The following is a 113,055-nucleotide window of genomic DNA, read 5'->3' on the forward strand; positions in this document are numbered from 1 at the left end:
AGGGTATGCACCACCTGCTCGATGGACACCTTCACGTAGGGCGCGGTGTCGTAGGGGATGGAATAGGTGATGTTGCCGGGGAAGTACTTGGACAGTTCCTCCATCTGCTGGCGCACGCCCTGCGCGGTGGCCAGCGCGTTCGCGTTCGGCGACAGCACGATGGCGAAGGCCGCCGTCGGCTTGCCGTTCAGGCGGGCGCCGAACTGGTAGTTGTCGGCGCCGACTTCGATGCGGGCGACGTCGCGCAGCAGCACCCTGGAGCCGTCGGTATTGGCGCGCAGGACGATCTTGCCGAAGCCCTCCACCGTGCTCAGTTGGCCGTTGGCCGTGACCGTGGCGGTGATGCGCTGCGAATCCGGGTTGGGCGGCGCGCCGATGCTGCCGCCGGAAATCACCACGTTCTGCTCGGCGATGGCCTGGTTGACCTGCGACATGCTCAGGTTGAAGCCCACCAGCTTGGCGGGATCGACCCAGACGCGCATGGCGCGCGGCGCCGCGAACAACTGGAACTGGCCCACGCCGGGCACGCGCGACACCGGGTTCTTGATGTTGCGGGTGATGTAGTCGGCCAGCGCGGTCTGGTCCAGCGACCCGTCGGTGGACGATACCGCCGCCACCATCAGGAAGCCGGTGCTGGTCTGCTCGTATTGCAGGCCCTGCTGCTGCACGGCGGTGGGCAACTGCGCAACCACGTTGGACACGCGGTTCTGCACGTCCACCTGCGCAAGGTCCGGGTTGGTGCCGGGCGCGAAGGTCGCGGTGATGGTCGAGGTGCCGTAGGAATCGCTGACCGACTCGTAGTAGATCAGGCCCTTGGCGCCGTTGAGCTGGTCCTCGATGATACTGGTGACCTGCTCGGCCACTTCGTTGGCCGAAGCGCCCGGGTAGGTGGCCGTGATCGTGATCGCGGGAGGCGCCACGTCCGGGTACTGCGAAATCGGCATGTTCGGGATCGCCAGCACCCCGGCCAGCAGGATGAACAGGGCGACTACCCAGGCGAAAATCGGTCTATCGATGAAAAATTGCGGCATGTGGGCTGACTCTGAAAGCGATGCTCACCAAAGAGGAACGCGGCGCTTGCGCCGCGTGCCGCTTAAGATTTCTGGCCTGCGGCCTTGTCCTGCTGCGCAGGCTCGGCCGGTTTGGCGCCGGGCTGAGGGGCGGATTCCGCCGGCTTGGCCCCCGGTTGCGCGGGAGCCTGGCCGCCCGGCGCGGGCGCGCCGTTCTTGTGCCACTCGCTGGCCTGCACCGGCGCGCCGGGACGGATCTTCTGGAACCCTTCCACCACGACCACGTCGCCGGCCTTCAAGCCGCTGGTGACCAGCCAATCGCTCTTGATGGCGCCGCCGGTGGTGACCGGGATCTGTTCGATCTTGTTGTCCTTGACCAGCATCAGGCTTTGCAGGCCGTCCGCGGTGCGCTGCAGCGCCTGCTGCGGCACCATCAGGGCCTTGTCGTCCACGCCCTGCTCCAGGCGCACGCGCACGTACATGCCGGGCAGCAGGATGCCGTCGGGGTTGGGGACTTCGGCGCGCAGGTTCACCTGGCCGGTGGACGGATCCACGGTGATGCCGGTGAACAGCAGCTTGCCGGGCTGGCCGTATTCGGAGCCGTCTTCCAGGACGATGGTGGCGCGCGCCGTGTCCTTGCCCACCTGCTGCAACTGGCCGCTGGCGAACGCGCGGCGCAGGGACGCCAGTTCCGCGGTGGACTGGGTGAAGTCCACGTAGATAGGGTCCAGTTGCTGCACGATGGCCATCTGCGTGGCGGACGCGGCTTCGACCAGCGCGCCCTCGGTGACCAGCGGCTTGCCGATGCGGCCCGTGATGGGCGAGGTGACGTCGGTGTAGCCCAGGTTGATCGCGGCGTTGTCCTGCGCGGCCTTGGCGGCGGCGACGGCGGCGTCCGCCTGGCGGTACGAGGCCACGGCGTTGTCGTATTCCTGCTTGCTGACGGCGTTGGCCTTGACCAGCGGCGCGTAGCGGTCGGCCAGCAGCTTGGCGCTGAACAGATTGGCCTGCGCCTGCTTGAGCTGCGCCGCCGCCTGATCGTAGGCGGCCTTGTAGGGCGCCGGGTCGATCTTGAAGAGCAGTTGGTTTTCCTTGACGTCGCCGCCCTGTTCGAAGGTGATCTTCTGCACGATGCCGGTGACCCGCGAGCGGATCTGGGCGTCGCGCACGGCGTCGACGCGGCCGGGTAGTTCGGAGACGATGGGGGCGCGCTGCGGCTGGATCGTGATGACGCTGACCTGGGGCATGCCTGGGTTCATTTGCGGTTTTTCACCGCAACCCGCCAATATCAGCGCGAGGACTCCACCGGAGAAAGCCAGCCCCGAAACACGTTTAGGCGAAAACCGCATTGAAACCCCCGCGTAAGCGTTGTAAACCGTGGTCGCGCAAGCAATCGCAGTATTTAACCGCGACTTTTCCCGCGATCAAAATAAATGCGTGCGTCATCAAGGCACGTGAATAGCCCGTTAATGTAACTCAGTTATTGGGGAAATCACTGACTTTTGCGGTTCCAAATCTCAGGCCGGGTCCGATTCTGGGCGCGGAATCGGCGGCCGGCGCGCCTCAGGTGCGCTTGCCGTTGCGGTGGATGTCGTGGGTCACGAAGCAGCTATCCTCCGTCGGGCGGGCCAGGATGTCCGGCTTGGCCAGGGTGTGGCGGATGTCGGCCAGCCCGGACTCCCAGTGTTCCCGCATGGCCTCGGTGCCGAATTCGTAGTCCTTGGAATAACGTTCCAGGTGCTTGGATTCGTAGATGAGGTTGACGATATTGGTGGCGGGCGTGTGGGACAGCCTGCGGATCTCCTCGAACTCGGCCGCGTTGCGGTCGGCTTCCGGCAGGCGTTCCAGGAGGCGCTGCAGGCCGTGCCGCAGCTTGAGCACGCGCCGCAACTGGTCGGTGACCAGGCGGGTGCGGCTGGAATACTGGATGTCCTTCTGCCGCTCGGCCACCTCTTCCAGGGAAGTCGGCAGGCCGCCGCGCGCCGGCCACAAATCCACCTGGAACGCTAGGGTGTCGCGCATACTGTCCGTGGTCAGCACCTGCGCCAGCGGGGTGTTGGACACGACGCCGCCGTCCCAGTAATGCTCGCCGTCGATTTCGATGGACGGGAAACCCGGCGGCAAGGCGCCCGAGGCCATGATGTGCTCGGGCCGCAGGGTGTGTTTCAGGCTGTCGAAATAGGCGAAGTTGCCGCTCCGCACGTTCACCACGCCGAAACTGGCCCGCACGGCCCCGCTGTTGAGGAGGTCGAAATCCACGTACTGCCGCAAGGTCTCGATCAGGGGCGTGGTGTCGTAGAAACTGGTGGAGGCCGCGCCCTTGCCATGCACCAGGTAGGGCGGAGGAAAGCGCGGCTTGAAAAAGCCCGGCTGCCCGGAGAACAGGGCCTGGAAGGCCGAGACCTGCCCGTTCAGGACCGGCGAGCCGAAACCGAACGGCAGGCCCGCGAACATATCCGCCATCGCGTCGCCCCAGGGCATGGAGGCAAACCCCGCCGGACGGCAGATGCTCTCCCAGAAGCCGCGCAGGCGGTCCACGCGCTCGTCCTCGGGCGAACCCGCGATGATGGCGGCGTTGATCGATCCGATGGAAATGCCCGAGATCCAGTTGGGCCGGATGCCCGCTTCGTGCAGGCCCTGGTAGACCCCGGCCTGGTAGGCTCCAAGCGCGCCGCCGCCCTGCAGCACCAGGGCGACGACTTCGTAGGACGGCGTATCGCCGGTGTCCGGGGACGGTGCCTTGCGGCGTGCACTCATGCGGCTTCCTTGCTAAGGCCTGTTGACACTACGGTTTGCTCTTGTCCGGCAACTGCGGGGCGGCGACGCCCGCGCGGAAAGGATACTTCGCGAAGATCTGCGCGACGGCCTTGTCCGTGCTGGCCGTGGAGCCGGCGGTTTCGGGGTTCTGGACTTCACCCACCGCCACGCCTTCCCACACCAACTGCTTGCGGCGCGCGTCGACGAGGTCGATGTTCAGGGTGCCCTCGGTGTATTGGTAGACGTCGTCGCCCCACCCGTAGCCGGGCCAGCCGCCGTAGAACCCGCTGCGGTAGCCGTAGTACGGCCCCATCGGCGGCGCGGGAGTGACCTGCGTCTTCTGTTGCAGCTTGGCGCCGAAGTTGACCAGCAGGTCGGGGTTGGTGGCGCTGTAGACGTAGCCGCGCATTTCCATCTGGCCGCGCGTGGCGGTCTTCAGGCGCTCGGTCAGCAAGGTGCTGTAGCCCGCCTTGTCCGTGCCCAGGGGCGACATGAATCCGAAACTGCGGTACTGGGCGAAGTCGGCCTGGTGATCGTAGTCGCCCTTCACTGTGGGGCCGGACGCGCAAGCCGCCAACAATCCCGTCATGGAACCCGCCGCCAGCCATTTCAACGCTTTCATGTCGTTATCTCCGTGAGCCAAGGCGTCAACATAGTGCCGCGAAGCCTGCAAAATATCAACAGAATCTCATTCTCAACATAGGGGCGCGGCGCCGCGCCGTCCTTCCGTCCATTACACTTTCCACTGTGCCATTCCCGGCCCAGACTACAGGCCCGATACCGATGTTGGAACTCGACGGCTCGATTTGGTTTCGTTCCGGCGCCCAGACCTGGGGCGGAAAAAACCGCATAGACCTCCTGTCGCAGATCGACGCCACCGGCTCGATCACGAACGCCGCGCGCGCCGTGGGCATGAGCTACAAGGGAGCCTGGGACGCCATCGACGCCATGAACAACCTGGCCGGCGAACCGCTGGTGGTCCGGGCGGCCGGCGGCAAGGGCGGCGGCGGCACGCAACTGACCGACCGCGCCCGCCGCCTGATCGCGACCTTCCGGGCGCTGGAGGCGGAACACCGCAAGTTCATGGAAAACCTGACCCGCGCCGGCCTGGATGCCAGCGGCGATATCGACCTCATGAGGCGTTTCATGCTCAAGACCAGCGCGCGCAACAAACTGCTGGGCACCGTCATCCAGATCCGCGAGGGAGCCGTCAATGACGAGATCGTGCTGCGCATCGCCGGCGGCCAGGCCATCACGGCCGTCATCACGCGCGAAAGCACCCAGGAACTGGGGCTGGCGATAGGCAAGGAGGCGATCGCGCTGGTCAAGGCGTCGTCGGTGATCGTCGGCGCGCCCGGGCCGGGCCTGCGCCTGTCCGCGCGCAATCAGCTACCCGGCAGGATCTCGGCCCTGCGCCCCGGCGCCGTGAACAGCGAGATCCGGATCGACCTGGAAGGCGGCGTCACGCTGGCGGCCATCGTCACGAACGAAAGCGCGAACGACCTCGGCCTGGACGTCGGCGCCGACGCCGTGGCGATCTTCAAGGCATCCAGCGTGATTCTCGGGGTGCTGGAGTAGGATGGGTGTAGCGCGCCAAGCCTTCGGCAAGAACGCCGACGCTGAACGCGCGCAACCCATCGGCCGGCGTAAGCCGGCATTTGCGCTTGCCAGGAAAACCGGCGGCTGGCGCCGCCTGATGGCCGTGATCCTCGACGTGTAGGATGGGTGCAGCGCGGCAAGCCTTCGGCAAGAACGCCGACGCTGAACGCGCGCAACCCATCGGCCGGCGCAAGCCGGCATTTGCGCTTGCCAGGAAAACCGGCGGCTGGCGCCGCCTGACGACCGTGATCCTCGACGTGTAGGATGGGTGCAGCGCGGCAAGCCTTCGGCAAGAACGCCGCCGCTGAACGCGCGTAACCCATCGGCCGGCGCAAGCCGGCATTTGCGCTTGCCAGGAAAACCGGCGGCTGGCGCCGCCTGATGGGTTACGCGCGTTCGATACTTGAGTTCTTGTTTGAGCACTCTCGCGCTGCACCCATCCTACACACCCACATCCGCGTCGTAGCGGCGCACCCTGCCCTCGCGCACCTCGAACACCTCGTCGGCCAGCGCGTCCACGTCGGCGGGATCGTGCGTGATCAGCACCATCGGCACGTCCAACTGCCGCTGCAGCGCGTTGAGCTCCGACCGCATCTTGCCCCGCAACTGCGCGTCCAGCGCCGAGAACGGCTCGTCCAGCAGCAGGATGTCCGGTTGCAGCATCAGCGCGCGCGCCAGGGCCACCCGCTGCTTCTGCCCGCCGGAGATCTCGCTTGGGTAGCTGCCCACGATGGAACGCAGTTCGAAGGCATCCACCCAGCGCTGCGCCTGCGGCCCGACCTCGCGCCGGGGCGGATTGAGCCAGCCGCGCCGCAAGCCGAACGCGATGTTCTGCGCCACCGTCAGGTGGGGAAACAGGGCATAGTCCTGGAACAGATAGGCGACGCGGCGCGACTGCGCGGGCAGGCAGATGCCGGCCTGGGAGTCGTACAGCACGCGACCATTGATTTCGATGCGGCCCGCATCCGGGCGCAGCAGGCCGGCCACCGCGCGCAGGGTCAGGCTCTTGCCCGCCCCGGACGGGCCGAACAGCGCGATGCGCTTGGCCGAGGAATCGAAGGCGACGTCCAGCGCGAAGCGGCGGTCGCCCGACACCATCTGCTTGCGCACCTGGATGCTCACGCTCATTGCAGGCCCCCGTCGCGCCGGCCGCCGCTGACGGGCACCAGCCGGCCGGCCAGCAGCAGGACCGCGATGCAGGTCACCGAGGTCACCAGCACCAGCATGTTGGCGGTGGCGTCCTCACCCGCCTGCACGGCTTCATAGATGGCCACCGACAGGGTCTGGGTGCGTCCCGGCAGGTTGCCGGCGATCATCAGCGTGGCGCCGAATTCGCCCAGCGCCCGCGCGAACGCGAGCAGCACGCCGGCGGCGATGCCGCGCGCGGCCAGCGGCAGGGTCACGCGGAAGAACACGCCCGCCTCGCAGACGCCCAGCACGCGCGCCGCGCTTTCCAGGTGGCCGTCGACGTTCTCGAAGGCGGCGCGGGCGGACTTGAACACCAGCGGAAACGCGACCACGGCCGCCGCGATCACCGCCCCCTGCCAGGTAAAGACCAGTTCGATGCCCCAGCTCGCCAGCGTTTCGCCGAGAATGCCGCGGCGGCCCAGCAGCACCAGTAGGTAATAGCCCAGCACGGTGGGCGGCAGCACCAGCGGCAAGGTGAGAATGGCGTCCAGCAGGTCGCGGCCCGGCCAGCGCCAGCGCGACAGGCCGTAGGCCGCGGCCGTGCCGCATACGGTGGCCAACAGCGTTGCCCAGCCTGCCACTTTCAGGGAAAGCAGCAGGGGCACCCAAACCGGATCAGTCATCGACGGCTACGATTCGGCAGGTGTCAGGGCTTCTGGAAACCGTAGCGCGACAGTATCGCCTGGCCGGCGGGGGACAGCACGTAGGCGACGAAGCTCTCGGCTTCCTTGGCGGCCGCCTCGCGCGTGGTCACGGCGATGGGATAGGTCACCGGCGTCTGCGACGGCACGCGCACGGCCACCTTGACCTTGTCGGCCATGATGGCCGCGTCGGTGGCGAACACGAACCCGGCGTCCACCTCGCCGCGCGCCACGTAGTCCAGGCTCTGGCGCACGTTCTGGGCCAGCACGCTCTTGGCCTGCACGGCGTCCCACAGGCCGGCGGCCTGCAAGGCGCCCTGCGTATAGCGTCCCACCGGCACCGACGCGGGATTGCCGTAGGCGATGCGCTTGACGTCCTCGCGCGTCAGGTCCTTCAGTTCGGTGATGTTCGCCTTGCTGTCCGCGGGAACGATCAGCACCACCTGGTTGGCGGCGAAGTCCACGCGGGACGCCGGCTTGACGGCCTTTTCCTCGACCGCCTTGTCCATGGCCTTCTGGTCGGCCGACGCGAAGACGTCGGCGGGCGCGCCCTTGACGATCTGCTGGAGCAGCACGTCCGAGGCGCCGAAGTTCAGGATCACCTTGGTGCCGGCGTGTTCTTTCTCGTAGCCCTGCGCCACTTCCTTGAACGCGTTGGTCAGGCTGGCGGCGGCCGACACCACCAGGTCGCCGGCGTGGGCGCCAGTCCCCCATGCGGCGGCCAGCGCCATGGACAGCGCCACGATCGTATGTTTGCGGAACATGATTTTCTCCCTGAGGAATCGCTATGTCGGTAACGAAATATATATAGGTATATAACGCCCGTCAATTTCACCGGGCGCGGGGCATTGAGCCAGATCAAGGAGTGGCGGCGGCCCTCAGCCGCGCGCCACCGTCGTGACGCTCACCGATTCGGGGGCCAGTTGCGCCCGCAGGTGCTCGAGCGCGAGTTCCGGCCTGGCCGCGCCGCACATGAAAATGTCCAGGGCCGCGTAGCGGTGTTCGGGCCAGGAATGGATACTGATGTGGGATTCGCTCAGCATGACCACGCCGGTGACGCCGGCGCCCGCGCCGAAATGGTGGAAATGGGCGCTCAGCACGCGCGCGCCCGCGGCCCGCGCCGCGTCGGTCAACTGGCGTTCCAGCGCCTGCGGATCCGTCAGCCGGTCCGCCCGCACGCCGCGGAAATCGGCCAGCACGTGGCGGCCGCGGGTGGCGTGCCCGGTCACTTGTGGGATCCGCCCGACGACCATCCCGAACTGCCCGAACTGCCGCCCCAGCTACCGCCGCCGCCGCTGGAGTAGCCGCCGCCGGAGGAACTGGCGCCGGTCGCGGCCAGCACGACCACCACGGCATAGATGGCATACAGGAGTTTGCCCATCGCGCTATTCGTCCTTGCCGGAAAGTTTGTCCGCCAGCGTGGCGGGGAACCAGAGGAACGCCATGCCGATCAGGATGGGGATGAAGCGTCCGCTGAAAATATTGCCCAGGTTCAGGAAGCCCAGCGCGATCATCGCCGTCCAGGCCCACTTGCGGTAGCCGCCGCCCGCGCCGCGCCGGGGCATGGCCTTCTGCCTGGCCAGCGCGGGGTCGCCGAACCATTCGGCCAGTTGCGCCGGCGCCACGGGACCGGAAGCCGACCAGCCCAGTTCGGTGTCGGTCAGCTCGCGGGTGAGCTTCAGGTCGCCGGCCTGGTAGTCCGTGATCCGGGTGGTGTCGCCGGCCGTCACCCGCCAATTGAAGGCGCCCAGCGCCAGCTCGACGCGCGAGGTGTAGTCGTACAGCTTGCTGTACAGCCGGGAGCGCCAGCGCACGCTGGTCGCGTTGTTGTGGCTGGGCCAGGTGTCGCAGACCTGCGCGCGCTCCCAGCCCTCGTCCGTCTCCACCAGCCAGATGAAGCCCTTGGCCGGATTGAACAGCAGGTACTCGATCCAGTCCGAAGGGTCCTCGGGATCCGGGTCGGCGCATTTCATCAGGCCGATGAGGGTATAGGCGTTGCCGTCGATCGTGGCCTGCGCCCCCAGCGCCAGCGTGGTCTTGATCGCCTGGACCTTGCGGGCCTTTTCGATGACCTCGGCGGCGGGCCCCGAGCAATCGACCGCCGCGGCGCAGGACGGGCAGACCACCTGCGTGGCCAGGGCGGCCACGAAGCTTATCGGGCCGCCGCAATTCGGGCAGGCCAGCGCCTTGATCTGGCCGCGGAAGCGGCCGGCGGTCTCCTCGACCTGCTCCCGGCTGCGCAGCGAAGCCGCCTGCATGGCGGACAGCTCGAACGCCTTGCCGATGTACAGCTCGGGTTCAGGCCCGTCGGAGTAATCCAGCGTCAGGAACGCGTCCAGGCTGCGGAAGTCCGCCACCTTCGCCTGCCAGCCCTCGCCCGGCACGAAGGGCAGCTCGCCTTGCGCCCCGCCCGCCTTGCAGGCCCGCAGGTCGGCGGCCGTGAAGCGCTGGCCGTCCAGCTTCAGTTCGTCGCCCGGCGCGATGTCCCTGAACGCCGGCATGCCCTGCGCGTCCTTCACCTTGCGCCGCCGGGTCACGGCGTACTGGCCCGACGCGTCCGACAGCCAGCCGTCGGAGCCGTCCTCGAACCACAGGTACCACTCGTTCCAGAAGCCTTCCGCGTAGCGCAACTGGATGCGGCCGATCACGTCGAAGCGCTTGCCCTCGTATTTGCCCGCCGCGCCCAGGCACAGGGGCGAATAGTCTTCCAGGACGTCGGCCATTTCGCCGATGCGCCGGACCGACTCCGCGTCCTTGAGCAAGGTGCTGCGGCAGGCGCCGCAGACCGCCATCACGGAAGCCGTGGACGTGAACTTGACCGGAGCGCCGCACTGCGGGCACAGAACCTGTTGCATTAGGCGCTAGCTGGTGAGTTTCTTCAGCACTTCGGCCTTGGCCGAATCGTAGTCGGCGGCCGTGATCAGCCCTTTGTCCAGCAAGTCCTTGAGCTGCTGCAGCCGCTGCACCGGGTCCGCGCCCGCGGCGGCGGGTTGGGCGGGTTGCTGGCCGGCCTGGCCCTGGGCCGCGCCCAGCCCCTGCGCCATGGTCTGGCCCAGCGCGGCGCCCGCCGCCAGGCCGGCGCCGATGCCGGCGATGCCGCCTTCGTTCTGCGCGGCCAGCGGGATCGAAGTCGCGGTCTGGTACTGGGTGAACTTGCCCAGGTCGCCGGCCATGCCCATCGAGATCCGCGTGTCCAGCGCCTTTTGCAGTTCCTCCGGCAGCGAGACGTTTTCCACCGTGAAGTTGTCCAGCCTGACGCCGTAGCGGTCGAACACCGGCGCGAGCTGCTCGCCGATGCTTTGCGACATCAGCCCCTGGTTGCCGGCGATGTCGAGGAACGGCACCTTGGAGCCGCCCAGCGCCGTGGTCATGGCCGCGACCACCATGTTGCGCAGTTGCGCCTCCAGGTCGTCGACGGTGTACTCGTCGCGAGTGCCGCTGATTTCGCGGTAGAACTTGCCCGGATCGGAGATCTGGTACGAATACACGCCGAAGGCGCGCAGGCGCACCATGCCGAATTCGCTGTCGCGCAGCGTGACCGGTTGCGCCGTGCCCCAGCGCCGGCCCAGTTGCAGGCGCGTGCTGAAGAAGATCACGTCCGACTTGAAGGGCGACTCGAAGAGCTTGTCCCAGTTCTTCAGGTAGGTCAGGATCGGCAGGGTCTGCGTCGTCAGCTTGTACATGCCGGGGCCGAACACGTCGGCCACCTTGCCTTCGTTGACGAACACCGCCATCTGCGATTCGCGCACGGTCAGGCTGGCGCCGTACTGGATTTCGAAGTCCTGCATCGGATGGCGCCAGGCGAGCACGCCGTCGCGGTCCTCGTTCCATTGCAGGATGTCGATGAACTGCTTGCGGATGAATGAACCGAGACTCATGGAAAGTCCTCCTGTCGGATCGGAGTCGGCGCGCCTGCGGCGGTCAGGTCAGGCAGGCGGCGTTGACGATGCCGGCGGCGATCGAAATCGAGCCGATCAGCCCGCCCATGGCGATGTTGTTTTCCTCGATGGCGTCGTCCATGCCGCGGATGGCCTGCGCCACCGCCACGTACACGACGATCTGGACCAGCATGGCCGCGGCGCCCCAGACCAGGAACATGACGAAGCTGGCATGCACGGCGATGCTGGAACACAGGGTGAAGCTGAAGCCCACCAGCGCGCCGCCATAGGACAGCACGGCGGCGATATTGCCTTCGCGGATGAGTTCGAATTCCTTGTAGCGCGTGACGGCGGTGTAGACGAGGGTGAAGACGCCCAGCATGGCGAGCGCCGACGCCATATAGATCAGATAGGTCACCGCCGGATGCATCGCTTCTCCCATTGCCAGCCTCCCAATTGCGCGCAGTATATACGCCGGCTTCGATATACTGCGAACGCATTTTCCGTGTCGGACACCCCATGCGCGACCGCGTTCTCATCCTCTCGGTATTGATCGTCGCCTCCTGCGGTTTGGGCTATGAGCTCATCAGCAGCGCGCTCGCCAGCTATTTGCTTGGGGATTCCATCCTCCAGTTCTCTTCCGTCATCGGCTGCTATCTGTTCGCCATGGGCATCGGCTCATGGTTGTCAAAATATGTAAAAGACGAAGACGTTTTGAATCGATTTATCGACGTCGAGCTGCTGGTCGCGCTGCTGGGCGGCGTGTCCGCCGCGGTGCTGTTCCTGGTCTTCGCGTGGCTGTCCGCCCCGTTCCGCGCCGCGCTGTACGTCGGCGTCTTCGTCATCGGCCTGATGGTCGGCATGGAGATCCCGCTGGTGATGCGCGTGTTCAACCAGCGCAAGACCGAGTTCCGCGAAATCGTCAGCCGCGTGCTGACCTTCGACTACCTGGGCGCGCTGGCCGTATCGCTGGTGTTCCCCTTGCTGCTCGCCCCCAAGCTGGGGCTGCTGCGCACCAGCTTCCTGTTCGGCATCCTGAACGCCAGCGTGGCGCTGTGGACCACCTGGCTGTTCCGCGCCGAAGTCCGCCGGCCCGGCGAACGGGCCGCGCGCGCCGGCATCGTGATCGGGCTGCTCGGGCTGGGCTTTCTGTATTCGGGCAGCATGACGGCGTGGGCCGAGAAAGGGCTGTACGGCGACGAGGTGATGCACGCGGAAACCACGCCGTACCAGCGCCTGGTCGTCACCCGCTGGCACGACGACCTGCGCCTGTACATCAACGGCAACCTGCAATTCTCGTCGCGCGACGAACACCGCTACCACGAGTCGCTGGTGCACCCGGGCCTGCAGGCCCTGCCCTGGGCGCGCAACGTGCTGGTGCTGGGCGGCGGCGACGGACTGGCCGTGCGCGAAATCCTCAAGTACAGGCATATCGAGCGCGTGACGCTGGTGGACCTGGACCCCGCCATGACGGGCCTGTTCTCGCGCTCCGAACCGCTGACCCGGCTGAACCAGGGTTCGCTGAAGGATCCGCGCGTCACGGTCATCAACGACGACGCGGGCCGCTGGCTGGAAACCCACGCCGAGGTCTACGACTTCATCGTGGTGGACTTCCCCGATCCGTCGAACTTCGGCCTGGGCCGCCTGTACTCGGTGCCCGTCTACCACCTGATGGCGCGCCACCTGGCGGAAAACGGCTACCTGGTCGTCCAGTCCACCTCGCCCTATTTCGCGCCGCGTTCGTTCTGGAGCGTGGACGCCACCCTGAAGGAGGCCGGCCTGAACACCTGGCCGTACCACGCCTACGTGCCCTCCTTCGGCGACTGGGGCTTCATCCTGGCCGGCAAGCGCAAGGACTACGCGCCGCCGGAAAAAATCACGGTGGCCACGCGCTACCTGGATCCCGCCACGACGCGCGAGCTGTTCCATTTCCCGGCCGACATGCCGGCCCTCGCGATGCCGCCCAACCGCTTGAATGAACAGTCGCTCGTGCGCTACTTCGACGAGGACTGGCGCCAGGTCATCCGCTGATGCGCCGCCGCAGCTTCCTGCTGGGCGCGGCCACGGCCGCGGCCGCCGGCGCCGCCGGCTACTGGCGGTCGCGCATCGTCGAGACGGCGCCCGACGTCGATTACCCCGGCATGCAGGCCGGCCACGCGCTGCGCGACGGCGCGTCCTGGCCGCAACCGACGGAGAGCCGCCGGCACGGCGTGGCGATCCTGGGGTCCGGCGTCGCGGGCCTGTCCTGCGCGTGGAAGCTGGCGCGCGAAGGCTACACGGACTTCATCGTGGTGCAGGGCCCCGAGTTCGCCGGCAACGCGGCCGCCGGGCGGCGCGGCGGCCTGGACTATCCGCGGGGCGCGCACTACCTGCCGCTGCCGTCGCTGGCGTCCTCGCACGTGCGCGAGATGCTGGCCGACTTCGGCATCATCGAGCGCGGCGCGGGCGAGGTCCGGCCCTACTACGACGAGGCCGCGCTGGCGCACTCGCCGCAGGAGCGGCTGCTGCGCGGCGGCCGCTGGGAAGACGGCCTGCTGCCCATGGCCGGCCTGCCCGAGACGGAACTGGCGCAGCACCGGCGCTTTCTCGCCCGGGTCGAACGCCTGCGCGCCGAAACCGGCCGCGACGGCCGCAAGGTCTTCAGCATTCCGCTCGCGCTGTCATCGCGCGACCCGGCCTGGCGCGCGCTGGACGCCATCACGTTCAAGCAATGGCTGGACCGCGAAGGCTATTCCTCCGCGGCGCTGCACTGGTATCTGGACTACTGCTGCCGCGACGACTACGGCGCGCGGTACGACGCGGTGTCGGCCTGGGCCGGCCTGCACTATTTCGCCAGCCGCGACGGGCACGCCGCCAATGCGGGCGAAGGCGCGGTGCTGACCTGGCCCGGCGGCCTGTCCGTGCTGGCGGACCGCATGCGCGATGCCATCACGCGCAAGCTCGGCCATGACGGCTGGCTGGCCGCCGGCACCGCCGTGCGCGTCCAGGACACGGCCGCCGGCCCGCTGGTCACCTGCCTCGCGCCCGGCCCCGCGCCCGGCGCCTACACCGTGCAGACCCGCCGCACGGTGTGCGCGATGCCGCTGTTCGTGGCCCAGCGCATCCTGCCCGACATCCGCGCCTACGGCTACGATCCGGCCGCGCACGCATCCTCGCGCGCGGCCTGGATGGTGTCGAACTTCGTCATGGACGGCTACCCCGCGGAAGCCCCGGGCGAGCCGCTGTCCTGGGACAACGTGGTCTACGACGGGAAGGCGCTGGGCTACGTCGTGTCCACGCACCAGTTGCTGCGCGTGGCCCCCTCGCCGCGCAGCGTCTTCACCGCCTATCACGCGCTCAGCGGACAGACGCCGCGGGCCGCGCGCGAATGGCTGGCCGCCGCCAGTCCGGAAGCCTTGCGCGAGGAAGCCGCGGCCGACCTGGTCGCCGCTTACGGCAGGGAATTCTGGCGGCACGCGCGGGCGCTGGAGATCACCGTGCGCGGCCACGCCATGGCCTCGCCGCTGTGCGGCTATCTGTCCAACCCGGGCCTGGCGGCGCTGCGCGAGGTGGACGGCCCCGTGCTGTTCGCGCATGCGGACCTGTCCGGCTATTCCGTGTTCGAGGAAGCCGCGTGGTGGGGCGTCGTGGCGGCGGGCAGGATCCTCGGCCAGCCGCCTCCCCAGGCCTGATCCCGGCGCGCGGTCCGCTGCAATACAATTCGCCGTCCCGCCGGCGGCACGGCGGCTTTGGTCGGAACTCGGGTGGAAGCCTATGGGAAAGCAGGTCATCGTCCTCGGCGCGGGCATCGTGGGAGTGTGCTGCGCGCTTGAGCTGTTGCGCCGGGACATGTCGGTCACCTTGGTAGACCGGCAGGAACCCGGGCGCGAAACCTCGCTGGGCAACGCCGGCGTGATCGCCCGCAGTTCGCTCATGCCCTTCAACCACCCCGGCCTGTGGGCGCAGTTGCCTCGGCTCCTGAAAAACGACACCGTCCAGTTCCGATACCGCTGGCGATACCTGGCGAAGAACCTGGGCTGGGCGGCGCGCTTCCTTCTGAACGCCCGGCCCCCGGTCTTCCAGGAGACCGTGGCGGCGCTGGACGGCCTGATCCGCCTGTCCGCGCCCGAGCACCTGCGCCTGCTGGCCGAGTCCGGCGCCTCGCGCCGGCTGCGCGACACGGGCTGGATGCTGCTGTACCGGTCGGAACAGGCCTGGAACGGCAGCGAACTGGCGCGCCGGACGTATGCGCGGCACCAGGTCCCGACCCAGGCCCTGAACGCCGCCGAACTGGCCGAACTCGAACCCGCCCTGGCGCCGATCTTCCCCCGGGCCCTGTGGATCCAGGGCTCGTATTCCGTCGACGATCCGCACGAAGTGGCCGCCGCCTATGCCGCCCTGTTCCGCCGCCAGGGCGGCGCGTTCACGCGCATGGCGGCAAGCGCCATCCGCCGCGACGGGCAGCGCTGGACGGTCCAGGGCGGACAGGGATCCGCGGCGCTGTCGGCGGACCGGCTGGTCGTGGCCCTGGGGCCCTGGTCGAAGGAACTGCTGAAGACGGCCGGCATCGACCTGCCCATGGCCTTCGAGCGGGGCTATCACATGCATTACAGCGGACGCGAGGGCGCGGGCCTGTCGCGCCCCGTCCACGACACCGGCGGCGGCTACGTGCTGTCGCCCATGGCGCGCGGCCTGCGCCTGACCACCGGCGTGGAACTGGATGACTGCGACGCGCCGGCCCGTCCGGAACAACTCGACCTGGCCGAGGCCCGCGCCCGCGAGGCCTTTCCCCTGGACCGGCGCCTGGACCCGGAGGCCTGGCTGGGCCGGCGCCCGACGCTGCCCGACAGCCGCCCGATGATCGGCCAGGCGCCGCGCCATCCCGGCCTGTGGCTGGCGCTGGGCCACCAGCACATCGGATTCAGCACCGCGCCGGGCACGGCCAGGATCCTGGGCGAACTCATGTGCGAGGAAGGCGGCGCGGCGCGCCACGCGGCGTTCCGGCCGGGGCGGTATCTTTGAAGATGCTGGCCCGTAAAGACAGTGTCTGACACCCGTACGAGATAATTTTGTGCGAGGTGTCTGACACCCGTACGAGATGACCGTCCGGCTGAAGCCGGACTTCCCGGGTGTCTGACACCGGCAAAAGAACGCAATACTCCGGGTGTCAGACACCCGGGAAGCACCGCGGCAAACCGCTGGTCATCTCATACGGGTGTCAGACACTGCGCACTCAACGTCACCCCAGCAACAGCGCGTCGTCCGAAAGTTTTTCGCCGCGCACGCGCTCGAACATGGCCAGCAGGTCCGGCACGTCCATGCCGCGGCGTTCGTCGCCCGAGACGTCCAGCACCACCTGCCCCTGGTGCAGCATGACCGTGCGCTCGCCCACGTCCAGGGCCTGGCGCATGCTGTGCGTCACCATCATGGTGGTGAGCTGGTTTTCCGACACGATGCGCGCGGTCAGTTGCAGCACGAAGTCCGCGGTGCGCGGATCCAGCGCCGCCGTGTGCTCGTCCAGCAGCAGGATGCGCGACGGCTGCAAGGCCGCCATCAGCAGGCTGACCGCCTGCCGCTGGCCGCCCGACAGCAGGCCGATGCGGTCGGCCAGGCGGTTTTCCAGGCCCAGGCCCAGCGTGGCCAGGCGCTCGCGGAACCCTTCGCGCATCGACGCCTTGACGGCGCGGCTGTAGCCGCGGCGGGCGCCGCGCATCTGCGCCAGCGCCATGTTCTCTTCGATGGTCAGGTCTTCGCAGGTGCCGGCCATCGGGTCCTGGAACACCCGGGCCACGCGGCCGGCGCGCGCCCACACGGGCTGGCGCGTGACGTCCACGCCGTTGATGTCGATGCGGCCGGAATCGACCGGCAGGTCACCCGAGACCGCGTTGAGGAACGTGGACTTGCCGGCGCCGTTGGAACCGATGACGGTCACGAACTGGCCCGACGGAATCTCCAGCGACAGGCCGCGCAAGGCGCGCGTCTCGATGGGCGTCCCCGCGTTGAAGGTAATTTTCAAGTCTTTGGCGGACAACATTTCAGTACTCCATTGTGCAGTCGCGGCACCCGCGCCGCACGAATCCAATGCAACTCGACCCAGGCCGCCGCGGAGCCGGCTTTGCCGGTCCGCCGGCGGCACCCCTTGAGAGGGGGAGCGCCGCGGGCGCTTCGGGGGAGAGCCTCATCCGGGGCTTCACCTTTTGCCGACCAGGCGGCGCTTGAGCATCGGGATCACCAGGGCGATCGTGACCAGCACTGCGGTGACGAGGTTCAGGTCCTGCGCCTTCAGGCCGATGAAATCGCTGTTGAGGGCCAGCGCGATGAAGAAGCGGTAGACGATGGCGCCGATGATGACGGCCAGCGTCGCCAGCACCAGCTTGCGCGACGGCAGGATGCTTTCGCCCACGATCACCGCGGCCAGGCCGATCACGATGGTGCCGATGCCCATGGAAATATCCGAGCCGCCCTGGGTCTGCGCGAACAGCGCGCCCGCCATGGCGACCAGCGCGTTGGACAGCGCCATGCCGCCGAGGATCATGCGGCCGGTGTTCACGCCCTGGGCGCGAGCCATGCGGCCGTTGGAACCGGTGGCGCGCACGGCCAGCCCGGTCTGCGTGGCGAAGAACCAGTCCAGCGCGAGCTTGGCCAGGACCACGATGACGGCCAGGATCAGCGGACGGGCGACGTAGTCCGACAGCCACTCCGGCTGCAGGATGGTGAAGACGGTGGATTCGGTGATCAGCGGCACGTTGGGCTTGCCCATGATGCGCAGGTTGACCGAGTACAGGGCGATCATCATCAGGATGCTCGCCAGCAGGTCCATGATCTTCAGCTTCACGTTCAGCCAGCCGGTGACCAGGCCGGCGGCGGCGCCGGCGATCGTGGCGGCGACGGTGGCCAGGAACGGGTCCATGCCCGACGCGATCAGCGTGGCACAGACGGCCCCGCCCAGCGGGAAGCTGCCGTCAACGGTCAGGTCCGGGAAGCGCAGCAGGCGGAACGAGATGAACACACCCAAGGCCACCAGGCTGAAGATCAGGCCGATCTCCAGTGCGCCCAACAACGAAAACAATGACATGGGTCAAATCCAGATAAGGTAGGTAAGAAACGAGCATGTTAAAGAGTTGAAACGTCGGACTTCTTGCGTTTAGGGGTCAGTTTTACCCCAGCTTTCGCAATAAACGTTTCCCAACCCGTGATTTTCCCTCGTTTCCTGCCAAAGCGTCCGCGCGCCGGGAAAAACCGCCGGCGGGCGTCCGCGAGACCCTTCAGGAAGCAGAAACGCCGGGCGCCGCGCCGCGAGGGCGGGCCGCCAGGCCATTCAAGACCAGCACATCGCGCCGGGCCGCGGGCATCTCGTGAACGCTGCCGCCCTGAGGAACTTGGGTCAGACAAAAACTCAAGAAAAACCCCGCTCACGCCGGGTAGGCATGGCGGGGCGGGTACGGCGTCGGTTTACTTGACGACCACCGCGGCGGACTTGACCAACGCGTCGGGCAGGGTCACGCCCTGCTTGGCGGCGGCGCCCGGATTCACGTAGAGCTCGAGCTTGGAACTCGTTTCCGAGGGGATCGCGCCCGGCTTCTCGCCCTTGAGGATGCGCACCACGATCTTGCCCGTCTGCACGCCGAGGTCGCGGTAGTTGATGCCCAGGGCGGCGATGCCGCCGCGCTTGACGCTGTCGGTGTCGGACGCGATCAGCGGTATCTTGGCGTCGTTGCCGACCTTGACCAGCGATTCATAGGCCGACACGACGTTGTTGTCCGTGTTGGTGTAGATGACGTCGACCTTGCCGATCAGGCTGCGGGCCGCGGAGGCCACGTCCACGGAACGCGGCGCGGCGGCTTCGACCAGGCTCATGCCGGACTTGGGCAGGATTTCCTGGAGCTTCTTCACGACCACGACCGAGTTGGCCTCGCCCGGGTTGTAGACCATGCCCACGCGCTTGGCGTTGGGAACGATCTTCTTGATCAGTTCGACCTGCTTGTCCAGCGCCAGCAGGTCCGACACGCCGGTCACGTTGGTGCCCGAGGCGTCCATGCTGGAAACCAGTTGGGCGGCGACCGGATCGGTGACGGCGGAATACACCACCGGCACGTCCTTGGTGGCGGCCACGACGGCCTGGGCCGACGGGGTGGCGATCGCGACGATGGCGTCGGGCCTGTCGCCCACGAACTTGCGGGCGATCTGCGCGGCGGTGCCGTTGTTGCCCTGCGCGCTCTGGTATTGCCACTTCAGGTTCTTGCCCGGCTCGTAGCCGGCTTGCTTGAGGGCGTCCTGCACCCCGTCACGCACGGCGTCCAGCGCCGGGTGCTCGACAATGGCGGTGACCGCCACCGACTTCTGCTGCGCCGCCACGGGCGCGGCGATAGCCATCGCCAATGCCATGGCGCCAACCGTCAGAAAATGTTTTTTTCCGATCAGCATAGGTAAGCTCCTTGAACCCTTGGTATTTATCCATTATTACGGCGCCGCCGGAGGCTCCCCGCCGGCCGGTCCCGCCATAAAGCCGTATAGTCTAACTTGCCGCCAAGCAAAATGACTTTGGGGGGAATCCCTGTGGTGGTGCATGCCGTCCGGCCCCCCCTTCCAGCAGGTATCCCAGCATCCAGAGGCCTCACCATGATCAAACGCGCATTGGGCCGTTCCGGCCTGCAGGTTCCCCCGCTCACCTTCGGCGGCAACGTCTTCGGCTGGACCGTGGACGAAGCCGGCACCTATTCCCTGCTGGACGCGCTGGTGGACGCGGGACTGAATTTCATCGACACGGCCGACGTGTATTCCCGCTGGGTCCCGGGCAACCAGGGCGGGGAATCCGAGACGCTGATCGGCAAATGGCTCAAGCGCTCGGGCAAGCGCGACCGCGTGCTCATCGCCACCAAGGTCGGCATGGAGATGGGGCCCGATGCCAAGGGCCTGGCGCCCGCCTACATCCGCCGCGCCCTGGAAGCGTCGCTGGCCCGCCTGCAGACGGACCACATCGATCTGTACCAGTCGCACCAGGACGATCCCGACACGCCGCTGACCGACACGCTGGCGGAATACGCCAAGCACATCGAGTCCGGCAAGATACGCGCCATCGGCGCCTCCAACTACACCGCCGTGCGGCTGTCCGAGGCGCTGATCGCCAGCGAACGCCACAGCCTGCCGCGCTACGAGAGCATCCAGCCCGAATACAACCTGTACCGCCGCGAGCCCTTCGAATCCGGACTGCAAAGCCTGGTGAAGACGCAGCAGATGGGCACGATCAACTATTACGCGCTGGCCAGCGGCTTTCTCAGCGGCAAGTACCGCAGCCCCGCGGACGCGGACAAGAGCCCGCGGGGCCGCAAGATCGTCGAGACCTACCTCAACGACCGCGGCTACCGCATCCTGAAGGCGCTGGACGAAGTGTCCGAGGAAGCCGGTTGCACGCCCGCGCAGGCCGCGCTGGCCTGGCAGATCGCCCAGCCCGGCATCACCGCCCCCATCGTCAGCGCCACCTCGCTGGCGCAACTGGACGAACTGGTCAAGGCCGCCAGCCTGGCGCTGACCCACGACCAGTTGGCCAAGCTCAGCCAGGCCAGCGATTGGCGCTGAGGCGCGGCGCGCGCCCGCGTCAATCCAGCTTGACGCCCGAGTCCTTCACGACCTTGGCCCAGCGCTCGACTTCGCTGTCGACGAACTTGCCGAACTCTGCGCCCGTCAGCGTCGGCACCGCCGAACCGTTGCCGGTCCAGGTTTCCTTGATCTTCGGCGCGTTCAGGGCCTTGGTGATCTCGGCGCTCATCTTGTCCACCGCCTCCTTGGGCGTCCCGGCGGGCGCCCAGATCGCATACCAGGTCGACACCACGTAGTTGGGCACCCCCGCCTCGGTCGCGGTGGGCACGTCGGGCAGCGACGGCGAGCGTTCGGTGGCGGCCACCGCCAGCGGCGTGATCGAACCCGCGCGGATGTGGCCGGCCGACGAGCCCAGGCCGTCGAACGCCAGGTCCACCTGGCCGCCGATCAGCGCCGACAGCATCGGCCCGGCGCCCTGGTAGGGAACGTCCACCAGCTTGATGCCCGTCTGCATCGCGAACAGCTCGCCCGCCAGATGGTGCGTGCTGCCCTTGCCCGCCGTGCCGAAGTTGATTTCCCCGGGGCGCGTCTTGGCGTAGGCGATGAGTTCCTGGACGGTCTTCACCGGCAGCTTGCCCTGGTTGATGACGATTACCTGCGGCGGCTGGGCGACGAGCGCGACCGGGACGAAATCCTTCTGGATGTCGTAGTTCAGGCTCTTGTACAGCGACGGGGCCAGCGCATGGTGCGCGCCGCCCATGAAGAAGGTGTAGCCGTCGGGCCTGGCCTTGGCCGCGACCCCAGCGCCCACGGTCCCGCCCGCGCCGCCCTTGTTGTCGATGACCACCGTCTGGCCCAGTTGCGTGGTCAGTTGCTGGGCCAGCGGGCGGGCGAAGGTGTCCGTGCCGCCCCCGGCGGGGAAAGGCACGATCAGCGTGATCGGACGCTCGGGCCATTGCGCGGCGGCGGCGCCGCCGAAACCCGTGGCGAACACGGCGAAGACGGCCGCGGCGGTAGTGCGATATTTCATGTTGTCTCCTCTTGCTGCAGCATGGGGACGGCGCGGTTCTATTGCGTCTCGTCTCTTGAATTTCTTATTGAATGAAGCTGCTCGGGCTTGGGTGGAATGTCTGGGAATGGGCTCCTGGAAAATGGGGTTGCCCCGCTGTCCGCGGGCGTCGCGCTTGCCTGCCCGCGGCGAAGGCCGCGCCCCCGGTAAGGGAGGCGGCCGCCGCGGGCTCAGAGCGCCTGGTAGGTTTCGCGCAGCACGTTCTTCTGGACCTTGCCCATGGTGTTGCGCGGCAACTGGTCGATGATGTGCACGCGCTTGGGCACCTTGAAGTTGGCGATGCGCGCCTTCAGTTCGGCCTGCATGGCGGCCGCGTCCAGCGCCGCGCCTTCCTTGGGCACCACCACGGCCACCACCGCCTCGCCGAAATCGGCATGCGGCACGCCGATGACCGCGGACTCGGCCACGCCGGGCATGTCGTCGATCAGCGTCTCGATTTCCTTGGGATAGACGTTGTACCCGCCCGAGATGATCAGGTCCTTGCTGCGGCCCACGATGGACAGGTAGTCGGCGGGCACGTCGCGCCCGGCGGATTCGCCGCCCCAGCGGCCCACGTCGCCCGTCTTGAACCAGCCGTCGTCGGTGAATTCCTCGCGGGTCTTCTCCGGCATGCGCCAATAGCCCGAGAACACATTGGGCCCGCGCACCTGCACGTTGCCGATCTCGCCCGGAGCCAGCGCGATGCCGGCATCGTCCACCACGCGCACCTGCACGCCCGGCAGGGCGCGGCCCACGGTGCCGGCCAGGCGCTCGCCCAGCCCGGGATCGTAGGGATTCGAGGTCAGCATGACGGTTTCGCTCATGCCGTAGCGTTCCAGGATGGCGTGGCCGCTGCGCTTCTGGAAATCCGAGAAGGTCTCGGCCAGCAAGGGGGCCGAGCCCGAAATGAACAGCCGCATATTCGCGCAGACTTCGCGGCCGAAGCGGGGGTCCGCCAGCAGGCGAACGTAATAGGTGGGCACGCCCATCATCACCGTGCTCTGCGGCAGGTAGCGCAGGGCCAGGTCGGCGTCCAGCTTGGGCAGCCAGATCATCTTCGCGCCGGCCAGCAGCGCGCCGTGCGACGCCACGAACAGGCCGTGCACGTGGAAGATGGGCAGCATGTGCAGCAGCACGTCGTCCTTGCGCCAGCCCCAGTAGTCGTTCAGCACTCGGGCGTTGGCGGCCAGGTTGCCGTGCGACAGCATCGCGCCCTTGCTGCGCCCGGTGGTGCCGGACGTGTACAGGATCGCGGCCAGGTCGTCGGGCTGGCGCGCCACGGTCTTGAAAGTCTGCGGCAGGCCCCCGGCGGCGTCGAGCAGGCTGCCGCTGCGGTCTTCGTCCAGCGTGTAGACGTGCGCGCAGCCGGCGCGGTCGGCGGCGCGCTTCACCCATTCCAGGTTCTTGCCGGAGCAGACCACCACGGCGGGCTCGGCGTTGCCCAGGAAGTACTCGATTTCCGATTCGCGGTAGGCGGTGTTCAGCGGCAGGTACACCAGGCCCGCGCGCAGCGTGGCCAGGTACAGCATCAGGGCTTCCGGCGACTTCTCGACCTGCACCGCCACGCGCGATCCGGCCGGCAGGTCCAGCGAGGCCAGCAGATTAGCCAGGCACGCGGTGGCGCGATCGATGTCGTCCCAGGTGTATTGCAGGTCGGGCGTCTCCAGCGCGACTTTGCGGCGGTCTTTGGGAAAGCCGCCTTGCAGGACAGCATATAGATTGGCGTTGCTCACCTTGTCTAGTCTCCGGAAAAGGAAGGGTCTACGCCGGCCAGGAAGGCGCGCACGCCCTCCTTGTGGTCCCGGCTTTCGGCGTAAGAGAAGTAATCCCGATATTCGTCCTCGGTCAAGGCCCCGCCCGAGGCGAGCCTGCGGGACAGGCGCTTGTTGATGCGGGCGGCAAGCGGCGCGCCCCGCGCGATGCGGTCGGCGCTCTGGCGGGCGGCGCCGGCCACCTCGCCGTCGGCCACGATGCGGGTCAAGAGGCCCAGTCCGCGCGCTTCTTCGGCGCCGAACACGCGTCCTTCCAGCAGGATGGCCAGGGTGGCGGCGCGCCCGGCCAGCGCCAGCAGGCCGCTCATTTCGTCGGGCGCCATGGGAAATCCCAGCCGGTTGATCGGCACGCCGAAGCGCGCCGAACTGCCCGCGATGCGCAGGTCGCACTGGCTGGCGATTTCGAGGCCGCCGCCTACGCACACCCCCTCGATCTGGGCCACCACGGGCTGCGGGCACTGCGCGACCGCCCGCAGCGCCGGCGCCAGCACCTCGCGGTGGTAGCGCTGCACGCCCGCCATATCGGCGCGCTGGGCGGGAAATTCGCGGATGTCGGCGCCCGCGGCGAAATTGCCGCCTTCGCCGCGCACGATGACGCAGCGCACGGCGTCGTCGTCCGCGATGCGCTCGAACACCTCGCGCAATTCCTGCCACATGCCCACCGTGATCGCGTTCAGGCGCCCCGGGTGCGATAGCGTCACCCAGGCCAGATGCCCCTCGCGCTCCAGCAGCACGCGGCCAGCCACGTCTTCCGTCATGTCCCCTGCCCTTTTTGTCTTGTCGTTCCGCCGCCGATCCGGCGCTATGCCACGCGCCCCACGCCCCGGCTGACCTGGGGCTTGCCTTCGCCCAGCCGGGCGAGGTTGGCGTCCAGTTCATCCAGGTCGTAGAGATAGTTGACCATCATGGCGCAGGACTGCTTGAGCCCCTTGGCCGAGGTGTCCGCCGCCCAGTTGAGCCGCTCGATGCGTGCGCCGTTGCCCAGGTGGAACCGCGCCACCGGATCCACCGGCAGCCCGTTCTTCATGGATTGCAGGTAGCTGGCCGCCAGGCGGAAACCCGCCCGCCTGACCACGTCCGGCGCCTTGCCCTGGGCCGCCCTGGACAGGCGTGCGACCCAGCGCTGCCCATCGGGCACGCCCTCGCGCTTGCGGGTCTTGGCGCGGACCTTGTCCTCGCGCACGATGGCTTCGACCGCCTCCGCGTCCAGCTTGCCCAGCCAGTCCGCGAAACCGGGGATCGGCGACAGGGTGGCGAAGGACTTGAGCTTGGGCAGTTCGTCCAGCAATTGCTCGACCACGCGCTTGAGCAGGAAGTTGCCGAAGCTGATGCCCTTCAGGCCGGGCTGCGTGTTCGAAATGGAATAGAAGATGGCCCAGCGCGCCTTGTCCAGGTCCTGCGGCGGCAGCGTGCTGTCCAGCAGCACCTGCACGTCGTCGGCCATCTGGCTGGCGAAGGCCACTTCCACGAAGATGAGCGGCACTCCGGGCATCTGCGGATGGAAGTAGGCGTAGCAGCGGCGGTCCGGCGACACGCGGCGGCGCAGGTCGTCCCAGGACTTGATCTCGTGGACGGCCTCGTAGAGGATCAGCTTTTCCAGCAGCGAGGCCGGCGAATCCCAGGTCAGCGGACGCAATTCCAGCAGGCCCACGTCGAACCAGGCGGACAGCAGGCCTTCCAGGTCCTTGTCCAGCGCCTGGATGCCCGACACCTGCTTGCGCCAGCGCAGCATGTCCGCGCGCAATTCCACCAGGAAGCGCAGCCCCTGGGGCTGGGCGTTAAAGCGCTTGAAAAGGCGCGCGCCCTCGGCGCCGCCGTCGGGGAACGCGCCGCGCGCCTGCGCCAGCGCGGCCAGCATCAGCCGGCGGTCCTTGCCGTCCGCGGCGCCGTACAGTTCGCACCAGCGGCGCGCCAGCTTGTTGGCGGCCACGTCGGTCAGGCGCGCCTCGAACAGGCGCCGGACTTCGGATTCGCTGGGCAGGCGGCCGCGTTCCCACAGGCGGCCGAGCCGGGTGATCAGGCCGGCGCTCTCAGCCGCGGCCGCTGCATCGGGGGTATCGGCCTCGGGCTCAGGCGTGCGCGCGCCGCGCGCGGGAGCGAGATTGACGGGTCCGGACATGGGCGGGCTCCTCGATGACGATGGGTGCTGACGACGCCGGATCGCCGGCGTCCGCGTGGCTCAATGCGCGCAGCGCTTCCAACTGCCGCATCAGGTGGGTGTGCGCGAGCGCCTGGGCGGCTTCGCAGTCGCGCGCCTTCAGCGCCGCGAAAATGGCCAGGTGCTCGGCGCAGGACTGCTGGATCCGGCCCGGCTGCGACAGGCTGCGGTGGCGCGACAGGCTCAGCACCTTGCGCAGGTTGCCGACCACGTCCGACAGCCACTGGTTGCCGGCCAGGGCCTGCACCGCTTCGTGGATCAGGTAGTTGGTCTTGTAGTAGGCGTCGATGCGCCCGGCCTCGGCATGGCCGGCCAGAGCGGCATGCAGCGGTTCCAGCGCGGCCAGTTGTTCGTCGCTGGCCTTGCGCGCGGCCTCGAAGGCGCAGCGCCCTTCCAGCATGGCCATCAGCGGGAAGATGTCTTCCAGGTCTTGCGCGGACAGCTCGTTGACGAAACAGCCGCGCCGGGGCTCCAGCCGCACCAGCCCTTCGGTGGCCAGCACCTTCAGCGCCTCGCGCAGCGGCGTGCGGGAAATACCCAGCTCGCCCGCCAGGCGCAGTTCGTCGATCCATTCGCCATTGCGCAGGGAGCGCGCGTGGATCATGCCGCGCAGGCGGTCGGCGACTTCCAGGTAGAGGGCTTGCCGGACGATGGGTAGGGTCATGGGACGATGGCCGGCGGGCTTGCCGCCGCCCGCTGTAATTCATAATTATGAATAAGCCCATGATAGGTCCGGTCCGGAAGAAAGGTAAACCCCCTTCCGCCTCCGTACCTACCCTAATGGTTCGCCGCCGCCCGGGCGGGGCCGGTTCTAGAAGTGCAGCATGCCGTCCACGGCGTGGCGCGTCAGCGAACGCGCCCAGCGCCGCGCCGGCAGGCCGTAGCGGGCCTCGACCACCGCTGCCCTGCCCAGCAACTGGGCCGGCGAGATCGCCAGGCGCGGGCCGGAAAACGCCAGCACGATCTGGTTGCCGGCGTCGATTTCAGGCAGCAGCACCACGCGGTCGTCGAAGGCCTTGGACAGGTTGTCGATGTTCTTGCCGAAGCTTTCATGGCGGCCGAACAGATTCACCGCCAGCACGCCCACCTCGCCCAGCACGCGGCGGCAGTCCCGGTAGAACTTCACGCTGTCGCGCACCGGCCCTTCGGCCGAGGCGTCGTAGAGGTCCACCATCAGCACCGGGCAGCGCCCCGCGTTCAGCGGATCCGCCACCCAGGCGCCGGCGTCGGCGTGCTCGACCTCGAGCCGGTTGGACCCGGGCAGCCGGAAGAACATATGGCAGGCCGCCGTCACGCGCGGATTCCACTCCACCGCCAGCAACGGGCTGCGGGTGTGCTTCACGCAGAAACGCGCCAGCGACCCGGCGCCCAGGCCCAGCATGCCGATGGCCTCTTCCTTGGGCGGGTCCAGGAACAGCAGCCAGGCCATCATCTGGCCGGTGTATTCCAGCACCAGTTCCGAGGGATTCTTGATGCGCATCGCGCCCTGGACCCATTCGGTGTTGAAGTGCAGATAGCGGACGCCGTCCACCTCGGAAAGAGTCGGCTGGTCGAGTTCGGAAGGAAAGGTCGATTTGTGCATGGCGGGATTGTAGGCTGGACTCCCCGCCCGTCCTAAGCCGCCGGTCCGCCGCCCCCGCCTTCCCAGATCCGCTCCAGCAGTTCCGAGCGGGACGCTTCCGCCTCCAGGCTCGCCGCCAGGCGCAGCACGCGCTTCAGGTAGAGGTGCGCGCCGCATTCCCAGGTCACGCCCAGCGCCCCGTGGACCTGGATGGCGTTCTGCGCCGCGCGCCGGCCGGCCTCGGCCGCCAGCAGGGGCGCGAACAGGCTGTCCCGCTCCGCCGACGCGGCGCCGGCATCGAGCGCGGCGGCGGCCGCGACGCCGGCCAGCCGCGCGTCGTCCAGGACCATCCAGTCGTCGGCCAGGCGATGCTTGACCGCCTGGTTCGCGCCGATCGCGCGATCGAACTGGCGGCGTTCGCGCGCGTAGGCCGCCGCCGCGTCCAGGGCGGCCGACGCCGCGCCCAGCAATTCGGCGGTCCGCAACAGGCGCAGCCGGGTGCGCAGCAGCGTCCAGGTTTCCGGGCCGGCCTCCAGGTCCACGCTCTCCAGCACTTCCGGGGAGCGGACCCGCGCCACCGGCATGGTCGGGTCCAGCCCGGCCTCGCCCGCCGCGGGCGCGAGCAATTCCAGCCGCAAGGCGCGGGCGCCCGTCCGGCGCACCGCCAGCGCGCGCACGCCCTCGCCCGCGCCCTCGACGAAGGCCGAACCGTCGGGCCGCGGGACGGCATCGGCGAAATAGGTGTCGCCCGCCATCATCGCGGCGGCCCATTGCGCGGCGGGTCCGGCCGCGCCCGCCGCGCACAGCGTGGGCAGGACCGCCATGTTGGCCGCCAGCGGCAGGCTCAGGAGGTGCCGCCCGGCGGCTTCGGCCACGATCCAGGCCTCGCGCAGGCCCAGCCCCAGCCCGTCTTGCGACACGGGCGCCAGCAGGGCCGGCCAGCCCTGGCCGGCGATCTCGCGCCATTGCGCCAGGCGTGCCGGCAGGGGCCGGGCGGCGGCGGCGTGCGCCTCGGCGGGAGGATGGCGCTCGGCCAGGTAGCGCTGGGCCGCGTCTTGCAGCATGCGCTGGTCTTCGGTCGGATGCAGGTCCATGGGGATTCAAGCCTTGGGCAGGCCGAGCATCTGCTCGGCGACGATGTTGCGCTGGATCTCCGAAGTGCCAGCCAGAATGGTTTCGGCGCGCGACCACAGGTAGGCATGCACCAGGCCGGCGGCGCCCGGGCCGGCCGTCGCTTCCGCCAGACAGGCCTCGTCGCCCAGCAACTGCATCGACAGTTCGAGCAGGCGCTGGTGGGCTTCGCTCCAGTGGATCTTGGTGGAAGAACCCTCCGGGCCGGGCGGATCGCCGCGCATGGCGCCAGCCAGCGCGCGCTGCGATTTCAGCGCCAGCACGTGGCTGTCGGCGGCCAGCCGCGCCCAGCGGTGGCGCACGTCGGCCGAGGACGCCGGCACGCGGCCGTAGGCGTCGGCGCGCAGCGCCAGTTCGCGCACCTGCCGCAGTTCCTGCGCGAACCGCACCAGCCGCGGGATGAAGTAGGTGCCGCGCTCGAAGCCGGCCGCGGCCATGGCGATCCTCCAGCCCTGGTTTTCCTCGCCCAGCAGGTCCTCGCCGGGCACGAACACGTTCTCGAAGAACACTTCGCAGAACTCGGCCTCGCCCGTGAGCTGGCGGATGGGCTCCACGCGCACGCCGGGGCTGCGCATGTCCACGAGCAGGAAGCTCAGTCCCTTGTGCCGCGACGCCCGCGGATCCGTGCGCGCCAGCACGAAGCACCGCTGCGCCCGGTCCGCAAACGAGGTCCAGATCTTGTGGCCGTTCAGGAGGTAGCCGCCCGGCGCCGGCTCCGCCCGCGTGCGCACCGAGGCCAGGTCGGAACCGGCGCCCGGTTCCGAATAGCCCTGGCACCAGACCTCGCGGTTGGACAGGATGCCGGGCAGGAAGCGGCGCTTCTGCGCCTCGGTGCCGAAATGCAGCAGCGTCGGCGCAAGAATGCCGTGCCCGATCAGGTTCACGCCCAGCGGCGCGCCGCAGCGCGCATGCTCTTCGTGGAACACCGCCTGCCGCGACAGCGGCAAGGCGCGTCCGCCGTGTTCCGTGGGCCAGCCCAGCCCCGACCAGCCGTTGGCGCAAAGGGTGTCTTCCCAGGCGCGCCGGAAATCCAGGTTGCGCGGATCGGCCCCGCCCGGCCAGCCGCGGACGAAGCCGGCATAGGCCCGCTCCAGCCAGGCGCGCAAGTCCTGGCGGAACGCCTCGTCGTCCGCCGCGGCGGTTTCCAACTGGGTCATGCCGTCACTCCAGGCGGATGTTCGACTCGCGCGCGACCTTGGCCCAGGTCGCGACGTCCTGGCGGATGAACTCGCCGAAGGCCTTGGGGTCGCTGCCGATGATGTCCAGCCCCAGCCCCACGAACTGCGCCTTGACGTCGGGCTGCTCCAGGATCTGCGCCAGGTTCTTGTAGAGCTTGTCCACCACCGGCTGCGGCGTGCGGGCGGGCGCCACCAGGCCCAGCCAGGGCATGGCGGAATAGCCGGGCAGGCCCGAGGCCGCCACGGTCGGCAGGTCCGGGACCGAGGCCGAAGGCTGGGCCGTGGTCACCGCCAGCACGCGCAGCTTGCCGTCCTTCACGAAGGGGCCGGACGACGCCCAGGCGTCGAACATGACCTGCAGGCGGCCCGCCACCAGATCGTTCAAGGCCGGCGCGCTGCCCTTGTACGGGATGTGCGCCATCTGCACGCCCGCCATGCTGTTGAACAGTTCGGCCTCCAGGTGGGTGGAGCTGCCGGTGCCCACCGAGCCATAGCTGACCTTGCCGGGATTCGCCTTCAGGTAGGCGATGAGCTCGCCCACGTTCTTGGCGGGAACCGACGGATGCACTTCCAGCACGTGCACCACCGAGGCCACCTGGCTGACGGGCGTGAAGTCCTTGATGGGGTCGTAATTGACCTTGGCGTAGATGCTGGGCGCGATGCCCAGCGAAGACGCCGCCATCAGCAAGGTGTAGCCGTCGGGCTCGGCGCGCGAGACGTAGTCGGAGGCGATCATCGTGCCGCCGCCCGGCTTGTTCTCCACGATCACCGGCTGGCCCAGCCTGGCGCCGAGCTTCTCCGCCAGCAGGCGGCTCATGATGTCGGTCGCGCCGCCCGGCGAGAACGGCACCACGATGCGCACGGGGCGGTTGGGGTAGTTGTCCTGGGCCAGCGCCGGGCCGCTCGCGCCGATGCAGGCCAGCGCCACGCCGGCCAATAGTCTCTTCATCATCATGCTTGTCTCCTCCTGGGATTGCGTTGCGCTCGCGCGCTACGGGGTTGCGGGCAGGATCAGCGCGTCCAGCACAGCGACGCCCTGCCCCGCCTCTTTGATGAGCAATGGATTGACTTCGATTTCCGCCACGGCCGCGGGCGCGGCGAGCAAGGCGTCGCCCACGGCCACGATGCTGCGGCACGCGGCCGCCACGTCGGCCCGGGGCTTGCCCCGGTAGCCGTCCAGCAGCGCGTACGCCTTGAGTTCGCGCAGCATCTGCAAGGCGATGTCTTCGTCGACCGGCAGCAGGCGGTGGCTGGTGTCCTGGTAAAGCTCGGTCAGCACGCCGCCCAGGCCCACGGTCAGCACCGGGCCGAAGACCGGGTCGCGGGTGGCGCCGACGATGATCTCCGCCACGCCGCGCTCCATCTTCTGCACCATCGCGCCGTCGATGCGCGCGTCCGGCCGCGCCCGCGTCGCGGCCTGCGTCACCGCCAGGTACGCGGCGCGCACGGCTTCGTCGTCCGCCAGGTTCAGCGCCACGCCGCCCGCCTCCGTCTTGTGGGCGATATCGGGGCTCAGGATCTTCAGGGCCACCGGATAGCCGGCGGCGCGCGCGTGGGCCACCGCCTCGTCGGCGCTGCGCGCGGCGCTCGCCCGCGCTTGCGGCAGGCCGAAGGCCGCCACATAGGCGCGGGCGTCGGCCTCGTTGCACGGCAGGGCCGGCGCCTCGGCAGCCGCCGGCGACGGCGCCGGCGCGATGCGCTTTGCGCCGCGCGCCTCGCACCACAGCAGGTAGGGCGCCAGGGCCGAGACCGCGAGGCCCAGGTCCTCGAACACCGCCACGCCGGCCTCGCGCAGCGCGGCGCGGCTCTGGGCCAGCCCGGTGTCGATCGCGACGAACAGCCGCGGATGCCGGCGGGACACGTCGGCCAGCGCCTCGGCCATGCGGTCGAGCATGTAGCCGGGCGCGTACACCACCACGGCGTCGATGGCGGCGCTGGTGGCCAGCGCCTGCAGCACGGTGCGCACGAAGTCCGGATCGTTGACGACATTGCCCGTCACGTCCACCGGGTTGCCCACCATGCCGTAATCGGGAATGCCGCCGCGCAGCACGGCCTGCAGGTCGGGCGGCAGGTCGGGCAGCTCCAGCCCGGCGCCGATGAACTTGTCCGCCAGGATGGCGCCCAGCGCGCCCGACATCGTCAGCACGGCGACGCGCTTGCCCGCGCTGCGATGGCGCAACGTGGCGAGACTGGCCAGGTGCGCCATCTGCGCGAAGTCGGTGGCCTCGATCACATTCAATTGCCGGAAGGCCGCCCCGTACACGCGCCGGTCCCCGGCCAGCGCCGAGGTGTGCGACTGCACCGCCTGCGCGCCCTTGTCCGTGGAGCCCGCCTTCAGCGCGATCAGCAGCTTGCCCTGGCGTTCCAGTTCGCGGCAGGCGCGCGCGAAGCGCTCGCCGTCGCGCAGTTGTTCGATGTAGCCCAGCACGATTTCCGTCTGCGGATCCGCGGCCAGGTATTCGAGGTACTGCGAAAAATCCAGGCAGGCTTCGTTGCCCGTATTGATGAAGTGCGAAAACGGCAGGCCCAGCCTGCGCGCGATGGCGTACACGGCGGCGCACACGTTGCCGCTCTGCGTCAGCAGGCTGACCGTGCCCGGCCCGCTCTGCGCCGGCGCGGTCTTGAACACGGAAGCGAACGCCGTGTATGCCTGGGTGTTCAGGTTGGCGAAGCCCATGCAGTTCGGGCCGGCCACGGCCATGCCGCTTTCCGCCACGAAGGCCTCCAGTTCGTCCTGCAAGCGCGCGCCCTCGCCGCCCGCCTCGGCGAAGCCCGCGGCATAGACGATGGCCGCGCGCACGCCCCGCGCGTGGCAGCGGCGCAGCATGGGCGTCACGTCGGCGGCGGCGATCGCCAGCACCGCCAGGTCCACCGGTTCGGGCACGGATTCGATATCGGGAAAGCAGCGCCGGCCGAACACTTCCCGGTACTTCGGGTTCACGGGATAGATGCCGCCGGCATAGCCGAAGCGCGTCAGCAGTTCCAGCGGCATGCCGCCGATGCGCCCCGCGTCGGCGCTGGCGCCGATCATCGCGATGGAGCGCGGATTCAGCAAGGGATCCAGGGACGCGCTCATGCGGTCTTGCCCTCCTTGTTGCGCTGGATCGCCTGGGCCAGCCCGCGCTCGCGCACGGCCTGGAATTCTTCGCTCAGGTGCGACAACTGATGGGTGTCGAAGTGCGCCGACAAGGCCGTGCGGAAACCCTGCGCGTCGGCCGTGCGGTTCAGCGAGCGCTTGATCAGGCGCAGGCCGAACGGCGGCGCCTGCGCGATGCGCTGCGCCAGCGCCAGCGCCGCGGCGTCCAGCTCGGCCTCGGGCACCACGCGGTTCACCATGCCGATCCGCAGCGCTTCCTGGGCGTCGACCTTTTCGCCGGTGTAGAGCATTTCCTTGGCCTTGCGCAGCCCCATCACCCAGGGATGGATCAGCACCTCGGTGGCCGCGGCCGCCAGCGTGTGGCCCACCGGATCCGAGAAGTACGCGGTGTCGGCGCACACCACCAGGTCGCACATGTTGGCGATCATGAAGCCGCCCGCCACGCAGGCGCCCTGGACCTGGGCCACGGTCGGCTTGGGATAGTCCCAGATGCGCAGGCAATAGCCGTAATAGCGGCGCGACTCGTACTCCCAGCGCTCCTCCACCGTGAAGTCGGCGCGCTTGGCCTGGGCTTCCTTCAAGTCGTGCCCGGCTGAAAAATGGGCGCCGCGGCCCGCCAGCACCACGACCCGCACCGAGTCGTCGCGCTCGGCCCGGGTCAGGGCTTCGTCCAGTTCGTCCAGCATCTGCTGGCTCTGGGCATTGCGCGCGGACTCGCGCGCCAGGCTGATGCGGCATACGGAGTCGTGCCGCTCGACGGCCAGGGTGGCGTATTCCATGGTCTCCTCGTCCTTGTTCCGCCGCGCCCTCGAAGGCGGCGCGGTCCTTTGGATTGAATTAACGCACCTGGAATCCTAAAATACAAAATATTCAACAACTATTTCCCATATTATGAACAACCTAGCCTCAACCGGCGGTACCCAAAGCATGCGGCGCGCCCTGGCCCTGCTGCGCGTGCTGGCGCAGCACCAGGAAGAAGGCATCGATCTGCAGGGCGTCATGGCCGCCACCGGGCTGGAGCGCTCCACGGCGCACCGCCTGCTCAGCAGCCTGCTGGAGGAACAGTTCGCCGAACGCGACGCGCGCACGCGGCGCTACCGCCTGGGCGTGGATTCCATGCAACTGGGGTTCGCGGCGCTGCGGCGCACGCCGCTGCTGGACGCGCTGCGCCCGTTCGCGCAAAAGCTGGCGCGGCTATCGGGCGACACGGTGTTCCTGGTGATACGCCAGGGCGATTACGCCTTGTGCCTGTTGCGCGAGGCCGGCTCGTTCCCCGTGAAGGTGTTCACCATCGACCAGGGGGAACGGCGCCTGCTGGGCGTGGGCGCGGGCGGGCTGGCGCTGATGGCCGCGCTGCCGGACGAAGAGATCGCGTCGCTCTATGCGCGGCACGCCGCCAGCTACGCGCAGATCGGCGTATCCAGCGCCTCGCTGATGAAAGCGGTGAGGCAGGCCCGCAAGGCGGGCTATTCGGAAATCGTGGACACCATCACGCCGGGCGTCTCCGGCGTGGGCGCGGCGTTCCGGGTGTCGGAGCTGACCTGGGTGGCGTTCAGCTTCGGCGCGATCAGCAGCCGCCTGGACGCGCCCCGGCGGGCGCAGATGGGCGCGCTGCTGCGCGCCGAGTGCCAGGCGTGGGCGGGGGATTACCTGGGCTGAGGAAAGGCTCTTGAAGTTCCGGCCGCAACGCGGATCGTGCAGTGTCTGACACCCATGCGAGTTGTTCGTTCAAGCCGAGGCAAGTGTCGCCGGGTGTCTGACACCCGGGAACGCCGGCTTCAACTTGGACGGGCATCTCATGGGGTGTCAGACACCTTGCATATCGCCGATCCTCCGGGTGTCTGACACCCTGGAACACCAGCGTCAACTTGGACGAGCATCTCATGGGGTGTCAGACACCTTGCGTATCGACACCTTGCATCTCCATTCTCTTCAGATGCGCTCGAAGATCGCGGCGATGCCCTGGCCGCCGCCGATGCACATGGTCACCAGCGCGTAGCGGCCGCCCACGCGTTGCAGTTCGTGCAGCGCCTTGACGGTGATGATCGCGCCGGTGGCGCCGATGGGATGGCCCAGGCCGATGCCGCTGCCGTTGGGGTTCACCTTGGCCGGGTCCAGCTTCAGTTCGCGCGACACGGCGCATGCCTGCGCCGCGAAAGCCTCGTTGGCCTCGATCACGTCCAGTTGGTCCACGGTCAGGCCGGCGCGCTTGAGCGCGGCCTGGGTCGCCGGGACCGGGCCGATGCCCATGATGTCGGGGTCCACGCCCGCGTGGGCGTACGCCACCAGGCGGGCCAGCGGCTTGATGCCGCGCTTGGCCGCCACCGAGGCGTTCATCAGCACCACCGCGCCGGCGCCGTCGTTCAGGCCCGAGGCGTTGCCCGCCGTGACGGTGCCGTTTTCCTTCTGGAATACCGGCTTGAGCGTGGCCAGGCTGTCGGCCGAGATGTCGCGGCGCACGTGTTCGTCGGTATCGAACACGACCTCGCCCTTGCGCGACTTCATGACCACCGGCACGATCTGGTCGCGGAAGTAGCCGGCATCGATGGCGGCGGCGGCGCGGCGGTGCGATTCGGCGGCCACGGCGTCCTGGTCCTGGCGGCTGATGCCGAATTTGGCCGCCACGTTCTCGGCGGTGACGCCCATGTGCATGCGGCCGAAAGGATCCGACAGCGCGCCGGTCATCATGTCCAGCATGACGCTGTCGCCCATGCGCGCGCCCCAGCGCTGGGCCGGCGCGATATAGGGCGCGCGGCTCATGCTTTCGGCGCCGGCGCCGATCGCAATGTCCGCGTCGCCCAGCAGGATGGTCTGCGCCGCCGACACGATGGCCTGCAGGCCCGAGCCGCACAGGCGGTTGACGTTGAAGGCCGGGGTCTCCTTGGCGATGCCGGCGTTCATGGCGGCCACGCGCGACAGGTACATGTCGCGGGGTTCGGTGTTGATCACATGGCCGACCGCGACGTGGCCGACCTCGTCGCCCTTGACGCCGGCGCGTTCCAGCGCGGCCTTGATGACAGTGGCGCCCAGGTCGCACGGCGGCACGTCTTTCAGCGCGCCCCCGAAATCGCCGATGGCGGTACGGACGGCGGACGCGACGATGACTTCATTCATGGCAGGAGATTCCTTGAGAATTTACTATTGATGTAAGCAGCGGATCCAATGGCTTTTTTAGTAAGTGTCGACTTCCGCCCACGGGCCTCTGCATCATCCCCATTAGACCGACACTTCGTCCGTCAGGGCAAGCGCCGGCGTCCAAATGGCGGCGACGGCGCCGCGCGGCGCTCCATGCCGCCCCATTTCTTGCTGATATTTGTCAACCCCCGTCCGGCCCATGCGCGGAAACTCGAAGCCTGGAGGCGAGTCCGGCCGCCGCCCGGGCCGGGGCGCCGGAAGACGGCTCGCGCAGGCCCGGGAATTCCTTGCCATTGGAGAATCGTCATGGAATTGGAAGATGAAAAACTTCGCCGCCGCGCCCTGGACGCCCTGGAATACGATCCGCGCGTCGACGCCGCGGGTATCGGGGTCGCCGTCGCCAACGGCGTGGTGACCTTGACCGGCCACGTAAAGACCTACGCCGAAAAGTACGATGCGGAGCGCATCGTGCAGGGAGTCAGGGGCGTGAGGGGAATCGCCCAGGAAATCCAGGTCCGCAGCGAGTACGAAGAGCAGACCGCGGACGACCGGATAGCGACCCGCGCGGTCAGCGTGATAGGCTGGAACGTGTCGGTGCCGGCCGACGCGGTGCAGGTCAAAGTGCAGCAAGGATGGGTGACGCTGACCGGGGAAGTCGACTGGAACTACCAGCGCGCGGCGGCCGAAAGCGCCGTGCGCAAGCTCGGGGGCGTCAAAGGGGTCTCCAACCTCATCGCCCTGAACCCCGTCGCGCAGGTGAGCGACATCAAGGAAAGAATACAGACCGCGCTCAGGCGCAGCGCCGAGCTGGAAGCCGAGGAAATCCAGGTTTCGGTCCATGGCAGGCACGTAACCTTGACCGGAAAGGTGCGCAGCCTGCCGGAGCGCTATGCGGCCGAGCGCGCGGCATGGAGCGCGCCGAGCGTGCTCGGCGTGGACGACAGGCTGGAGATCGATTGATTTCATGCGACTGACCGCGCAGCCCATCTGCTCCCTGGTGCTGGCCGACCGCTACGCGGCGTCCGGCGAGTCTCTGGCGGCGCACGTCTATGCGCGCGTCGCGCGCGCCCTGGCGCAGGCCGAGCCTGCCGGGAAGCGGGCGGAAATCGCCCGCCTGTTCCTGCGCAACATGGAATGCGGCGCCATCGGCGCCGGCCGCATCATGGCCAACGCCGGAACGGACGCCCGCGCGACCATGGTCAACTGTTTCGTCCAGCCGGTCGGCGGCGCGCATTCCGCTCTGTCCTTCGACGAGGGGCTGGCGCAGGCCTGCGCGACGCTGGCCATGGGCGGTGGCGTCGGATATGACTTTTCCCCGCTGCCGCCGGCCGCGGCGGACGCCGAAGCCCAGCGCGCCGCGCCGCCGGTCTGCCAGGCGATCGACCGCTATGACCAGGCCTGCACCCAACTCCCCTGGCAGGGCAGCCGGCGCGGCGCGCAGATGGCGGTGCTGTCCTGCGACCACCCGGACATCGTCGAATTCGTGCGCGCCAAGCACGGCCGCAAGCGCTGGGGCACGTTCAATGTTTCCGTCGCGGTCACGGATGCGTTTCTCGTGGCGGTCGAGCGCGACGCCCCGTGGCCGCTGCTGCACCCCGCCGCGCCGAGCCCGGCGGCGATCGCGGCAGGGGCGGCCCGCTCGGAAGGCGGGCTGTGGCGCTACCGGGTGGATTCCGCCCGGGCGATCTGGGACGAGATCTGCCGCCAGGCCCTGCACAGCGCGGAACCCGGCCTGCTCTACCTGGACACCATCAACCGGACGAACCGCCTGCGCGCGCTGGAGACGATACGCGCGACCAATCCTTGCGGCGAACAGCCTCTACCCGAATACGGCTGCTGCGTCCTGGGCCCCATCGACCTCGGCCGCCTGGTGAAGCATCCGTTCGGCCAGGCCGGCGCGCCGGAAATGGACCTGACACGGCTCGCGGACCTGGTGCGGACGCAGGTGCGCATGCTGGACAACGTCATCGACCTGACGCGCTGGCCCCTCCCCGCCCAGGCGAAAGAGGCTCGCGCCAAACGCAGGATCGGAGTGGGGGTCACGGGCCTGGCGGACATGCTCGCGATGATGCAGTTGCGCTATGACAGCGAAGCCGGGCGGACCGCCGCCCAGGCGGCCGCCCGCTGCATCCGGGATAACGCCTATGCGGCCTCCGCGGCCTTGGCGGCGGAGCGCGGACCGTTTCCGCTCTACCGACCCGACGATTATCTGGCGCCGAGCGGAGCCTGCGATTCGCTTCCCGGCGAGGTGCGCAAAGCGATCGCGGCGCACGGCTTGCGAAACAGCCACCTCGTTTCCTACGCGCCGACCGGCAGCGTCAGCCTGGCTTTCGCGGACAACTGCTCCAACGGCATCGAGCCCGCCTACGGCTGGACATATCGCCGGCGGCTGCGGTTCCGGGGCGAACCGCCCACGGAAATGACGGCGGAAAACCATGCATGGCGGCTCTGGAAACGCCTGCACCCCGGGGCGTCGGCCCTGCCCGGCTACTTCCTCGAAGCCGCGGCCATCGCGCCGGCGGATCATGTCGCCATGCTCGCGGCGCTGCAACCCTATGTCGATGCCTCGATCTCGAAGACGGTTCCCGTCCCCACTCGCTGGCGCGTCGAGGACGTGCAGGCCCTGTTCATGCAGGGATGGCGGACGGGACTGAAAGGACTGACGATCTTCCGCCCCGACCCGGAGCTGGACGCCGTCATGTCCTCCGCGCCGGAACTCCGCCCGCTCGATGGACCGCCCGCCCAGGACTGCCGGATCTGCGGATAGCGCGCCGAGGGCACGAAAGCCCCCGGCGCCCGGACCGTCAATGGGAAAACAGCACCGGCACCGTCATGGCCTCCAGCAGCGAACGCGTCGCGCCGCCCATGACCCATTGGCGCATGCGGCTGTGCCCGTACGCGCCCATGACGATGAGATCGGCGCCGGCGTCCGCCGCCGCGCTCAGGATCGCGTCGCCCACGTCCGTGTCCCGCGTGCTGCGGAATTCGTGCCTGGGCAGGGGAAATCCGTGGCAGGCGCAGTACGCCTCCAGGTCTTCGAACGGCACCTCCAGACCGGACGCTTCGTCTCCGCCCTCGTCCAGCGTCAGGACCGTGAGCGCATTGGCATTGCGCAACAACGGCGCGGCATCGGCAAGGGCGCGGGCGGCTTCGCGCCCGCGGTCCCAGCAGTACAGCACTCGCGCGCCGACGCCCTTGAACGTGCCGGCAGCCGGCAGGACGATGACCGGACGCCCGGCGGACATCAGCACCTGCTCCACGAAATCATTCCCCGTCGCGGCCTCCAGATCGTCGGTATTCTCCTGGCTGACGATGAGCACGTCGGAACAGCGCGCGTGCTTCGCCACGCATTCGGCCGGCGTGCCCTCCCCTTGCCGCCACGATGCGGACACGCCGGCCTCTCTTGCCGCCTCGCTGAAAGCCGTCTGGGCGGCGCTGCGGCCTTTTTCATTGATCTGCCTGGCCATATCCATGGACCGCACCCACAGTCCCGCCTCGTCGTAGAAGTAGCCGGGCGCGATGTAGCTGGCGAATATGCCCGTGAGGTGGGCGTCGTGCGCCTTGGCCAGCAGCAGGGAAAACTCGATCCGGCGCAAGGTATCGGTTCCGTGATCCAGATGAACGGCAATGCGGCGAAACATGGCTGCCTCCGCGGGAAATGGAGAGTTTCAGGAGCGATGGGTTGCGGCGCCGCCGCGGCCCTCATTCGATCTGCAATGTCTTGTTCCGGTTGCCGGCGGCCTTGGGCAGCGTCAGGACGAGCACGCCGTTCTCGCAAGCCGCCTTGGCGGCGGCCTGGTCTATCGGGCTGGCCAGCGACACCGAACGCTGGATCCGCCCCCAGAACCTTTCCTGGCGGACCGTGTTGCCCGCCTCTTTTACTTCGCTGCTTTTTTCCTTGTTGGCCGAGATCATGACGGTGTTCCCGTCGATTTCCACCGTGATGTCTTTCTTGTCGATGCCGGGAACCTCGGCCTTCAGCACGTACTTGTCCCCTTCCTCGGTGACATCGATGTCCATCCGGGGCGCCTGGTCGTCTACGTTCTGCCGGATCGGCCGAAGAAAGGCCTGGAACACGTCCGCGAAGGGTTCGGCGGAAAAGGGGCTGTATTGAGTCAAGCGCGGCATGGCTATCTCCTTGTCGGATGAGCGGCGGGCACCGGCCCGCCTTCGATCCCATATTGCTCCGCCGCGCGCCGCCCATGTTGACCTTTGTCAAGCGCAAAACGGGGACGAAAATCCGGCCGCTTTTCGCCATCCGAAGAAAACCGGCGCGAAATTGACCGGCGTCAACTCGGGCGCCGGCCGCGGCGCGATGATGGAGACATGCCCTGTGCGCGTTCCATGCAAACCAGGGCGTCCCATTCTCGGAGGCGCTGTGAAAAACGTACTTGTCCCCGTCGACGGATCGGCCAATTCGCTGCGCGCCGTGCGCTACATGGTCGATCACATCAGAGAAAACGGCCCTTGCGCCATCCACCTGCTCAATGTGCAACTTCCCATCGTTTCCGGAACGGTACTGGCCTTCGTCGATCAGACGACCATCCAGGAGTACTACGAAGACGAGGCGAAAACCGCCCTGTCCGATGCAAAAGCGGTTCTGGACAAATCGGGAATCGTCTATCAGGCGGCGCTGCGCGTCGGCAATATCGCCGAATCGATCAAGGCTTACGCGACGGAGCAGCAATGCGACCACGTCGTGATGGGATCCCGGGGGCTGGGCGCGACGGGAAGCCTGCTGCTGGGATCGGTCACGCTGAAGGTGCTGCACACCATCCATATCCCCGTCATCCTGATCAACTAGGCCTCAGGAGAACTCCTCATGTACCAACGCATTCTCGTACCCGTCGATGGAAGCGACACCTCGGACCTCGGCCTGACGGAAGCGATACGGCTGGCGCAATTGACCCACGCCAGGCTGAGGCTGATCCATGTCATCGACGAACTCTCGTTCGCCTTCTCGGTGGACGCCTATAGCTATCAAGCGGGCGAACTGCTGGACCTCCTGCGCAAGAATGGCGCCGAGATCCTGGAAAAGGCGCTGGCCACGGTGCGGGCGCAAGGTATCGCCGCGGATACCGTGCTCTATGAAAACCTGGACAAGACCGTGCAGCAGCGCGTGATCGCCGAGGCCGAAACCTGGAAGGCCGACCTGATCGTCATCGGCACGCACGGCCGCCGCGGCGTGCGCCGCATGGTGCTGGGCAGCAGCGCCGAGGGAATCCTGCGAGGCGCCCATGTCCCCGTATTGCTGGTGCGCGCCCCCGACGGGACCCCTTGACCGGATCGGTCCGGAAGCGACGAATCATCAACACTGCGCCCCTGGCGCCCGGAGAGCAACCATGCGCGCGCGCGACCTCATGACCCCGGCCCCCTGCTGCGTCAACGCGAGAACGCCTGTTTCCCAGATCATGCGCGCCATGCTGGACAGGAGCATCAGCGCCGTGATGGTGCTGGGCGATGACGGCCAGCTTATCGGCCTGGTCAGCGAAGGCGACCTGGTGCGGCGGCAGGATAGCTCGCACCTGAAGAAAATAGACCATTGGCTTGCGCAACTGGCCGAAGGAGAGGCGCTGAACCTGGAATTCCTGCACAATCTGCAATTGGGCGAGCAGACCGCCGCCACCGTCATGAGCAGCCCGGTCATTACGGTGGCGGAAACCGCGGATTTGTCGCAGATCGCCGATCTGCTCCTCAAGCGGGGCATCAAGCGCGTCGCCGTCACCCGCGACGGCAAGCTGGTCGGCGTGGTCAGCCGGCGCGATATCCTGCGGGCGCTGCTGGCCCAGGAAGCGTGAGCGCGCGTACACGATAGGAAGCCGCCATGGACCGTATCGGAATCGTTTTCTATTCCCGCACCGGCACCGCCCGGGCGGCCGCCGAACGCCTGGCCTCCCTGAGCGGATGGCCCGTCCATGAAGTCAGGGACGCGGTGCCCAGATTCGGGCTGGGCGGCGACGCGCGCTGCGTCCTCGACAGCCTGCTCAAGCGCAGCCCCGACTTCCGCTACGACGGCCCGGCGCTGGACGAGCTGGACCATGTCGTCCTGATCGCGCCGGTGTGGCTGCGGTCGCTGGCGGCTCCGATGCGGGCTTTCCTCAAGACTCAGGGCCGGCTGATCAAGGCCTACTCGGCGATCTGCGTCATGTCGGGCTATGGGGGCTTTCGCGCCATCGACGACATCGCGACCCTCGCGGGCTCGAAACCCCGCTCCATCCTGCTCCTGAAGCAGTACGACGTGCTGGCCGAGGAATGCGATGCATCCCTTTGCCGCTTCAAGGAACAGACGCTGGCGGCCGCGGGGCGCGCGGGCTGGGACGACCCCGTGCTGCCCGCCATCGACTGAGCCCGCGCCCCGGCGCCGGGCCCTAGCCCTTTTGGATTACCGCGCCGCGCCCCGGTAGCCTGGCGCGGGAATGTGTGCTGCAATGAGTCGTCATCCGAACCAGGCGACATCGGCACATCGCACGTTCCCGCAATGAAGCATCCGCTCAGCGCGCCGCCCCTGCTCGACATCATCCAGTCCGCCACCGAACCGATCATCACGATAGACGAGCGCCAGCGCATCGTGATGTTCAATCCGGCGGCCGAACGCGTCTTCCTGTGCGGCGCCGACCAGGCCATCGGCGCAAGCCTGGACATCCTCATCCCGGCGCGCTTCCGCGCCGCCCATGCCAGGCATGTCAGCCGCTTCAAGGATACCGGCATGTCCGACCGGCAGATGGGCCTGGGCGGCCCGCTGTGGGGCCTGCGATCGAACGGCGAGGAATTTCCCATGGAGGCCTCCATTTCCCAGACGCGGTCCGAGGCCGGCGTATTCCTCTCCGTATTCCTGCGGGACATCACCGAACGGCAGCGGGTCGACCAGGCCTTGCGGGCCTCCCGCGACGAACTCACCCGGCTCTCCAACGCATTGCTGCACGTGCGCGAACAGGAAAAGAAGCATATTGCCCGCGAGCTGCACGACGACCTGGGCCAGACCTTGACGGCGTTGACCATGGAGCTTTCCCAACTGGAAGCCGGCTGCCCGCCGGGCGACGCCGAAGCGCGCGCACGCGTGCGCGCCATGCGGCGCCTGATAAAAAAGACCTTCGCCTCGCTGCGGCGCATCGCCTCCGATCTGAGGCCGGTCATGCTGGACGATCTGGGCCTGGCCGCGGCCGGCGAATGGCTGGTGGCGGATTTCGTATCGCGGTACGGCATCGACACCGAGGCCGAGATATCGATCGGCAACGCGGAACCCTCCAAACCCGTCGCCACCACCTTGTTCCGGATCGTCCAGGAGGCACTCACCAATATCGCCAAGCATGCCCAGGCGAGCAAGGTTTCGCTACGGCTGCACTGCACGGAGTCGCAGTGCGAACTGACCGTCCAGGACAACGGCGTGGGCGCGGCGCCCGAAAGCCTGGCGAAGAAGCTGCCTTTGTCGCTGGGACTGCAAGGCATACGCGAGCGTGTCCGGCTGCTCAACGGGGAGGTCACCATCCACACGCGGAAGAAGGGCGGCTTCCGTCTGCAGGTCCGCATGCCGGCCCAGCCCCCCGAATCGCCCTGGGGCGCACCGTGATTGCCGTCATGCTGGCGGACGACCATACCTTGCTGCGCGCGGGGCTGCGGCGCCTGCTGGAGCATGCCGGCGACATTTCGGTCGAGGGCGAGGCCGGCAACGGCGCCGAGGCATTGGAATTGCTGGCCCGGCGGCCTTGGGACCTGCTGGTGCTGGACATGTCCATGCCGGGCCGGGATGGCGTGGACCTGATCCGCCAGATCAGGAATGAACATCCGAAACTGCCGATCCTGGTCCTTACCATGCATGGCGAACAGCAATACGCCGTGCGCGCGATCAAGGCGGGCGCGGCCGGCTATCTGACCAAGGACAGCGCCGCCGAAGAGCTGGTGGAAGCGGTCCGGAAGGTCGCCGGCGGCGGCCGCTATCTGAGCCGGTCCCTGGCCGAGAACATCGCCTTTGAACGGCACGGCGATGCCGATTCCCTGCCCCATCTGTTGCTGTCGGACCGAGAGCTGTCGGTATTCCGGCATCTGGCTTCCGGCCTGAACAATTCGGACATCGCCAGGCTCCTGTTCCTGAGCGTCAAGACCATCAGCACCTACAAAAGCCGCATCCTCGTCAAGATGCACTTGCGCAATCAGGCGGACCTGGTCCGCTACGCGATCAGGCACCGCCTGGTCGATGAACAGGATGCCCCGGACCTCTGAGCCACCGGCGCCGGCCGCGCAGCGTAGGAAATTTCCTACAGCCGTAGGCGATTACAGCGAAAATCCGGCGGGTTGCGCTGATAGCGCGGCGCTTGCCGGCCACGCATACTGCTTCCAGGAACCGGCGTATCGCGGGCAATGCCTGTCCGGCGCCGGTCCCGGGACTGTCCGACATCGCGAGGCGCGGCCATGGAAATCCTCTTCGCATCCCCCGACCACGCATCGCCGCCGCCCGCGGCGGCGCCAGGCGACTGCGCCGCATGTCCCCTGGCGCGCGTCTGCCGCGCGATCCAGGACGAAGACGCCTTGCCGGCGGCCCCGGCCTTCCGCGCGCGGCGGCCGATCCGCCAGGGAGAGGCCATTTACCGGGCGGGCGATGCCTTGCAGAACCTGTACCGGCTGCGCTCCGGGTCCGTGAAGGTCCGCAGCACCAATCCATCGGGCCTGGAACAGATCACGGCATTCCCCGTCGCGGGCGCCCTGCTCGGGCTGGACGCCATCGAAACCGGCACGCACACCAGCGACGCCATCGCCCTGGAAGACTCGCTCGTGTGCGTCCTGCCGTTTTCCGAGCTGATGGGCAACTGCCGCCAGGATTTCACGGCGGCCCAGCTCCTCAACCGGCTGATCGCCCACGACATCAACGAATGCCGCCACCTGCTGCTGGCCCTGGGCTGCATGACGGCCGAGGAACGGATGGCGGACTTCCTGATGGGGATATCGGAGCAAATGGCGGCCAACGGATACTCGCCCCGCGAGTTCGTCCTGAAAATGACGCGCGAAGACATCGCCAACCATCTCGGAATGAAGGTCGAAACCGTGTGCCGCGTATTTGCGCGCCTGCAAGTGGCCAAGTTGGTCAACGTGCGCAGAAGGCGGCTGGAGATCCGCAACATCGACGCGCTGCGGAAAATGAGCCGCGGGTGATGCGCCGCCTCTTCCGCGGCGGCGTTCGCGATACATGCGCCCGGCGGCGGCCGGGCGCGAGCCCGCCGGCGGTCAGGCCTTGCGCGCGGCGCGGCGCGCGACGAAATCCCGCACGGCCTCCGCATGCGCCGGCGTCTTGTGCGCCAGCGACTGGTAGGCCGCCGACAATTCCAGCAGCGTGTCCAGGCGAGCATGCTGGCTTTCGCGCAGCAGGCGCTTGGTAAGGCGCACCGCGTCGGGGGAATTCGCGGCGATGCGGCCGGCCAGCGCGTGCGCCGCGGGCAGCAATTCGGCCGCCGGCACCACGCGCGACACCAGGCCCCATTCCACCGCCGTGCGCGCGTCGATGGCATCGCCCGTGAACGACATCTCGGCCGCCCGCGCCATGCCGATCAGCCGCGGCAGGAACCAGGCGCCGCCGTCGCCCGGCACGATGCCCAGCTTCACGAAACTCTCGGCGAAGGACGCCTCTTCGGCGGCGATGCGGATGTCGCACATGCAGGCCAGGTCGCAGCCCGCGCCGACGGCGGGACCGTTGACCGCGGCGATGGTGGGCACTTCCAGCGCATGCAGCGCCAGCGGCAGGCGCTGTATGCCGTGGCGGTATTCCTGGCGCAGCGCGGTGCCGCCCACCTCGGGGCCGATCTGCCGCTGCATGTCGTTCACGTTGCCGCCCGACGAAAACACCTTGCCGGCCGCGGCGATGACCAGCACACGCGCCTCGGGGTCGCGTTCGATGCGGGCGAACGCCGCGAGCAGTTCGTCGACCATCGTGCTGCCGGTCAAGGCATTGCGGGTTTTCGGATCGTCCAGGGTCAAGGTGACCACGCCGTCCGCGTTCTTTTCGTACTGCACGAGATCCGCCATGGACCCCTCCTTTGCTGAAAGACTTCGGTCTATTGTTTCGAATGCCGGCGCGCCAGGCGCGGAACCAATACCAGCGTAGGCACGCGGGGGCCTGCCGTCCAATATTAGTTTTTGCGATTCCGATACCGTAAGCGTATCGGCGGGCTGGGTGTTTCGATACTGAATTCATATCGAAAATCAAAAAAATAATATTGGACGGCTTTCAGCCCGCCGGGGGATAGTGGGCTACGGCGCCATGCTGCGGCGCCCTGTCCGCATCGGAGCGCCCCATGATAGATACGCTGGAACTCATCGCCATTCCGCCCGAAGACGAAGCCTTGCGCGCAGAAGTCCGGGAATTCCTGGCGCAAACGCTGGACGGCCTGGCACCCGACAAGCGGGCCCGGTCGTGGATGGGCTTCGACGCGGGCTTCAGCCGCCAGCTTGCCGAACGCGGTTGGCTGGGCCTGACCCTGCCGCGCGAACATGGCGGCTCGGCGCGCGGCCACTTCGCGCGCTTCGTCCTGTCCGAGGAACTGCTGGGCGCGGGCGCGCCGGTCTCGGCACACTGGATCGCCGACCGCCAGAGCGCGCCGCTGATCCTGAAGTATGGCACTCCCGCGCAACAGGCGTTCTATCTGCCCCGCATCTGCCGGGCGGAGGCGTTTTTCTGCATCGGCATGAGCGAGCCGGGATCGGGATCCGACCTGGCCAGCATCCGCACGCGGGCCGTGCCGGCCGCCGGCGGCTGGCGCCTGAACGGCAGCAAGATCTGGACGACCAACGCGCACCGCTCGCACTACATGATCGCGCTGGTCCGCACGTCCGGCACCGCCGAGGACCGCCATCAGGGGCTGTCGCAGTTCATCGTGGACCTGTCGCTGCCGGGCGTCTCGGTCCGCCCCATCGAAGACCTGGCGGGCGACGCGCATTTCTCGGAAGTGTTCTTCGACAACGTGGAACTCGCCGAAGACGCGCTGATCGGCGCGGAAGGCGCCGGCTGGGCGCAGGTGAATGCGGAGCTGGCGTTCGAGCGCAGCGGGCCCGAGCGCCTGTATTCGAGCATCGCGCTGCTGGAATGCTGGCTCGCGCATTGCCGCGGCCAGGCCGAGGACACGGCCAGCCAGGCCGTCCTGGGCGGCATCCTGTCGCAGATGGCCGTGCTGCGCGCCATGTCCCTGTCGATCGCGGGCAAGCTGGCGGCGGGGCTCAGCCCCGCCACCGAGGCCGCGCTCGTGAAAGACCTGGGCACCGAACTGGAGCAGGCCATCCCGCGCCTGATCGGCGATGCGCTGGCGCGCCGCCCCGACCTGCCGTTCCCCCCGCCGCTGCTGCGCACGCTGGCCTACCTGGAACAGGTGGCGCCCACCTTCTCGCTGCGCGGCGGCACCCGCGAAATCCTGCGCGGCATCATCGCGCGCGGCCTTGGCCTTCGATAAGGACGACTTCATGGACAACATTTTTGGCGACGCCGCCGAACGCCTGTTTGCGCAAACCTGCACGCCGGAGGTCATCCGCCGCGCCGAACAGGGGCATCGGCCCGCCGAGGCCTGGCAGGCCTGCGAGGACGCCGGCTTCGGCGATGCCCTGGTGCCGCAGGAAGACGGCGGCGCGGGCCTGGACCTGGCCGAGGCGCTCCCCATCGTGCTGGCGGCGGGCCGCCACCTGTGCCCCTATCCCATCGCCCACACGCTGCTGGCGCGCGCCTGGCTCTGCCGCGCGCGACGCCCGCAGGCGACGGGTTCCATCGCGCTGGCCCCGCACGGCCTCTCGGTCCAGGACGGGCGCCTGCGCGGCGCCAACGTGCCCTGGGTCCGCACCGCGGACTATGTCCTGGCCGGGGCCGGCGGACAGGCCTGGCTGCTTCCCGTCCAGGCCGCCAGCATCCAGCCCAACGGCGTGCACGGCAACCTGGCCGCGGAAGCCTCGTGGGCGCTGGGCGACGCCGAACGCGTCGACGGCGGCTCCCCCCTGGACGTGCTGGCCGCGGCCGCCTACGCGGGCCTCATCGCGGGCGCCATGGAGCGGGTGCTGGCCATGACGCTGGACTACGCCAACCAGCGCGCGCAGTTCGGCAAGCCCATCGGCCGCTTCCAGGCCGTGCAGCAGCAGGTCAGCGTGATGGCGGAACAGGTATGGGCCGCCCGCATGGCCGCGCAACTGGCGTTCCAGGGCGGCGACGGGCAGCCCGCCCTCCTGCTGGCCGCGACCGGCAAGGCGCGCGCCAGCCAGGCCGCGCCGCTGGTGGCCGACATCGCGCACGCGGTGCACGGCGCCATCGGCGTCACCGAAGAATACGATTTGCAGCTCTACACCCGGCGGCTGCGCGAATGGCGGCTGGCCGGCGGATCGGAGACCCATTGGCACGAACGCATCGGCGCGGGCGCCGTGGCCAGCGGCGGCGACGCGCTGTCGTACCTGCGCGGCGCCCTCTACGGCAAGGTGGCCGCATGAACGCAGAACCCCGCAACGAACTGCCGCTGGCCGGCATCCGCGTGCTCGACCTGAGCCGCGTGCTGGCCGGGCCCTGGTGCACGCAGACGCTGGCCGACCTGGGCGCGGAAGTCTGGAAGATCGAAGCGCCCGGACAGGGCGACGACACCCGCGGCTGGTCCCCGCCCGACGTCGGCGGCGAGTCCACCTATTTCCTGTGCGCCAACCGCAGCAAGGAATCGATCGCCGTCAACCTGAAGCACCCCGAAGGGCAGCGCATCGTGCGCGACCTGGCGCGGCAGGCCGACGTGCTGGTCGAAAACTACCGGCTGGGCGCGCTCGACGCCTTCGGGCTGGGCTACGAAGACCTGGCCGCCATCAATCCCGGACTGGTCTACTGCTCCATCAGCGGCTACGGCCGCAGCGGGCCGCGCGCCGCCGAACCGGGCTACGACTTCGTGATCCAGGCCGAAAGCGGCCTGATGTCGATCACCGGCGAGCCCGACGGCGCGCCGATGAAGCTGGGCGTGGCGATCACCGACCTGGTCACCGGCATGAACGGCGTGCAGGCGATCCTGGCCGCGCTGCTGGCCCGCGCGCGCAACGGCCGCGGCCAGCACATCGACCTGGCGCTGCTGGACGGGGCGGTCACCGTGCTGGCCAACGTCGGCTCGGGCTACCTGGCGGCGGGCCAGGCGCCCAGGCGCCTGGGCAACGCGCATCCCACCGTGGTGCCCTACCAGATCTTCGCGACGCGCGACGGCTCGTTCGCCCTGGCCGTGGGCAACGATGCGCAGTTCGCCCGCCTCTGCGGCCTGCTCGGGCATCCGGAATGGAGCGCGGACCCGGACTACGCGACCAGCCGGGCGCGGGTGCTGAACCGCGACCGCCTCATCCCGCTGCTGGAAGCCCTGTTCGCCGCCGAAGACACCGCGCACTGGCTGGCCCGCGTGCGCGCCGCGGGCATCCCCGCAGGCGCGGTGCGCCGCGTGGACGAAGCGCTGGACGCGCCCGAGATCGCAGCGCGCGGCATGATCGCCGACACGCCCGACGCCCGCCACGGCACGCTGCGCCTGCTGCGCTCTCCCCTGCATCTGCGCGGCACGCCTCCCCGCGAGCCCACCGCCCCGCCGCGCCTGGGCGAGCACACCGATGCCGTGCTGGCGCGCACGCTGGCGCTGGACGAGGCGGCGCTGGCCGCCCTGCGCGCGCAAGGCGTGATCGCCTGATAGTGAAGGGATAGCACCGATGCGGGAACCGATATGCAGACAGTATCATCCGTGGCACGCCTCCTTCAGAACGCCACCATGGATTTCCGTCACCTGCAGCAATTCCTCGTCCTGGCCGAAACGCTGAACTTCCATCGCGCGGCGGAAAAGCTGCACATGTCGCAGCCGCCCCTGTCCGTGTCGATACGCAAGCTCGAAGAGATGGTGGGCGTGCCGCTGTTCATCCGCGGACGCCAGGGCGTCAGGCTGACCGAAGCCGGCCTGGCGGCGCTGGACGAAGCGCGGCGCGCCTTGTTCCATGCCGAGCAGTTCCGGCAGGCCGCGCGCGCGGGCGCGGCCGGCGAAGGCGGCACGGTGCGCATCGGCTTCGTCGGATCGGCGACGCACGGCGTGCTGCCGCGCATCCTGCCGGCTTTCCGCCAGCGCTATCCGGGCGTCACCGTGGTGCTGCGCGAAGCCACGTCGATACGCATCATGCAGGAACTCGAGGAAGACACGCTGGAAGTCGGCATCGTGCGCGTGCCGGTGGCGATGGGATCGAACGTGCGGCTGGCGCCGCTCACGACCGAGAGCTTCGCGCTGGCCGTGCCCAAGACGCACCCGCTGGCGCGCCGCAGCCGCATCCGGCTGACCGACCTGGCCGATGAAGCCTTCATCATGTATACCGCGGCCGAAGCCGCCGGCCTGCGCATGGCCGCGATCAACGCCTGCCAACTGCGCGGCTTCACGCCCCGCATCGCGCAGGAAGCGGTGCAGGTGCAGACGCTGCTGAGCCTGGTCGAAAGCGGCCTGGGCGTCGCCCTGGTTCCCGCCGGCGGCCGGCGCCATCCCGGCACCAACGTGGTCTACAAGCGGCTGGCCGACTTTCCCGCGGACGCCTCGATCGGCATTTCACTGGCCTGGAACCCCGCCACGGAACGCAGCGCCACGCGCAATCTGCGCGAAATGGCCAGCCTGGCGTTCCGGGACAAGGCCGCCAAATAAACGCGGGCCGCTTGCGGCAACATGGCCCGCAGGCTTAGGATGGAGCATGGCCACGCCGCAGCGCTGCCCCAGGGCTCGCGCTTCGGCGCCGGACCGGGGTTCGACTTCACCAGCGATTCGGGAGCACATCGTGAAGACAGTTGCTGAACTTCTCAGGGAAAAGGCCAACGATTCCGTCGTGACGGTTTCGCCGGACTCGTCGGTCTTCGACGCCATCAAGACCATGGCGGAACGCGGCATCGGGGCCGTGGTCGTCGTGCAGGGGGACGCGGTGCTGGGCATGCTGACCGAGCGCGACTATGCCCGCAAGATCGTCCTCCAGGACCGCTCGTCCCGGACCACGAAGGTCCGGGACATCATGACCGATTCCGTCTACTACGTCAGCCGCGCCGACACCCGCGAGCACTGTATGGCGATGATGACCGAAAGGCACTTCCGCCATCTGCCCGTCATCGAGGACGGCAAGCTGATCGGGCTGCTGTCCATCGGCGACCTGGTCAAGGACGTCATGAGCGAACAGAAGTTCATCATCCACGAACTCGAACGCTACATCACCGGCGAACGCGGCTGACGCCGGCGGGCTCTCGCGGCTATCCCGCCGCGAGCGTCCTGAACGCCGGCACGATCAACCCCAGGCCGGCGGCCAGCAGCAGCACGAACACCATGCGCTTGACGGTCTTCATCGAATCGGCCGTGGCGTAGCGGCGCGCCAGCCAGGTCACGCCGATCACGATCGGCAGCGCCAGCACGCTCAGCCACAACGACGAGGCCATGAATTCGCCCTGTCCGGTCACCAGGGTCAGGCGCACGATGGCATTGAGCGAAAACAGGATCAGCAGGCTGTTGCGGATGGCGGCCAGCGGCAGGGGCTGGCGGTACAGGTGATAGACCATCGGAGGGCCGGCGCTGGAAAACAGGCCGCCCAGCACGCCCGAGACGGCGCCGAAGAACAGGAACGACTTGCGCGACGACACGCGCGCCAGCGGTTGCGCGCGCGCCACCAGCAGGACGGCGCAGGCCAGGATGGTGACGCCCAGCAGCAGTTGCAGCAGGACGGCCATCGATCCGCTGATCCACGCCAGGGCGGCGACGCCCGCCCCCACGCCCAGCAGGCTGCTGAACATGGCGGGGCGCATCACCGACCAGTTCACTTGGGGCCTGGCCCGCGCCAGCGTCACGGCGGCGTTCACCAGGGACAGCACGCTGACCACGTTGGCCACCTCGGACACCGACGCCAGTTGGAATATGCCCGACAGGCCCAGCAGTACCAGGCCGAACGCAAAACCCGTCATCGTCTGCGCATAGGTGGCGAGCGCCACGCAGGCGAGGAACAGCAAATATTGGGAAATACTCATGCTTAAGGGAAGAGCCTGACCTGCCTCGGCTCTGCCCGGGCCGCGCATGGACGCGGCATGGGAGCGGATCGACGGGGGAACGGCGCGCTGGGATCTACATTTCTTGTCGCCGGCGATCATAGCATCGGCGCGCACATGTTTTGTCACAAACAGATGCGCTCATGCACCCCGCCCTTGGCGGGGGCCCGCTATCCTTGCCGCCCAGCCACCCATTGCGCCCCGCGCCGATGACGCCTCGACAGACCACGATCAACACGGTGACCCTGACCTGCTCCACCTGCGGCAGCGCCCAGTTCACCAAGCTGGACACCAACGAATACCGCTGCGGCCATTGCCATGCGGTGACGCTGGTCGAAGACAACGTCGCCCAGCGGCTCGAGAAGATCCTGCGCGGCATGCAGCAGCCGGCGCAGCCCGCCCGGCCCGGGCCCGGCGCCCTGGCGGCGATCGCCGTCACCGTCGCGGCCGCCATCGCGGTGTCGGTGGCGATTTCGCTGCTGGGCTCGGATACGCGCGGCGTGCCGCGCCTGCCGCCCGCGCCCCCTCCCATCGACGCCTCGCTGGTCAAGCTGACCGACGTCCGGGAAGTCCAGGCCCGGGGCCGCCGCCAGCTCGTCATGATCGTGCGCAACGAAACCGGCCGGAAGATCGAAATGCCGCGCGTCACGGCGTCCTTCTTCCAGGGCGAGCTTTCGCTTTCGTCCACGTCCGGTTCGGCGCCCGCGCGCTCGCTGCAACCGGGCGAGTACGCGCCCATGACGGTCTCGGTCCCGGACCAGGCCTATACCCGCTATGACCTCCAGGTGTCCCCGCCGGCCCTCGCCCGCGGCAGGAACAACGACGTGGCCGCCAGCAAGGTGCAACTGGTGCGCAACGACGGCAGCTACCGCCTGGTCGGCCTGCTGAAGAACAACGGGGCCCAGGCGGCCAACAGCAGCCAGGTCACGGTAATGCTGTACGGCGGCGATGGAAGGCTGATCGGCATCGGCAACGGCTACGGCGCCGCCAGCCCGCTCGCGCCCGGCGCGCTGACGGCCTTCGACGCGCGCTGCGAAATGCTGGCCGACGGCGCGGTCGCCTCCTACGACTACATGGTGCAAAGTGAAGGCTGACCGTTCCGAATCCAGGCGCCTGTCCAGGCCGGCCATGGCCGGCCTGGGCCTGATCCTGCTTGCCGCCGGCGGCTATGCCCTGTGGAAGCACACGAACCTCCTGCCCGGCGGCGCGCCTTCCGCCGCCCGGCCCGCGCCGGCGGCCGCGGCCGCCCCGCCCCGGGAAGACGCCCCGCCCAGCCGCATCGTGCGCGTCAGCCCCGCCGACGTGCGGGTGATCGACCACGTGCGCCTGAGCACCGAAGAACTGCTGGATCCGCAATTCGCCCTGTTCGACCCGGCCGCGCTCAAGCTGTCGGCGCCGCTACGGCTGCTAGACGAAATCGAGCGCCCGGTGCTGTACGCGGAAGTGGTCAATACCAGCGACCGGTACGTGGCCCTGTCGCCGAAGGCGGCGATCGCGGTATTCGACGGCTCGCGCGCGCTGGACCTGAGGCAGGCCTGGAGCCTGCCGGCCCATCTGTATCCCGGCGAACGGGTACCGGTGGCGCTGACCGGGCGCGTCGAGCGCTACACGGAAGTCAAGACGGACTGGCTGCCCGCCAAGCGCGCCGCCCTGCCCGGCCCGCGGCCCAAACTGGACGTCTCGGTCGAAAACACCGAGGCCAGCGTCGGCACGGGCACCCTGAACTTCACCTACCGCTACCGCTACAAGTACGTGACCGTCCACGGACGCGTGCGCAACGACAGTCCGGCCGAAGTCGAGAGCGTCAAGGCCTGGGTGAGCCTCTACGACGCCCAGGACCAATTGTCGGGCGCCGCTTTCCAGGAGTTGCGCCTGCCCAGGCTCAAGCCGGGCGAGAGCGCGCCGTTCCAGGTAAACGTGAAGCAGCACGGCGCCAATTTCGCCCGGGTGGAAATAGTGTACGACGCGGACGCGCGCTAGCGCCGCCGGGCGGCGGGCGGCCTCCCTGCGGGCCGGGCCGGCCGGCGTCGCCCTTACGCAACAGCTATCGAGCCAAGTCTTATATAAGATATAAGACATTTGCTTGCGTCCCCCTCTTCCCTCTACAATTCGGGCCGACAACCCTTCTTCCAACCCGACTTTGAGCAGGCCTCACATGCTGGATAACTACCGCCAACACGTCGCCGAACGCGCGGCCCTGGGGATCCCCCCGCTGCCCCTTACGGCCAAACAAACCGCTGAACTGATCGAACTGCTGAAGAATCCGCCCGCTGGCGAAGAGCAGAACCTGGTCGAGCTGCTGACCCACCGCGTGCCGGCCGGCGTGGACGATGCCGCCAAGGTCAAGGCCTCGTACCTGGCCGCCGTGGCGCTGGGCAAGGAAGCTTGTGCGCTGATCAGCCGTGCCAAGGCGACGGAACTGCTGGGCACGATGCTCGGCGGCTACAACATTGGCCCGCTGGTCGAACTGCTGGACGATGCTGAAATCGGCACCATCGCCGCCGATGCGCTGAAAAAGACCCTGTTGATGTTCGACGCCTTCCACGACGTGAAGGAAAAGGCCGACAAGGGCAACGCCAACGCCAAGTCCGTGCTGCAAAGCTGGGCCGACGCCGAATGGTTCACCAGCCGTCCGGAACTGCCGGAAAGCCTGACCATCACCGTCTTCAAGGTGCCTGGCGAAACCAACACCGACGACCTGTCGCCGGCGCCCGACGCCACGACCCGCCCCGACATCCCGATGCACGCCCTGGCGATGCTGAAGAACAAGCGCGACGGCGCCGCGTTCGAACCGGAAGAAGACGGCAAGCGCGGCCCGGTCAAGTTCATCGAATCGCTGAAGGAAAAGGGCCACCTGGTCGCCTACGTGGGCGACGTGGTCGGCACGGGTTCGTCGCGCAAGTCGGCCACCAACTCGGTGCTGTGGTTCACGGGAGAAGACATCCCCTTCGTGCCGAACAAGCGCTTTGGCGGCGTGTGCCTGGGCAACAAGATCGCCCCGATCTTCTACAACACCATGGAAGACGCCGGCGCCCTGCCGATCGAACTCGACGTTTCCAAGATGGAAATGGGCGACGTGGTCGAACTGCGCCCCTATGAAGGCCGCGCCATCAAGAACGGCGAAGTCATCGCCGAATTCGAAGTGAAGTCCGACGTGCTGTTCGACGAAGTGCGCGCCGGCGGCCGCATTCCGCTGATCATCGGCCGCGGCCTGACCGCCAAGGCGCGCGAAGCGCTGGGCCTGGCGCCGTCGACGCTGTTCCGCCTGCCGAAAGATCCGGCCGACACGGGCAAGGGCTATACCCTGGCCCAGAAGATGGTCGGCCGCGCCTGCGGCCTGCCGGAAGGCAAGGGCATCCGCCCGGGCACCTACTGCGAACCGAAGATGACCTCGGTCGGTAGCCAGGACACCACCGGCCCCATGACCCGCGACGAGCTGAAGGACCTGGCCTGCCTGGGCTTCTCGGCCGACCTGGTGATGCAGTCGTTCTGCCACACCGCCGCCTATCCCAAGCCCGTGGACGTGAAGACGCACCACACGCTGCCGGAATTCATCAGCACCCGCGGCGGCGTCTCGCTGCGTCCGGGCGACGGCGTGATCCACTCGTGGCTGAACCGCATGCTGCTGCCCGACACCGTCGGCACCGGCGGCGACTCGCACACCCGCTTCCCCATCGGCATCTCGTTCCCGGCCGGCTCGGGTCTGGTGGCCTTCGCCGCCGCCACGGGCGTGATGCCCCTGGACATGCCGGAATCGGTGCTGGTCCGCTTCAAGGGCAAGCTGCAACCCGGCGTCACGCTGCGCGACCTGGTCAACGCGATCCCGCTGTACGCCATCAAGCAAGGCCTGCTGACGGTCGCCAAGCAAGGCAAGAAGAACATCTTCTCGGGCCGCATCCTCGAAATCGAAGGCCTGCCCGACCTGAAGGTCGAACAAGCCTTCGAACTGTCGGACGCCTCCGCCGAACGTTCGGCCGCCGGCTGCTCGGTGTTCCTGAACAAGGAACCGATCATCGAATACATCAACAGCAACATCGTGATGCTGAAGTGGATGATCGCCAACGGCTATGAAGACGAACGCACGCTGGGCCGCCGCATCAAGGCCATGGAAGCCTGGCTGGCCGATCCCAAGCTGCTGGAGCCGGACGCCGACGCCGAATACGCCGCCGTCATCGAGATCGACCTGGCCGACGTGCACGAGCCCATCGTGGCCTGCCCGAACGACCCGGACGACGTGAAGACGCTGTCGGAAGTCGCCGGCGCCAAGATCGACGAAGTGTTCATCGGTAGCTGCATGACCAACATCGGCCACTTCCGCGCGGCCTCCAAGCTGCTGGAAGGCAAGCGCGACATCCCGGTCAAGCTGTGGGTCGCCCCGCCGACCAAGATGGACGCCACGCAACTGACCGAGGAAGGCCACTACGGCGTGTTCGGCACGGCCGGCGCCCGCACGGAAATGCCGGGCTGCTCGCTGTGCATGGGCAACCAGGCGCAGGTCCGCGAAGGCGCGACGGTCATGTCGACCAGCACCCGCAACTTCCCGAACCGCCTGGGCAAGAACACCAACGTGTACCTGGGTTCGGCCGAACTGGCCGCCATCTGCTCGAAGCTGGGCCGCATTCCGACCAAGGACGAGTACATGGCCGACATGGGCGTCATCAACAAGAGCGGCGACCAGATCTACCAGTACCTGAACTTCGACAAGATCGCCGACTACAAGGACGTGGCCGACGTCATCGAAGTCTAAGCGGCCGGCGGGCCCTGCCCGCTACCGGCAGGCCCAGGCCTGCACGACAGCCCCGGAGCGATCCGGGGCTGTTTTTTTTCGGCGCCCGGCCCGCGGCGCGATCTGGCTGTCAGGAGCGATACGTTTTCATACAATCGCGGTAACCATTGACACAATCCATCCAGGAGGAAGACCGCGAATGACCCGGCTTTTGCTGCCGCTGCCGCTATTGCTGGCGCTGGCCGGCTGCGCCACCGCGCCGCCGTCCAATACCGAGAACATCTGCGCCATCTTCCGCGAAAAGCCGGACTGGCACGACGCCGCGCTGAAGGTACAGAAGAAATGGGGCGCGCCGGTGCCGGTGCCGATGGCCATGATGTACCAGGAGTCCTCGTTCAAGCAGGACGCGGTGCCGCCGCGCTACTACTTCCTGGGCATCATCCCCTGGGGCCGGGTCAGTTCCGCCTACGGCTATGCCCAGGCCAAGGACGAAACCTGGGCCGACTACAAGAAGGACGCCGGCGGCTGGGGAGCCAGCCGCGACGACTTCGCCGATGCCCTGGACTTCATGGGCTGGTACATGAACAGGACCCAGCGCCTCAACGGCATCTCCAAATGGGACGCCTACGGCCAGTACCTGAACTACCACGAGGGCTGGACGGGCTACCGCAATCGCAGCTATGACCGCAAGGCCTGGCTCAAGACCGTATCGCAGAAGGTCCAGGCGCGCGCCGAGAAGTTCAGCGCGCAGTACAAGGGCTGCGAGAGCAGCCTGACGCGGGGCGGATGGTTCTGGTGACCGCCCCGGCCCCGGGGCTTAGAAGTCCATGCTCGCGCTCAGCGAGAACGTGCGCGGCCCGCCCAGCACCAGGTAGCCGTTGCCGGGATAGCCGCCCACCGAGGACCAGTAGTTGCGGTTGGCGATGTTGTCCACCCGCGCCCGCAGGGTCAGGACGTGGCCGTCCACGTCCATCATGTAGCGCAGGCCGGCGTCGAAGCGGGTCCAGCCGGGCACCTTGAGCGTATTGGCGTCGTCGGCGTAGGAAGAACCGGTGTAGACCATGCGGCCGTCCACGGCCAGGCCGGGAACGCCGGGGATGCCCCATTCCACGCCCAGGTTCGCCTGGAAGCGCGGCACGCCGATCACGCGGTTGCCGTCGATGGCGGGCGTGCCGGTCGAGCGCTGCTCGGCGTCCAGCCAGGTCAGCCCGCCCAGCAGGCGCACGCTTTTCACGGGTTCGCCGTACATCGTCAGCTCGATGCCCTGATGGCGGTCCTTGCCGGAGGTGGTCAGCTCGTTGTTGGCGTTGTACATGGCGCGCGGCTTGTCGGTGGAAAACAGCGCGAGGCCGCCGCCCAGTCGATCCGATTCGTACTTCGCGCCGATTTCCTTCTGCTTGGAGACAAAGGGCGAAAGGCTCTCGCCGACGTTGGGCACCGGCCGGCCGCCAGCGACCGCGGGCGCGGTCGGACCCGCGACCAGCGCCTCGATGTAGTTCGCGTACAGGGACACGCTGGGCGCGACCTTGACGACGATGCCGGCGGCGGGCGAATTGTGGCTGGCGTCGTAGGCGCCGCTTTCCTTGCCGGTGTTGTACGCGTAGTCCCGCTGGGACAGCCGCTGGTGGCGGATGCCGGCCGTCAGCAGGACCTTGTCGTCCAGGAACGACAGGGTATCGCCGATGGCGTAGCTGCTCAGGCGGGTGCGGCCTTGCAGCGCCGGATCGTCCAGGTCGTTGCCGCGCAGCGCGGCGGCGCTGAATGCCGGCTTGTCATACGAAACCGGATCGTAGATGTTGGTGGCGAACGTGTTCTGCCAGTCCATCACGTAGGCGTTTTTCTTCTTCAGGTCGAAGAAGGATGCCGACACGACGAACTCGTGGCCCACCGGGCCGGTGCGCACCTTGCCGCGCAGGCCCAGTTCGCCCGTGTTCACGCTGTCTTCGCGGGTGTTGTCGAAGCGATAGAAGCTGCCGGCGCCCGTGCTGCCGTTGCTCAGCGTGACGTTGCCGAGCGAATTGGCTTCGTCGCTGCGGCGAAAACCGTACGCCGCATAGGCCGTCAGCTTGTCGCTGAAGTCGTGCTCGGCGCGCACGGTGCCGAAAACGTCGCGCTCATTGGAATAGGACCACGGCTGCGCATAGTTGGAGCTGGCGTCCGGCGCGTCGGGCACGGAGGTCACGCCGGCGCCCAGCGTCACGTTGGGACGCGCGCGCTTGAGCTTGTTTTCCTGCCAGCCGATGTCCGCCGACAAACGCGTGTCGGCCGAGCGCCAGTCCAGGCCCAGGGACACCAGGCTGGTGCGGGAATGCTCGTCGTCGATGCCGGTGTCGCCGCTGCGCTGCGCCGCGTTGAAGCGGATGCCGGTGCTGTCGCCCGGGCCGAAACGGCGGGCGATGTCGGTGGACAACTGGAACTGGCCGCCGCTGGACACGCCGGTGGTGACGCGGGTCAGAGGGTCGTTCGGCGCGCGCTTGGGCACCAGGTTGATCACCCCTCCTATGCCGCCGCCGCCCGGCGCCGCGCCGGTCAGGAAGGTGGACGCGCCGCGCAGCACTTCCACGCGCTCGAACAGTTCGGTGGCGATGTACTGGCGCGGCAGCAAGCTGTACAGGCCGTTGTAGGCCACGTCATCGGAGCCGAGAATAAAGCCGCGGATGAAGTACGACTCCTGGAAGTTGCCGAAGCCGCGCGCCACGCGAACGCCCGAATCATTCTGCAGCACGTCGCCCACGCTGCGGGCCTGCCTGTCCTGGATCAGCTCGTTGGTATAGCTGGTGATGCTGAACGGCGTATCCATGATGTCCTGCGTGCCGAACAGGCCGATGCGGCCGCCGCGCGCGACCTGCCCGCCCGCGAAGGGCTCGGCCAGGCCGCCGGCCGACGCGTCCGCGCTGGCCTCGACGGTGATGGCATCCATTGAAACGACCGGCCCCTGGCCAGTGGCGGGAGCCGGCGGCGCGGCGTTCTGGGCGTGGACGGGAAGGCACCACGGAAGCGCGGCCACCATGCAGGCTAGGGTCTTGATTTTCATGTCGGGATGTCCGTTCATGCGGAAGAAATCGGGGAACTACGGAATCCCGATGGGGCGTGTGCGCCATGCAGGGGCGCCGCCGGTCCCGAAGGGACGCGGCCGGCCTCCGGCGCCATGGGGCTTCAACTCTTTCCGTGCATGATACGAAAAAGAGGAATCATTCTCATTATTTATCTTAGATGCTAAACATGTGAATGTTGCCGAGCGGCAACGGCCCTAAAAACGCCAGGTGAGTCAGTGTCTGACACCCGTACGCGACGCCGCTACGGTTTGCAGGGGTGGTCACGGGTGTCTGACACTCTCGAAGATGCGATTGCTGCCGCCGGGTGTCTGACACCCGCGAAGATGCGATTGCTGACGTCGGGTGTCAGACACCCGGGAAGCACTGGAGCAAACTGAAGGCCGCCCCGTATGGGTGTCAGACACCTGACCTAAATCGAAGAGCGACCAAGTGTCTGACACCCGTACGCGACGCCGCTACGGTTTGCAGGGGTGGTCGCGGGTGTCTGACACCTGACCAAGATACGACTGCCACCGCCGGTGTCAGACACCTGCCCTTCAGCCGCTTACCCTTCCATCGGCGCGCGGCTGGCGTCGTAGTCGCCCGGGGCCAGCGGTTCCAGCGGAAAATGCGGGCCGGCGCGCTTGCGGAAATCGAAGAGCGACCAGTCCGAACTGGTGACGCCGGGGCTGTCGCACTCCACCAGCGCCGAGGAAATCGGCACGAACACCGGCCGGCAATACATGCGCGACTTGACCAGGATGTAGCGCGCCTCGGTGGGCTCGACCCCCAGGCTGCGGAACACGCCCAGGTCCCAGGGTTCGTGGGTGCGCTCGGTAATGACCAGCCGGGCCGCGCCGATATCGAGCACGGCGCTGCGGCCCATGCTGACGAGCTGGCCGGTGTAGGTGGGCCCCGTGATGACGTATTCGCCGTTGGTGAGCGCGCTTACGGTGCCGCGCAGCGTGACCGGGCTGGCCGGCCGTCCGATGCTGTCGATGGGCCGCTTGTTGCCCACGGGCAGCTCCACCTCCGCGCCGACGCCGGCGCGAGTCAGTGTGTCGACGGCCTCGGGGTCGCAATACAGGCCCGCGACGATACCGTCCAGGCCCGCCTCCACCGCCGCCACCAGCACGTCCATCGTGTCGCAGGTTCCGCCGCTCATGCAGTTGTCGCCGTGGTCCAGCAGCAGCACGGGCTTGTCGGCGCTCTCGGCCAGCCGCCGCGCGCGCGCCAGCGATTGCGCGAGCGGTTCGCTTTCGTAGAGAAAGCCTTCGCGGCGGGCCCAGATCGCCGCGGCCATATCGCTGGCGACTCGTTCGGCCGCCTCCTGGCTGCCGTCGGCCACCGCCACCACGCTCAGGCAGGGATGGGGAATGTCGGCCAGCCCGAAACCCGCCAGCACGGACACGCCCAGCGCGCCCTCGGCTTCGGCGCGCCTGGCCATCTCCACGGCGTCGCGCATGGCGCCTTCGCCCGTGTTGCTGCGCAGCGTGTGCGACACCAGCGGCAGGCGGCGCCAGGCCATGAACGGCGCGATGCGGCCGTCGATGCTGTCGAACAGCAGCCGGCCCGCGTGTTCGCCGGTTTCGTACATGTCGATGTGCGGATAGGTCTTGAAGCTGATGATGACGTCGGCGTTCGCGACCATCTTGGGCGTCACGTTGCCGTGCAGGTCCAGCGCCACCCCGATGGGCACGCCCGGCGCGGCGCGGCGAACGCGCTCCAGCAGATCCCCTTCGCCGTCGTCGGTGCTTTCCACCGCCATCGCGCCGTGCAAGTCCAGCAGGATGGCGCCGCAGCCCGGCGCGGCCGCGACGATGCGTTCGCATATGGCTTCGTAGGCGTCGGCCGCCACGCGGCCGCTGGGATAGGCGGTGGCCGACACCGGCGTGGCCAGTTCCGCGCCGCGCGCTTCGGCCAGGTCGATGAAGGCCGACATGGCGGTGCGCTTGCCGTGGTTCTCGGCATAGGCGCCGGCATCGTAGGTGGGGCCGTCCAGCCCGAACGCGGACAGCGGCGTGGGCACCGGCGAGAAGGTGTTGGTCTCGTGGTTCATGCGGGCGATCAGGACTTTCATGCCGGCGCTCCTTCGGGGAACTGGATCCGGCCGCAGCAGCGCAGCATGGCGTGCAGCAGCACATTGCAGCCGGCCTCGAGGTGCTCGGGCCGAGCGTCCTCGATTTCGTTGTGGCTGATGCCGTCCTTGCACGGCACGAAGATCATGGCCGTGGGCGCGACCCGCGCCATGTAGACCGCGTCATGGCCCGCGCCGCTGATCACGTCCAGCGAATCCAGCCCCAGCGTGCGGGCGCCGTCCCGGACCGCCTGCACCAGTCGGGGCTCGAAGGGCTGCGGCGGGAAGTACACCACTTCCTTGCTCTCGACGTCGAGCCGGCCGGGCTCGGCCAGTTCGCCGCAGGCGCGCGCCAGGGCGGCGGCCATGCTGTCCAGGGTGGCGTCGTCGGCCGCCCGCAGGTCCACGGTCAGCGCCACGCGGCCCGGGATCACGTTGCGCGAATTCGGGTAGCCGTCGATGCAGCCCACCGTCGCGCGGCCGTGCGGGGCATGGTCCAGCGCAATGCGATTGATCTCCAGCACCAGCCGGGATGCGGCCACCAGGGCGTCGCGGCGCAGCTCCATCGGGGTGGGCCCGGCATGCGCCTCCTGGCCGGTGACGACGACGTCGTACCAGCGCTGGCCCAGCGCGCCCTGCACCGCGCCGATGGTGATGCCGCGGGCTTCGAGGATGGGGCCCTGTTCGATATGCGCTTCGAAATACGCGGCCGCCGCCCGCGGCCTGGCCGGCTCGGGCCCGTCATAGCCGATGGCGCGCAGCGCGTCGCCCACGCTGACGCCGTCGCGGTCCCGCGCCGCCAGCGCACGCTCCAGCGTGAAGGCGCCCGCGTACACGCCGGACCCCATCATCACGGGCACGAAGCGCGAGCCTTCCTCGTTGGTCCACACCACCACTTCCAGCGGCGCCTCGGTGGCGATGCCGTGCTGCTGCAGGGTGCGCAGGACCTCGATGCCCGCGAGCACGCCGTAATTGCCGTCGAACTTGCCGCCGGTGGGCTGGGTGTCGATATGGCTGCCCGTCATGACGGCGGGCAGGTCGTCGCGCAGGCCCGGACGGCGCATGAAGATATTGCCGATGGCGTCCACGCGCACGCTGCAGCCCAGTTCGCGGGCCCAGGCGCAGACCAGGTCGCGCCCCTGGCGGTCCAGGTCGGTCAGGGCCAGCCGGCACACGCCGCCTTTGTCGGTGCCGCCGATGCGGGCCAGTTCCATCAGCGAATCCCAGAGGCGCTCGCCGTCGATGCGGATGCCGCTGACGGCCTCCAATGCGTTCATTTCCATGGTGGTTTCCTTGCGGTCTTTGCGCATGAGGCTAGACGCCCACGCCCAGATAGCGGTCCTTCACGTTCTCGTCCGCCATGAAGTCGGCGTTGCTGCCTTCGTAGACAATGGTTCCCTGTTCGATGATGAAATGGCGGTCGGCAAGCTGGGTGCAGACCTCGAGGTTCTGCTCCACCAGCAGGATGGTGACGCCCGCCCGCTTGATGGACTGGATCTGCGCCACGATCTCCTCGACGATCACGGGCGCCAGGCCCTCGACCGGCTCGTCCAGCATCAGCACGCGCGGATGGTTCATGAGTGCCCGCCCGATGGCCAGCATCTGCTGTTCGCCGCCGGACAACTGGCCGCCGCCGTTCTTGCGCCGTTCTTTCAGGCGCGGGAAGATGCGGTAGATGTCGTCCAGTTGCCACGGCGAATCGCGGCGCATGCCCAGCTTCAGGTTTTCCTCGACCGTCAGCAGCTTGAAGATGCCGCGGTGTTCGGGCACCAGGCAGATTCCCAGGGCGGCGATCTTGTGGGCCGGCAGCCCGGCGATGTCGCGGCCGCCGAAGCGCACCGCCCCGGCCTTGGGCGCGATCACGCCGGCGATGGTCTTCAAGGTGGTGGACTTGCCGGCGCCGTTGCGCCCCAGCAGCGTGACCACCGTGCCCTGCGGCAGCGTCAGCGACACGCCTTGCAGGATGTGGCTCTTGCCGTAATAACTGTGGATGGCGTCGACGTGCAGGATCATGCCCGGCCTCCCGTGATCATGTTGCCCAGGTACGCGGCGCGCACCCGTTCGTCGCTGCGGATCGCGTCGGGCGGGCCTTCGACCAGCACCCGGCCCTGCTGCATCACCGTGATGGTGTCGGAGATGTCCATGACGATGTTCATGTTGTGCTCGATCAGCACCACGGTGTGGTCGTCGCGCAGGCTGCGGATCAGGCGCTTCATTTCCTCCAGGTCGTCCACCCCCATGCCGGAGGTCGGCTCGTCCAGGAAGATCGCGCGGGGCCGCGCCGCCAGGGCCATGCCCACCTCCAGGCGCCGCTGCTGGCCGTGCGACAGCGCGCCCGCGGCCACGTGGGCCAGCCGCGGCAGCCCCAGGCGCTCCAGCGCCGCGTCCACGACTTCGCGCTGCGCGCGCGCGCCCGTCGGCGGATGCCAGCAATCGAACGCGCCGGCCCGGTGCGCGCCCTGCGCCGCCAGCCGCAGGTTTTCGCGCACCGACAGGTTGGCGAACAGGCTGGTCACCTGGAAGGACCGGGCGATGCCGCGTTGCACGCGCTGGTAGTCGGCCTCCTGGGTGACGTCCTGGCCGTCGAACACGATGCTGCCCTCGCTCGCGCGCAGCGTGCCCGTCAGGATGTGGAACAGCGTGGTCTTGCCGGCGCCGTTGGGGCCGATGACGGAATGCACGGTGCGCGGCCGCACCTGCAGGTCCACCCCGTGCAGGGCCACGAATTTGCCGAAGCGCTTGACGATGCCGCGCGCCTGCATGAGCGGCGTGGAAGTGGCCTGATTCATGCGTTCGTCTCCTTGGCGGCCGGCTCCGTGCCGCCAGCGCGATGCCGCAGCGCCAGCCAGATGCGTTCTCCCAGGCCCCACAGCCCCTTCTGCATGAACAGGCTGACGGCGATCAGCAGGAAGCCCAGCAGCATCAGCCAGCGGGGCCAGAGCGTGGAAAGCCAATCGGCGAACAAGACGTAGAACGCCGAGCCCAGCACCGAGGCGAACAGATTGCCGGTGCCGCCGATGACCGTCATCACCAGGATCATCTCGCTGCTGTGGTATTCGATGCTGGACAGCGGCGCGATACCGGTCATCATGGCCAGAAAGGCGCCCGCCAGCGCCGTGACGGCGCCGGAAATGGCGAATGCCGCCAGCTTGAACATCCGCACGTTGTAGCCCACCGCCGTGGCGCGCGCCTCGTTGTCGCGGATCGCGAGCAGGGTGCGGCCGAAGACGGAATTGGTCACTCGCAGCAGCAGCCAGAACACCGCCAGGAAGCAACCGGCCACGAAGCCGTAGAACCGCCACGGCGAATCCAGCGGCAGGATCTCCAGCCCGCCCACCGCGAGCGGCGGGCGCGGCACGTCCAGCAGGCCGTTGTCGCCCCCGGTCAGGTCCGGCAGGCTGTAGGCCAGGAAGTAGAACATCTGCGCGAAGGCCAAGGTCAGCATCACGAAATAGGTGCCGCGCTGGCGGATCGCGAACCAGCCCACCAGCGTCGCGGCCAGCGCCCCGACCGCCATGGCCGCCAGCAGCGCCAGCGGCAGCGGAATGCCGGTGCGCGTCAGCAGGATGCCGACGGCATAGCTGCCCAGGCCGAAGAAGATGCCCTGCCCGAACGACAGCAGGCCGGTGAAGCCCAGCAGCAGGTTGCAGCCCAGCACCGCCAGGGCGTAGATCAGCACTTCCGCGGCCAGGGATCCGGACTGCATGCACAGCGGCAGCAACAGCACCACGGCCAGCGCCAGCAGCAATTGGGCGTGCGATTTCAAGCGCGTCATCATCCTCTCCCCATCAGGCCGTGGGGACGCAGCAGCAGCACCGCCGCCATCGCCACATAAATCATCAGCCGCGCGCCTTCCGGCCACAGCGTGCTCATCACGCTTTGCACCACGCCGATGAGCAGGCCGCCGACGAGCGCGCCGAAGAAGCTGCCCATGCCGCCCACCACCACGATGACGAAGGCGATGCCCAGCGCCTCGACGCCCATGAAGGGCTCCACTCCGCGGATCGGCGCGGCCAGGACCCCGGCCAGCGCCGCGGTGGCCGCGCCCAGCGCGAACACCAGGCTGAACATGCGGAACACGTTGATGCCCAGCATCGACACCATTTCGGTGGATTCGCTGCCGGCGCGCACGGCGCTGCCCAGCCGCGTGCCTTCCAGCACGTACCAGAGCAGAAGCGAGAAGACCGCGGTGAAGCCGATCACGAACAGGCGGTACTTGGGATAGATGAAACTGCCCCACATGACCACGCCCTGCAGCGAGGCGGGCGCGGCCACGTTGTCGCCGATCGGCCCCCAGACCACGATGACCAGTTCCTGCAGCACCAGGGCCAGGCCCACGGTGATCAGGATGTGGAACTCGTGCGCCTGCGCGTAGACGTGGCGCAGCACCAGTTTTTCGGCCGCCCAGGCGCATGCGCCCACCAGCAGCGGCACGATGGCCAGGGCCAGCCAGAAGTCCAGGCCCCATTGGATGGCCTGGAAGCAGAAATAGGCGCCCAGCAGATAAAACGCCCCGTGGGCGAAGTTCACGAAGCGCAACAGACCGAAGACGATGGACAGGCCGACTGCCAGCAGGAAGTACAGCATGCCCACCCCGATCCCATTGATGACCTGGAGCAGATAGACGTTCATGGGGATGCCCGGTGGAGGAAACGAAAGGCCGCGGGACGCGCGGCCCGCGCGGGCGGCAGGCGCGCCCGCGGGGCCGGCCTCGAGGGCGGGCTAGAGCTTGCAGCCGGTTTCCGCGGGCGGCAGGAAGGACCGGCCGCTATGCACGATCTCGGCGTAGTCGTCCTTGTCCTTCATGTCCTTCTTGGCGCGCCCCTTGAGCAGGTAGTAGTTCTTCAGGACCTGATGGTCTTCCTTGCGGATTTCCTCGGGCCCCGTCAGCCCCTGGTAGGCCATGCCTTCCATCGCGGCCACGACCTTGGCCGGATCGGCGCTGCCGGCCTTGACGATGGCGTCCAGCATGATGCGGGTGCAGATGTAGGATCCGGCCAGGCTGTAGTTCGGGTTGGCGCGGGTCTTTTCCTGGGACAGCTTCACCAGTTCCTTGTTCAGCGGCGAATCGATGCCATGCCAGTACTGGGCGCCGAAGTAGACGCCTTCGCACAGGTCGGCGCCCAGGCTTTCGAACTGTTCCAGGCCCGACGCCCAGGCCACCAGGATGGTGCAGTTCTGCTTCATGCCGAAGCTGACGGCCTGGCGCAGCGTGTCCGACGACTGCGAACCGAAGTTCAGGATCAGCAGCACGTCGGGCTTGGCGGCCATCGCATTGGTGAGATAGCCGCTGAATTCCTTCTCGGTCAGCGAGTGGTAGCTGTTGCCCACGTGCTCGATGCCCTTTTCCTTGAAGATCGCCTTGGCCGCGTTCAGCAGGCCGTCGCCGAACACGTACTGCGGCGTGATCGTGTACCAGCGCTTGGCGTTGGGCAGCGTTTCCAGCAGCGGACGGACGGTCTGCTCGATGGCGCCGAAGGTGGGCACCGACCAGCGGAACGTCGCCTTGTTGCAGTCTTTGCCCGTGATCTCGTCGGCGCCCGCGGTGGTGATGAACACGCCGCCCGCCCGTTCGACCTCCTTGCCCATGGCCAGCGCTTCCGACGACAGGATCCCGCCGGCGAAGAACTTGACGCCCTTCTGCTGCGCGACTTCCTGCACCTTGCGCACGGCCGTCGCCGGCTTGCCCTCGGTGTCCAGCACGGTATAGGCCAGCGGCCGGTCCAGCGCGCGGCCGTATTGCTCCAGCGCCAGTTTCATGCCCAGATCGGCGAACTTGCCGTTGGCGGCGAAGGGGCCCGACATGGGCACCGGACACCCGAACTGGATGGCGTCGGCTTGCGCCAGCGCGGACCGGGCGGCCCACAGCGATCCGGGCACCGCGCCAAGCGCGGCGATTTTCAGCAGGTTGCGGCGATTCAAGATGGTTCTCCCTGGCTGCCGCCGGCATTGCCGCGGCATATTGACGATGTCGAGCGCGCCCCATGCGCGTCCCCTTTCCGACTCTGTCTGCTCCAAGCTCCTGGGCGCGGCCGCCCCGAAAAGCGCGGCCTGCCCATCCCGCGACTACCATCCTATTTATTATGATAAATAGGATTATTATTATGATCAGATTGGGGGTCCGGCTCTGTCAATAGCCGCGGTATCAGGTATAACCCTGGGCCGCGGCGAGCCGTAAGCGGCGCGCCCCCGCACACCCGCAACGGAGAAACGCAATGGCGTTCGACAGTCAGGACCTACCGGCCGGCGGCATCTCCAGCCCGCCCAAGCGCAGCGATCTGGTCGCCGAAGAGATCAAGCGGCTGATCACGGCCAAGAATCTGTTGCCCGGCGACAAGCTTCCGCGCGAGAGCGAACTGCAAAGCATGTTCTCGGTCAGCAAAAGCACCATGCGCGAGGCGCTCAAGTCCCTGGAGGTGCAGGGGCTGGTGAAGGTCAGCACCGGCCCGGGCGGCGGCGCCACGGTGGTCGAGGTGCCGCTGGACCGCACCTTCCAGTTGATGCAGAACTACCTGTTCTTCAAGGAAGTGCGGATCGAGGACATCTACCAGGTGCGCAAGCTCCTGGAACCCGAGCTGGCCGCCAGCGCCGTGCCGTTCCTGACGGAGGCGCACTTCGCCGCGCTGGAACAGAACATCGCCTGCTGCGATCCGTCCGCCGAGCATGTCGAGGACCCGCTGGCGCAGCGCCAGGAGGAAATGAATTTCCACGACATCTTCGCCGCGGCCTGCCCCAACCCGTTCCTGCGATTCAGTTGCGAAATGACCAACGAGATGATCCGGCAGCTAACGGTCTTCGACAACGAGATGCCGCTGGCCGAACAACAGCGCTTCGGCAGCGCGAACACGGGCTTTCACCGCCAGATCCTGGCGGCGGCCCGGGAACGCGACGTCGAACAGGTGCGCGCGCTGATGAGCGAACACATGCAGGACGCGATGCGCTCGGTCAAGCGCATGCACGGCAAGCTCGAAGGCCGGCTGATCCTGGATTCCGAAATGTCGCGGCGCAATGTCACGCGCAACGCGCGCCGCGGCAGCCGCAAGAAAGCCTGAAGGCGCGGCGCCCCTGCGGACGGGGCGGCGCGCCCTGCCCGCCTCAATCCAGCTTGATGGCGTTGGCCTTGATCACCGCGCCCCAGCGCTGGCGGTCTTCCTCCACATAGGCATCGACATCGGCCTGGCTGCGCGGCGCCTGGATCACCAGGCCCAGCGGCTCGAAGCGGCCGCGGAAGGCCGGATCCTTCAGCACCTTGTCCACCGCCGCCCGCAGACGCTGCGCCTCGGCCCGCGGCACGGCGCCAGGCACGGCCACGCCGAACCAGGTGGCCGCGCGGAATCCCGGAAAGCCGCTTTCCGCCACGGTCGGCACATCCGGCAGCACGGCCAGCCGCTCGCTGGTCGTGACGGCCAGGGCCTTGATCTTGCGCTCCCGCACCAGCGGCAACGAGGTACTGATCACGTCGACCATGAGCTGCGTGTCGTTGCCCATCAGCGAGGTCAGCGCGGGCGCGCTGCCGTTGTACGGGATGTGCGCCACGTCCATGCCGGTGCGCGATTTCAATAGCTCGGTCGCCAACTGCAGCGGATTGCCTATCCCCACCGAGGCATAGTTCAGCTTGCCGGGCCGCGCCTTGGCATAGCCGACGAATTCGGCCAGCGTGGCGGCGGGCACCTCGTTGTTGGCCACCACCACCAGCGGCAGCTCGGCGGCAATGCCGAGCACGCGGAAATCGCGCGCCGCGTCGTAGGCGATGCGCTGGTAGAGCATGGGATTGAGCACCATGCTGGCATTGCTGGCCAGCAAGAGCGTATAGCCGTCGGGCGCGGACCGCGCCACCTGCGTGGCGGCGATCATGGTGTTGGCGCCCGGCTTGTTTTCCACCACGACGGGTTGCCCGAGGTCGCGCGACAGGCCTTCGGCCAGCATCCGCGACAACTGGTCGGCCGAGCCGCCGGGGGTATAAGGCACGACCAGCTTGACGGGCTTGTCCGGAAAGGATGCCAGCGCGGCGGGCGGGCCGGCGAGCGCGAAGATTGCCACGGCCGCGATGCGGTGCAGCCTGGAGGTCAGTCTGTATGTCATTGCTTGTCTCCCGAGCTATCCAGCTCTTGTAATCGCGGCCATGCGCCGCTATCCGCTATACCTTGCGCTGACGCCCCGCCCAGAATTCGGCGCGCAGCCTGCGCTTGGCGATCTTGCCGTTGTCGTCGCGCGGCAGCTCCGGACGCAAGCGCAGCTCACGCGGGACCTTGTAGCGCGCGATCCGCCCGGCCAGCCATTGCGTCATTTCCGCGGGTTCGGGCGACGCGCCCGCCGCGGGCTGCACCAGCGCCATCAGGCGCTCTCCGTACTCGTCGTCCGGAACACCGAACACCGCGCAATCCGCCACGCCGGGATACTGCATGAGCTGGTGCTCGACCTCGGCCGGATAAATGTTCACGCCGCCCGAGATCACCAGGTCCGATTCACGGTCGCACACGTACAGATAGCCGTCCGCGTCCAGGTAGCCCAGGTCGCCCAGACCGATAAGGCCGTCCTTCTCCACCTCGGCGCGGGCCTCCGGGTTGTTGCGATAGGTGAAATCCGCGTAGGCCGGCTGGCGCACGTGGATCCGCCCGACCTGGCCCGCCGCGCAGGGCGTTCCGTCTTCGCCGTAGATCCTTACCTGCGCGCCGCCGATGGGGCGGCCGGCGCTGCCGGGGCGGGCAAGCGCCTCATGCGAATCGATGACCGTGACCATGCCGGCCTCGCTGGAGGCGTAGGTTTCATGCACCACGGGACCCAGCCATTCGATCATGGCGCGCTTGATCTCGGGCGCGCAAGGCGCGCCGGTCGACGCGACAAAGCGCAACGACGACAGATCGTGCGCGGCGCGCGTGGCGCCATCCAGCTTCAGCATGCGCACGTACATGATGGGCACCAGGTAGACCGTATCGATGCGATGCGCTTCGATCAGGCGCAGGACTTCGACGGGATCGAACCTGTCGGTCAGGACGAAGGTTTCGCAGACCCGCAAGGCCACCTGCGCAAACACGCTGGGCGCGCTGTGGTAGATCGGCGCGGGCAGCAGCGCGCGGCATCCCGGGCGCAGGCCGTAGGCCGCTTCCACGACGGCCTCGACCTGCTCCAGATGGCGCGCCAGATGCTCCAGCGGGAATGGCGCGCGCACCACGCCCTTGGGCCGGCCCGTCGTGCCGGAGGTATAGGCCATGTGGCCGCGCGGCGCCACGCGCGGCCCGTCGTAGGGGGGCTGGCGGTCGCGCCAGGCGTCGTAGTCCTCGGCCCCGGACTGCGACGCGCCGGGACCGGCCAGCAGCACGGGCAGTCCGGCGGGCAATACGTCGCGCAGCGGCAGCCACAGATCGGCGCTGGCGATCAGCAGCCGGGCGCCGCTGTCCTCAACCAGGAACGCCACTTCCGCCGCGGTGAAGTGCCAGTTGATCGGACAGTAGTAGCAGCCCAGCCGTTTGCACGCCTGGATGATTTCAAGATAGGGCAAGCCGTTGCGCAGCAGGACGGCGATCACGTCGCCTTCCCGCAAGCCGCGAGCCGCCAGGCCGGCGGCGACCTGGTCGCCGCGCGCGGCCAGCGCCGCGCCCGACAGGCTCTGGCCGCCCGCATGGATGCCGCTGCCGGTCATGCGCCCCCCGTGCTGCGCTGCGCCTTGTCCTGCGCCGTGCGCGCTTCGATCGCCTGGCGCGCGGCGGCCCAGTCCGCATCGCTCCATTCGGCGTACTGCTTGAAGTAGGCGCCGTTGGCCAGATAATCGCCGCCATCCAGCGCAATGGTCTGGCCGTTGATCCAGTCGTAGCCCGGACTCAGCAGGAAGGCCGCCAGCTCGCCGATGTCGTGTCCGGTGCCCAGGCGCCGCATGGGGTTCTGCCGGGCCTGAGCATCGGCGCCCGTGTCCTTGGGCCGCAGCCGCGCGCTGGCCCCTTCGGTCGGAATCACGCCTGGCGCGAGGGCATTCAGGCGGATGCCGTGGCGGCCCCATTCGATGGCCAGCGATTTGGTCATGGCGTCTATGCCGGCCTTGGACATGGCCGACGGAACCACGAAGGGCGAACCGGTCCAGACCCAGGTCACCACAATGGACAGCACCGCGCCGCCGCGGCCTTCCGCGATCCAGCGCTTGCCCACGGCCTGAGTGGTATAGAAGGTGCCGCGAAACACGGTGTCGGCGATGGCATTGAAGCCGCGCGGCGACAGTTTCTCCGTGGGGCTGATGAAGTTGCCCGCGGCATTGTTGATCAAGCCCGTCAATGCCCCATGCTCTGTCCAGATGGCCTGGACCGCGGCGTCCACGGCCTCGGCGTCGCGGATATCCACCGCCTGCACCTGGACCTCGGCGCCGTGGCGTTCGCGCAAGCCGGCGGCGGCCTCCTCCAGCACGGCCGCGCGGCGCCCCCACAGATGCAGCGACGCGCCCAGGGACGCCAGCCGTTCCGCCATGGCGTGACCCAGGCCGGTGCCGCCGCCGGTGACTAGGATGCGTTGGCCGCGGAACAGGTCGGCGCGGAACATGGTTTGAGGGGGGCTTCCGGTGGGCGGGGTCTGCGGCATGGCCTGGTCTCCTGTTGGTTGAAGACCAGAATATCAACCCGCGCCATGCCGCGACAATCCCGCACTTTGCGTAAACTATGTTTCCTCACAGTCAACAATAAGACTGCGCATGCCCGCCCTGCCCGCGCTGGACCTCAACCTGATACAACTGTTCGTCACCATCGTCGACGCCGGCACCTTGAGCGAGGCCGCGGTGCGCCACGGCGTCACGCGCTCGCACGTGAGCCGCAACCTGCAGAAACTCGAACGCGCCTTCGGCGCCCAGCTCATCCGGCGCAGCACGCGCCGGCTGGAACTGACGCAACAGGGCTCGGTGCTATATGAACACGGCACGCGCATGGCGCGCGAAGTCGAGTCCGCCCGCCACGCCCTGCAGAAGCTCGGCTCCGAGCCCACGGGCCACGTCCGGCTGAGCATTCCCACCGGGCTGGGAGAGCTGGACCCCTTGCGACCGCTGCTGGTGAGCTTCGCCCTGCGGCATCCCTCTCTGACCTTGCGCGTGCTGTTTTCCAACCGGGTAAGCGACCTGATCTCGTCGGAAATAGATGTGGCGCTGCGGGTAATGAGCACGCCGCCGCAGGACTATGTGGCGCGCGCGCTCGGCGAGGTGAAATGGGTGCTTTGCGCGGCGCCCGCCTATCTGGCGCAGTTCGGCCCGCCGGCCCATCCGCGCGACCTTGCCCGCCTGCATTTCCTGGGCCCGCCAGACCCCAGGCCCCAGGTCACGCTGCGCCTGCGCCGCAAAGACCAGTTGCACGAGGCCAAGCTCGCGCCGCGGCTGCAATCGGAGTATTTCCCGTTTCTGGCGCAGGCCACCCGCGCCGGCGCGGGCGTGGCGCTGCTGCCGGCCTATGTGGTGCATGAAGACATCGCGGCCGGACGGCTGACGCCGGTGCTGCCCGCCTATCAGGCCCTGGGACCGGGCGACAAGCTCTTCATCCTGACCACGCCCAACCCCTATCCATCGACCGCCCAGCGCGCGGTGGTCGATTTCCTGCGCACTGAAGTGACCGCGCTGCTGGGCGACTTTCTTGCGTAGGAATCCTCGCGCGGCCGCAACACCGGCGTAGGACTTTCTTGATAAAAGAGGCTTGCGAGTCGCGCGTGCCTCGGCCAGAGTATCGGGTGAGGCAGAAGGCCGCCCGCCACATCACCGGACGGGAACTTTGACGGCCCATCCAAGTCTTATATAAGATATAAGACATACGGCCGCGCAGGCGCCAGTCTCACATAGAATGACAAATGCGCAAAAACGCCAGAAAATGCCGGCTTCAGCCGGGCAAAAACCACGGAGTCCATCATGCCGCACAACACCCTAGACACCCTCAAGAATTTCAAGATCGGCAATAAATCCTGTCAGTACTATTCGCTGCCGGCGCTGGGCAAGTCCCTCGGCATCGACGTGCAGCGGCTCCCGGTCTCGATCCGGATCGTCCTGGAATCGGTGTTGCGCAACTGCGATGGCAAGAAAGTCACCGAAGAACACATCAGGCAGCTCGCCAACTGGCAGGCCAACGCCCGCCGCGAAGACGAGATCCCCTTCGTCGTGGCCCGGGTGGTGCTGCAGGACTTCACCGGCGTGCCGCTGCTGGCCGACATCGCCGCCATGCGCTCGGTGGCCGACAAGATGGGCAAGAGCCCCAAGAGCATCGAGCCCCTGGTTCCGGTGGACCTGGTGGTGGACCACTCGGTCATGATCGACTACTTCGGCACCAAGAATGCGCTGGACCTGAACATGAAGCTGGAATTCAAGCGCAACCAGGAGCGCTACCAGTTCATGAAGTGGGGCATGCAGGCGTTCGACACCTTCGGCGTCGTGCCCCCGGGCTTCGGCATCGTCCACCAGGTGAACCTGGAATACCTGGCGCGCGGCGTGCACCTGGACAAGAAGAACAACGTCTACTACCCCGACTCGCTGGTGGGCACCGACAGCCACACCACCATGATCAACGGCATCGGCGTGGTGGGCTGGGGCGTGGGCGGCATCGAGGCGGAAGCCGGCATGCTGGGCCAGCCCGTCTACTTCCTGACCCCCGACGTGGTCGGCGTGGAGCTCAAGGGCAAGCTGCGCGGCGGCGTCACCGCCACCGACCTGGTGCTGACCATCACCGAAATGCTGCGCCGTGAAAAAGTGGTGGGCAAGTTCGTCGAGTTCTGTGGCGAAGGCACGGCCAGCCTGTCCGTGGCCGAACGCGCCACCATCGGCAACATGGCGCCCGAGTACGGCGCCACCATGGGTTTCTTCCCCGTCGACGAGCGCACCATCGACTACTTCCGCGGCACCGGCCGCACCGAAGACGAAATCGCCGCGTTCGAGGCCTATTTCAAGGCCCAGAAGATGTTCGGCGTGCCCGCCGCCGGGGACATCAACTTCACCAAGCTGCTGACGCTGGACCTGTCCACCGTCGCGCCGTCGCTGGCCGGCCCCAAGCGTCCGCAGGACCGCATCGAGATCGGCAACGTCAAGAACACCTTCATCGACCTGTACTCCAAGCCCGTCTCCGAGAACGGCTTCAACCAGCCCGCCGAAAAGCTGGGCCGCGCCTTCACCACCAGCGCCGGCACCCAGGTCAAGAACGGCGACATCCTGATCGCGGCCATCACGTCCTGCACCAACACGTCCAACCCCAGCGTGCTGCTGGCGGCCGGCCTGCTGGCCAAGAAGGCCGTGGAAGCGGGCCTGACTGTGCCCAAGCACATCAAGACCTCGCTGGCCCCCGGATCCCGCGTGGTCACCGAATACCTGACCAAGACGGGCCTCCTGCCCTACCTGGAAAAGCTCGGCTTCGACGTCGCCGCCTACGGCTGCACGACCTGCATCGGCAACGCCGGCGACCTGACCCCGGACCTGAACGAAGCCATCATCGGCAACGACCTGATCTGCTCGGCCGTGCTGTCGGGCAACCGCAACTTCGAGGCCCGCATCCACCCGAACATCAAGGCCAACTTCCTGGCCTCGCCGCCGCTGGTCGTGGCCTACGCCCTGGCCGGCACCGTCATGCGCGACCTGATGACCGAACCCGTGGGCCGCGGCAAGAAGGGCGACGTGTGGCTGGGCGACATCTGGCCGACCACCGAGGAAGTCGAAGCCCTGCTGAAGTACGCGCTGGACCCGAAGGCGTTCGAGGCCAACTACGGCCAGGTCAAGACCAACCCGGGCAAGCTCTGGGAGAACATCAAGGGCGTCAAGGGCGACACTTACAACTGGCCCGACTCCACCTACATCGCCGAACCGCCCTTCTTCGAGGGCTTCGGCATGACGCCGGGCGCGATCCCGACCGTCAAGGGCGCCCGCGCGCTGGGCGTGTTCGGCGATTCGGTCACCACCGACCACATCTCGCCGGCCGGCTCCATCAAGGAAACCTCGCCCGCGGGCAAGTGGCTGAAAGAGAACGGCGTCATGAAGGCCGACTTCAACAGCTACGGCTCGCGCCGCGGCAACCACGAAATCATGATGCGCGGCACCTTCGCCAACGTGCGCATCAAGAACCTCATGATCCCGGCGCTGCCCGACGGCAGCCGCTTCGAAGGCGGCGACACCCTGTTCCAGCCCACCGGCGAACAGATGTCCATCTATGACGCGGCCATGCAGTACGTCGCGGCCGATACGCCCACCGTGGTGTTCGGCGGCGAAGAATACGGCACCGGCTCGTCGCGCGACTGGGCGGCCAAGGGCACCCAGTTGCTGGGCGTGAAGGCCGTGATCACCCGCAGCTTCGAACGCATCCACCGCAGCAACCTGGTGGGCATGGGCGTGCTGCCGCTGCAGTTCAAGGGCGCCGACAGCGTGCAGTCGCTGGGCATCACCGGCGAAGAAACGTACGACATCTCGGGCCTGGAAAACGGCATCAAGCCGATGCAGGACGTCACCCTGACGATCACCCGCAAGGACGGTTCCAAGCAGGACGTGACGGTGCTGCTACGCATCGACACCCCGATCGAAGTCGACTACTACCAGCACGGCGGCATCCTGCCCTTCGTGCTGCGCCAACTGCTCGCGGCCTGATCGCAGTTCAGGAAGGCCAGGGCCTGAGTCCGGTACCGTACCGGGCTCAGGCCTCTTATCTTATTGAGCCGCTCCCTGGGTCAGCTTCGTGCCGCGGAAGGTGTAGTCACAGCGTCAAAAATTGAAAATGATTATCAAAATCATTATAATTGCAACCTTCCTGCGTTTGCGTTGTCCTCCATGTCCGCCAGGCTGAAAAAAGATTGGCTTGCCCATTACCGCGATCTGTTCGGCATTTTGCGGCGCAAAGACCTGGGACGGGAAGACAGCGAGGATGCCCTGCACGATACCGTACAGGGCATGCTGGAAAACGGCGTCGGCGCCATCCAGGACCCGCGCGCCTATCTGGCGCGAGGAATATCCAACCGCCTGATCAGCCGGCATCGCCATGCCAGGGCGCTGGAAATGCTGCCGCTCGACGAACTGGGAGAAGCCTCGCATTCGGTCGCGCCGGGCGCGGAGACCCACGTACGATGCCGGCAACTGGCCGATGCCCTGGCATCCGCACTGGAAGAACTGCCGCTCAAATGCCGGCAGATTTATGTCCGGCATCGGCTCGAAGGCCAGACTCACAGCGAAATCGCGCAGGAAATGGGCCTGTCCCGCAGCATGGTGGAAAAGTACATGACCCGCGCCCTGCGCCACCTCGAAGAGCGCCTGGACATCCATGCGCCCTATTGACGATCCCGGCCACCGCGCGGGGCGGACCCCCGACGCGCTAGAGCATCCTCGCGACGCCGCCCAATGGTTTGCCCGGATGCACTCCGGCGAGGTGACCGAAGAAGAGCGGCGGGCGTTCGCCGCCTGGCGCGCCGCCGACCCGGAGCACGATCGGCGCTACGACAAACTGGCCCGGCTGTGGGACGCCGCCTCGTCCGTTCCCGAATCGCGCCTGCGCGCCATGGCGGAGGATCCTGCCGCGCCGCCGAAGTCGCTGTCTTCGCGCCGGCGCTTCGGGCTGGGACTGGCGGCGGTTTGTACGCTGGCCGTGACGGCGGGCGCGCTTCGCCAGGCCGGCTGGCTGGAAGCATCGCCGCAATATGCCGCCGAACTGGAAACGCGCAAGGGCGAGCGCCGCCGCGTTCCGTTGCCGGACGGCTCGACGCTCGACCTGAATTCCGATACCCGTGTGACCTTGCGCTTGTGCGACGACCAGCGTTTGCTCGTTCTGCATTGCGGCGAGGTATTCCTGGACGTGGCGCCCGACGCGAGCCGCCCCTTCGTGGTGGATGCGGGCGTGGGGCAGGCCGCCGCCACAGGCACGCGCTTCGACGTGTGGCGCGACGCCGACGCAATGCGGGTCACGGTCGAGTCCGGATCCGTGCAGGTGGCGTCCGGCCGCTGGTGGCGCCGCAGCGTCCGGGAGCTTGCCGCGAATCAGCAGATCGTCGCCCGCGCCGGGCAGGCGCCGGAGCGTATCCAGCGCGTCAATGCCGCCGAGGTGGCCGCCTGGCAGCGCGGCAAGGTGGTGTTCAACAACGTGCCATTGGCCAGCGTCGTGCACGAAATGAACCGCTATCTGGCCTACCCCGCCCGGCTGGCCGGGACGGAAACGGGAAAGTACCGCGTGTCCGGGGTTTTCAGCGTGGACGACCCCGACGCCATGATCGACGCCTTGCCTTCCATTGCGCCCGTGCACGTGCGGCGGCTGCCGGACGGCGGCGTGGTGATTGCGGCGGCGGCCGAAAATCTGTGACAAAAAGTAAAAGTTCCTTATAGGAATGATTTTTATTCTGGTGCCAGAGGGGGTTATGCGTCTGTAAGGGTGTAGGAGCACGCGTCCGCGTGCGCCGGCTTTTCACAGGAAAACCCCGAACCATGAGCCACACCCTTGTTCGCCGGCCGCAACGCCGGCCCATATCGGCCGGCGGCATGACCGCCCTGGCCCTGTCCCTCGCGCTGGCGTTCAGCCTGGCGCCTCAGCAGGTCAGGGCGCAGGATGCAGCCGTCAACGTCAGCATCGCCGCCCAGCCGCTGGGCGACGCATTGCTGAAACTGGGCCAGCAGACGTCGCTGCAAGTCTTCTTTTCGCCCGATCTGGTGGCAGGGCTGGCCGCCCGCCCCGTGTCCGGCCGGCTCGCCCCCGAGGAAGCGCTGCGGCAATTGCTGACCGGAACGGACATCCAGTACACGCGCAGCGGCAATAACGTCAGATTGTCCCGCCCGGTGGCGGAAGCGACGACGCTCGAGCCGGTGACCGTGAGCGCGGGCATTCTCGGCACGCTGGCCGAGCCCTACGCGGGCGGGCAGGTCGCCACCGGGGGCAGCCTGGGCCTGCTGGGGTCGACCGACGTGATGGACACGCCGTTCTCCACCGTCAACTACACGTCCGACCTGCTGTACAACGAACAGGCGCGCACCCTGGCCGACGTGGTGGTAAACGACGCTTCCGTGCGCATGACCACGTCGACGGGTGGATTCAGCGATGACTTCCAGATCCGAGGCTTCGCGGTCAACAGCGGCGACGTGAGCGTGAACGGCTTGTACGGCCTGGTGTCGTCCAGCCGCGTGCCGGTGCAGATCATGGAGCGCGTGGAAGTGCTCAAAGGCCCCGGCACGCTGATGCGCGGCATTCCGCCGGAAGGCAGCGTGGGCGGCGCGATCAACATCGTGACCAAGCGCGCCGAGGACGAACCGCTGACCCGCGTGACCGCCAGCTACATGAGCGAATCCAACTTCACGGGGCAGATAGACATGGGCCGCCGCTTCGGCGAAAACAACGCCTGGGGGGTGCGCTTCAACGGCGCCAAGCGCGGCGGCGAGGCAACCGTGAGCGGCGGCGACCAGCAACTCGACATGGGCGCGCTGGGGCTGGATTACCGCGGCGAGCGCCTGCGCTGGTCGCTGGACGCGATTTACCAGGAATACGATACCGACAGCTTCCGCGGCCAGATGGGTTTCCTGGACGCCGACATTCCCAAGGCGCCCAAGGGCGATACCAACCTGTTCCCCGGCGCCAAGCTGACGCAGCGCGACCAGACCATCATGTCGCGCCTGGAGTACGACTTCACCGACCACATTACGGCCCACATCGGCGCGGGCTACCGGGATGGCAAGAACCGCCAGCTACTGCCGTGGACGGCCGGCGCGGACGCCAACGGCGATTTCACCATCTATAACTATTACTACGACTCTTACTCCAAGACCTTCAGTGGCGACACCGGCCTGACCGCGACGTTCCAGACCGGCCCCGTCGGCCACCGCGTGGCGTTCGGCGTCACCCGCATGGCGCAGGAAAACGGCAACTCCTTCACCACCGGCGGCATGGGCAATTCGAATATCTACGACCCCGCCCCGCTGCCGGCGCTGCCGGCCGAGCGGCTCAGGCCGGCCAAGACGGACGACACGACGCTGACCAGCTACGCGCTGGCCGACACGCTGTCTTTCATGCAGGACCGCGTGTTGTTGACGCTGGGCGCGCGCCACCAGACCGTAAACGTGGATAGCGTGTCCAGCGAGGATTATCGTTCCAGCGCCGTGTCGCCGGTGGTGGGCCTGGTGGTCAAGCCGCTGCGCAACGTGTCCGTGTACGCGAACTTCACCAAGGGCCTGACGAGCGGCGGCACCGTGCCGCTGGGCTATGGCTACGGGAACGAAGGCGACACGTTGAAGCCCTACAAATCCAAGTCGGCGGAGGCCGGCGTCAAGGTCGACTGGGGCAGCATCACCACTACCGCGGCGCTATTCCAGATCGAGCGGCCGTCCGCCTACGCCAATGACGACAACCTCTACGGCTATTTCGGCGAACAGCGCAACCGCGGCCTGGAGCTGAACGCCTTTGGCGAAATCGTCCCGAGCCTGCGCGTGCTGGCCAGCGCCACCTTCATCAACAGCGAACTCACCAAGACGCAGGACGGCGTGAACCAGGGCAATCGCGCGCAGGGCGTGCCCAGCCGCGCGTTCAGCCTGGGCCTGGACTGGGACGTGCCCGGCGTGCAGGGCCTGGCCGTCAATGGCCGCGCCATTTACACTTCGGCCGTTTACCTGGACAACGCTCACGAGAAGCGCCTGCCGGGCGTCACCCGCTTTGACCTCGGCGCGCGCTATCGCACCGAGATCGCCGGCAAGGAAGTCGTATTGCGCGCCAACGTCGAGAACGTGGCCGACAAGCGCTATTGGCTGGCGGCGGGCCAGAACGGGTCCAACGGCTACGCTTCGTACGCGGCCGGCCGGACCTACATGCTGTCCGCCTCGGTGAACTTCTGATCGCGGCGGCCCGGCCTTCCGGCCGGGTCTCGTCCGCGGGACGCCGTGCGCGGCAAGGGCCGCGTCCCCGCCGCTCAGTCCTCGAACGCGTACGCGTCCATCGCCAGCGCGCCGTACGAGATCTCGTCGGTCAGCCGGGTGGCCGACGGGCCGCCCGCTCCCAGGGCCACGTAGAGGGGCATCAGGTGCTCGTCGTGCGGGTGCGCTCGCGCCGCGCCCGGGGCCTGCGCCTGCCAGTCCAGCAGCGCGGGCAGGTCGCGCTCCGCCAGCTTGCTCGCGTACCAGCCCTGGAAGGCGGGCACGTAGGGCACGGCCGGCGCGTTCTGCGGCATGCGGACATCGCGCAGGTTGTGCGTCAGCGAGCCCGACCCGATGATCAGCACGTCCTCGTCCCGCAGGGGCGCGAGCGCGCGGCCCAGCGCCAACTGCCCGGCCGCGTCGCGCCCCAGATCCAGCGACAATTGCACCACCGGCACGTCGGCCTCGGGATACAGGTAGCGCAGCGGCACCCAGGCGCCATGGTCCAGCGGACGGCGGGAATCCTGTTCGGCCGCGATGCCCGCCCCGGACAGCAGCGCCTGCACGCGCGACGCCAGGGCCGGCGAGCCGGGAGCGCCGTACTGCAAGGTATAGAGTTCCGGCGGGAAACCGCCGAAATCGTGCCAGGCCACCTGGCGGTCGCGAGTGGACAGCGCCAGCCCCTCGCCCATCCAGTGCGGCGAAACCACCAGCACGCCCTTGGGCTTGCGGCCTTGCGCGGCGCTCCAGTCCGCCAGCGCGGGGCCGGTCAGGCCGGGCTCGACGGCCAGCATCGGGGATCCATGGGAAACGAAAAGCGTGGGCCAGCGCATGGCGGGGCCTCCTGGTATTGAGTCGATGAAATCATTCTCCACTGTTTCCATTCAGCAATAAACCCCGTGCAAAGGGATAGTATGTTGCCGTTTTGGCACCAATCTCGCCGACCGCCCCGCAGGCGCCCCGGCCGGCTGCCCGCCGTGCCGCCCTGTCGCGCGGGCGTTAAACTATCGCGTTGCACACTTTCTGGACGTTCTCCGAAGTTATGGCCCGATCCCGCAGCCAATCCGCTCCCCGCATGACCCGTGACGCCACCCGGCTGGTCGCGCTGGCCCAGGCGCTCAACCGCTCGGGCAGCCGCCTGGAAGACGTCTTCTGGGAGACCCAGCTTGGCGAAGCGATCCCGAAGCTGCTCAAGGCAGGGCAGGACGCCCCCCTGGAAGCGGCCCTGGACCACCTCGCGCAAAGCGACGTGGGCGCTTACGAAGTGCTGATCGAACAGGCGGAAACCCTGTCCGAGTCGATGAAAATCGAAAAGAACGGCGTCCGCTACGACATCCTGCTGATCGTAGCGCCCATCGTCGCCTGGACCCGCTACGCCATCCCCACCGGCCCGATCTCCGCCAGCGCGCAGCAGGCCCTGATGGCGCAGTTGCACGGGCACGTCCTGTCCAGCAAGGCCCGCAGCGCGCTGATGCCCGTGCTGGTCAGCGTCGACCAGATGCCCCGCACCTTCTCGGAAACCTGGCAATGGCTGCAGCGCCTGGGGTCGCAGGCGCTGGGCGCCGAGACCACCAAGCCCGCGCTGAACACCGAGGCCGAGACGGCCAACATGCTGGCCGACACGCGCTACATCGTGGCCGCCGTGGCCGTGCCCGAAAACGAGCCGATCTTCCGCTGGCAGGAACAACTGGGCGAAGCCGAGGCCAGCCGCGACGCCAGCCAGGAACAATGGGCGGCCCAGGCCCAGCCCACGCTGGCCGCCCTGCTGCCCGGCTGCGGCTTCGAAGCCCTGCTGCCGGATGCCTATTACGTGAGCAACCGCGAGGCGGACCGGCGGGTGCGCCCCCTGTCGCTGCGCGCGGCGGTAAGCTGGCTCGAAGGCGCGGTCAGCCTCGAGGCCTCGCAACTGCGCGCGGTGGTGGCCGGCTGCGGCGAAAGCCGGATCGACGAATACCGCATCGGCTTCACGGCGCGCAGCAGCAACGACGTCTACTACGGCTGCGTGTGGCCGCTGTACGGCCGCGAGGAGGACCTGCCCGCGGACGAAGGCCAGCCCGACGTCATCGACGAAATCGCGGCCCTGCTCAAGGAATACGGCGTCACCGAAGTGCGCCGCATCCCCGGCGTGCTGCCGCCCGAGTATTGCGAGGATTGCGGCGCGCCCTACTTCCCGAACCCGCTGGGCGAACTGGTGCACGCCGAACTTCCCGAGGACGCGGAAGCCTCTCCGGCCAAGTTCCACTAGGCTCCCATGCAAGCGGACATCTTCTGCCGGGTCGTCGACAACTACGGCGACATCGGCGTCTGCTGGCGGCTGGCTCGCCGCCTGGCGCACGGCCGCGGCTGGGATGTCCGCTTGTGGGTCGACGACCTGGCCAGCTTCGCCCGCATCCAGCCGGGCATCGTCCCCGGCGCGGCGCGCCAGCGGCTGGCCGGCATCGACGTCGTGCACTGGACCGGCAGCCCGGATCCGGCGCTGACGGCCCGCGACGTGGTGATCGAGGCGTTCGCCTGCGATCCCCCCGAGGCGTTCCTGGACAGCATGCGCCGCGCGCACCCCGCCTGGATCAACCTGGAATACCTGAGCGCCGAATCCTGGGTGGAAAGCTGCCACGGCCTGCCCTCGCAGCGGCCGGACGGGCTGGTCAAGCATTTCTTCTTTCCCGGCTTCACCGCCGCCACCGGCGGCCTGCTGCGCGAACCCGGCCTGTCGGCCGAACGGGACGCGCTGCAGGCGTCGGCGGACGCGCAAGCCGCCTTCCTGCGCACGCTGGGCGTCGGACCGGACCTGCTGTTGCGCCGCCGCGACGGCGCTCGCACCGTGTCCCTGTTTTGCTACCCCACCGCTCCGGTAAAGGAGCTGGTCTGCGCCCTGTCGGCCGATCCGCGCCCCAGCGTGCTGCTGGCGCCCGAGGGCGTCGCGCCCGGGCTGGAAGCCGCCTGCGCCGCGCCTGGCGCGCCCCTGCTGGCCCGGCTGCCCTTCGTGGCGCAGCCGGACTTCGACAGACTGCTCTGGTGCTGCGACCTGAACTTCGTGCGGGGCGAGGACTCCTTCGTCCGGGCCGCATGGGCGGCGCGCCCGCTGGTCTGGCAGATCTACCCCCAGGACGGGAACGTCCACCTGGAAAAGCTGGAAGCCTGGCTGGCCCGCTATCCTGCCCCGGAAGCCGCCCAGGCCCTCATCCGGGCATGGAACCAGCCCGAGACCGGCCTGGCGGCCGGCGCGGTAGCCGCCGCCCTGGCGCCCGGCGCCTGGGACGCCTGGGCCGAGGCCGCCCGGAAATGGGATGCCAGCCAGGCGGCAAGGCCCGACCTGGCTGAAAATCTGGCCGATTTTTGCGCAGAGTTGGCCAAGAAACGTTAGAATAGAGAGTTTTCTGAGGACCCTGGAACTGTCGGGCCTCAGCTATGACGCCTCCCGGGCGTGTGCACGAAGCCGAAAACACTGGCCGCCGGCCAATGCGACAGGGCTTTCTGCTAGCACGGCGAGTGCACCTATCACCCCCGGAGTTTTATCGATGAAAACCGCTCAGGAATTGCGAGTCGGCAACGTGGTTATGGTCGGCAAGGACCCCCTCGTGGTCCAGAAGGCCGAATACAACAAGTCTGGCCGCAACGCGGCCGTCGTGAAGCTGAAGTTCAAGAACCTCTTGACCGCTTCGGCCAGCGAATCGGTCTACAAGGCCGACGAAAAGTTCGAAGTCGTCCAGCTCGACCGCAAGGAGTGCACGTACTCCTATTTCGGCGATCCGATGTACGTCTTCATGGACGAAGAGTACAACCAGTACGAAATCGAAGCCGAAAGCATGGGCGACGCCCTGAACTACCTGGAAGAAGCGATGCCCGTGGAAGTGGTCTTCTACGACGGCCGCGCCATTTCGGTGGAACTGCCCACGACTATCGTGCGCGAAATCACCTACACCGAACCCGCCGTCCGCGGCGACACCTCGGGCAAGGTGACCAAGCCCGCCAAGATCAACACCGGCTACGAACTGAACGTGCCGCTGTTCTGCGCCATCGGCGACAAGATCGAAATCGACACCCGCACGAACGAATACCGCAGCCGCGTCAACTGATCGGCGACGGACGAAAAAAAGCCAGGCTTCGAGCCTGGCTTTTTTTTCGTCTGGCACCTGCAACGATAGCCCTCGCAAGCACAGCCGCTCCGAGACGGGCCAGCCCCGGCAGGGCGCCCTCATTGCAGCCGTTCGTCGTCCAGGAAATCCGGCACCGCCATCACGTCGATGCCGTCTTCGGCCAGCGACGCGCGTTCTTCAGGCGTCGCGGTGCCGCGGATCGGGCGGTCATCGGCGTCGCCCTCGTGGATGCGGCGCGCCTCTTCGGCAAACCGCGGCCCGACGTTTTCGGTGTTGCGCAGCACGGCGCGCACCTGGCGCATGACGACCGCCTGCAACGCCGCCATTTTCTCGGCGTCGGAGGCATTGGACGGCACGGCGGGCCGGGCGGCCGGCGCATGCAGGTGGGCGACGTTCAGGCGCGGCGCCGACAGGCGCTTGGTGATGCTGGCCGAACCGCAGACGGGACACGTGACGAGGCCACGCGCCTGCTGCGCGTCGTAATCTTCGTGCGAACCGAACCAGCCCTCGAAGATGTGGCTGTGTTCGCACTGGAGGTCGAAAACTTTCAGTGCCATGGCATCTATATGGGGTGCAATAGGCAGAATACAAGAAAGCGCCGGCGGCCGGCGGCTTTACCTCATCCCGGCGGCCCAAGACAAAGCGGGCCCCCAGGCCCGCTTTCCCGGCGCCGCCGCGCCTACTTTCCGCGCTTCTGGGCGGGCGGTTTCGGCACCTGGGCCTGCTGGGCCTGCAAGGCGTCGATCTGGCGCTGCAGGTCGCGCAGTTGCTGGCGCACGTCCTTTTCCTGGCCGGCCAGCGCCGTGGCTTCCTGGCGCGATTGTTCCTGGCGCGCCGCCACCTGTTCTTCCTGCTGCAGGCGCAGGGCGCGGTCCGCCTGCAAGGTGCTCAATTCCGCGCTGCGGCTGGCCAGCAGCTTTTCGGCGTGCGCGTACTGGGCCTGCAGCTTGATCCGCTTGATGTCCACTTCGGCCAGGCTGGCCGATTGGCCGGCGAAGGCCCGGTACGTCGCCTCGGCCTGCTTGTCCGACTTGGTCTTCAGCACGCGCCAGAAGTCTTTCTGCTGGAACAGGGCGACGTAGTAGGTCAGGTCCTCGGGCTTGAACAGCAGGCTGGCGCCGTAGGTGCCGTTATAGGCCGTGCGCAGCTCCGAAACCTGGCGGTCCTGGATCAGGCCCTGCAGTTCGGCGACGGTGGACGACGCACGCTCGGCGAGCGCCGGCGCGCCCGCGGGCGGCGTCACGGGCTCGGACGCCGGCTGCGTGTCCTCCACCTGTTTAACCGTGGGCCGGGACGCCTCGGGCTGCGCGACGGCGCAGGCCGCCAGGCCGGAAAGGGCCGTGCCCAACAGCGCCATGCGTGCGGCGCCACGGATAAAGTGGACGTTCATGCCTACCCCAAAAAAATTGTTGCGAAACTATAGCAATTTATTTCGATCCGGGCAGATAGGGTTACCTTTGCCGCGGGACGGATTGTCGTTCTCTACGGGCGATTCCCTATTGCCTATTCACGATGCCTCCACAATGCCCTCGGCGGTTTCGCCCTGCCCCGCCCCCAGGTGCAGCTTGCGCATCTTTTCCCACAGCACCTTGCGGCTGATCCCCAGCGTATTGGCGGTGTCCTGCCGCCGCCAGCCGTTGACGTCCAGCGCGGCCAGGATGCGGGCGCGCTCGGCGCGCTCCGCGTCGGTGAACACGGGCGGTTCGCATTGCGAGCCTGCGGCGCCGAAGGCGCCCGGCGGCTCGGCGATCCGGTCGAAAATCCGTTCGATGCGGGGCTGGTCCCAGGCCTTGAATTGCCGCCTCATGATCGCCACGCGCTCGGCCACGTTGGAGAGTTCGCGGACGTTGCCCGCGAAGCGCGTGCGCGAAACGCGGTCCAGCAGCCACGCGGGCGGCTCGTCCTCTGCGCCCAGCCGTTCCAGCAAGGCCCGGAATATCGCGGCCTTTTCGGCGCCGCCGCGTTCCTCCAGATTGGGGATGCGCAGTTCGATGACGGCCAGCCGGTAGTACAGGTCGGCCCGGAACGCCTCCTGCCCCACGAGGGCGCGCAGGTCTTTGTTGGTGGCGGCGACCAGGCGGAAGTCCACGGGCACCTCCACCGTCGAACCCAGCCGCGTCACCGAGCTTTGTTCCAGGACGCGCAGCAGCTTGACCTGCTGATAAAGCGGCAGGTCGCCGATCTCGTCCAGGAACAGCGTGCCGCCGTGCGCCTGCTCGAAGTACCCCTTGTGCGCGCCGACCGCGCCGGTGAACGCGCCCTTGGCGTGGCCGAAGAAATGCGCCTCGAACAGGCCCTCGGGAATGGCGCCGCAGTTGACCGCCACGAACGGGCCGTCGGACCAGGCCGCGCGGTCGTGCAGCAGGCGCGCGACACGCTCCTTGCCCACGCCGGTTTCACCGTGGATCAGCACATTGCTGCGGCAGTCGGCGAACAGGTCCGCCTCGGCCAGCAGGTTCCGCATCGGTTCCGACACGGCGATGAGCGGCTGTTCGCGCCTGGGCGCCGAACGGCTGAGCCGGTCCAGCATGCCCAGCAGTTCGAACAGCAGCTTGCGCAGGTCCGACGCGGTGAACGACAGCGGCAGGGTGTACGAGTATTCGGGCGGGTAGTAGCGCGGATCGCGCCCGCGGGCTTCGGACGCCACCCAGATGACGGGCAGGCCCTGCGCGGCCAGCCAGTCGTAGCCGCTGAAGCGCGTGTCGCCCATCACCGACACCGACACCAGGGCCACCGCGGGCCGCCCCGGGTCCCGGGGCGGCGGGAACGCCGTGCCGGCGTCCGCCCGCAGCAGCGACACGTCCATGCCGGCCAGGCAGCGTTCCGCCCGGCTGGCGATGTCGGACGTGCCTTCCCAGACGTACAGGTCGAATTCGTCGCGAGTGAATTTCTGGCTCATGGCTTGGACCATGCGGGCAAGGAGGCAGCGAAGATCACGGTATTCATCATCAGTACACCAGGCGGGGCCGGCCGCAATCCACGGAAAGCAGCGACACGTCGGTCTGGCCCAGGCTCACGCCGAGCAGGCCGAGCGCCTGATTCAATAGAAGGGACAAGCTGTCCAGCAGAGGCTCCAGCAAAATCATGACGATCGACTGCAAGCCGGCGTTCGGATGGCCCGCTCCCCCGCCCAGCGCGTTGTCGGCGATGTAATTGATACGGCATTCGCGGATCTTCCCCTGATCCGGGAACAGCAATCCGCCGGCCAGGTTGCAGGCAATGTCGGCCGTGGTGGTCGCCAGCGCGTCCACCACCCCGCCCAGAAGATTGCCGACCAGTTGCAGGGTGCCGCCCAGCAGGCCGATCAGCCCGCCCGAGGCCAGGCGCGAATTCAGGCTGTTCGTATCGTTCTTCAGGCCGGAGAACACCTGCGCGATGGTCTTGCCCGCATTGGCGCCGCCGCCGCCCACCAGCGTCGCGGCCAGTCCCTGGCGGTCCGTGGCGATCACATCACCCAGGATGTCGTTGAGCAGTGTGCTCAGGACGCTGGACGCCAGCCCCGCAAGATCCAGGCTCGCGGCATTGACAGTGGTGCTGGAATCCGGAGAAGGCGGCTCGGTCAGCGTCACGACCGTATCCTGCGATGAGCTGAACGCGAACACCGTGGCCTTGGCGGTGAACGGCACGCCCAGCAGCTTCAATATCTGATACCGCCCGATGGCGCCGGCCGAGTCGGGCTCGCAACTGTTCGTCAGCGACACGAATTCCGCCGCGGTCGCCCCCGCGCCCGGCATGCCGGGGAAACGCCCCACGCAGACATTGGCCGCCGACGCCGTCACCGCGATGGTCGCCTGCCCGGGGGGCAGCGACGCTTCGCACATATTTGTCAGGGTGGCGGTGGATCGCGCCACGTCGATGACGATAGGGATGTCCGCGGCCGTGCTCAGGAGGTTCCCCAGGAGCGGGCCCAAGAGCGGGATGCTGCTGGAATTGAGCCGCAAATACACGCGAATGCCGGCGCTGGTCGCGCTCGTGCCCTTGCCGCCGACTGCCACCGTGGGCGGCTCCACAATGCGGACCTTCGCCTCCAGGCCCGCCAGCGGCGCGCTGCCCAGCCCGAGGTCGATCAGGTTTTCGCCGTTGGCGACGGCCAGCGCGGTCTCGAGAAGATTGCGCGCATTCACCTTGGCCTGCAGCGCGGAATTCGCGGCGCCGCCAGCGAGGGACACGTCCATCACGCCGTCGCCGCCGAACAGCTTGACCGGCAAGTCCAGCGGCATCACGGCCAGGACAGTATTGATCGCGTCGGCCAACAGCGCCACGTCGGCGTTGGCGGTGCCCGTCTTGTCGATAACGGTCAGCGTGGCGTTCAGCAACTGGCCCAGGGTCAGGTTGTCGACGGCGGCCAATTGCTCGGGCGTGCCCACGCCGGTCGCGACGGACAGCGGCAGGCCCAGGGCCTGCAGCAGGCCCGCCGGCGTAATGTCGGCCGAAGCCAGGCCGGCCGCGTCCAGCACGTCCAGTTGCGCGGGCGAGGCGCCCGCCGACGCAAGCAGCCGCGACAGCAGGCCGCCGCGCTCCAGGCGCAACAGCCTCGATCCCACCGAGAAGGCCGCGACGGGTTGCGTGATGGTGGCCACCGCCGTGGCCGCGATCAGGGTGCCGCCGTCCGAGCCGCCTGAAAAGGCGGGGATGATGCCGGTCAGCCGCTTGCGCACGCTCACGCGCATGGCGTTGAACGGTTCCCCCTCGGCGGCGTCGAACACATGCATCCCGGATGCGTCGGCGCGGCCGGAATCCCAGACCTTGCACTCGACGGTGATGTCGGCGTTCGTGAACGAATCGAAAAGATCGGGCACGTTGCGCAGCGCCGAAGCGCGGCCGGCGGTGACGGCCTGCGCGCAATCGGCGGCCGCCCCCTGGCCCAGCACCTGGACCGCCGACAGGGCGGCGAGGTCCGCCCCCTTCTGCATTTCGCGCTTCATGTAGAAGCCGTAGGCCAGTTGCACCGCGCCCAGCAGCACCAGCCCCACCAGGACCGCGAACACCACGGCCACGGTGACGCTGCCGCGCTGGCGCGGCAACGGAACGGGAGGCGAAGAAAAGGCGGGCATGATCTGGCGGCTGGGGCTGGGATCCCGGCCTCAATTGGTGTTCTTGGTTTCGACGCGCTTCTGCATCCATTCGGGAATGGGATGCTTGAAACTGTCCAGATAGCGGTTCCAGGCCGCGGTGGACACCGGGCCCAGGATGGGCAGCGCTCCGCCCGCCCGCCGGCCGTCGGCCTGCGCCGCCAGCAGGCCGCGCGTCACGTCGCCGAAGCCTTCGGGGGCCGCGGCCTGGGGCGTTGCCTGAGGGGCTGCCTGGGCGCCCGCCTGCGCCATGGCCGGCGCCTCCGCGGGCATCGGCGCGGATACCTGCTGCACCACGGGCCGGTCGGGCAGCGCGGCGGGCGGCGGCGCGGCACCCGACATGGCGCCGGTCAGCGGCGCATTCGACTGGGCATGGCTGGCCGGCGCCGCCAACATGGCCAGCGCCATGGCCAGGGAAAACGAAGCGAGGTAGCGCGCGTGGGACATGGGAGTTTTCCTGAATACGGGGTTAGCGCACGATGGGCCCGTTGCCCAGGCCCTCCATCAAGGGGCTCATCATCGGCATGGCGGGGCCCGCGCCGCTGGACACGCGGGTAGCCGGCAGGTTGGCGGCGGGCAAGGGCGCGGGCGCGAGCTGGCCGCGGATCTCGGAAGCCAGGCGCTGCACTTGCCCGCGCGCCTCGTCCCCCAACTGCGCCTGGTCCATCAGGCGCCGGGCCTTGACGGGGTCGCCCTCGACCAGCAGCAGCACCGCCATATTGGCCAGGACCCTGCCGTTCTCGGGCGCCAGTTCGGCGGCCTGCCCCAGCGGCACCCGCGCCCCGTCCAGGTCGCCCGCCCTCAATCTCGCGTAGCCCAGGTCGCCCAGGATGCGCGCGTTCATCGGGGCCAGCCTGGCCGCCCGCGCGAAGTCGTCGGCCGCCTGGTCGAACTGGCCCCGGCCGCCGGCGATCAGGCCAAGCCCGTGCCACCCCTCCGCCGCCTGACCGCCGTGGGTCAGCGCGCGATAGGCCTGCTCGCTGGCCGCGGTCTGCCCGGTCTGCCGCAGGGCGTCCGCGCGCATGACCGCCACGCGGCTGTCGGCGCCGAACTTCTGCTGGTACGCGTCGATGTAGGCCAGGGACGCGAAGTAGCGTTCCTGGCGCTGCGCCTCGGCGATCATGGACAGCATCATGTCCGGTTCCCGCGGCCGGTTGCGGCCCTGGGCCTCGTCCTCTTTCTGGCGCGCCAGCGCCTGTTCCTGCTGCTGTTGCTGGATGAGCTGCCACGCGGATTCCGCGCTGTTCGTCTTGCATCCGGCCAGGCCGGCGACCGCCGCCGCCGACGCGGCCGCCAGCATCCAGCGCGCCGCGCCCCGCCGCCTTTCCATTGCGCCCGCCATCATGTTCCCCCCATGCGCGACAACGCGCGTATCACCGCGATGAATCCCGCTCCGCCCGTGATGATCAACAGCGCGGGCAGCAAGGTCACGATCATGACCCCCGTCATCTTGACCGTGGCCTTGCCCACCTTCTCCTTCAATTCCAGCCGCCGCGATTCGCGCAGCCGCTCGCCGAAGCGGTTCAGGGGTTCCTGCACCGCGCCCCCGTGCTGGTCCACCTGCGCGATCAGGCGGCAGATGGCGGAGAGGTCGTCGTTGTCGAAGCCCGCCGCCAGCCTGGCCAGCGACTGCTCGCGCGTCCTGCCGCGCACATACAGTTCGGACGCCAGGCGCAGTTCCTGGGACAGCACCGGCAAGACCTGTCCGAACTCCGTCACCAGCACCTGGAGGCTCTGGTCGATCGACAGCCCCACGCCCTGCAGCAGGCGCAGCAGGTCGACCAGCAAGGGCAATTCGTCGGCCGCCATGCGGCGGCGGCGCGCCACGCGGCGGCGCACGATCCACTTGGGCAGCATGTAGCCGATCGCGAACCCGAAAAAGGCGGCGACGAGCATTTCTTCCCAGGCATCGATATGGCGGTAGCGCAGGCCCGCCGCCACGGCGGCGACGGGCAGCAGCAGCGCCAGGCCGAAACGGACGGCGGCGAAGCGCGACCGGGCCGTGCCCGTGTCGGCGTAGCCCGCCATGTCCACCAATTTGCGGTCTTCGGCGGCCAGCAGCGTATCGGCCAGCCGGCCCTCGCTCAACCGCTTGCCGAACGAATCCGCCGCGCGCGCGGCGGCCGCGAACCTGCCCTGCCCGTCCTGCGCCGGCGGGACCGCGGCGGATCCGCCGCCCATCCGCCGCGCCGTCAGCGCCTGGTCCACGACCTGCCGGCTTCTGCTCTGCCCGCGCAGGCGCCGCAAGATGCCGATGCCCAGCACCAGCATCCCCGCGGCAACGAGCATCAACGCCATCGCCAGCACGGTGGAGACGTTCCAGGATTGCGGGATGTCCATCAGGCGCCTCCCCTCAAATGGACTTGGCCATGCGGTACAGCCAATAACTGCCGCCGATCTGCAGGCCCACGGCGGTCGCCAGCATCTTGAAGCCCGCGGGGTCGTGCCACAGCCCCATGAACAGATTGTTGTTCGCCACGATGATGAAGCCCGCGATCCCCACCGGCAGCAGCGCCAGGATCCAGGCCGACAGCCGCACCTCGGCGGAACTCGCCGACAGTTCGTTGCGCGCCTGCGCCACGTCGCGCATGAAGGCGGCCATGCGTTCCAGCACCTGGTCGCTGCGGCCGCCGAAACGCATCGCCAGCGATACGACGGCGGCGATCATGTACAGCTCCTTCAGCCCGTACAGGCGCGACACGTGCACGAGGGCCGCGTCCAGTTCCTTGGCCGAGCGGCTCAGGCTGGAGGCCGTTTCCATCACCTCGCGCAAGGGTTCGTCCGTGTTGGCCGCCGCCGTCTGGAAGGCCGAGCCCATGCTGTTGCCGATGGTGACGAGGCGAACGATGTTGTCCAGGAACGCGGGCAACTGCGAAATCATCCGGCGCTGGCGTTTGTCGGCCCGCAGCCACAGCAGGAAATACTCCAGCACGGCCGCCAGCACCAGCGTCACCGCGCCGGACAATCCCCCCAGGAACAGCCAGGCCAGCGCCGCCCCGCCGACGGGCGCCGCCGCAAGGCGCAGATACAGCCCCGCGCTCTGGCGCACGCCGGCCAGCAGCAACAGGCGGTCCCATCCCAGCAGGCCGCTGCGCATGGCCCGCGAGCCCGCCGAAAAGGGCTCGCTCTCGCGGCGCGCGTCGCGGCCCCGGCTGAGCTGGTTCTCCAGAAACGCCGAACTCGCGGCGCGGCGCGCGCCGCTGCTGGCATGGCGCCACAACAGGACCGCTCCGACGGCCAGCACCGCCGCCAGGCTCGCCAGTACCAGGACCTGATCCATCATCGCCTCCGGCTCCAGAATCCGCCCGCGCCGCCCCCGTCGGCATCGCCCGCCGCGGCGTCGTTGGCGCGCGCCTCGGAACGCATTTTGGCCAGCTTGGGCGTATGGGGATGGATGCCCAGCCACTTCCAGCGGTCCTTTTCCTCGCCCTCGGGCGTCATGAACGTCTCGTGGCGGTAAAGCTCCTGGGTGGAAATAACGCTGTCGCCCATGCCCGTGACCTCGGTCACCGACAGCACGCGGCGCTTGCCGCTGGACAGGCGGCCGATCTGCACGATGAAATCCAGCGCGCTGGCGATCTGCCGCCTCAGGCTGTCCTCGCTGCCCTGGAAACCGGCGAACCCCGCCAGCATCTCGATCCGGTAGAGGCATTCGCGCGGCGAATTCGCATGGATGGTGGCCATCGACCCCTCATGGCCCGTGTTCATCGCCTGCAGCATGTCCATGACTTCCGCGCCGCGCACTTCGCCGACCACCACGCGGTCCGGTCGCATCCGCAGGCTATTGCGGATCAGTTCGCGGATGCTGACCGCGCCGCTTCCGTCGAAGCCGCCCTGGCGGGACTCCAGCCGCACCACGTGCGGGTGGTTGAGCGAGAGTTCCGCGGTGTCCTCCACCGTGACCACGCGCTCGGTTTCCGGAATGAAGAACGCCAGCGCGTTGAGCAGCGAGGTCTTGCCGGAACTCGTGCCGCCGGAGACCAGGATGTTGCAGCGGTTCTTCACCGCCTCGTGCAGCAGCCGGTAGATCTCTTCGTCGAAGGTGCCCAGGGTCAGCAGGTCGGCCGGCTTGAGCGGATCCTGGCGGAACTTGCGGATCGAGACCATGGGGCCGTCCACGGCCAGCGGCTCGATCACCACGTTCAGGCGGCCGCCGTCGGGCAGGCGCGCGTCCACCATGGGGCTGGACTCGTCCAGGCGGCGGCCGATCGGAGCCAGGATGCGGCGCACGATGCGCAGCACGTGCTGGTTGTCGGTGAACCTCAGCGTCTCGCGGGCGAGCACGCCGCGGCGCGACACGAACACATTGTCGTAGCCGTTGATCAGGATGTCTTCCACGGCCGGATCCGCCAACAGATCCTCCAGCGGCCCCAGGCCCGCCAGTTCCTTGGTCAGCGCCTCGGCGATCTGCCGCATTTCGCCTTCGTTGATCGGCACCCTGCGCAGGCGCACGAAGCTCGCGACCTCGATGTCCACGAACTCCTGGATCGCCGAACGGGCCCAGCGGCCGAACTCGGCGCCCAGTTCCTCGATCCGGGAAAGCAGGTGCTCGTACGCCGCCGTCTTCACTTCCTGGAATCGGTTCGACGCCGAAAAGCCCTTGTCGCCGTCTCCGCCGAACTCTACCGTCGCTGTCATGATCATGTCGGATCCCGCCGCTGTCCGTCCGTCTTTCCGTTAACCGACCACCATCCGGCGATGCACGCCGGGCAGCCAGGTGGCCAGCCAGCCTGCCCGCCCCCCAGGCGGGTTCTCTTCCACGCACAGCTTTTCCGCAAGCGTCTGCACCGCGCGCACGTAGATGTCCCGCTCGGCTTCCTCGTGCAGCAGGTGGCCCTGGTTGGTGCACACCATCAGGGCCAGCGTGCGGTCCGGCAGCGTGCCGACCAGCTCCAACTGGAAGCGCTCGGCGATCTGCTGCGCGGTCATGCCGTAGCGCTCGTCGTAGCGGTTGACGATCAGGCCCAGGCTGCGGCGTTCGACGTGCAACTGCTCCAGCTCCTGCAGCAGCCCCGCCAGCGACACCAGCGCGCCGACGCTCTGGTCCGTCACGATCCAGTTCTGCTGCGAGGCGCGCGCCAGCCCGGCCACGAACTCCGGATTGGTGAAGCCGCCCGAATCCGCGACCACCACGCCGAAGTGCTGGCGCATGCGCTCGAAGACCAGCAGCGAGTCGGACTGCGAGACATCGCGCATCTGCCCCAGGTCGCGGGGCAGGGACAGGACGCTCAGGCCGCTGGCCGTGTGCGGCATGGCCGATCCCAGCAGCGTGGAATCCAGGCGGCGCAGATTGCGCGCCGCCTCGGCGAAGTCGAAATCGCCGCCGATGTTCAGATAGAGCTGGCAATCGCCCACGGGCCAGCCCAGGTCCATCAGCGCCACGCGGCTGGACAAGGGCAGCAAGTCCCCCGGCTCGGCCGCGTGGGCCTTGGGGGCCTTGCCCGCATGGGCGCCGGCGTGCGCGGCATGCACATGCTTCAGGCGGTCCTGCACCATGCCGGCCAGGTGCACGGCCAGGGTGCTGGCGCCCACGCCGGGCCGCGCGCCCAGCAGCAGCACGCTGCGCCGCGAACCGTCCGCACGCGAGTCGCCGGGCTGCGCGTCCAGCAGCCTCAGCACGATTTCCTTGATTTCCTGCGGCGCCACCGTGGGATCCACGAAATCGCTGACGCCCGCGCGCAAGGCCGCGATGGCCCCTTCCGGCTGGCTCAGCAGTCCGACCGCCACCCGCGGCAGGCTCGGCGCAATGCGCGCCAACAGGCGCGCCAGTTCGGCGGACTTGAACAGTTTCCCGGGCTCGTCCCCGCTCAGGGTGAAATCCAGGAACACCACCTGCGGCGCTATTTCCGCCAGGCGCCGCGCCAGTTCTTCCGTGCCGGGCGATTCCTGGGTCAGCATCCCCATGTCTCCCAGCGCCTGTCCCAGTTGGGCGGCGACGTCCGCGCCCTGGGAGCAAAACAGAAACCGCCTGCTGTTTTGCAGGCCCACCCACTCGCTAGCATGTGTTTTCATATTGTTCACCGCGAAAAGCCCGGCATCTGCTGGCCGCCCACCGGGCCGGTCAGGTAATAGCCCCACGCATTGAAGCCGCTGTCCGCGCGCTCCTGTTTTTCCCCCGGCAGCGGCAAGGTCACGCCGCGCGCGATGGGGCGCACCAGGCGCGGCGTCACCACGATGACCAACTCGGTGTCCTCCTGCTTGTAGTCCAGGCTGCGGAAGAACGACCCGATGATCGGCAGGTCGCCCAGCAGCGGCACCTTGCTGACCATCGCCTTGGTCTGGCGCGACACCAGGCCGCTGATCACGAAGCTTTCGCCATCGCCCAGCTCGACCGTCGTATCGGCGCGGCGCGTGCGCAAGGCCGGGATGATCGAGGTGGAGTCCGGACCGTTGCTGATCGCGATGCCGTTGCTGTAGTCCAGTTCGCTGGCCTCGGGGGCCACCTTCAACGAAATGCGGTCGCGCGACAGCACCGTGGGCGTGACGGTCAGGCCGATGCCGAAAGGCTTGAACGCGACCGACACCGTTCCCAGCCCCCCGGACTCCGGAATCGGCAGCTCGCCGCCCGCCAGGAAGCTGGCGCTCTGCCCGGTCAGCGCCACGAGCGTGGGTTCGGCCAGCACGCGCGCCATGCCGTTGGTCTGCAGCAGGCGCAGGTTGGCGGAGAAATTGTTGGTGTCGTAGAACAGCGAAAAGCCGGACGCCGCCGCGCCCAGGTTTGCCGGGATCATGCTGCTGGCCGCGCTCCACGGCCCGCTGCCGCCCGCGGTCCAGTTGATGCCGGCCTCCTTCATCACCGAACGCGACACCTCGACGACCTTGACTTCGACCTGCACGACGCCGCTGGTGCCGGCGGACGATACGTCCACCACGTTCTTCTCGCCGCCCACGGCGGCGGCGGCCATGGCGACGGAGGCGACCTGCCCCATCGGCGTTTCGGCATGGCCGGAGACCACGGCGCGGTCGCCCGCGATATCGATATTGGCCCCGCCTGCGATGCCCCGGCTGGCCAGCGCGCCCTGGACGCTGCCGCCCACGCGCAGGTTCCAGACTTGCGGCGCGGGGCTGGCGCCGCTCCAGATCCGCAACTGCGTGGTGCCGGGCTTCTTGCCGTAGATCAGCAGCGAGCCCGCGCGCTTGCCCGAGGCGGGCAGGATCCTCACGTCGGCCACGTCGGGATCGCCGATCGCGATGCGCGAAGGCGCCGCGCCATCGAGCAGCAGCGTCTGCTGGCCCTTGACGGCCAGGGCAAGATCGCGGACGGGAACCGGCGCGTCGGCGGCCGCCGCGGGCACGGCGGACTGCGCCAGGGCGATGCCGCCGCAGCCGATCGCCGCGATCGCCGACAGGCGCCGGATGAGAGAGATGCACTGAGGTTTCTTCATTGGACTGGATCTGGTCATAGGCAAGAGTCCAGCCGCGGGTGGCCCCGGCCACGCGCGGCTGCGTTCAGTAGCGCACTCGTTCGGATTTGTCTCCACGCAGGATTTCGACCGTCCTTCCGCCCCCCGGCGCGCTGCGCGCGGCCGCGGCGGGCGGACGCGCGACGGCCGTCGTTCCATCGAGCTGGACCAGGCTTTCGCCGGCGAAGGCGCGGTTCGGCGGCTGCTTCAGCGCTTCGCGCTGCGCCGGCGTCAAATCGGCCCGGGCCGCCAGGACCGCGCCGCGCGGCACGAACAGTTCCGCGTCCGGCACGTTCTCGTCGCCCACCGGACGCAGCGCCAGTTGCAGCCGGCCCGCGCGGCTGGCCAGCATCAGTTCGTTGACCTGCTCGACCGGCACCGCCAGCATCGCCGTCTTCGCGGGCTGGCCGGACGCGCCCGGCTGTCCCGCCGTTTTTTCCTCCGGCCCGTCCACGGACGCCCTGCCGTATGCCAGCACGCGCACCTGGGCCTGCAGCAGGCGCGCCTGGGCGCCGGGCACCTCCTGTCCCTTGTCGATCATGAAGAACACGTCCACCCAGTCGCCCGGCGCGATGCGGTTGCCGCCGCCGACCACGTCGTCCACCGCGATGGCGACGGCGCGTTCGCCCGGCTTGAGGTGGCGGGCCAGCCCCTGCGCCAGCAGGCTGGGCAGAATCGGGTCGCCCGCGGCGACGTCCACCTTCGTCACGGCGCCTTCCAGCGGGGCCACGGTCTCGTAGCCGCCCGACAGCGCCGCCTGCCACTGGGCCACCGCCAGCATCTTTGCGGCATCGATGCGCGTGCCGGCCGGCATCGGCTCCCTGGCCACGACGACGGGATGGAACTTGACCGGCGCGGCGGGCTGCGCCGCCTGCGGTGCGGGCGCGGGCGCAGGCGCGACGGGAGCCGGCGCGGAAGCCAGCCTCCAGGCGATGAAGGCCAACACCAGGCCCCCCGCCAACAGCATCCCCGCGACGAACTTGCTCAAACCGCTCATGGCGCCCCCTGCGATATCTGTACGACGGCTTGCGAATGCAGCCGGGTGGGAATCCAGTTCCGCCCCACGCCGGGCAAAGCGGCGATCAGGCCCTGCAAGGTGGCCAGCAACGGCCAGGACTGGGTGTCGTAAGTCATGGCCACCGTGGCGCAATTGGCCTGCTGCCCTTCGGAGCCGGCCCAGTCGCACGGCGCGCTGAAGGCCGCGCACGCCACGCCGGAGCCGGGCGAGAAGGCGCTCATCGCGGCGGAACACGCCGCGGACGGCGCATCGGCCTGGCCGCTGAACCGCGCGAAGACGGCGGCGCGCGCGCCGTCGGCCGACGCCGAGGCCAGTTGCTGCTGCATCCAGAACAAGGCGCCGAAGCCGAGCACGCCGCAGATGAACATCAGCAGCATGATCAAGGTCAGCGAAAATTCCAGCGCCGCGATGCCTCGCTGGGACCGGCGGGGGGAATTCGGCGCATGGAACCGGCAAGACGCGCGCATCTCAGCCTCCCTCGTCCAGGGAATCGCCCAGATGCACCAGGGCGCGGGCGCTCAGCACGCTGGAGGCCGGCATCAGCGCCGTCCGCAGCAAGGGCACCGAGGGGATCAGGGGGTGGGCCCCGTACGCATAGGAAACCGTCACCTCGACCTGGCCGGCGGCCACCGGCAATCCGCTGCAAGCCCCGCCCGCCGAACTGCTCAGCGTGCCCGAACTGCCGCAGACCGCCACCTGGACCGGCGATGCCGAGACCGCGCTGATCCATTCCGCGCGCCGCAGGGCGGTATCGCGTCCCGCGTTGGCGCGAGCCGCGAGCGAAGGCGTGCCCGCCTGCCACTGCAACACCTTGCGCGCGCCGTCCTGCGCGGCAAGCGCGACGGAGTTCTGCGCGGCGGCCACGAGGGAATACGTCAGGATCCCGTAGAACACCAGGAAGAACACCACGAATACCAGGCCGAATTCAAGGGCATAAGCGCCACGCTGAGCGCGGCGGCGCCCAGGTAGGCGGCGTACGGAATCTGGCGCAGCCGTCCGCCCAGCGTCACGAAGCGCGACGCCGCCAGGTACAGCAAGGCGTGCAGGCCCGCCAGCAGGCTGGCAATCGCAAGAACCGCCAGCAGCGGCGCCAGGCCCAGCAGCAGGCCCAGGACGGCGATCGCCTTGATGTCGCCCGCGCCCATCAGGCGCCGGGTCCACAGCGGCAGGAACGGAACCGCGGCCAGGAATCCCAGCAATGCCATGAGCCATCCCGACCAGCGCGGCGGGTAGGCCCAGCCAGGCGCGAACAACGCGGCCAGCAGCCATAGCAACTGCGCCGCCGCCCCCGCGACGATCAAGGCGTTGGGGACGCGGCGATAGCGCAGATCGCTGTGGATCAGCACCAGAATCCAGCTTGCGAACAGCAGCCACCACAATACTTCCCCTGGATACAAGGCAGAACCTTCAGAAATCGGATTCAACGGCGGGCCCGTCCCTCCGGATGGACGACGTTCTCTTCAAGCCGAGGACGCGGACAGGCGGGTGGACGCCGCGATGGCGGGAAGCAGCCCGGCATCGCGGCATGGCCCCGTTCCGGGTCCGGCCGCGTCAGCCGCCTCCGCCGGGCGTGTTGCCGCTCAACGCCTCGCCGATTCCCGCGAACAGGCCATCCAGCGCATCGGTGAAGGTCTTTACGGAGATGAGCAGGGCCACCGCGATCATGCCGGCGATCAGCCCGTACTCCAGGGCGGTGATGCCGTCTTCGTCATTCCAGAACTGCGCAAGTTTTGCTTTCATGTCGAGCTCCATCGATCTCGATTTATCACCGGACTGCCCGCCTGCGGCGGAATCAGCCCACTTTCCCCGGAACCGCCCCGCGCGCCGGCGCTGTCTTGCAGGCGCGCATCCGGAGCCCCCCTAACCCGGCCCCGCGGCGGATCCGGGCAATCTCCCCGGACTCGCCATCGGCGCCGATTCAATGATCGAGTCGATGCGCCGCGCGGTGCGCGCGCGGAACCGTCTGGATGCCCGCTGCAAATGCCATCTCATGAGCAGCATCGTCGCCGCGGACAAAGCGAATGCGATATAGGGCAGCATGACGCCGCCGATCTGCAGGCTGGCATATTCCCGGGCCGCCGTGCAGACGACGGTTCCCGCCGCCGCGCCGGTGTAATGCATGCCGCAGATCGCCAGCGCCATCAAGACCGCCGATCCAAAACGCTGGCGTTCATTCTGGGTATTGAAAGCGAGCCACAACGCCGCGGAAGCGGCAATGACGGCGATAAACGCCGACAAAACCACCATCGGCAGATTCCAGAGCAATACGGCCGGCATACGCATGGCGCTCATGCCCACATAATGCATGGCCACCACGCCCAGCCCCGCCGCGGCGCCGCCGGTCAGGCAGCGGAAAAAGGTGAAACGCTCGCGCCCGATAAACCAGAAGGCCCAACCGGAAAGGCCGGCGGCGACCAGGAAACTGAGCACGGTGAGGCCCAGTTGATAACCCACTTCGAACGGCAGGTTCTGGGCCTGCATGCCGATGAAATGCATGCTCCAGACACCGACCCCGCCCATCGCGACCGCGCCGATGAGGATGTAGCCGATGCGGATTTCGCCATCCCGGGTTTCGGCCCGGATGCCCGCCGCCGCCAGCATGGCCACGTAGGAACCGAGAACGGCGACCAGGAACGAGAGCGCCACGAGCCCCCCGTTGAAGGAAAGCGGAACGATTTCGCCCGGGGTCATGGCCGGCCTTTTTGAAACCGGCTGCCTCGCGCGGCCGGCTCGCGCTTGCGGTTCTTCTTGCGGTCACCCTTGCTCATCCGATGGACTCCCGTAGCCTGAGCCAGTGCCATTTACAAATACGTTTTTTATAGTCTTATCTATTACTATTTAATACACATCAGGGTTTTCACCAATATTCGTAATAATGCTGGATTCAATATGTAACTCATATTCCTATATTCTTGTATATCTCATTTAAAACAATTATTTAGCCCTGTTTTATTCCTATTCATGCAGTTTCAAGTTTGCAACATTGTTGGTATTTTGCCGTTTCCAATTAAGCAGCTTGAAATAAATTGTCATTTTAACGAGCGGCTGGCACCATATTCGAAACCTCACGGCAAATTTTGTTTACAGGCGTTGTTCCGTCCCGTATCCGAGACCCGGCGAATATCGGACTTCTGTTGAACTGCGCCGCCGAAACGAGAGACATAAAAGGCATGAGACGCACGCTTCCGGCAGGCCCGCTTTCCCTCGCCCTCGTCTGCGCCCTCGCGGCCGGCGCCGATGCCCGCGCGGAAGGTCCGCTGCGGGGCAATCCAGTCGATGCCATGCCGAAGCTGGAACGCCCGCCTTCGGCAACGCAGCCTCCGCCCGTCGTGCAGACGGCGACTCCTGAACAATTGGCCCTGCGGGCTCGCCTGGCGCAGCGCATCGTGCCGCGCAATTTCGACGTGACCGGCGTGCGCGCCATTCCCTTCGAAGAGGTTTCCGCGCTGCTGAGCCCATTGGCGGGCAAGGAAATCAGCCTGGGCGAATTGGTGCAGCAGGTGGACAAGATCACCCAGCTCTACCGCGACAAGGGCTATCCCCTGTCGTTCGCGCTGGTGCAGAACCAGGCTTTCGCCAATGGCCTGGTCGTGGTGACGGTGGTCGAGGGATTCATCGGCTCGGTGCGCATCGAAGGCGACATCGGCAATGCGCTGGACCGCCTTGAAACCCTGGCCGGCCCCTTGAAAGAGGAAAGGCCGCTCAGGCAAGCCACGCTGGAACGGCAACTGAACCTGATGCGCACGGTGCCCGGGGTCAAGTTCACGCCCAGCCTGGATCTGCCGCGCCGCGCCGATGGCGCCACCGAACTGGTGCTGGCGGCGAGCCGGCAGCCCGTCGGCCTCACCGGCGGCATCGCCGACCTCGGCACCGGCATGCAGCCGCTGGTGAACATGGCGGCCAACAGCCTGACGCCTCTGGGCGAACAGGTGAAGCTGACCGCCTCGGTGCCCTTCAACACCGACGACGTGAAGTACGTGTCGGGCGAAATCCGCGTGCCGATCGGCGCAGACGGCCTGGCGGTGAAGGTCGACGGCTACCACTACGACGCCAGGCCCAAGGACGACGCCATCGAATACCTGGGCTTCGAGCGGCGCGTGAAGAATGACCGCATCGGCATCGGAGTGAGCTATCCGTTCCTGCTGAACAACACGCGTTCGCTTACGGGCACGCTCGGCGTGTATGCCGCCAATTCCAAGGACCGTTACGACTCCCGCGGCACCGACCGCTGGCTGCAGCAGGATGCCCGCGTGCGCGCCGCCAGCGCCGAACTGCGCTACATCCAGCTATCCGAAAGCCAGGCCACGGACGTGGCGCTGAGCGTGGCCAAGGGCTTCGACGCGGCCGGCGCCAAGAAGGACATCTCCACCAACTACGGATACTCCGCCAAGCCCATCCTCGACCTGGACTTCACCCGCTACAACCTCAACGCGAAGCAGACCTTTGCGCTGCCCGCCCAGTTCGGCCTGACCTTCTCGGGCGCGGGGCAATATTCCAGCGACATCCTGCCGTCGTCGGAGCAGGTCTCGTACGGCAGTTGGCGCTATGCGATGGGGTATCCCCAAGGCGAACAGAGCGGGGACAAGGGCATAGGCGTGTCGGCGGAAATCAACCGGCGCTTCGGCACGGGCTGGGAATACCTGTCCGGCGTGCAGCCCTATGCCTTGGTCGACTACGCGCGCACCTGGTACAACAACAAGAGCCTGCAGGCGCTGAACCAGCGGCATCTGTCTTCCGTGGCGCTGGGCATCCGCTTCACGGACGACAAATACTATCTGTTCGATTTCAACGTCGCCAAGCCGGTGGGATCCGCAACCATCGACAACAATCGCGACCTGCGGTTCAACGCCAATTACTCGCTCTATTACGACGCGTTCTGAACGCCGTCGCGCGCGCGCAACCCATCTGGACGCCCGCGCTTCCCCCCTCCCGCGGCCTTCGTCTTTCCGGCACGGCAATCGTGTCCGGCGTAACGTAACGTTACCCGTAACGTTACGCCGGATAAGCGGCCATTCGTAACATTCGCAGGCTCCGCGTGATCGTAAATCCGTGAGTTTCACAGAATCGGGGTAAACCCGATATTGGCCCTCAACACCATGAAATAAAAGGGTTTTTTACAACCGAATCACGAGCATCGGAAGCAAGGTTCGCAATTTGAAAAATGTTGGCACGCTTTGTGCATGTGTAGGTGTATCGGGCCGTTTCTCCGCCTGACTCTTCCAACACAAGGAGTTCGCCATGCATACCAAAATCGAGGTTCGCCGCCTTTCGCGCATCCTGACTTCCACGGCCCTGGCCGCCGCGCTGATGAGCGCGCTGGCCGCATGCGGCGGCGGCGGTGGCGGCAGCAAATCCGCAGGTTTGCCGGGCACGGGCATCCCGACGAGCCCCGGCGGCACCAAGCCCGGCGGCACCGATCCGACCAATCCCGTCACGGCCGGCCTGCTTGAAACGACCCTGGGCAACACCGGCGGCGCCGTGGACAACACCCTGCCGCTGAATCTGGACGCGACGCTGGGCGGCGTGGGCAAGGCCCTGGATCCCACCGTCAAGCCCGTGGCCGATACGGTGGTGGGCCTGACCCAGCAGATCGGCGCCGCGACGGGCCTGGGGCAGCCGGTGGACGGCGCCGCCAAACAGGTCGGCGACCTGGTCGGCGGCCTGGGCGCCACGGTCGACGGCGCGGGCCTGCCGGGCGGCCTGGGCGCCGGCGTCGGCGGCCTGGTGGACGGCCTGGGCAAGACGGTGGCCAGCACCGGCGGCCTGCTGCATGCCGATGCGAACAACCCCGATCCCCTGACGACCGTGCTGGGCAACGCCACCAGCGCCGTGGGCGCCTTGACCGCGGGCCTGTCGGGACAGGGCGGCCTGCTCAATCCCGTGACGCAGGCGGCGTCCGGCATCACCGGCGGCGTGCTGGGCGGGCCGTCGACCCCGCTGCTGGAGCCGGCGCTGGGCAATGCCGGCAAGACCGTGGACAACGTGCTGCCGCTGGGCCTGCAACCCACGCTGGCCGGCCTGGGCGCGGCGCTCGATCCCAGCGCCAGCCCGCTCGCCGGCACCGCGACCGGGTTGACCCAGCAGGTGGGCGACACCACCCGGCTGGGCGCGCCGGTTGCCGGCCTGCTGACCAGCCTGGGCGGCACCGTCACCAACCTGGGCGGATCGCTGCCCGGGGAAGCCGCCGGACTGAACGGCGTGCTGCAAGGCCTGGGCGGCACGGTCGCCAGCGCCGGCGGCCTGCTCCACGCCACGCCGGGCAACGCCAATCCGCTGGGCGCGACGCTCGCGAACGCCACCGGAGCCGTCGCCTCGCTGACCGGCGGCCTCGGCGGCGTGACGGGCGGCCTGACCGGCGGCGCTGGCGGCGCGGGCGGACTGCTCAGCCCCATTACCGGCATTCTCGGCGGCGTGGGCGGCATCGGCGGCACGCCGGTGGGCGGCGCGGGCGGCTTGCTGGCCCCGGTGACGGGCCTGTTGGGCGGAGTCACCGGCGGCCTGGGCGGCGCGGCGGGCGGCGCTGGCGGCAGCGGACTGCTGGGCGGGCTGCTTGGCGGCGTTGCGGGCGGAACCGCTGGCGGTTCGGCGGGCGGCGCGTCCGGCGGCGGACTGCTGGGCGGCTTGACGGGGGGCCTGGCCGGCGGCGGCGCGGGCGCAGGCGCAGGCGGCGGAACGTCGGCCGGCGCGGCCAACGGCGGCCTGCTGGGCGGATTGCTGGGCGGCGTCACGGGCGGCCTGACCGGCGGCGCTACCGGCAGCACTACCGGCGGCGGCGCCAACGGCGGCCTCCTGGGCGGCCTGCTGGGCGGCCTGTCGGCCCGGCAATGATCCTCCATCCTCAAGGGAGCGAAGCCATGCTGCAACAAGAGACCATTCTGCGCCACGAGCATGTGACCGTGATGCCCGATGCGCGCAGAAGCGAAGCGCGTCCGGAGATGCTGGAGGACGTCGTCCTGATGCTGGGCAGGCAGTTCGCCGCCTACCACGCGGCGTGCCAGTCCGCCCTCGCCGAAAAGCTGGGCATCCCACTGGCCGACCTGAAGGCGCTGGAGCTGGTGATGGAGTTCGACGCCCTGCCCACCGGGCAGCTCGCCCAGTTGATGGGCATCAGCTCGGGCGGCGCGACGGCCCTGATCAACCGGCTGGAGGCGGCCGGATACGTGCAGCGCGGCCGCCATCCCCTGGACCGCCGGATGATCGTCATCCGGCCGGTCGAGGAACAGTGCCAGCACCTGTTGCAGGAACGGCAGTGGGTGGCCGACGCGGTCGCGGCGACGGCGCGCCGCTACGACGCCATGGAGCTGGAAACGGTGCACGCCTACCTGGCGCAGTGCGTGCGTGCCCTGCGGCACGACACGCTCGTCTGGCTGGAAGCGGGCAGCGCGCAGCGCACGTTCTGACGGGCGGACTCCGGCCCGGCATGGCAATGCGCGCCCCGTTCCGCGAGGAACGGGGCGCATCGGCTTTCAGGCGGGTCCGGACGGACCGAACTGCAGGCGCGGCACGGCCGCCAGCAGCCTGCGCGTCATGTCCTGGCGCGGCGCATGCAGCACCTCGGCGGCCGGCCCCAGTTCGATGATGCGGCCGCCCTCCATGACCGCGATGCGGTCCGCCAGGTATTCGACCACGCCGAAGTTGTGCGTGATGAACAGGTAGGCGATGCCCAGTTCGTCCTGCAGCTCGCGCAGCAGGTCCAGGATCTGCGCCTGCACCGACACGTCCAGCGCGGACGTGGGCTCATCGCAGATCAGCACTTTCGGTTCGACGGCCAGCGCCCGCGCGATCGCGATGCGCTGGCGCTGACCGCCCGAGAATTCATGCGGATAGCGGGCAAGGGTGTTGGCCGGCAGGCCGACCCGTTCGACCAGGCGCGCCGCCCGTTCGGCGCGCGCCTCCTTGCTCATGCCGCGCCGCAGGGACGCCAGGCCTTCGTCCAGGATGTCTCCGACCCGCATGCGCGGATCGAGCGAGGCGTAGGGATCCTGGAAGACGATCTGGATGTCCTGCCGCAGGCGCTGCAGCTTGCGGCGGTCGGCGACGAGCAGGTCCTGTCCCAGCAACATGGCGCGGCCCGACACCCGCGCGCCGTCGATCAGCCGCAGCAGCGCCTTGCCGGTGGTGGTCTTGCCGCAGCCGGACTCGCCCAGCAGGGCCAGAGTCTCGCCCGCCTTCAGCGTGAACGTGACCCCGTCGGCGGCCTTGACCCAGGACACGATGCGGCGCAGCGGGCCCTTGCGCACGGGGTAATGGACCTTGAGGTCCTGGACGTCGAGCACCACGCCGCCGCGCGCGGCCCGGTCCGCGGCGCGGCCGCCGCGGGCCATGGCCTCGCGGCCCGGCTCCGTCAAGGGAACGCCGCGCTTCTCGAAGGTGGGAATGGCTTCGAACAGTTGCCGCGCATAGGGATGCTTGGGCGCCCGGAAGAACTCCTCGGCGTCGGCGCTCTCCACGATCTCGCCCCCGCGCATCAGGGCCACGTGGTGGGCCACGTTCTTCACGACGGCGAGGTCATGCGTGATCAGCAGCACGGCCATGCCCATTTCGCGCTGGATGTCTGCCAGCAGATCCAGCACCTGCGCCTGCACGGTGACGTCCAGCGCCGTGGTCGGCTCGTCGGCGATCAGCAGCGACGGTTCGGCCGCCAGCGCGATGGCGATCATGACGCGCTGCTTCTGGCCGCCCGAGAACTGGAACGGATAGTCGTCGACGCGCCGCTCGGGCTCGGGGATGCCCACCCGCCGCAGCCAGTCGATGGCGCGCGCGCGCGCCGCCGCGCCGCGCAGGGGCGTATGGGCGGCCAGCGTTTCGACGATCTGGTCGCCCACCCGCATGACCGGGTTCAGGCTGGTGGACGGTTCCTGGAAAATGATGCCGATCCGGCCGCCCCGCACCCCGCGCATGGCGCTTTCCGGCAGGCGGTTCAGGTCTTCTCCGTCCAGGTCGATCTGCCCGCCCACGATGCGCCCGGCGTCCGGCAGCAGGCGCAGCAAGGCAAGCGCCGTCATGCTCTTGCCGCAGCCGGATTCGCCGACCAGCGCGAAAGTCTGCCGCCGGGCGATGGCCAGTTGCAAGCGCTTGACCGCGTGCGTCATGCCGCTTTCGCCGGCGATGTCCACGTCCAGGCCGCGCACCTCCAGCAAGGGAGCCTGGTTCATGGCGCGTCTCCCGGCCGGGACTGGCGGGCGTCCGCCGCCAGCGCGGGCTTGGCCCCCCGGCCGAACAGGCCGTAGCGGGCGATGCGGCCGGGCTTGTAACGGCGGGTGCGGGGATCGAAGGCGTCGCGCACGGCGTCGGCGAACAGATTGGCCGCCAGCACCAGCGCCAGCATGAAAATGAAAGCGGTCATCAGATTCCACCAGACCATGGGATCGCGGGACATCTCCAGCCGGGCGCCGTCGATCATGGAGCCGAAGGAATTCATGCTGGGATCCACGCCGATGCCCAGGTAGGACAGCACGGCTTCATACAGGACCAGGCCCGAGAATTCCAGCACCATGGTGATCAGCACCAGGTGCGCCACGTTGGGCAGCAGGTGGCGCGTCATGATGCGCCAGTGCGACACGCCGAACGCCCGCGCCGCCTGCACGTATTCCAGTTCGCGCAGCTTCAGCGTTTCCGCGCGCAGCAGGCGGCACAGCCCCGCCCACCCCGTGAACCCCAGGATCATGCAGAGCAGGAACAGGCGCAGGTCCGCGCGCGCGGCGGAGGTATCGAACAGGTCGGCGTGGTTGTCGATGTAGACCTGCATCATCAACGCGCAGGCGGCCACCAGCAGCACGCCCGGGATCGAGGTGATGGTGGTGTAGAGATACTGGATGGCGTCGTCGACCTTGCCCTTGAAATAGCCGGCGGCGATGCCGAAGACGATCGCCGGCGGCAGCATGGCGATGGTGGTGAGGCTGCCGATGACCAGCGCGGTGCGGATGCTTTTCAGCGCCTGCCACAGCACGTCGTTGCCGATGCGGTCGGTGCCCAGCGCATGGTAGCCGCTGGACAGCCCGGCCAGGGCGCCGACCGCCAGGCACAGCAGCGTGAACGTCAGCAACATGGCGACCCATGGCACGCCGGCATGGCCGCCCTCTGTGTCGGCGGCCGTCCGGGCGCGCCGCGCCAAGCAGACAGACAGCAGCCCCGCCGCCGCCAGCGCGACCGCCAGCCCCCCGGCCAGGCCCCCGCCCAGCCGCTTGAGCACATCGCCCAAGTGATCCCGGTCGGGATCGTCCAGGTGCACGCCCGCGCCGCGCAGCCGGGGAAAGTCGCGCACCGGCTTGCCGTCGACGAGCAGGGTTTCCTTGGTGAACTGGCGCACGGCCAGCGGCACGGAATAGGTTTTCTCCGGCCGCGTCAGCACGCTGCCGGCCAGCAGGCCGTCCAGCGCCGACTGGACCGCGGGCGCATAGACCGGGCCCGCGTCGGCCGCCGCCCCGGGCGCCGGCGGCAGCAGCGGCCGGTAGTGCACCGAATCGAGCAGGCCGACCGCGACGAAGGCGGAAAGGATCACGGCCGAACACATGGCGGGCGTATCGCGGGCGACGCGGACCCAGGTCGCGCGCAGGTTGGGGCTGCGGCGCACGCGCCAGGCGTAGGCCGCGGCGCCCAGCGCCATGAGCCACAGCGCGATATCGGTCCAGAGGAAGACGAACTTGGGCATGTCGGCTACTCGAATCTGACGCGGGGGTCGGCCAGCGTGTAGGAAATGTCGGCCAGGATCAGCCCGACGATGTAGAGGGCCGAACCGAGGAACACCATGGCGCGCACGATCGAAAAGTCCTGCGCGTTGATGGCGTCGATGGTGTAGCTGCCCAGGCCGGGGATGCCGAAGAAGGATTCCGCGATCAGGCTGCCCATGAACAGCAGCGGCAAGGCGGCCACCGTGCTGGTCAGGATGGGCAGCATGGCATTGCGCAGCACGTGCCGGAACAGCACCACGCGCTCGGCCAGCCCCTTGGAACGGGCGGTGCGCACGTAGTCCTTGCCGATCTCCTCCAGGAACAGGGTGCGGTAGAAGCGCGCCTCCGGCCCCAGCCGCGACACAATGGCCACCAGCACCGGCAGCGCCAGGAACTTGACCGCGTCCAGCCCCCCGGAAAAGCCCGAGAACGGCACCAGCCGCAGCAGCTTCGCGAAGACCCATTGGCCGGCGATGATGTAGAACAGGCTGGAGATGGACAGCAGCAGCACGCAGAGCACCACGCCCCAGAAGTCGAGCCGCGTGGCCCGGAAATACACCAGCGTCAGGGAAAAGACGATGCTGACGAAAAGCCCCAGGATGAAGGTGGGCACGGCGAGCGCCAGGCTGGGCCCCATGCGCGTCTGGATCTCGCGGCCGATGTCGCGGCCGCCGTCGGAAGCGCCGAAGTCCATGGCCAGGAGCGGCACCGAACGCTGGTAGAACACCGTGTCGGTGAGCCGCGCCGCGCCCTGCGCCTGGCCATTGAAGAACAGCGGCTTGTCGTAGCCGCGTTCGGCCTTCCATTTTTCCACCGCTTCCTGGTTGGCGCGCTGCCCGCCGATGGCCAGCCGCGCCATGTCGTCGGGCGTGTTCACCGCGAAGAACAGGATGAAGGTGAAGAGGTTCACGCCGATCAGGATCAGCACGCCGTACAGCAGCCGGCGGATCACGTAGCCGATCATGATTGATGCTCCTTGCCGACGCGCGGCACGAATGCCGTCTGGCGTTCACGCCGCTTCAGCGCCACGTAGGAAGGCCAGACCGCCAGCGCCAGCAGCAATATGAAGACGCCGATGGGCCACCACCGCGGAGAATTCCATTCGTCGATTTTCCGCTGGCGCAGTTCGGGGTCGATCTTCATGTACTGGAGCGTGTTGCGAACCATCTGCGTCGGTTTGGCGTTGCCCACCCATTGCTGGTAGGCGCCGCCCGACATCGGGAAATAGCCGAACATCCAGGGCGCGTCGCGCTGCACGATGGCCACCATCCTGGCGATCAACTGTTCTTTTTCGGGGCCGTCGTCCAGGAACTTCAGTTGTTCGAAGAGGCGGTCGTACTCGGGGCTGGCGTAGTTGGCGGCGTTCTCGCCTCCGCCCTTGGCCTTGGCGTTCGGGCCGTACAACAGGAACAGGAAGTTCTCGGCGTCGGGATAGTCGGCGCTCCAGCCCCACAGGAAGATCTGGGCGGCGCCACGCATCATCTTGTCCTGGAAGCGGTTGTAGTCGGTGGCGCGCACGTCCAACTGGACGCCGATCTTGGCAAGCTGGCGCCGCATCCAGTCGAACTGCGGATTGGAGCCGCCGCCCGACATGGAGTCGTAGTACAGCACCAGCGGCGCGCCGGTCTTGGCGTTGCGGCCGTCCGGGTATCCGGCTTCGGCCAGCAGGCGCTTGGCCGCGTCCACGGACTTGCGCACCGGCTTGCCGTCCACCAGGTCGTAGACCACCGGATTCACGCCCTCGGGCGGATCGCGGTAGCCGAGCACGCCGGGCGGCACCGGCCCGTAGGCCACGGACGCCTGGCTGTTCTCGAACACCGCCACGTATTCCTCCCAGTCGAAGGCGATGCTGATCGCCTGGCGCAGCTTGCGGTTCTTTTCCTCCTGCTCGGGCGTATCGCCCTTGCCCACGACGGGGTCCAGCCAGTTGAAGCCCATGTACCAGTTGGCGGTCTCGACCGTGGTGGGCAGTTTGATGCCGTGCTCGCTGTAGAGACGCGCCTTGTCCTGGCTGTCGGCGGCGGCGACCAGCATGGCCACCCCGTACTCGCCGCGCTCGATCTGCGGCATGTCGTAGTAGCCCTGAGTGAATTTGCCCGTCAGCGGGGTAATTTCCTTTTCCACGCTGAATTCCGCCCGGTCGATGAAGGGCGTGGGCTTGCCGCAGTCCGCCAGCAGGCCGGCGGCGCGGTCGCCGGGCTCGCCTTCGCAGGGATAGGGTTCGCCGTGGAAATTGGGATTGCGGCCCAGCACGTGGCGGCGGTTCTGCAAGGACTCCACCAGCATGTACGGGCCGGTGCCCACGGGCCAGGTATTGAACGACAGGTCGTGCGCCGCCATGCCGGGCTGGCTGTAGAAGCGGTCGGCCTCCCAGGGGATGGGCGCCGTGAAGGTCATGGCCAGCCAGTACTTGAACTGCGGGTACTTGCCGTTGACGCGGATGCGCAGCGTATGCGGATCCAGCGCCTGCACGCCGGTGAAGCCGTCGGGCTCGCGCAGGTCCAGCCAGGGCGGCGCGCCGGCTCCGCCCGGCGCGCCGCGGCGCAGCGCCTGGTCGCGCTGGCGCAGGCGTTCGCCGTATTCCTTCAGGCCGGCCACGTGCTCGGCCATCAGGGAGGAAATCGGCGACACCACGCGCGGGCTGGCCAGCCGGCGGAAGGCGTAGACGTAGTCGTCGGCGGTCAGTTCGCGTGTGCCGGTGCGCGGGAAATCGGGAATGTAGTACTTGCCGTCCAGCTCGCCCGGCGCCAGCGGATAGTAGTCGTAGCCGCCGTCGGGCTTGCGGGCGAACGCCGGATGGGGCGCGAAGCGCGAACCCGGGCGGATCTTGATGTCGTAGACGCTTTGCGCGATCTGCTCGCCCGGCGTGTCGGCCGGCAGCGTGTTGCCCTGCGCGTCCAGGTAGACCGGCGGATCGATCGACGCCGCCGCGCGCGGCACCAGTTCGTACGGCCGCTTCAGATAGTGGTAGCCGTAAAGCGTCTCGTAGATATTGTAGGTATAGGGCGTTTCATCGCCGGAATAGGAACTGGCCGGGTCCAGGTACTTCGGGGAACGCTTGACGAAAGCGGAATACAGCGTGTTCCGGGCTTCGGCGCCGGACGGATAGGGACTGTTGATGGGGCTTTCCTGCGAGCAGCCCGCCAACGCCAGCAACAACAGCATGGCCGTCGCCCAGAGCCGCTTCAGTGCACGCATGGAAACCTTCCCTTCGAATCGTTGCGACAGAGGATAGCAAACACGGGCCCGGGCCCATACCCAGGCATCCCCTACGGCCGGCTGCCGGTCAGCCGCATTGGCGCTGCCGCCAGCAGTCGTAGCGCCATTTCCAGGGCTGCATGGCGCCCTGTTGGGCCCACAGGCCGCGCCCGGCCGCCTTGGCCTGGCGCTGGAGGTCCGGCATGGCCTTGTCGCGCAGGTAGTCGCCCTGCCGCGCCGTATAGGCCCAGGCGTAGCCGGCCTCGACCTGGGCGCGGTTGGCGGAGCGGCCGTCTTCCAGGATCAGCGCGCACACGTCCCGTCCGTACTGGTCCTGCTCGTAGCATTGCGCGGTGAGCGTCTTGCCCGCGACCAGGCCGGCCAGGTGCTTGCGCGAGGCCTCGGCATAGGGCTGGCCGGGCTGTTCGGCGCCATGGCCCTCCTCGGGCGCGTCGATGCTGTCCATGCGGATCCTGCGCTGGCCGTCCGGCGCGCGCAGGGTCACGGTATCGCCGTCGGCGACATTGACGATGGCGCCCGTCAGCGTGTAACTGCCCTGGGGAATCCCACCCGCCAGGGCCGGGCCCGGCCGGTTCTGGGCGGAGGGGGGCGACCGCCGCCCTTCCGGCTCCGAGGGCTGCAGCCAATTGACGATGGCGCCCGCGGCCGCAAGAATCACGGCCACGGCCAGGGCGGTCAGCTTGCTGCCGCCAAAGGGAGATTTGCGACGCACCGCCGGCTCCAGGTAGGAAAACGGTGGGAGTGTGCCATAGATGGTCGGCCCCCGCGCCGCCTTGGGGCGGCCCGGCGGCGGGGCGGCTATTCTTGCCGGGAGCCGAAAAACAGGGAGTAGCGGCGTAGGATGGGTGAAGCGCGAGAGTCCTTAAGCAAGAACGACAGCGCTGAACGCGCGCAACCCATGCGGCCGCAATCGGCTGTTGTCGGCCGATGCCGGGCGCCGGTTTCTCACGGCCGCATGGGTTGCGCGCGCTGGATGCTGGGGTTCTTGCTTAAGGACTCTCGCGCTTCACCCATCCTACAGCCAACCGGATTTGCGGAAGCGCCAGTACAGGACGGAGCACGCCGTCGCGATGGCGCCCAGGGTGACGGGATAGCCCCAGGGGGATTTCAGTTCGGGCATGAATTCGAAGTTCATGCCGTAGATGCCGGCGATGGCGGTGGGCACGGCCAGGATGGCGGCCCAGGAGGCCAGCTTGCGGGTGGTGTCGTTCTGCGCCGCCTGGCCGATCATCAGGCTGGCTTCGAAGGCGAACGCCAGGGATTCGCG

General features: G+C 68.1%; 104 protein-coding genes (2 of these 104 cut by a window edge). 38 read left to right on the forward strand and 66 right to left on the reverse strand.

The window, feature by feature from the left end; genetic code table 11:
• From WHX56_RS24665 to WHX56_RS24680, 4 genes are all read right to left on the reverse strand, one after another.
• A protein-coding gene (locus WHX56_RS24665) for an efflux RND transporter permease subunit (RefSeq protein WP_338879255.1) crosses the window boundary here: on the reverse strand, window positions 1-1,031 show its start. The gene continues 2,197 nt to the left of window position 1, outside the view; only the first 1,031 of its 3,228 coding nucleotides appear in the window; it begins with the start codon at window positions 1,029-1,031; its stop codon lies off the left edge, out of view.
• 62 nt (window positions 1,032-1,093) lie between these two features.
• Window positions 1,094-2,359 (reverse strand): efflux RND transporter periplasmic adaptor subunit, encoded by a 1,266-nt coding sequence (locus WHX56_RS24670; protein ID WP_338879256.1) that lies wholly within the window; start codon window positions 2,357-2,359, stop codon window positions 1,094-1,096.
• Between the two features lie 214 nt (window positions 2,360-2,573).
• Entirely contained in the window at window positions 2,574-3,767 is a 1,194-nt protein-coding gene (locus WHX56_RS24675) for a DUF3734 domain-containing protein (protein ID WP_129239904.1), read from the reverse strand.
• A gap of 28 nt (window positions 3,768-3,795) precedes the next feature.
• On the reverse strand, window positions 3,796-4,389 hold the full coding sequence (locus WHX56_RS24680; RefSeq protein WP_338879257.1) for a DUF4136 domain-containing protein: 594 nt from the start codon (window positions 4,387-4,389) through the stop codon (window positions 3,796-3,798).
• 161 nt (window positions 4,390-4,550) lie between these two features.
• On the opposite strand from WHX56_RS24680, the gene WHX56_RS24685 reads away from it, so the two are divergent.
• Genes WHX56_RS24685 through WHX56_RS24695 form a run of 3 tightly spaced genes read left to right on the forward strand, consistent with a single transcriptional unit; the run spans window position 4,551 to window position 5,629 of the window.
• Window positions 4,551-5,345, forward strand: coding sequence for a TOBE domain-containing protein (locus WHX56_RS24685; RefSeq protein WP_129239902.1), 795 nt, complete (start codon window positions 4,551-4,553; stop codon window positions 5,343-5,345).
• A gap of 1 nt (window position 5,346) precedes the next feature.
• Window positions 5,347-5,487: a hypothetical protein gene (locus WHX56_RS24690; RefSeq protein WP_338879258.1), complete on the forward strand. Its 141-nt coding sequence runs from the start codon at window positions 5,347-5,349 to the stop codon at window positions 5,485-5,487.
• A 1-nt stretch (window position 5,488) separates the two neighbouring features.
• Complete coding sequence (locus WHX56_RS24695; protein WP_338879259.1) at window positions 5,489-5,629, forward strand: hypothetical protein; 141 nt, start codon at window positions 5,489-5,491, stop codon at window positions 5,627-5,629.
• 178 nt (window positions 5,630-5,807) lie between these two features.
• On the opposite strand, the gene WHX56_RS24700 is transcribed toward WHX56_RS24695, so the two are convergent.
• From WHX56_RS24700 to WHX56_RS24735, 8 genes are all read right to left on the reverse strand, one after another.
• Entirely contained in the window at window positions 5,808-6,494 is a 687-nt protein-coding gene (locus tag WHX56_RS24700) for an ATP-binding cassette domain-containing protein (RefSeq protein WP_338879260.1), read from the reverse strand.
• Complete coding sequence (gene modB, locus WHX56_RS24705) at window positions 6,491-7,177, reverse strand: molybdate ABC transporter permease subunit (RefSeq protein ID WP_129239900.1); 687 nt, start codon at window positions 7,175-7,177, stop codon at window positions 6,491-6,493. Before modB ends, WHX56_RS24700 begins: the two co-directional genes overlap by 4 nt.
• 23 nt (window positions 7,178-7,200) lie before the next feature.
• Window positions 7,201-7,959: a molybdate ABC transporter substrate-binding protein gene (gene modA / locus WHX56_RS24710; protein WP_129239899.1), complete on the reverse strand. Its 759-nt coding sequence runs from the start codon at window positions 7,957-7,959 to the stop codon at window positions 7,201-7,203.
• Between the two features lie 114 nt (window positions 7,960-8,073).
• The gene (gene speD, locus WHX56_RS24715; RefSeq protein WP_129239898.1) at window positions 8,074-8,424 is read right to left on the reverse strand and encodes an adenosylmethionine decarboxylase; all 351 of its coding nucleotides are present in this window, start codon (window positions 8,422-8,424) and stop codon (window positions 8,074-8,076) included.
• Window positions 8,421-8,576, reverse strand: a complete 156-nt coding sequence (locus WHX56_RS24720) for a hypothetical protein (protein WP_165360107.1) — start codon at window positions 8,574-8,576, stop codon at window positions 8,421-8,423. The genes speD and WHX56_RS24720 overlap by 4 nt, the downstream gene beginning before the upstream one ends.
• Window positions 8,577-8,580: 4 nt before the next feature.
• Window positions 8,581-10,050 (reverse strand): DUF4178 domain-containing protein, encoded by a 1,470-nt coding sequence (locus WHX56_RS24725; protein ID WP_338879261.1) that lies wholly within the window; start codon window positions 10,048-10,050, stop codon window positions 8,581-8,583.
• A 6-nt stretch (window positions 10,051-10,056) separates the two neighbouring features.
• A complete protein-coding gene (locus WHX56_RS24730) occupies window positions 10,057-11,073 on the reverse strand; it encodes an SPFH domain-containing protein (protein ID WP_338879262.1) in 1,017 nt (338 codons plus the stop codon).
• Between the two features lie 43 nt (window positions 11,074-11,116).
• The gene (locus WHX56_RS24735) at window positions 11,117-11,503 is read right to left on the reverse strand and encodes a DUF350 domain-containing protein (protein WP_129239995.1); all 387 of its coding nucleotides are present in this window, start codon (window positions 11,501-11,503) and stop codon (window positions 11,117-11,119) included.
• 89 nt (window positions 11,504-11,592) lie between these two features.
• Between WHX56_RS24735 and WHX56_RS24740 the strand changes: the two genes are divergently transcribed.
• From WHX56_RS24740 to WHX56_RS24750, 3 genes are all read left to right on the forward strand, one after another.
• The gene (locus WHX56_RS24740; protein WP_287751836.1) at window positions 11,593-13,104 is read left to right on the forward strand and encodes a polyamine aminopropyltransferase; all 1,512 of its coding nucleotides are present in this window, start codon (window positions 11,593-11,595) and stop codon (window positions 13,102-13,104) included.
• On the forward strand, window positions 13,104-14,744 hold the full coding sequence (locus tag WHX56_RS24745; RefSeq protein ID WP_338879263.1) for an FAD-dependent oxidoreductase: 1,641 nt from the start codon (window positions 13,104-13,106) through the stop codon (window positions 14,742-14,744). The genes WHX56_RS24740 and WHX56_RS24745 overlap by 1 nt, the downstream gene beginning before the upstream one ends.
• Before the next feature lie 82 nt (window positions 14,745-14,826).
• Entirely contained in the window at window positions 14,827-16,074 is a 1,248-nt protein-coding gene (locus WHX56_RS24750) for an FAD-dependent oxidoreductase (protein ID WP_338879264.1), read from the forward strand.
• 217 nt (window positions 16,075-16,291) lie between these two features.
• Here the strand turns inward: WHX56_RS24750 and WHX56_RS24755 are convergent, their stop codons facing one another.
• From WHX56_RS24755 to WHX56_RS24765, 3 genes are all read right to left on the reverse strand, one after another.
• A complete protein-coding gene (locus WHX56_RS24755) occupies window positions 16,292-17,086 on the reverse strand; it encodes an ABC transporter ATP-binding protein (protein ID WP_129239892.1) in 795 nt (264 codons plus the stop codon).
• A gap of 156 nt (window positions 17,087-17,242) precedes the next feature.
• Entirely contained in the window at window positions 17,243-18,127 is an 885-nt protein-coding gene (locus tag WHX56_RS24760) for an ABC transporter permease (RefSeq protein WP_129239891.1), read from the reverse strand.
• A gap of 377 nt (window positions 18,128-18,504) precedes the next feature.
• Window positions 18,505-19,476 (reverse strand): ABC transporter substrate-binding protein, encoded by a 972-nt coding sequence (locus tag WHX56_RS24765; RefSeq protein ID WP_129239890.1) that lies wholly within the window; start codon window positions 19,474-19,476, stop codon window positions 18,505-18,507.
• Window positions 19,477-19,671: 195 nt separating this feature from the next.
• Here WHX56_RS24765 and WHX56_RS24770 point away from each other — a divergent pair, with 195 nt between their 5' ends.
• Window positions 19,672-20,628 carry an aldo/keto reductase gene (locus WHX56_RS24770; RefSeq protein ID WP_129239889.1) on the forward strand — a complete coding sequence of 319 codons (957 nt, stop codon included), beginning with the start codon at window positions 19,672-19,674 and terminating at the stop codon, window positions 20,626-20,628.
• A gap of 19 nt (window positions 20,629-20,647) precedes the next feature.
• Here the strand turns inward: WHX56_RS24770 and WHX56_RS24775 are convergent, their stop codons facing one another.
• From WHX56_RS24775 to WHX56_RS24825, 11 genes are all read right to left on the reverse strand, one after another.
• Complete coding sequence (locus tag WHX56_RS24775; protein WP_129239888.1) at window positions 20,648-21,619, reverse strand: Bug family tripartite tricarboxylate transporter substrate binding protein; 972 nt, start codon at window positions 21,617-21,619, stop codon at window positions 20,648-20,650.
• 209 nt (window positions 21,620-21,828) lie between these two features.
• Window positions 21,829-23,370, reverse strand: a complete 1,542-nt coding sequence (locus tag WHX56_RS24780) for a malonyl-CoA synthase (RefSeq protein ID WP_338879265.1) — start codon at window positions 23,368-23,370, stop codon at window positions 21,829-21,831.
• Window positions 23,371-23,375: 5 nt separating this feature from the next.
• Complete coding sequence (locus WHX56_RS24785) at window positions 23,376-24,167, reverse strand: enoyl-CoA hydratase/isomerase family protein (protein ID WP_338879266.1); 792 nt, start codon at window positions 24,165-24,167, stop codon at window positions 23,376-23,378.
• Window positions 24,168-24,211: 44 nt separating this feature from the next.
• A complete protein-coding gene (locus WHX56_RS24790; RefSeq protein ID WP_165360106.1) occupies window positions 24,212-25,528 on the reverse strand; it encodes a malonyl-CoA decarboxylase domain-containing protein in 1,317 nt (438 codons plus the stop codon).
• Window positions 25,479-26,231, reverse strand: a complete 753-nt coding sequence (locus WHX56_RS24795; RefSeq protein ID WP_129239885.1) for a GntR family transcriptional regulator — start codon at window positions 26,229-26,231, stop codon at window positions 25,479-25,481. Before WHX56_RS24795 ends, WHX56_RS24790 begins: the two co-directional genes overlap by 50 nt.
• A 147-nt stretch (window positions 26,232-26,378) precedes the next feature.
• Window positions 26,379-27,149 carry a spermidine synthase gene (locus WHX56_RS24800; protein ID WP_129239884.1) on the reverse strand — a complete coding sequence of 257 codons (771 nt, stop codon included), beginning with the start codon at window positions 27,147-27,149 and terminating at the stop codon, window positions 26,379-26,381.
• Between the two features lie 32 nt (window positions 27,150-27,181).
• On the reverse strand, window positions 27,182-28,222 hold the full coding sequence (locus tag WHX56_RS24805) for an acyl-CoA dehydrogenase family protein (RefSeq protein WP_338879267.1): 1,041 nt from the start codon (window positions 28,220-28,222) through the stop codon (window positions 27,182-27,184).
• A gap of 6 nt (window positions 28,223-28,228) precedes the next feature.
• Window positions 28,229-29,416 carry an acyl-CoA dehydrogenase family protein gene (locus WHX56_RS24810; protein WP_338879268.1) on the reverse strand — a complete coding sequence of 396 codons (1,188 nt, stop codon included), beginning with the start codon at window positions 29,414-29,416 and terminating at the stop codon, window positions 28,229-28,231.
• 4 nt (window positions 29,417-29,420) lie between these two features.
• A complete protein-coding gene (locus tag WHX56_RS24815; protein WP_129239993.1) occupies window positions 29,421-30,389 on the reverse strand; it encodes a Bug family tripartite tricarboxylate transporter substrate binding protein in 969 nt (322 codons plus the stop codon).
• A gap of 39 nt (window positions 30,390-30,428) precedes the next feature.
• Window positions 30,429-32,513 (reverse strand): acetate--CoA ligase family protein, encoded by a 2,085-nt coding sequence (locus WHX56_RS24820; RefSeq protein WP_338879269.1) that lies wholly within the window; start codon window positions 32,511-32,513, stop codon window positions 30,429-30,431.
• Window positions 32,510-33,313 carry an enoyl-CoA hydratase gene (locus tag WHX56_RS24825; RefSeq protein ID WP_338879270.1) on the reverse strand — a complete coding sequence of 268 codons (804 nt, stop codon included), beginning with the start codon at window positions 33,311-33,313 and terminating at the stop codon, window positions 32,510-32,512. Before WHX56_RS24825 ends, WHX56_RS24820 begins: the two co-directional genes overlap by 4 nt.
• Window positions 33,314-33,425: 112 nt before the next feature.
• Here WHX56_RS24825 and WHX56_RS24830 point away from each other — a divergent pair, with 112 nt between their 5' ends.
• Window positions 33,426-34,193 (forward strand): IclR family transcriptional regulator, encoded by a 768-nt coding sequence (locus WHX56_RS24830; protein ID WP_129239879.1) that lies wholly within the window; start codon window positions 33,426-33,428, stop codon window positions 34,191-34,193.
• Between the two features lie 273 nt (window positions 34,194-34,466).
• On the opposite strand, the gene bktB is transcribed toward WHX56_RS24830, so the two are convergent.
• On the reverse strand, window positions 34,467-35,648 hold the full coding sequence (gene bktB, locus WHX56_RS24835) for a beta-ketothiolase BktB (protein WP_129239878.1): 1,182 nt from the start codon (window positions 35,646-35,648) through the stop codon (window positions 34,467-34,469).
• A 327-nt stretch (window positions 35,649-35,975) separates the two neighbouring features.
• Here bktB and WHX56_RS24840 point away from each other — a divergent pair, with 327 nt between their 5' ends.
• Entirely contained in the window at window positions 35,976-36,629 is a 654-nt protein-coding gene (locus WHX56_RS24840) for a BON domain-containing protein (RefSeq protein ID WP_338879271.1), read from the forward strand.
• 4 nt (window positions 36,630-36,633) lie between these two features.
• On the forward strand, window positions 36,634-38,436 hold the full coding sequence (locus WHX56_RS24845; protein ID WP_422393619.1) for an adenosylcobalamin-dependent ribonucleoside-diphosphate reductase: 1,803 nt from the start codon (window positions 36,634-36,636) through the stop codon (window positions 38,434-38,436).
• 37 nt (window positions 38,437-38,473) lie between these two features.
• Here WHX56_RS24845 and WHX56_RS24850 read toward each other — a convergent pair whose 3' ends face one another.
• Window positions 38,474-39,310 (reverse strand): universal stress protein, encoded by an 837-nt coding sequence (locus WHX56_RS24850; protein ID WP_338879272.1) that lies wholly within the window; start codon window positions 39,308-39,310, stop codon window positions 38,474-38,476.
• Between the two features lie 61 nt (window positions 39,311-39,371).
• Window positions 39,372-39,797, reverse strand: a complete 426-nt coding sequence (locus tag WHX56_RS24855; protein ID WP_129239876.1) for an Hsp20/alpha crystallin family protein — start codon at window positions 39,795-39,797, stop codon at window positions 39,372-39,374.
• Here WHX56_RS24855 and WHX56_RS24860 point away from each other — a divergent pair.
• The 7 genes from WHX56_RS24860 to WHX56_RS24890 all read left to right on the forward strand — a co-directional run bounded on the left by WHX56_RS24860 (window position 39,796) and on the right by WHX56_RS24890 (window position 44,813).
• Window positions 39,796-40,473, forward strand: a complete 678-nt coding sequence (locus WHX56_RS24860) for a universal stress protein (RefSeq protein ID WP_338879273.1) — start codon at window positions 39,796-39,798, stop codon at window positions 40,471-40,473. The genes WHX56_RS24855 and WHX56_RS24860 overlap by 2 nt on opposite strands.
• An 18-nt stretch (window positions 40,474-40,491) precedes the next feature.
• Window positions 40,492-40,950 carry a universal stress protein gene (locus tag WHX56_RS24865; RefSeq protein WP_129239874.1) on the forward strand — a complete coding sequence of 153 codons (459 nt, stop codon included), beginning with the start codon at window positions 40,492-40,494 and terminating at the stop codon, window positions 40,948-40,950.
• Between the two features lie 61 nt (window positions 40,951-41,011).
• Window positions 41,012-41,467, forward strand: coding sequence for a CBS domain-containing protein (locus WHX56_RS24870; protein ID WP_129239873.1), 456 nt, complete (start codon window positions 41,012-41,014; stop codon window positions 41,465-41,467).
• A 26-nt stretch (window positions 41,468-41,493) separates the two neighbouring features.
• A complete protein-coding gene (locus WHX56_RS24875) occupies window positions 41,494-42,015 on the forward strand; it encodes a hypothetical protein (RefSeq protein WP_338879274.1) in 522 nt (173 codons plus the stop codon).
• Window positions 42,016-42,147: 132 nt separating this feature from the next.
• Entirely contained in the window at window positions 42,148-43,236 is a 1,089-nt protein-coding gene (locus WHX56_RS24880; protein WP_129239871.1) for a PAS domain-containing sensor histidine kinase, read from the forward strand.
• Entirely contained in the window at window positions 43,233-43,886 is a 654-nt protein-coding gene (locus WHX56_RS24885) for a response regulator (RefSeq protein ID WP_129239870.1), read from the forward strand. Before WHX56_RS24880 ends, WHX56_RS24885 begins: the two co-directional genes overlap by 4 nt.
• Window positions 43,887-44,075: 189 nt before the next feature.
• Window positions 44,076-44,813 (forward strand): helix-turn-helix domain-containing protein, encoded by a 738-nt coding sequence (locus WHX56_RS24890; protein ID WP_338879275.1) that lies wholly within the window; start codon window positions 44,076-44,078, stop codon window positions 44,811-44,813.
• A gap of 72 nt (window positions 44,814-44,885) precedes the next feature.
• On the opposite strand, the gene WHX56_RS24895 is transcribed toward WHX56_RS24890, so the two are convergent.
• Window positions 44,886-45,680, reverse strand: coding sequence for a crotonase/enoyl-CoA hydratase family protein (locus WHX56_RS24895; protein ID WP_129239868.1), 795 nt, complete (start codon window positions 45,678-45,680; stop codon window positions 44,886-44,888).
• Between the two features lie 269 nt (window positions 45,681-45,949).
• Between WHX56_RS24895 and WHX56_RS24900 the strand changes: the two genes are divergently transcribed.
• The 5 genes from WHX56_RS24900 (at window position 45,950) to WHX56_RS24920 (ending at window position 50,876) form a co-directional block, all read left to right on the forward strand.
• The gene (locus WHX56_RS24900; protein ID WP_129239867.1) at window positions 45,950-47,098 is read left to right on the forward strand and encodes an acyl-CoA dehydrogenase family protein; all 1,149 of its coding nucleotides are present in this window, start codon (window positions 45,950-45,952) and stop codon (window positions 47,096-47,098) included.
• A 10-nt stretch (window positions 47,099-47,108) separates the two neighbouring features.
• Entirely contained in the window at window positions 47,109-48,113 is a 1,005-nt protein-coding gene (locus WHX56_RS24905) for an acyl-CoA dehydrogenase (RefSeq protein ID WP_338879276.1), read from the forward strand.
• Window positions 48,110-49,321: a CaiB/BaiF CoA transferase family protein gene (locus WHX56_RS24910; protein WP_287756043.1), complete on the forward strand. Its 1,212-nt coding sequence runs from the start codon at window positions 48,110-48,112 to the stop codon at window positions 49,319-49,321. The genes WHX56_RS24905 and WHX56_RS24910 overlap by 4 nt, the downstream gene beginning before the upstream one ends.
• Before the next feature lie 78 nt (window positions 49,322-49,399).
• Complete coding sequence (locus WHX56_RS24915) at window positions 49,400-50,305, forward strand: LysR family transcriptional regulator (protein ID WP_129239990.1); 906 nt, start codon at window positions 49,400-49,402, stop codon at window positions 50,303-50,305.
• A 130-nt stretch (window positions 50,306-50,435) separates the two neighbouring features.
• Window positions 50,436-50,876 carry a CBS domain-containing protein gene (locus WHX56_RS24920; RefSeq protein ID WP_129239864.1) on the forward strand — a complete coding sequence of 147 codons (441 nt, stop codon included), beginning with the start codon at window positions 50,436-50,438 and terminating at the stop codon, window positions 50,874-50,876.
• A 19-nt stretch (window positions 50,877-50,895) separates the two neighbouring features.
• Here WHX56_RS24920 and WHX56_RS24925 read toward each other — a convergent pair whose 3' ends face one another.
• Window positions 50,896-51,660 (reverse strand): TSUP family transporter, encoded by a 765-nt coding sequence (locus WHX56_RS24925; protein WP_129239863.1) that lies wholly within the window; start codon window positions 51,658-51,660, stop codon window positions 50,896-50,898.
• Between the two features lie 227 nt (window positions 51,661-51,887).
• Here WHX56_RS24925 and WHX56_RS24930 point away from each other — a divergent pair, with 227 nt between their 5' ends.
• From WHX56_RS24930 to WHX56_RS24945, 4 genes are all read left to right on the forward strand, one after another.
• Window positions 51,888-52,772, forward strand: coding sequence for an FxLYD domain-containing protein (locus tag WHX56_RS24930; RefSeq protein WP_338879277.1), 885 nt, complete (start codon window positions 51,888-51,890; stop codon window positions 52,770-52,772).
• Window positions 52,762-53,658, forward strand: coding sequence for an FxLYD domain-containing protein (locus WHX56_RS24935; RefSeq protein ID WP_338879278.1), 897 nt, complete (start codon window positions 52,762-52,764; stop codon window positions 53,656-53,658). Before WHX56_RS24930 ends, WHX56_RS24935 begins: the two co-directional genes overlap by 11 nt.
• A 175-nt stretch (window positions 53,659-53,833) precedes the next feature.
• Window positions 53,834-56,425 carry a bifunctional aconitate hydratase 2/2-methylisocitrate dehydratase gene (gene acnB, locus WHX56_RS24940; RefSeq protein WP_129239860.1) on the forward strand — a complete coding sequence of 864 codons (2,592 nt, stop codon included), beginning with the start codon at window positions 53,834-53,836 and terminating at the stop codon, window positions 56,423-56,425.
• Between the two features lie 178 nt (window positions 56,426-56,603).
• Complete coding sequence (locus tag WHX56_RS24945; protein ID WP_129239857.1) at window positions 56,604-57,203, forward strand: hypothetical protein; 600 nt, start codon at window positions 56,604-56,606, stop codon at window positions 57,201-57,203.
• Window positions 57,204-57,221: 18 nt separating this feature from the next.
• On the opposite strand, the gene WHX56_RS24950 is transcribed toward WHX56_RS24945, so the two are convergent.
• The 8 genes from WHX56_RS24950 to WHX56_RS24985 form a co-directional block, all read right to left on the reverse strand.
• Window positions 57,222-59,438, reverse strand: coding sequence for a TonB-dependent receptor (locus WHX56_RS24950; protein ID WP_338879279.1), 2,217 nt, complete (start codon window positions 59,436-59,438; stop codon window positions 57,222-57,224).
• Between the two features lie 566 nt (window positions 59,439-60,004).
• Window positions 60,005-61,519, reverse strand: coding sequence for a M81 family metallopeptidase (locus WHX56_RS24955; RefSeq protein ID WP_338879280.1), 1,515 nt, complete (start codon window positions 61,517-61,519; stop codon window positions 60,005-60,007).
• Window positions 61,516-62,799, reverse strand: a complete 1,284-nt coding sequence (locus tag WHX56_RS24960; RefSeq protein ID WP_338881833.1) for a Zn-dependent hydrolase — start codon at window positions 62,797-62,799, stop codon at window positions 61,516-61,518. Before WHX56_RS24960 ends, WHX56_RS24955 begins: the two co-directional genes overlap by 4 nt.
• Window positions 62,800-62,830: 31 nt before the next feature.
• Window positions 62,831-63,529: an ABC transporter ATP-binding protein gene (locus WHX56_RS24965; RefSeq protein ID WP_338879281.1), complete on the reverse strand. Its 699-nt coding sequence runs from the start codon at window positions 63,527-63,529 to the stop codon at window positions 62,831-62,833.
• On the reverse strand, window positions 63,526-64,305 hold the full coding sequence (locus tag WHX56_RS24970) for an ABC transporter ATP-binding protein (RefSeq protein ID WP_129239845.1): 780 nt from the start codon (window positions 64,303-64,305) through the stop codon (window positions 63,526-63,528). The genes WHX56_RS24965 and WHX56_RS24970 overlap by 4 nt, the downstream gene beginning before the upstream one ends.
• On the reverse strand, window positions 64,302-65,291 hold the full coding sequence (locus WHX56_RS24975; protein ID WP_338879283.1) for a branched-chain amino acid ABC transporter permease: 990 nt from the start codon (window positions 65,289-65,291) through the stop codon (window positions 64,302-64,304). The genes WHX56_RS24970 and WHX56_RS24975 overlap by 4 nt, the downstream gene beginning before the upstream one ends.
• The gene (locus WHX56_RS24980; protein WP_129239843.1) at window positions 65,291-66,148 is read right to left on the reverse strand and encodes a branched-chain amino acid ABC transporter permease; all 858 of its coding nucleotides are present in this window, start codon (window positions 66,146-66,148) and stop codon (window positions 65,291-65,293) included. The genes WHX56_RS24975 and WHX56_RS24980 overlap by 1 nt, the downstream gene beginning before the upstream one ends.
• A gap of 90 nt (window positions 66,149-66,238) precedes the next feature.
• Entirely contained in the window at window positions 66,239-67,438 is a 1,200-nt protein-coding gene (locus tag WHX56_RS24985) for an ABC transporter substrate-binding protein (RefSeq protein WP_129239842.1), read from the reverse strand.
• Between the two features lie 293 nt (window positions 67,439-67,731).
• Between WHX56_RS24985 and WHX56_RS24990 the strand changes: the two genes are divergently transcribed.
• The gene (locus WHX56_RS24990) at window positions 67,732-68,568 is read left to right on the forward strand and encodes a FadR/GntR family transcriptional regulator (RefSeq protein ID WP_129239841.1); all 837 of its coding nucleotides are present in this window, start codon (window positions 67,732-67,734) and stop codon (window positions 68,566-68,568) included.
• A gap of 43 nt (window positions 68,569-68,611) precedes the next feature.
• Here WHX56_RS24990 and WHX56_RS24995 read toward each other — a convergent pair whose 3' ends face one another.
• From WHX56_RS24995 to WHX56_RS25005, 3 genes are read right to left on the reverse strand one after another with little or no spacing between them, the layout of a single operon-like run.
• Window positions 68,612-69,598: a tripartite tricarboxylate transporter substrate binding protein gene (locus WHX56_RS24995; protein WP_338879284.1), complete on the reverse strand. Its 987-nt coding sequence runs from the start codon at window positions 69,596-69,598 to the stop codon at window positions 68,612-68,614.
• Between the two features lie 55 nt (window positions 69,599-69,653).
• Window positions 69,654-71,156 (reverse strand): AMP-binding protein, encoded by a 1,503-nt coding sequence (locus WHX56_RS25000; protein WP_338879285.1) that lies wholly within the window; start codon window positions 71,154-71,156, stop codon window positions 69,654-69,656.
• Window positions 71,153-72,040: an SDR family oxidoreductase gene (locus tag WHX56_RS25005; protein WP_287754263.1), complete on the reverse strand. Its 888-nt coding sequence runs from the start codon at window positions 72,038-72,040 to the stop codon at window positions 71,153-71,155. The genes WHX56_RS25000 and WHX56_RS25005 overlap by 4 nt, the downstream gene beginning before the upstream one ends.
• Before the next feature lie 148 nt (window positions 72,041-72,188).
• Between WHX56_RS25005 and WHX56_RS25010 the strand changes: the two genes are divergently transcribed.
• From WHX56_RS25010 to WHX56_RS25030, 5 genes are all read left to right on the forward strand, one after another.
• Window positions 72,189-73,118 (forward strand): LysR family transcriptional regulator, encoded by a 930-nt coding sequence (locus WHX56_RS25010; RefSeq protein ID WP_338879286.1) that lies wholly within the window; start codon window positions 72,189-72,191, stop codon window positions 73,116-73,118.
• A 261-nt stretch (window positions 73,119-73,379) separates the two neighbouring features.
• Window positions 73,380-76,085, forward strand: a complete 2,706-nt coding sequence (gene acnA / locus WHX56_RS25015) for an aconitate hydratase AcnA (RefSeq protein ID WP_338879287.1) — start codon at window positions 73,380-73,382, stop codon at window positions 76,083-76,085.
• A 63-nt stretch (window positions 76,086-76,148) separates the two neighbouring features.
• The gene (locus tag WHX56_RS25020) at window positions 76,149-76,766 is read left to right on the forward strand and encodes a sigma-70 family RNA polymerase sigma factor (protein ID WP_338879288.1); all 618 of its coding nucleotides are present in this window, start codon (window positions 76,149-76,151) and stop codon (window positions 76,764-76,766) included.
• Window positions 76,753-77,781 (forward strand): FecR family protein, encoded by a 1,029-nt coding sequence (locus WHX56_RS25025; protein ID WP_287754255.1) that lies wholly within the window; start codon window positions 76,753-76,755, stop codon window positions 77,779-77,781. The genes WHX56_RS25020 and WHX56_RS25025 overlap by 14 nt, the downstream gene beginning before the upstream one ends.
• A gap of 122 nt (window positions 77,782-77,903) precedes the next feature.
• Window positions 77,904-80,291: a TonB-dependent receptor gene (locus WHX56_RS25030; protein WP_287754253.1), complete on the forward strand. Its 2,388-nt coding sequence runs from the start codon at window positions 77,904-77,906 to the stop codon at window positions 80,289-80,291.
• A gap of 74 nt (window positions 80,292-80,365) precedes the next feature.
• Here the strand turns inward: WHX56_RS25030 and WHX56_RS25035 are convergent, their stop codons facing one another.
• A complete protein-coding gene (locus WHX56_RS25035) occupies window positions 80,366-81,142 on the reverse strand; it encodes a class III extradiol ring-cleavage dioxygenase (RefSeq protein ID WP_338879289.1) in 777 nt (258 codons plus the stop codon).
• A 209-nt stretch (window positions 81,143-81,351) separates the two neighbouring features.
• Between WHX56_RS25035 and WHX56_RS25040 the strand changes: the two genes are divergently transcribed.
• From WHX56_RS25040 to efp, 3 genes are all read left to right on the forward strand, one after another.
• Window positions 81,352-82,554, forward strand: coding sequence for a DUF2863 family protein (locus WHX56_RS25040; RefSeq protein ID WP_129239834.1), 1,203 nt, complete (start codon window positions 81,352-81,354; stop codon window positions 82,552-82,554).
• Window positions 82,555-82,560: 6 nt separating this feature from the next.
• On the forward strand, window positions 82,561-83,673 hold the full coding sequence (gene earP / locus WHX56_RS25045; protein ID WP_338879290.1) for an elongation factor P maturation arginine rhamnosyltransferase EarP: 1,113 nt from the start codon (window positions 82,561-82,563) through the stop codon (window positions 83,671-83,673).
• Between the two features lie 154 nt (window positions 83,674-83,827).
• Entirely contained in the window at window positions 83,828-84,385 is a 558-nt protein-coding gene (gene efp / locus WHX56_RS25050; protein ID WP_129239832.1) for an elongation factor P, read from the forward strand.
• Window positions 84,386-84,504: 119 nt separating this feature from the next.
• Here efp and WHX56_RS25055 read toward each other — a convergent pair whose 3' ends face one another.
• The 17 genes from WHX56_RS25055 to WHX56_RS25135 form a co-directional block, all read right to left on the reverse strand.
• Window positions 84,505-84,963: a DUF1178 family protein gene (locus tag WHX56_RS25055; RefSeq protein ID WP_129239831.1), complete on the reverse strand. Its 459-nt coding sequence runs from the start codon at window positions 84,961-84,963 to the stop codon at window positions 84,505-84,507.
• A 122-nt stretch (window positions 84,964-85,085) separates the two neighbouring features.
• Window positions 85,086-85,796, reverse strand: a complete 711-nt coding sequence (locus tag WHX56_RS25060; protein WP_338879291.1) for a DUF2968 domain-containing protein — start codon at window positions 85,794-85,796, stop codon at window positions 85,086-85,088.
• 117 nt (window positions 85,797-85,913) lie between these two features.
• The gene (locus WHX56_RS25065; protein ID WP_338879292.1) at window positions 85,914-87,305 is read right to left on the reverse strand and encodes a sigma-54 dependent transcriptional regulator; all 1,392 of its coding nucleotides are present in this window, start codon (window positions 87,303-87,305) and stop codon (window positions 85,914-85,916) included.
• A gap of 49 nt (window positions 87,306-87,354) precedes the next feature.
• Complete coding sequence (locus WHX56_RS25070; RefSeq protein WP_338879293.1) at window positions 87,355-89,460, reverse strand: TadG family pilus assembly protein; 2,106 nt, start codon at window positions 89,458-89,460, stop codon at window positions 87,355-87,357.
• Between the two features lie 30 nt (window positions 89,461-89,490).
• Window positions 89,491-89,925, reverse strand: coding sequence for a DUF3613 domain-containing protein (locus WHX56_RS25075; protein WP_287756189.1), 435 nt, complete (start codon window positions 89,923-89,925; stop codon window positions 89,491-89,493).
• A 22-nt stretch (window positions 89,926-89,947) separates the two neighbouring features.
• The gene (locus tag WHX56_RS25080) at window positions 89,948-90,820 is read right to left on the reverse strand and encodes a tetratricopeptide repeat protein (protein ID WP_422393672.1); all 873 of its coding nucleotides are present in this window, start codon (window positions 90,818-90,820) and stop codon (window positions 89,948-89,950) included.
• Window positions 90,820-91,818, reverse strand: a complete 999-nt coding sequence (locus WHX56_RS25085) for a type II secretion system F family protein (protein WP_338879294.1) — start codon at window positions 91,816-91,818, stop codon at window positions 90,820-90,822. The genes WHX56_RS25080 and WHX56_RS25085 overlap by 1 nt, the downstream gene beginning before the upstream one ends.
• Window positions 91,819-91,831: 13 nt before the next feature.
• The gene (locus tag WHX56_RS25090) at window positions 91,832-92,758 is read right to left on the reverse strand and encodes a type II secretion system F family protein (RefSeq protein ID WP_338881835.1); all 927 of its coding nucleotides are present in this window, start codon (window positions 92,756-92,758) and stop codon (window positions 91,832-91,834) included.
• Window positions 92,758-94,122 (reverse strand): CpaF family protein, encoded by a 1,365-nt coding sequence (locus WHX56_RS25095; RefSeq protein WP_129239824.1) that lies wholly within the window; start codon window positions 94,120-94,122, stop codon window positions 92,758-92,760. Before WHX56_RS25095 ends, WHX56_RS25090 begins: the two co-directional genes overlap by 1 nt.
• A 33-nt stretch (window positions 94,123-94,155) precedes the next feature.
• On the reverse strand, window positions 94,156-95,499 hold the full coding sequence (locus WHX56_RS25100) for a pilus assembly protein CpaE (RefSeq protein ID WP_165360103.1): 1,344 nt from the start codon (window positions 95,497-95,499) through the stop codon (window positions 94,156-94,158).
• The gene (locus tag WHX56_RS25105; protein WP_338879295.1) at window positions 95,496-96,863 is read right to left on the reverse strand and encodes a type II and III secretion system protein family protein; all 1,368 of its coding nucleotides are present in this window, start codon (window positions 96,861-96,863) and stop codon (window positions 95,496-95,498) included. Before WHX56_RS25105 ends, WHX56_RS25100 begins: the two co-directional genes overlap by 4 nt.
• 64 nt (window positions 96,864-96,927) lie before the next feature.
• Window positions 96,928-97,878 carry a Flp pilus assembly protein CpaB gene (gene cpaB, locus WHX56_RS25110; protein WP_338879296.1) on the reverse strand — a complete coding sequence of 317 codons (951 nt, stop codon included), beginning with the start codon at window positions 97,876-97,878 and terminating at the stop codon, window positions 96,928-96,930.
• On the reverse strand, window positions 97,875-98,366 hold the full coding sequence (locus tag WHX56_RS25115; RefSeq protein ID WP_338879297.1) for a TadE family protein: 492 nt from the start codon (window positions 98,364-98,366) through the stop codon (window positions 97,875-97,877). Before WHX56_RS25115 ends, cpaB begins: the two co-directional genes overlap by 4 nt.
• Before the next feature lies 1 nt (window position 98,367).
• Entirely contained in the window at window positions 98,368-98,808 is a 441-nt protein-coding gene (locus tag WHX56_RS25120) for a TadE/TadG family type IV pilus assembly protein (protein ID WP_244234975.1), read from the reverse strand.
• Window positions 98,775-99,278 carry a prepilin peptidase gene (locus WHX56_RS25125; RefSeq protein WP_338879298.1) on the reverse strand — a complete coding sequence of 168 codons (504 nt, stop codon included), beginning with the start codon at window positions 99,276-99,278 and terminating at the stop codon, window positions 98,775-98,777. The genes WHX56_RS25120 and WHX56_RS25125 overlap by 34 nt, the downstream gene beginning before the upstream one ends.
• Before the next feature lie 172 nt (window positions 99,279-99,450).
• Window positions 99,451-99,639, reverse strand: coding sequence for a Flp family type IVb pilin (locus WHX56_RS25130; RefSeq protein ID WP_338879299.1), 189 nt, complete (start codon window positions 99,637-99,639; stop codon window positions 99,451-99,453).
• A gap of 120 nt (window positions 99,640-99,759) precedes the next feature.
• Window positions 99,760-100,590 (reverse strand): MHYT domain-containing protein, encoded by an 831-nt coding sequence (locus WHX56_RS25135; RefSeq protein WP_338879300.1) that lies wholly within the window; start codon window positions 100,588-100,590, stop codon window positions 99,760-99,762.
• 479 nt (window positions 100,591-101,069) lie between these two features.
• On the opposite strand from WHX56_RS25135, the gene WHX56_RS25140 reads away from it, so the two are divergent.
• From WHX56_RS25140 to WHX56_RS25150, 3 genes are all read left to right on the forward strand, one after another.
• A complete protein-coding gene (locus tag WHX56_RS25140) occupies window positions 101,070-102,779 on the forward strand; it encodes a ShlB/FhaC/HecB family hemolysin secretion/activation protein (protein WP_338879301.1) in 1,710 nt (569 codons plus the stop codon).
• Window positions 102,780-103,137: 358 nt separating this feature from the next.
• Window positions 103,138-104,727 carry a collagen-like triple helix repeat-containing protein gene (locus WHX56_RS25145; RefSeq protein ID WP_338879302.1) on the forward strand — a complete coding sequence of 530 codons (1,590 nt, stop codon included), beginning with the start codon at window positions 103,138-103,140 and terminating at the stop codon, window positions 104,725-104,727.
• A gap of 26 nt (window positions 104,728-104,753) precedes the next feature.
• Window positions 104,754-105,299, forward strand: coding sequence for a MarR family winged helix-turn-helix transcriptional regulator (locus tag WHX56_RS25150; protein ID WP_129239815.1), 546 nt, complete (start codon window positions 104,754-104,756; stop codon window positions 105,297-105,299).
• Window positions 105,300-105,365: 66 nt separating this feature from the next.
• Here WHX56_RS25150 and WHX56_RS25155 read toward each other — a convergent pair whose 3' ends face one another.
• The 6 genes from WHX56_RS25155 to WHX56_RS25180 form a co-directional block, all read right to left on the reverse strand.
• Window positions 105,366-107,054, reverse strand: a complete 1,689-nt coding sequence (locus WHX56_RS25155; protein WP_129239814.1) for an ABC transporter ATP-binding protein — start codon at window positions 107,052-107,054, stop codon at window positions 105,366-105,368.
• The gene (locus tag WHX56_RS25160) at window positions 107,051-108,550 is read right to left on the reverse strand and encodes an ABC transporter permease (RefSeq protein ID WP_338879303.1); all 1,500 of its coding nucleotides are present in this window, start codon (window positions 108,548-108,550) and stop codon (window positions 107,051-107,053) included. The genes WHX56_RS25155 and WHX56_RS25160 overlap by 4 nt, the downstream gene beginning before the upstream one ends.
• A 5-nt stretch (window positions 108,551-108,555) precedes the next feature.
• A complete protein-coding gene (locus WHX56_RS25165; protein ID WP_338879304.1) occupies window positions 108,556-109,533 on the reverse strand; it encodes an ABC transporter permease in 978 nt (325 codons plus the stop codon).
• Window positions 109,530-111,767 carry an ABC transporter substrate-binding protein gene (locus WHX56_RS25170; RefSeq protein ID WP_338879305.1) on the reverse strand — a complete coding sequence of 746 codons (2,238 nt, stop codon included), beginning with the start codon at window positions 111,765-111,767 and terminating at the stop codon, window positions 109,530-109,532. Before WHX56_RS25170 ends, WHX56_RS25165 begins: the two co-directional genes overlap by 4 nt.
• An 88-nt stretch (window positions 111,768-111,855) precedes the next feature.
• Entirely contained in the window at window positions 111,856-112,500 is a 645-nt protein-coding gene (locus tag WHX56_RS25175; protein WP_338879306.1) for a thermonuclease family protein, read from the reverse strand.
• 303 nt (window positions 112,501-112,803) lie between these two features.
• A protein-coding gene (locus tag WHX56_RS25180) for a magnesium and cobalt transport protein CorA (RefSeq protein WP_338879307.1) crosses the window boundary here: on the reverse strand, window positions 112,804-113,055 show its 3' portion. Its footprint extends 753 nt past the window's final position; 252 of the gene's 1,005 nt are visible here — the last part of the coding sequence; its start codon lies off the right edge, out of view — the gene reads right to left on this strand; it ends in the stop codon at window positions 112,804-112,806.

Origin of the sequence: Achromobacter veterisilvae, assembly GCF_037619525.1 — a bacterium.
Lineage (GTDB): Bacteria > Pseudomonadota > Gammaproteobacteria > Burkholderiales > Burkholderiaceae_B > Achromobacter > Achromobacter veterisilvae.

Bases quoted from the DNA above. Each gene is read 5' to 3' on its own strand.
- WHX56_RS25040 (WP_129239834.1), top strand. From the start codon at position 81,352: ATGGCCCGATCCCGCAGCCAATCCGCTCCCCGCATGACCCGTGACGCC.
- WHX56_RS24875 (WP_338879274.1), top strand. From the start codon at position 41,494: ATGGACCGTATCGGAATCGTTTTCTATTCCCGCACCGGCACCGCCCGG.
- WHX56_RS25010 (WP_338879286.1), top strand. From the start codon at position 72,189: ATGCCCGCCCTGCCCGCGCTGGACCTCAACCTGATACAACTGTTCGTC.
- WHX56_RS25000 (WP_338879285.1), bottom strand. From the start codon at position 71,156: ATGACCGGCAGCGGCATCCATGCGGGCGGCCAGAGCCTGTCGGGCGCG.
- WHX56_RS24730 (WP_338879262.1), bottom strand. From the start codon at position 11,073: ATGAGTCTCGGTTCATTCATCCGCAAGCAGTTCATCGACATCCTGCAA.
- acnA (WP_338879287.1), top strand. From the start codon at position 73,380: ATGCCGCACAACACCCTAGACACCCTCAAGAATTTCAAGATCGGCAAT.
- WHX56_RS25075 (WP_287756189.1), bottom strand. From the start codon at position 89,925: ATGTCCCACGCGCGCTACCTCGCTTCGTTTTCCCTGGCCATGGCGCTG.
- WHX56_RS24855 (WP_129239876.1), bottom strand. From the start codon at position 39,797: ATGCCGCGCTTGACTCAATACAGCCCCTTTTCCGCCGAACCCTTCGCG.
- WHX56_RS24815 (WP_129239993.1), bottom strand. From the start codon at position 30,389: ATGATGAAGAGACTATTGGCCGGCGTGGCGCTGGCCTGCATCGGCGCG.
- WHX56_RS24965 (WP_338879281.1), bottom strand. From the start codon at position 63,529: ATGATCCTGCACGTCGACGCCATCCACAGTTATTACGGCAAGAGCCAC.
- WHX56_RS24800 (WP_129239884.1), bottom strand. From the start codon at position 27,149: ATGCACAAATCGACCTTTCCTTCCGAACTCGACCAGCCGACTCTTTCC.
- WHX56_RS24915 (WP_129239990.1), top strand. From the start codon at position 49,400: ATGGATTTCCGTCACCTGCAGCAATTCCTCGTCCTGGCCGAAACGCTG.
- WHX56_RS24735 (WP_129239995.1), bottom strand. From the start codon at position 11,503: ATGCATCCGGCGGTGACCTATCTGATCTATATGGCGTCGGCGCTCGCC.
- WHX56_RS24785 (WP_338879266.1), bottom strand. From the start codon at position 24,167: ATGACGGAAGACGTGGCTGGCCGCGTGCTGCTGGAGCGCGAGGGGCAT.
- modB (WP_129239900.1), bottom strand. From the start codon at position 7,177: ATGACTGATCCGGTTTGGGTGCCCCTGCTGCTTTCCCTGAAAGTGGCA.
- WHX56_RS24830 (WP_129239879.1), top strand. From the start codon at position 33,426: ATGAACAACCTAGCCTCAACCGGCGGTACCCAAAGCATGCGGCGCGCC.
- WHX56_RS24805 (WP_338879267.1), bottom strand. From the start codon at position 28,222: ATGGACCTGCATCCGACCGAAGACCAGCGCATGCTGCAAGACGCGGCC.
- WHX56_RS24825 (WP_338879270.1), bottom strand. From the start codon at position 33,313: ATGGAATACGCCACCCTGGCCGTCGAGCGGCACGACTCCGTATGCCGC.
- WHX56_RS25140 (WP_338879301.1), top strand. From the start codon at position 101,070: ATGAGACGCACGCTTCCGGCAGGCCCGCTTTCCCTCGCCCTCGTCTGC.
- WHX56_RS24905 (WP_338879276.1), top strand. From the start codon at position 47,109: ATGGACAACATTTTTGGCGACGCCGCCGAACGCCTGTTTGCGCAAACC.
- WHX56_RS24925 (WP_129239863.1), bottom strand. From the start codon at position 51,660: ATGAGTATTTCCCAATATTTGCTGTTCCTCGCCTGCGTGGCGCTCGCC.
- WHX56_RS24745 (WP_338879263.1), top strand. From the start codon at position 13,104: ATGCGCCGCCGCAGCTTCCTGCTGGGCGCGGCCACGGCCGCGGCCGCC.
- WHX56_RS25005 (WP_287754263.1), bottom strand. From the start codon at position 72,040: ATGTTCCGCGCCGACCTGTTCCGCGGCCAACGCATCCTAGTCACCGGC.
- earP (WP_338879290.1), top strand. From the start codon at position 82,561: ATGCAAGCGGACATCTTCTGCCGGGTCGTCGACAACTACGGCGACATC.
- WHX56_RS24795 (WP_129239885.1), bottom strand. From the start codon at position 26,231: ATGACCCTACCCATCGTCCGGCAAGCCCTCTACCTGGAAGTCGCCGAC.
- WHX56_RS24820 (WP_338879269.1), bottom strand. From the start codon at position 32,513: ATGAGCGCGTCCCTGGATCCCTTGCTGAATCCGCGCTCCATCGCGATG.
- WHX56_RS25105 (WP_338879295.1), bottom strand. From the start codon at position 96,863: ATGAAGAAACCTCAGTGCATCTCTCTCATCCGGCGCCTGTCGGCGATC.
- WHX56_RS25115 (WP_338879297.1), bottom strand. From the start codon at position 98,366: ATGCGCGCGTCTTGCCGGTTCCATGCGCCGAATTCCCCCCGCCGGTCC.
- WHX56_RS24740 (WP_287751836.1), top strand. From the start codon at position 11,593: ATGCGCGACCGCGTTCTCATCCTCTCGGTATTGATCGTCGCCTCCTGC.
- WHX56_RS24990 (WP_129239841.1), top strand. From the start codon at position 67,732: ATGGCGTTCGACAGTCAGGACCTACCGGCCGGCGGCATCTCCAGCCCG.
- WHX56_RS25165 (WP_338879304.1), bottom strand. From the start codon at position 109,533: ATGATCGGCTACGTGATCCGCCGGCTGCTGTACGGCGTGCTGATCCTG.
- WHX56_RS24960 (WP_338881833.1), bottom strand. From the start codon at position 62,799: ATGGAAATGAACGCATTGGAGGCCGTCAGCGGCATCCGCATCGACGGC.
- acnB (WP_129239860.1), top strand. From the start codon at position 53,834: ATGCTGGATAACTACCGCCAACACGTCGCCGAACGCGCGGCCCTGGGG.
- WHX56_RS25065 (WP_338879292.1), bottom strand. From the start codon at position 87,305: ATGAGCCAGAAATTCACTCGCGACGAATTCGACCTGTACGTCTGGGAA.
- WHX56_RS25070 (WP_338879293.1), bottom strand. From the start codon at position 89,460: ATGCCCGCCTTTTCTTCGCCTCCCGTTCCGTTGCCGCGCCAGCGCGGC.
- WHX56_RS24720 (WP_165360107.1), bottom strand. From the start codon at position 8,576: ATGGGCAAACTCCTGTATGCCATCTATGCCGTGGTGGTCGTGCTGGCC.
- WHX56_RS24845 (WP_422393619.1), top strand. From the start codon at position 36,634: ATGCGACTGACCGCGCAGCCCATCTGCTCCCTGGTGCTGGCCGACCGC.
- WHX56_RS24685 (WP_129239902.1), top strand. From the start codon at position 4,551: ATGTTGGAACTCGACGGCTCGATTTGGTTTCGTTCCGGCGCCCAGACC.
- WHX56_RS24790 (WP_165360106.1), bottom strand. From the start codon at position 25,528: ATGTCCGGACCCGTCAATCTCGCTCCCGCGCGCGGCGCGCGCACGCCT.
- WHX56_RS25055 (WP_129239831.1), bottom strand. From the start codon at position 84,963: ATGGCACTGAAAGTTTTCGACCTCCAGTGCGAACACAGCCACATCTTC.
- WHX56_RS24895 (WP_129239868.1), bottom strand. From the start codon at position 45,680: ATGGCGGATCTCGTGCAGTACGAAAAGAACGCGGACGGCGTGGTCACC.
- WHX56_RS25025 (WP_287754255.1), top strand. From the start codon at position 76,753: ATGCGCCCTATTGACGATCCCGGCCACCGCGCGGGGCGGACCCCCGAC.
- WHX56_RS24970 (WP_129239845.1), bottom strand. From the start codon at position 64,305: ATGAATCAGGCCACTTCCACGCCGCTCATGCAGGCGCGCGGCATCGTC.
- WHX56_RS24890 (WP_338879275.1), top strand. From the start codon at position 44,076: ATGGAAATCCTCTTCGCATCCCCCGACCACGCATCGCCGCCGCCCGCG.
- WHX56_RS24760 (WP_129239891.1), bottom strand. From the start codon at position 18,127: ATGTCATTGTTTTCGTTGTTGGGCGCACTGGAGATCGGCCTGATCTTC.
- WHX56_RS25030 (WP_287754253.1), top strand. From the start codon at position 77,904: ATGAGCCACACCCTTGTTCGCCGGCCGCAACGCCGGCCCATATCGGCC.
- bktB (WP_129239878.1), bottom strand. From the start codon at position 35,648: ATGAATGAAGTCATCGTCGCGTCCGCCGTCCGTACCGCCATCGGCGAT.
- WHX56_RS24765 (WP_129239890.1), bottom strand. From the start codon at position 19,476: ATGCTGATCGGAAAAAAACATTTTCTGACGGTTGGCGCCATGGCATTG.
- WHX56_RS24865 (WP_129239874.1), top strand. From the start codon at position 40,492: ATGTACCAACGCATTCTCGTACCCGTCGATGGAAGCGACACCTCGGAC.
- WHX56_RS24770 (WP_129239889.1), top strand. From the start codon at position 19,672: ATGATCAAACGCGCATTGGGCCGTTCCGGCCTGCAGGTTCCCCCGCTC.
- WHX56_RS24850 (WP_338879272.1), bottom strand. From the start codon at position 39,310: ATGTTTCGCCGCATTGCCGTTCATCTGGATCACGGAACCGATACCTTG.
- WHX56_RS24700 (WP_338879260.1), bottom strand. From the start codon at position 6,494: ATGAGCGTGAGCATCCAGGTGCGCAAGCAGATGGTGTCGGGCGACCGC.
- cpaB (WP_338879296.1), bottom strand. From the start codon at position 97,878: ATGAGCGGTTTGAGCAAGTTCGTCGCGGGGATGCTGTTGGCGGGGGGC.
- WHX56_RS24975 (WP_338879283.1), bottom strand. From the start codon at position 65,291: ATGACGCGCTTGAAATCGCACGCCCAATTGCTGCTGGCGCTGGCCGTG.
- WHX56_RS25170 (WP_338879305.1), bottom strand. From the start codon at position 111,767: ATGCGTGCACTGAAGCGGCTCTGGGCGACGGCCATGCTGTTGTTGCTG.
- WHX56_RS24775 (WP_129239888.1), bottom strand. From the start codon at position 21,619: ATGAAATATCGCACTACCGCCGCGGCCGTCTTCGCCGTGTTCGCCACG.
- efp (WP_129239832.1), top strand. From the start codon at position 83,828: ATGAAAACCGCTCAGGAATTGCGAGTCGGCAACGTGGTTATGGTCGGC.
- WHX56_RS25130 (WP_338879299.1), bottom strand. From the start codon at position 99,639: ATGAAAGCAAAACTTGCGCAGTTCTGGAATGACGAAGACGGCATCACC.
- WHX56_RS24840 (WP_338879271.1), top strand. From the start codon at position 35,976: ATGGAATTGGAAGATGAAAAACTTCGCCGCCGCGCCCTGGACGCCCTG.
- WHX56_RS24810 (WP_338879268.1), bottom strand. From the start codon at position 29,416: ATGACCCAGTTGGAAACCGCCGCGGCGGACGACGAGGCGTTCCGCCAG.
- WHX56_RS25090 (WP_338881835.1), bottom strand. From the start codon at position 92,758: ATGGATCAGGTCCTGGTACTGGCGAGCCTGGCGGCGGTGCTGGCCGTC.
- WHX56_RS24690 (WP_338879258.1), top strand. From the start codon at position 5,347: ATGGGTGTAGCGCGCCAAGCCTTCGGCAAGAACGCCGACGCTGAACGC.
- WHX56_RS25080 (WP_422393672.1), bottom strand. From the start codon at position 90,820: ATGGCGGGCGCAATGGAAAGGCGGCGGGGCGCGGCGCGCTGGATGCTG.
- WHX56_RS25135 (WP_338879300.1), bottom strand. From the start codon at position 100,590: ATGACCCCGGGCGAAATCGTTCCGCTTTCCTTCAACGGGGGGCTCGTG.
- WHX56_RS24680 (WP_338879257.1), bottom strand. From the start codon at position 4,389: ATGAAAGCGTTGAAATGGCTGGCGGCGGGTTCCATGACGGGATTGTTG.
- WHX56_RS24695 (WP_338879259.1), top strand. From the start codon at position 5,489: ATGGGTGCAGCGCGGCAAGCCTTCGGCAAGAACGCCGACGCTGAACGC.
- WHX56_RS24670 (WP_338879256.1), bottom strand. From the start codon at position 2,359: ATGCGGTTTTCGCCTAAACGTGTTTCGGGGCTGGCTTTCTCCGGTGGA.
- WHX56_RS24930 (WP_338879277.1), top strand. From the start codon at position 51,888: ATGACGCCTCGACAGACCACGATCAACACGGTGACCCTGACCTGCTCC.
- WHX56_RS24725 (WP_338879261.1), bottom strand. From the start codon at position 10,050: ATGCAACAGGTTCTGTGCCCGCAGTGCGGCGCTCCGGTCAAGTTCACG.
- WHX56_RS25060 (WP_338879291.1), bottom strand. From the start codon at position 85,796: ATGAACGTCCACTTTATCCGTGGCGCCGCACGCATGGCGCTGTTGGGC.
- WHX56_RS24860 (WP_338879273.1), top strand. From the start codon at position 39,796: ATGGCTATCTCCTTGTCGGATGAGCGGCGGGCACCGGCCCGCCTTCGA.
- WHX56_RS25095 (WP_129239824.1), bottom strand. From the start codon at position 94,122: ATGATCATGACAGCGACGGTAGAGTTCGGCGGAGACGGCGACAAGGGC.
- WHX56_RS24980 (WP_129239843.1), bottom strand. From the start codon at position 66,148: ATGAACGTCTATCTGCTCCAGGTCATCAATGGGATCGGGGTGGGCATG.
- WHX56_RS24995 (WP_338879284.1), bottom strand. From the start codon at position 69,598: ATGACATACAGACTGACCTCCAGGCTGCACCGCATCGCGGCCGTGGCA.
- WHX56_RS25085 (WP_338879294.1), bottom strand. From the start codon at position 91,818: ATGGACATCCCGCAATCCTGGAACGTCTCCACCGTGCTGGCGATGGCG.
- WHX56_RS24950 (WP_338879279.1), bottom strand. From the start codon at position 59,438: ATGAAAATCAAGACCCTAGCCTGCATGGTGGCCGCGCTTCCGTGGTGC.
- WHX56_RS24750 (WP_338879264.1), top strand. From the start codon at position 14,827: ATGGGAAAGCAGGTCATCGTCCTCGGCGCGGGCATCGTGGGAGTGTGC.
- WHX56_RS24675 (WP_129239904.1), bottom strand. From the start codon at position 3,767: ATGAGTGCACGCCGCAAGGCACCGTCCCCGGACACCGGCGATACGCCG.
- WHX56_RS25035 (WP_338879289.1), bottom strand. From the start codon at position 81,142: ATGCGCTGGCCCACGCTTTTCGTTTCCCATGGATCCCCGATGCTGGCC.
- WHX56_RS24900 (WP_129239867.1), top strand. From the start codon at position 45,950: ATGATAGATACGCTGGAACTCATCGCCATTCCGCCCGAAGACGAAGCC.
- WHX56_RS25155 (WP_129239814.1), bottom strand. From the start codon at position 107,054: ATGAACCAGGCTCCCTTGCTGGAGGTGCGCGGCCTGGACGTGGACATC.
- WHX56_RS25160 (WP_338879303.1), bottom strand. From the start codon at position 108,550: ATGCCCAAGTTCGTCTTCCTCTGGACCGATATCGCGCTGTGGCTCATG.
- WHX56_RS24955 (WP_338879280.1), bottom strand. From the start codon at position 61,519: ATGAAAGTCCTGATCGCCCGCATGAACCACGAGACCAACACCTTCTCG.
- WHX56_RS24870 (WP_129239873.1), top strand. From the start codon at position 41,012: ATGCGCGCGCGCGACCTCATGACCCCGGCCCCCTGCTGCGTCAACGCG.
- WHX56_RS24755 (WP_129239892.1), bottom strand. From the start codon at position 17,086: ATGTTGTCCGCCAAAGACTTGAAAATTACCTTCAACGCGGGGACGCCC.
- WHX56_RS24910 (WP_287756043.1), top strand. From the start codon at position 48,110: ATGAACGCAGAACCCCGCAACGAACTGCCGCTGGCCGGCATCCGCGTG.
- WHX56_RS24880 (WP_129239871.1), top strand. From the start codon at position 42,148: ATGAAGCATCCGCTCAGCGCGCCGCCCCTGCTCGACATCATCCAGTCC.
- WHX56_RS25150 (WP_129239815.1), top strand. From the start codon at position 104,754: ATGCTGCAACAAGAGACCATTCTGCGCCACGAGCATGTGACCGTGATG.
- modA (WP_129239899.1), bottom strand. From the start codon at position 7,959: ATGTTCCGCAAACATACGATCGTGGCGCTGTCCATGGCGCTGGCCGCC.
- WHX56_RS25145 (WP_338879302.1), top strand. From the start codon at position 103,138: ATGCATACCAAAATCGAGGTTCGCCGCCTTTCGCGCATCCTGACTTCC.
- WHX56_RS24945 (WP_129239857.1), top strand. From the start codon at position 56,604: ATGACCCGGCTTTTGCTGCCGCTGCCGCTATTGCTGGCGCTGGCCGGC.